Genomic DNA, 114,085 nt, shown 5'->3' on the forward strand with positions numbered 1-114,085 from the left:
CGAAAACCACCCGAACCAAATCAGGCTCAATTCTCACCAGCTCCGTCAGGAAACCCTAGAGCGAGTTCGTCGGCCGCCAGAAGCGCCGCCGCTCTCGTTCGATGAGCGGGTTATAAGCCCACCCACATGAACACGTCAACAGGGCAGAACAAGAAAAATCAAAAAAGTGATAAGTTGTTGAAAATATAGATGTTTCTCAGGAAGACGCTCTCAGAACGTCCCCGAACCGCCCCCGCAAACCCCAAATCACCGCAGAAAATCTTGTCCAGATGGTCAAAACCGGGGTGGGACGCCGATATTGGACGCCGACACACCAATGGCACCCGGTGCATAAGGAGAATGTCGGGGAAAGCCTGACGGTTTCGCTTGACTTCGCACATAAAGAAAAGGGCGCCGGCGGATATCCGCGGCGCCCTCCCCTACCGGCCTTCGGCAAGGCTTCAGCCCTTCAGCTTGGACATGATCTGCTCGAGGAACCCGAGCAGCACGGCCGAAACCACGAAGGCGAGGTGAATGAAGGTCAGCCACATCAATTTGGTGTCGGTATATTGCTGCACATTGAGGAAGACCTGCAGCAGGTGGATCGACGAGATCGCGACGATCGATGAGGCGACCTTGATCTTGAGGCTGCCGGAATCGAGTTTGCCGAGGAAGGAGACATCCGCTTCCGCCTCGTCGAAGCGGCTGACGAAATTCTCGTAGCCGGCGATCATCACCATCAGGATCAGGCTTGCGACGAGCGCCGCGTCGATGAGGCCGAGCATGGCGAGGATCATCTCCGCATCGTCGTAGACGAAGACGTTCATCGCCACCTTGCCGAACTTGTAGAGGAACGACACCGCGTAGACGGCGAGGGCCGCCACGAGGCCGAGATAGAAGACCACCAGGATCCAGCGGCTCGACAGGATGATGCGTTCAACCAGCAGTTCGAGGGATTTCATCAATCAGGCTCCAGGGATTCGGCTAGAGTATGTCAGGTTCAGACTGAACCAGACATACTCTAGTTTCTTTTGTTTTCGTTTGTCTTGTCGGGAAAACCGGTTCCCACTTTTCCCTGACAAACTCTAGTGGAATGGTGTTAACCAATGGCCGGAAGCCTCGCAAGACCTGGCTGCGGACGCAAAAAGGGCGGCGTCCGCAAAACGCCGCCCTTTCAAGGACACTTGGCTCTTATGCCCGGCGGAACAGGCCCGCAATCAAGGACAGGACCAGAAGGGCCAGGAAGACGAAGAACAGAATCTGCGCGATACCGGCGGACGCGCCGGCAATGCCTCCAAAGCCGAGAAGACCGGCAACAAGTGCAATCACGAGAAACACGACAGCATAATAGAGCATTTTCGAACTCCTTCCTTGTATATATCGCTGGAGGAACGGCGGATGCTTGAAAAAGTTCCAGAAAGTCGAGCGAATACAATGGATTTATGACCATGGCCGCAGGCAACAGCGAAGCCGCCGCGGCCTTTCGGCTGCGGCGGCTCGAGCGGTGACCGGCCTGGTCTGCGAACGTGCCAGAATATGGCTGGTTCTTTTGTTTGTCTTTTCGGGAAAACCGCTTCCCACTTTTCCCTGACAAACTCTAGTGACGCTGCGCCCAATCGTCGATCTGCCGCTCCGCCTCCTCCTTGGCGAGGCCGTAGCGCTGCTGGATCTTGCCCGAAAGCTCGACCCGGCGGCCCTTGATCACATCGAGATCGTCATCCGTGAGCTTGCCCCACTGGGCCTGGGCCTTGCCCTTGTACTCGGTCCACTTGCCTTCGATGATATCCCAATTCATATCGCTGTCCTTTCTATTCCCTGGAACGCGTTGGCGTTGACGAAGAGAAAATCGTTCAGCCCTGGAAAAGTTCCCGATTTGCTCAGTGCCCGGTTGTTCAATGCATGACGGGACGAATGTCAGTCCTGGTGTTTTCGGCGACGACGACGCCCTCGGCCGGCGGGCTCACCTGGCGCACGTCGACTTCGAGACCGTCCCGGGTCATGCTCCAGCTGATCTCGACATCTTCTTCGATCCAGGCCGGATCGATCGCCGCGCAGCGCGCGTGCACGATGCGCTTGCTTGTGCCGGCACCGCCGAGTGCCATTGGCAGCGCGCTCTGACATTCTTCCATGGATTCGAACGCCACCTGGGGCGCTTGCAGTTCTTCACAGGCGAGGCTGCCATGGCTGCAGCCGACCAGAAGCATGATTGCGGCTATGTGTTCCATCTCATGTCTCCATCACCCGTCGGGCAACACCCCGTCGCGTTGGACAAGCAACGAAAGGACCGGAAGAAAGTTCCGAAACCCTGCGATGACGGGCCCTTCACATTTTCGGGAACAATTTTCATTGTTGCCCGTTGTCGGCCCATCGCTCGATAGCGAACCGGACGTGAAAGGAAGCGCAGATGCTCAGCACCATACTCCTCGTCGTTTTGATACTGCTTCTGGTCGGCGCCCTGCCGAACTGGGGATACAGCCGCAGCTGGGGTTATGGCCCTTCCGGCGGCCTGGGTCTGATCGTCCTCATTCTTCTCATCCTCGTCCTTATGGGACGTATTTGATCCCGCCAACCACTCCAGGAACCGGAACCATGAAGAAGACTATCATCGCGCTTGCCCTCGTCGCCTCCACCGTGACGCTCACCGCCTGCACCCAGACCGAACGCGGCACCGCGATCGGTGCGGGTACGGGTGCCATTATCGGCGGCGTCGTTACCGGCCGTGCCGGCGGCGCGCTTGCGGGTGCCGCCATCGGTGGCGTGGCGGGTTACCTCGTCTCCCGTTCCGACCGCAACGGCTACTGCATCTACCGCGACCGCTACGGCCGCCGCTACGAAGCACGCTGCCGCTAACCAGGCCGCAGACCGACCGAACGCGAAACGGGCCCTCGGGCCCGTTTCTTGATGTCTTGAACTGGAATAGATGCATGCGTTCAGGGATTGCGCTTGGCCTTCTGTTCGGCCTCGTCGAGTTTTTCCAGAAGGTCGAGAATACGATCCGGCACCGGGTCCGTCTCGATGACGTCGTAGAAGGATTTCAGCTTGCGGCCGATAGGACCATTCGGGTCGAACGCAGCCTTGAGCGGCGCATTGCGACCAACGCGTTTCTTTTCCTTACCGGGCTCGATCATGGTCTTGTTTCCATCGCGTGCTGGCCGCTATCTTCCTTTTGCCCAAGATACCAAATAGCAAGTCGGACTTAGCATGCTACCAATAGGTTTCCGCATAGTGAACTCTAGCGGAAACGGTTCCGATGCGGAACATATTCAGGGAGAACTAAATGTCACTTTCCACCCGTATCGCACCGCATCTCGCCTATCTGAGGCGGTTTTCCCGTGCCGTAACGGGCTCGCAGACGTCCGGCGACGCCTATGTCGCCGCCATGCTCGAAGCGCTCGTCGCCGATATCTCGCTTTATCCGGAAGGTCGCAACGATCGTCTGGCGCTCTATCGGCTCTATTGCTCGCTGTTCGAGAACCTCGACGTGACGCTGCCGGAAAACACCTCGCCCTTCGGCTGGGAACGGCAGGCCGCGGCAAACCTCGCCAACCTGCCGCCGGCCGAACGCAAGGCCTTCCTGCTGATCGCCGTCGAAGGCTTCGACATGGCGGAAGGCGCCGATATTCTCAACCTGTCCGAGGAGCGCTTTGCCGAACTGCTCGACGAGGCTTCGCGTGACATCTCGAGCCAGGTCGCGACCGACATCATGATCATCGAGGACGAGCCGCTGATCGCCATGGACATCGAGGACATGGTGAAGGGCCTCGGCCACAATGTCACGGGCATCGCGCGCACGCATTCCGAGGCGGTCGAGCTCTACAAGCGCACATCGCCGCGCATGGTGCTGGCGGATATCCAGCTTGCCGACGGCTCTTCGGGCATCGACGCGGTCAACGACATCCTGAAGAACAGCACGATCCCGGTGATCTTCATCACCGCCTTCCCGGAACGGCTGCTCACCGGCGAGAAGCCGGAACCGGCCTTCCTCGTCACCAAGCCGTTCAACCCGGATATGGTGAAGGCGCTGATCAGCCAGGCGCTGTTTTTCGACGAACAGGCGCGGCTGGCGAAGTCCGCCTGATCGCGTCTACGCCGACCACAAAAAGGCCCGCTCGCGCGGGCCTTTTTCGTTTCAGCCGTGCGGCGCTGATCAGAGAGCGGCGACGACGATGACTTCGACCAGGTAATCCGGCGTGGCCAGCTTGGATTCGCCGGTGGCGCGGGCGGGCGTGTGGCCCTGCGGCGCCCAGGTGTCCCAGACGGCGTTCATCTTGGAGAAATCGGCCATGTCGGCAAGCCAGACCTGGGCGGAGAGGATGCGGGTCTTGTCCGTGCCGGCGAGCGCCAGCAGGCGGTCGACTTCGGCCAGCGCCTGCCTGGTCTGCTCGGTGACATCGGAACCCGCCTCGCCGACCTGACCGGCCAGGTAGACGGTTCCGTTGTGCACGACGGCCTGGCTCATGCGCGGGCCGGTTTCAAAGCGTTTGATGTCCATGTGTCGTTCCTGTCAGGTCTTGAATATCTCCCGCGAAAGCGGTGTGCCGTCTATACGGGGCCACGCCCGGCGACGCCAGTGGCAGGCCGGCAAATTCCGACGACGGCTAGCGGAGCGCGCTCAAGCCGGTGAACGCATCCGCGACGATCGCCTCGACCGTTGCGTCGATGTCGACGGTGACGACGCCGGGTTCGCCGGACGGATCCTCCAGCGTGGCGAGCTGGCTGTCGAGCAGGCTGACGGGCATGAAATGATCGCGCCGCGCCGCCATGCGGGTCATCAACAGGTCGCGGCTGCCCTTGAGGAAGACGAAGGCGAGCGTGCCGCCGGCGGCCATGCGCAGGCGGTCGCGATAGGTCTTCTTCAGGGCGGAGCAGGAAACCACGACGCTTTTTCCGTCGTTCAAGGTCTCGGCCATGGCGCGGCCGATCGTGTCGAGCCAGGGCCAGCGATCCTCGTCATCGAGCGGAATGCCCCTGGACATCTTTTCGACATTGGCGGCCGGGTGCAGGCTGTCGCCCTCGATGAAGGCGGCGGGAAGCACTGCGGCAAGGCCCTCGGCGACCGAGGTCTTGCCGCAACCGGAAACGCCCATGACGACGATCGCGCGTGTCACGAGCGTTCGTCCTCAGGCCGCGCGCTTGCGGCGTTCGATGCGGGCGCGGATGGCGTCCACGTCGACCCGCGGAGTCGCGGCGAACAGGGTTTTCGTATAGGCGTGCTGCGGGTCCTCGAAGACCTGGTCGCGGCTGCCATATTCCACCGCCTCGCCGAAATACATCACCATCACATCGTCCGCGATGTGGCGCACGACCGAGAGGTCATGGCTGATGAAGACATAGGTCAGTTTGAACTCGTCCTGAAGGTCGGCGAGCAGGTTCAGCACCTGGGCCTGCACCGAGAGGTCGAGGGCCGAGACCGGTTCATCGAGCACCAGCAGGCGCGGGTTGAGCATCAGCGCGCGGGCAATCGCCACGCGCTGGCGCTGGCCGCCGGAGAACATGTGCGGGTAGCGCCCGTAATGTTTCTCCTCCAGGCCCACCTTCTTCAGGATCGCCATGGCACGGTCGCGCCGCTCGGCCGCCGGCACCTTGGTGTTGATGATCAGCGGTTCCGTCAGGATGTCGCCGATCTTCTTGCGCGGATTGAGCGAACCATAGGGGTTCTGGAAGACGATCTGCACCTTGCTGCGCATTTCCGCCGTCAGCGGCTCGCTGGCAATGTCGACCTTGCGGCCATCGATCAGCATTTCGCCCTCGGTGATCGGATCGATCATCGTGACCATGCGGGCAAGCGTGGACTTGCCGCAGCCGCTTTCGCCGACGATGGCGAGCGTCTTGCCCTGCTCCACGTTGAAGCTCACGCCCTTGACGGCGTGAACGGTCTTGGCCGGTTTGAACATACCGCCGGGGATATGGTAGTCGCGCTTCAGGTTGCGCGCTTCGAGAACAGGGGTCATCGCAAGGCTCCCGCAAAAATCTCGGCGTCGGTCAGCTTTTCCGTGATCGTCGGCAGGCGTCCGCCAACCGCGTTTTCCGGAAGCGCGGACAGAAGCGCCTTGGTGTAGACGCTCTTCGGGTTTTCGAAGAGCGACAGCACATCGGCCGACTCGATCTGGCGACCCTTATACTGCACGATGACGCGGTCTGCCGTTTCGGCCACGACGCCCATGTCATGGGTGATGATGATGAGGCCCATGCCGTATTCGGCCTGGAGCTTCATCAGGAGGTCGAGGATCTGCTTCTGGATCGTCACGTCGAGCGCGGTGGTCGGCTCGTCGGCGATCAGGAGCTTCGGATTGCAGGCAAGCGCTGTCGCGATCATCACGCGCTGGCACTGGCCGCCCGACATCTGGTGCGGGAAGTGGCCGAGGCGTTCTTCCGGGTTCGGAATGCCGACCGACTGGAAGAGCTCGATCGCACGGTCGCGGCGGGCCTTGCGGTTCAGATCGGTGTGGACGCGCAGCACCTCCTCGATCTGGAAGCCGACCGTGAAACACGGATTGAGGCTGGCGATCGGCTCTTGAAAGATCATGGCGATGTCCTTGCCGATGATCTTGCGCCGGTCGCTGTCGGACATGGCCTGCATGTCGCGGCCGTTGAAGGTGAGCACGTCGGCGGTCACCTTCGCCGTCCAGGGCAGAAGCCCCATGGCGGCGAGCATGGAGACCGACTTGCCGGAACCCGATTCGCCGACGATGGCGAGCACTTCGCCCTCGTCGACCTTGAGGGAGACCCCGTCCACGGCGCGGAAGGGACCGGAGGCCGTCTGGAATTCGACGGTGAGGTTTTTGACTTCGAGAAGCGGCATCACGACCTCTTCAGCTTGGGATCGAGGGCGTCGCGCAGGCCGTCACCCATCAGGTTGATGGCCAGCACGGTGATGAGGATGGCGAGGCCGGGGAAGGTCACGACCCACCAGGCGCGCTGGATGAATTCGCGCGCTTCGGCAAGCATCGTGCCCCATTCCGGCGTCGGCGGCTGGGCGCCCATGCCGAGGAAGCCGAGTGCGGCCGCATCGAGGATCGCCGCCGAGAAGGCGAGCGTCGCCTGCACGATGAGCGGTGCGAGGCAGTTCGGCAGGATCGTCAGGAACATCAGGCGCAGCGTGCCCGCCCCCGCGACCTGCGAGCCGACGACATAATCCTTGGTCTTTTCCGTCATGACGGCCGCGCGTGTCAGGCGTACAAAATGCGGCTGGTTGACGAGCGAGATGGCGATCATGGCGTTGAGCAGGCCGGGACCCAGAACGGCCACCAGCACGAGGGCGAGCAGCAGCGAGGGGAAGGCCAGGATGATGTCCATGATGCGCATGATGAACGTGTCTACCTTGCCGCGGAAGTAACCCGCGATGAGACCGATCAGCACGCCCGAGACCACCGACAGCGTCACGACGACGAGGCCGATGAAGAGCGAGAAACGCGCACCGTAGATGAGGCGCGAGAGGATGTCGCGGCCGACGGCGTCGGTGCCGAGAATGTGTCCCCACATGCCGCCTTGCTGGAAGACCGGCGGCAGGAGGAGCAGTTCGCGGTTCTGGGCGCTCGGGCTGTGCGGCGCGACGAAGGGCGCGAAGACGGCGACGAACAGGATGACCAGGAAGAACGCCAGCCCGATGACGGCGCCCTTGTTGCGCGAGAAATAGAACCAGAATTCGGAAAGCCCCGACGGCGGCTTGCCGCCCGTCTTGACCTCGGTGGTGGTTTGAAGTGCAGCCATGAGATCGTCTCCTAGTGCCGGATTCGCGGATTGACCCAGCCGTAAAGCAGGTCGACCACGAGGTTGACGATCATGATGACGGCGGCGATCAGCATCAGGCCACCCTGCACCACGGCATAGTCGCGCTTGAAGACGCTGTCGACCATCCACTTGCCGATGCCCGGCCAGGAGAAGATCGTCTCGGTGAGGATGGCGCCCGCCAGAAGCACGCCGACCTGCAGGCCGATCGTGGTGATGACGGGGATCATCGCGTTGCGCAGCGCATGCACGCCGATGACGCGGAACGGCGACAGGCCCTTGGCACGGGCGGTGCGGACATAGTCCTCGCCGAGCACTTCGAGCATGGCCGAACGGGTCTGGCGCGCGATGACGGCGAGCGGGATCGTCGCGAGCACGACGGTCGGCAGGATCAGGTAACTCAACGCCGACTTGAACGCCCCCGCCTGCCCCGAGATCAGGCTGTCGATCAGCATGAAGCCGGTGACCTGCGGGAAGAAGTACATCAGCGAGATGCGTCCCGAGACCGGCGTCCAGCCGAGATAGCCGGAGAAGAAGATGATGAGCAGCAGCCCCCACCAGAAGATCGGCATCGAATAGCCGACGAGGGCGACCCCCATCAGCGACTGGTCGAGCCAGGTCCCCCGTTTCACCGCGGCGAGCACGCCGGCGGGAATGCCGAGCGCGATGGCGACGATGATGGCGCAGAGCGAGAGCTCCAGCGTCGCCGGGAAGAGGTTGACGAAATCGTCGAGAACCGGGCGCTTCGTGACGATGGACGAACCGAAGTCGCCCGTCACGAGACCGCCGAGATAATCGAAATACTGGATGTACATCGGCCGGTCGAGGCCGAGCTGGTGCATGAGCTCGGTATGGCGTTCCGGCGACATGACGCGTTCGCCCGACATCAGCATGACCGGATCGCCCGGCAGAAGTCGAATGAAGGAGAACGCGATCAGCGATACCCCGAGGAACGTGGGTATCAGGACGGCAAGCCGTCCGAGGATAAAGCGAAACATGGGAGCCAATCCCTTCTTTTTTGTGAAAAACCGGCGGCCCGAATGTCTTCGAGCCGCCGGCCAATGCACGCTCTTTGCGGCGTGCCTTTTTCGTAGCCGATCTTACTCGGCGATGTCCACGCCTTCGAAGACGAAGTCACCGAGCGGCGACTGGACGAAGCCCGAGACCTTCTTGCTCATCGGAACGACGGCGAGCGAATGATCGAGCGTGTTCCAGGGCGCTTCGCGCTTGAAGATGACCTGGGCCTCTTCATAGAGCTTCGTGCGCTCTGCGACGTCGGCGGTTTCCTTCGCCTTGGTCATCAGGTCGTCGAACTCCTTGTTGCACCACTGCGCACGGTTGTTGCCGCCGACAGCGTCGCAACCGAGCAGGGTGTCGAGAAAGTTGTCCGGGTCGCCGTTGTCGCCCGTCCAGCCGAGGATGGCCGCGCCGTCGCGGTCCTTGGCAGAGGAGAGCTTCAGGTATTCGGCCCATTCGTAGGAGACGATCTCGACTTCGACGCCGACCTTGGCAAGGTCGGCCTGCATCAGTTCCGCTGCGCGGCGGGCGTTCAGCATGTAGGGACGCGCGACCGGCATGGCCCAGATCTTCATCTTGAGGCCCGAAACGCCGGCGTCTTCGAGCATCTTCTTGGCCGCTTCCGGGTCGAACTTGTCGTCGACGACGGCATCGTTATACGACCACATGGTCGGCGGGATCGGGTTCTTGGCAACGGTTGCCGCGCCCTGGAAGACCGCGTCGACGATAGCCTGGCGGTTGATCGCCATGTTGAGGGCCTTGCGGACCTCGACCTTGTCGAAGGGCGGAACCAGCGTGTTGTAGGCGAGGTAAGCGACGTTGAGGCCGGCCTGCTCGGAGATGTGCAGGTTCGGATCGGCCTTCAGCTCGGCGACGTCAGCGGCGTTCGGATAGGACATCAGGTGGCATTCGCCGGCCTTCAGCTTCTGCGCGCGAACGGCTGCATCGGTGGTGATCGCGAAAACCAGGTCGTCGATCGCCTGCTTGCCGCCCCAGTAATCCGGGTTGGCCTTGTAGCGGATCGCGGCATCCTGCTGGTAGGCGACGAAGGTGAACGGACCGGTGCCGAGCGGCTGCTGGTTCATCAGCTCCATCTTGCCGTCAGCCTGAAGCTTGTCGGCATATTCCTTGGAGACGATCGAGATGAAGGGCATGCCGAGGTTCGCCAGCAACGGCGCTTCGGGGCGCTTCAGCGTGATCTTGACCGTCAGGTCGTCGACCTTCTCGACCTTGTCGAGAACGTCCGGCAGACCCATGCCGGAGAAGTATTCCCAGGAGGCGCCCGGAACATACTTGTTCCACGGATTGTCTTCCTTGTACTGGCGCTCGAAGGAGAAGATCACGTCGTCGGCGTTCAGTTCACGCGTCGGCGTGAAGTATTCGGTCGTCTGGAATTTCACGCCCTTGCGGAGCTTGAAGGTGTATTCCTTGCCGTCTGCCGAAATTTCCCAGCTTTCAGCCAGCGCAGGCTCGAGTTCCGTCGTGCCGCGCTTGAATTCCACCAGCCGGTTATAAACGGTGTGTGCTGCCGCGTCGAAGGTCTGACCGCCCGTGTATAGGCCGGGGTCAAAACCCTCCGGCGAGGCTTCCGAGCAATAGACGAAGGTCTTCGACCAGGCGGCCGTTGCCATCAGTGAGGCAAGCGCCGTCGCTGCGAGAAGAGTAGTCAGCTTTTTCATAGTGAGCTTCCCAGGTTTGCTTTTTTGTTCTCTTGTTACGGGCTCGGGTGCATTTCCTGCCCCGGCCTTGCGGGGATGGAACGACATTTGCCGCAGGATTGCAATAAGTCCGCGAACAAATTTGTCCAAACGGAAAAAAACGCAGAACATTATTCTCCACAGCATTAGAAACGCCTTCAAAAGCGCCTGATCTCGTCTATTTGGGCCCGTCAATCCCTACCTGCCCGGATGGTGGCGGCCAAGCCGGCGTGCCATAGAGGGACGTCGAGGCAATATGGGTTGCCCTCTTACATTTTTTTCCTTTATTTTCAGAGACTTGGCGCGTCATCGGGAAAAAAGTGCCCGCTTCTCGCGAAATTGTCCGGCAAAACCCTTTGCCGCCAGAGATCGCGGCGCTAGATTTGAACGCGTGGATCCCCGGGGGTTGAGACCACGTGCCTGTCTTGAACAAACACTACCGGCGTTACGGCTTCGAAAGCGATCTTGAGAAAGCTCTCAATCGTGTCGATTTCTTTCGCATTTTCCACACGATGGCGCTGCGCTACGGCTTCGAGCATTTCGGCGTTCTCCAGCTTGCCAACGAGCACGAGACCAGCATGCTTTCGAGCCGCCTCGTGCTGCACGACCTGCCGGCCGGCCTTGCCGAAACCTATGACAAGCGCCACCGCATCAACGATTCCGCGATTTTCAAGAGTTTCTACAAGTCGACGATCCCGACCGTGTGGCTTGGCACCGACGCGTCGGAAAACGGCGCTGCCGGCGTCGACTTCCTCGACCAGATCGGCTTCGACATGGCGCTCGCCATCCCCGTGCACTCCATCGCGGGCACGCGCTACGTGGTGCTCTTCCTCGGCGACGGCGAGGATATCGGCCGCACCGAACATCTCGAGATCTGTTACGAGGCGAACTGCGCCTTCGACTATTTCTACCGCCAGGTGCTGGCCAACAAGGCCGGCATGGGCCTGACGCCGCGCGAGACGGAAATCCTGCGCTGGATCTCCTACGGCAAGACGGCGAGCGAGATCGCCCTCATCGTCTCGGTTTCCGAGCATACGGTGAACTCGCACACGGCGACGATCCTCAAGAAGCTGGACGTGGTCAACCGCACGCAGATGGTCGCCAAGGCGATCCGCGAGCAGATCATTCAATAATGCTCATAAAACAGTTGGGCAGCAGCCCCGATAGCAGAGTTAGGGACTTGTTAATGGTCGCGGTCTGGATGAGAGTAACGGCGGTTTTCGAGGCCGGCAGCCTCTGCAACGCAACCGGGTTCAGCTAGCGCCATGACAGCAAAAGTCCATATCCTGCTCGTCGATGACGATCCTGCGGAAAACATCATCCTCAGCGCGCTGATGCGCAAGGTCGCAAGCTATGCGATCACGCTCGATTATGTGGAAACGGTGGAAGGCGCGCTCGATTTCATCCGCTCGTCGGGCGCCACCCTCGACATGATCCTGATGGACAACCGGCTCCAGCCGCAGGCGGATTTTCGCGAGACGGTGCCGGAACTTCGGCGCAACGGCTATATCGGCCCGATCGGCGTCATCTCGTCGTCGATCAACGATGCCTATTTCCAGAAGATCGACGACTACGGCGTCGACTTCCGCATCGACAAGGCGGAACTCGACCCGACCGCCATCGAATTCATCCTGCAGGAATATGTAAAGCGCGGCGTCAGCGCCGGGGAATGAGCCCGACGCTTTTGCTCAGGCCGCCGGCTGCTGGGCGAAGGTCGCCGTTTCCAGGCCGAGAAGCATGCCGATCTGCGGGCGTGCCTTGACGAGATCGTCGATCGTGTACTGCTGGAGCACTTCGAAGAAGGCGTTCAGCGCCTTGCGCAGCGCCGAGTTGAGGCCACAGCTATCGACCAGCGGGCACTCGACCTCACCGGCCTCGAAACATTCGGCCATGGCGAAGGAATCTTCCGTCACCCGCACGACGTCGAACAGCGTGATCTCGCTCGCCGGCTTGGGCAGGCGCACGCCGCCATTGCGGCCGCGCACGGTCTCGATGATGCCGGCCCTCGTCAAAGGCTGGAGGATCTTGAACAGGAACAGTTCCGAGACACCATAGGCCCTGGCGATTTCCGGAATACGGCTGAGCTTTCCACCATTCGCCGCGCAGTACATCAACATGCGCACGGCATAGTTGGTTTGTTTCGTCAAACGCATCGGGAACTCCGAATCCGGGTTTTGTCAGGCATCACATATAGGACAGATCGTCGTTTAGAACAATTCCAAAAAACTGCAATTTCAGAAAACCGGAAAATCACAATCATGTTATGGCAGTGGTGACATGGTTGACTGTGAGGGGCAAGCCGCTAAACACGACTTTAGCAGTTAAGAATAAATGCACTCAGGAGGACATATGCCACTGCTCAAGAACACCCTCGCCGCCCTCACGCTTTCCACCGCCGCCCTGGCGCTTGCGCTGCCCGCGCATGCGGAAGGCGAAGTCAACATTTACTCTTACCGCCAGCCGGATCTGATCAAGCCGCTGCTCGACGCGTTCACCAAGGAAACCGGCATCACCACCAACGTGCTGTTCCTCGACAAGGGCCTTGTCGAGCGCATCCAGGCGGAAGGCGCGAACTCGCCGGCCGACGTCATCTTCACGGTCGATATCGCTCGCCTGACGGAAGCCAAGGATGGCGGCGTGACGCAGCCTGTCGTGAGCGACGTCATCAACAAGGACATCCCGGCACAGTACCGCGATCCGGACGGCAACTGGTTCGGCCTGACCACGCGCTCGCGCGTCGTCTACGCCTCCAAGGACCGCGTCGCGCAGAACGAAATCACCTATGAAGAGCTTGCCGACCCGAAGTGGAAGGGCAAGATCTGCACCCGTGACGGCCAGCACTCCTACAATATCGGCCTGACCGCCTCGATGATCGCCCATCACGGCGAAGCGAAGGCCGAGGAGTGGCTGACGGGCCTGAAGAACAACCTCGCCAAGAAGCCCGACGGCGGTGACCGCGACCAGGCCAAGGCCATCCTTGCCGGCGAATGCGACCTGGCGCTCGGCAATTCCTACTATGTCGGCCTGATGCTGACCAACGAGAAGGAGCCGGAGCAGAAGGACTGGGCCGCCGCCATTAAGGTTCTCTTCCCGAACGCCAACGACCGCGGCAGCCACGTCAACATCTCCGGCATTGCGCTCGCCAAGAACGCCCCGAACAAGGACAATGCGCTGAAGCTGATGGAATTCCTGTCGGCCGGCACCGCGCAGCAGATCTATGCCGAGCAGGTCTACGAATATCCGGTCCTGCCGGGTGCCGAACCCTCCGACGTCGTGAAGTCCTTCGGCACGCTGAAGGCCGACGAACTGCCGCTCATCGACATTGCGGCCAACCGCAAGAAGGCATCCGAGTTGGTCGACAAGATCGGCTATAACGATGGCCCGTCGCAGTAAGCCACGGCTTTAAAGCACTCAAAGGAAACGGCGGCCGATGGCCGCCGTTTTCGTTTATTGCAGGTCCGGGTCCGACTGGCCGGAAATGATCCGGCTATAGTCGATGATGTCCTTCTTGCGCTGCGGCGTGCCCGGATGGGTGGAGAGGATGTTGGTGTCGCCCTTGTCGCCGAGCTTTTCCTCCAGCAGGCCGAAGAAGCGGGCGATCGCCGTCGGGTCGTAGCCGGCCTTGGCCATCAGCTCCACCGACCGCCGGTCGGCCTCGGCTTCCGCGCTGCGCGAATAGGACAGCGCCAGCAGGCCGCCGCCCTGCACAAGCACATCCTCGACGCTGGAGCCGACATCGCCGGCGATCAGCATGATGAGGCCGGTCATGCCGGCGGCGCGATAGAATTGGCGCAGGCTGTGCTCCAGCTCGACATGGCCGATTTCGTGCGCGAGCACGCCGACGATCATCTCCGTATCGCCGGCCGCCAGCTCGACGAGCTGGTCGGTGATGACCAGCGTGCCATCCGGCAGCGCAAAGGCGTTCGGGCCGATCAGGCCGCCGTCGCGGAAATTGAGGTTATAGGCGCCGGCACCGCGCGGCGACTGCGCGGCGATGCGTGCAAAGCCATCGGCGATTTCCTTGCGGCGTGCTTCGGCAAGCTTGGTCGGCGAGAAGGTCGTCTGGTCGAGCGCCTCCAGCGTGCCCTGCGCCATCAGCTGCGGCACGATCGGCGGGGTTGTCAGGATCGCGACCTCGACGAGGGCCGGCACGCCCCAGCGATAGACCGCGCCGCCAAGCAGGAACGCGGCGAGCACGATGATGATCAGGCGGAGCTTGAACTGCTCCAGCCAGTGCACGATGCCGGCACCCCCCTTGCCGCGCGCGGCGAGATAGCGGTCGATGCCGTCATTGTCCCAGGTCTCGAAGACCGAACCGTCCGGGAAGGTCACGCGGCGCGGGATGGCGCCGACGCGGCTGGAAATCTCCACCCAGGAGAGCCCGGCGCCGGCAAGGGGCTTGTCGCCCCCCGCCGGCACGGCGACGATCTCGCCGTCCCGCTCGACGAGGCGGGCCTCGACCGAGCGGCTGGAACCGGCGGGGTGCCAGTCTCCACTGGCGATGGCCCCGCCCGCTATGGCAACATTCTCAGAAGCCAAAATCGAACCCTTCGAAGTCCATGAACTCGGAACCGACGGCCGACCCTTGGGCCTCGATCCGGCTGAACAGCTCGCCGATGTCACCGGTGAAAGTGATGCCGGTGTGCTCCCAGGTATAGCGCGCCATGCGCACCGCCGCCCATGGCCGCATCAGGCCGAAAGTCAGGATGGTGATCAGGACGTTGGAAATGGCGATCCAGGTGTAGCGGGTGCGCGAGACGTCGCTCATCAGCCGATGCTGGCCATCGAAGGTCGTGGCGGAATAGGCGATGTTGCGCACGCCCGCCCGGTAGAACAGGCCGGCAATGCCGAAGGTGGCGAACAGCGTGACATAGGCGATCGCGCCGGCGATGAAGAGCGGGATCTGCTGCTCCGGCGTCAGCGCGCCGGGCGTCTCGATCATCGACAGGATGATCGGCAGGTTGATGAAGGCCAAAAGCGCGATGATGCCGAGGCCGAGCACGACGATGAGCAGCGACAGGAACCAGGACTTGTAGATCGCGCCGAGCTGCGGGTCGGTGTCGAAGGCCTTGCCGCCGTAGCGCAGGTTCGAGCCGACGTAGCGCGAGACCCAGCGGCTGGCGAGCGGCGTGAGGATGCCGATCGTGATGACGGCGAGCAGGCTGCCGAGGATGAAGGCCTTGAAGGCACCGCCGGCGCCGCCGACGAAATCGAAACGCACGTTGCGGTAGCTGGTGACGCGCGCGGAAAAGCGCAGGCCCTTGGCGACGAGCCATGGCAGCGCGATCAGCACGACGAGCGTCGGCAGCAGCACCAGGATCGGCACCAGAGCGGCGACCACGTTGAGCACGACGAAGCCGCCGAGAACGATGAGGCGGCCGATGAGGATCTGTAGGCCCTTGGCATGGTATTCGAAGGACCGGCCAAGCAGCACGGTATTGCCGTAGAAGTATCGATTGCGGCGCACCTTCGCCCAGGCCGAATAAATGCCGAGCGTGATGATCGTCAGCAGCACATTGACGATCCAGATGCCGAAATATTCAGACGCCCTGCCGGTGAACGTAATCCGGTGAAAGCCGCCCGCCTGTGCGGCGGGCTGCGCAGATGCTGCGAATGACATATTGTTTGCCCCTTCCAAATGCATAGAACACGAGGGCTTAACGGGCCGGGCCAGCCGGCTATTCTTCGCAAAGCACAAAAAATCGGCAATGCAAAAAGGGCCCCCGAAACGGGAGCCCTTTCCATTCCATCAGTGCGGAAGGATCACTTCATCGTCGGCATGACGAATTCGGCGCCGTCCTTGATGCCCGACGGCCAGCGGCTGGTGATGGTCTTGGTGCGGGTCCAGAACTTGATCGAGTCCGTGCCGTGCTGGTTGAGATCGCCGAAGGACGAGGACTTCCAGCCGCCGAAGGAATGGTAGGCAAGCGGAACCGGGATCGGAACGTTGACGCCGACCATGCCGATGTTGATGCGGCTGGCGAAGTCGCGGGCCGCATCCCCGTCACGGGTGTAGATCGCGACGCCGTTGCCGTATTCGTGCTTCATCGGCAGGTCGAGGGCTTCCTCGTAGTTCTTGGCGCGGACGACGGAGAGTACCGGGCCGAAGATCTCGGTCTTGTAGATGTCCATGTCCGGCGTGACGTTGTCGAACAGGCAGCCGCCGACGAAATAGCCGTCTTCATAACCCTGGAGCTTGAAGCCGCGGCCGTCGACGACGAGGTTGGCGCCTTCTTCCACGCCCTTGTCGATGAGGCTCAGGATGCGGGCCTGGGCTTCCTTGGTGACGACCGGGCCCATGTCGGCCTTGTCATCGGTATAGGGGCCGATGCGCAGGCTCTCGATCATCGGCGTCAGCTTTTCGATCAGCCGGTTGGCGGTTTCCTCGCCGACGGGGACGGCCACCGAGATCGCCATGCAGCGCTCGCCGGCCGAGCCGTAGCCGGCGCCCATCAGGGCGTTGGCGGCCTGGTCGAGATCGGCGTCGGGCATGATGATCATGTGGTTCTTCGCGCCGCCGAAGCACTGGGCGCGCTTGCCGTTGGCGGCAGCCGTGCCGTAGACGTAACGGGCGATCGGCGTGGAGCCGACGAAGGAGACGGCGGCGATATCCGGATGCGCCAGGATGCCGTCGACCGCACCCTTGTCGCCGTTGACGACGTTGAGAATGCCGGCAGGCAGGCCCGCTTCGATCATCAGTTCGGCAAGGCGGATCGGCAGCGACGGGTCACGCTCGGAGGGCTTCAGGATGAAGGCGTTGCCGCAGGCGATGGCGGGCGCGAACATCCACATCGGGATCATGCCCGGGAAGTTGAACGGCGTAATGCCGGCGCCGATGCCGACCGGCTGGCGGATCGAGTACATGTCGATGTTCGGGCCGGCGCCTTCGGTGAACTCGCTCTTCATGAGATGCGGGATGCCGATGACGAATTCGCAGACTTCGAGGCCGCGGATGACGTCGCCCTTCGAATCCTCGACCGTCTTGCCATGCTCGCGGGAAATCAGAACGGCGAGTTCGTCCATGTTCTGGTTCAGAAGCTCGACGAACTTCATGAAGACACGGGCGCGGCGCTGCGGGTTGGTGGCGGCCCACTTCGGCTGCGCGGAAAGCGCGCTGTCGACTGCGGCCTGAAGGTCGACATCGCTGGCGAGCGCGACCGTCGCCTGGACTTCGCCCGTCGCCGGGTTGAAGACGTTTGCGGTGCGGCCGCTGGTGCCGGCGACCTTTTTGCCGTGGATGAAATGGCCGATCTCGTACATGGGAGCTCCTCCGTTGTTGTGAGAGGATCATCGCACTTCAATTTGCACAACTCAATCACCTCATATAAGGAACCGTTGTGCAAAAATTGAAGTCGGAGGCCGGTATGAACTGGGATGACGCACGCATGTTCCTCGCCGTTGCCCGCACCGGCCAGATCCTCGCCGCCTCCCGCCGCCTCGGCGTCAACCATGCCACGCTGAGCCGAAGGGTCAGTGCGCTGGAGGAAGCGCTGAAGACGCGGCTCCTGATCCGCCGCACCAATGGCTGCGACCTCACGGCGGAAGGCGAGGTCTTCTTGCGCGCGGCCGAACGGATGGAGACGGAGATGCTGGCGGCGCAGGCGAGCATCGGCCGCATCGACACCGCCGTCGCCGGTACCGTGCGCGTCGGCGCGCCGGATGGTTTTGGCGTGTCCTTCCTTGCGCCAAGGCTCGGACGGCTGACGGCGCGGCATCCGGAACTGAAGATCCAGCTTGTGCCGGTGCCCCGCTCCTTCTCGCTGTCGCAGCGCGAGGCGGATATCGCGATCACGCTGGAGCGGCCGGAACAGGGCCGCCTCGTCTCCTCGAAGCTGACGGACTATACGCTCGGGCTCTATGCCTCGCGCGACTACCTTGCGGAACACGGCACGCCGGAGACGGTCGAGGACCTGAAGGCGCATCGGCGGGTCGGCTATGTGGAAGACCTGATCTTCACGGCCTCGCTCAACTTCACCGGCGAGATCATGCGCAGCTGGGATGCGAGCTTCGAGATTTCCAGCGCGACCGGCCAGACGGAAGCCGTGCGCTCCGGCGCCGGCATCGGGATCCTGCACGATTATATCGCCCGGCAATACGGCGAACTCGTCCGCCTGCTGCCCGCCAACGCGATCCGCCGCGCCTACTGGACGACCTGGCACGAAAGCGCACGGGATCTCGTGCGCGTGCGCACCGTGGCGGAATTCGTGCAGGAACTCGTTCGGCAGGAGCACGAGATCTTTCTCTGAAACTTACTCCGCGGGCAGCGGCACCAGCGCGCTTTTCGCCCGCGTGGTCACCGCCGCCTCTTCCACCGGCTTCTCGGCAAGGGCGACCTTCACCTTTTCCTGCGTGGCCTCGCCCGGCAGGGGAACGCGCACGGCATTGCGGATGACGGCCGGCTCCTCCGCCCGCTTCTCCTCCACCACGCGGCGTTTTGGCCTGCGGACCTCGACGTCATCCTCGACGATCGCCACGGGCTCGGCGCGCGTGAGCACGGGCTGGCTGCGGCCGTAACCGCTGCCGCCGGCATAACTCAGCATGTCGAACGTATCGCGCGTCACCGGCTTCAGTCGCAGGCCGGCCATCAGCGACGCGATGCGCTCCTGCGGCATGGTCGGGTGGCAGAAGCGCAGGCGCACCTGCGCGGAGTAATTGCCCGCCCCGATCCGGCCCATCGCCGTTTCGCGCACCGGCGAGACGCGCTTGGCGAATTGCCAGGCGTAGAGGCAGCTTCCGGACTTTCCGAGCGGGCCGGTGGCATAGCCGTAGATGCCGTGCATGTTCTGGCCAGGCGCGGCATCGATCGTCATGGCGACGCCCGGCAACGCCTGCCGCATCTCGGCGAGGATGGCGCGGCGTGTCGGGGCGCGCAGGAAGGTCACGCCTTCGGAGGGCGTGCCGATGCGCACGGTGAGCACGTTTTCGCCGGCGGACGCCGTGGCGTTGGAATAGACGATCGCCTGCTCGAAGAACTGGCCGCGTACCGTCTGGCGCACGCTTTCGATGTGGCCGGAGATCGACGGCAGGTAGGCGGCCGCGAATTCCGGGGCCACTTCGGTCGAGATCGGCGGCGCATCCGGCCGGATGGCGCCCGTTTCGAGGAACGGGTCGTGCACCGCGGTGCAGCCGGTGGCGAGGAACGGAAGTGCGGCAAGAAGCAGCCAGCGCATGAAGAACCTATCGGGTGGGGTAATCGGAGGAGATGGCAAGGCCGCGCGCGGCCGCCGGGTCATAGAGATGCGTGTTCAGCCGGGCGAAGACGGCCTGCGCCTCGGCACGATGGCCGAGATGATAATGCGCCCAGCCGCGCAACTGGCTGAGATCGGCGGGCTCGGCGACGAGGCCGGCGCGCGCATTCAAAGCATCGAGCACGCGCTGGTACTGCTTGTGGTCGAAGGCCGAGCGGGCGCGCTGGAAGTAGATTTCGGCCCGCACCTCGCGGTCCCGCTTTTCCGAAAGCGCATACATGCCGATCATCGCCTCGGCATCGTCCGTCAGGCGGCCGCGCAGCAGGGTGAGCGCCGCGCCATAGGCGGCGTCCGCCTGCGTCCGGCTGTTGCCGAGCGCCGCCTCGAAGGCGTTGCGCGCGTCAGCGAGACGGTTCAGCCCGAGATGGCACCAGCCCTTGATGAGCATGGCATCGGCAGATACCGCGCCCCGCGCTTCCAGCGCAGAAATATCCTCGATGCAGGCGCTGAACCGCTTCGCCTTGAAATGCGCAAGATAGCCGTTGCCGCCGCCCGTGGAGGCGACCGGCATGTCGATGGCAATGCTGCGGCGGCCCTTCGGCGGGGTCGCGACCTTTATCTCCGCCCAGATATCCGGATAGATGTCGCGGTACTCGCCTTCGAGCGCCGCATAGTCCTTCTTTTCGCCGAGCCGCAACAGGCTGAGCGCCAGGCCCTTGACCCGCACCGGCGCGCTTTCCCAATCGATCGATTTTGCGAACCAGGCCCTCGACGCCTCGTACTGGCGGGAATTATAGGCGTACCAGGCGAGGATTTCGGCATGGTCGGCATTCGACGTCGCGAGGATGGCGTTGCTGTAGGCCGTGACGGTCTTCACGTCCGCATCCGGCTGGTCGGGCTTGGAGAAGCGCAGCGACAGCGCGTTCATCAGGAATTCCGGATCGCCCGAAAGGTCCTCCAGATACTGTTCCGCCACCGCATAGGCCTCGTCCTGCTTGTTCTGCGCGGCAAGCGAGAGATAGAGGCCCTTGGCGTCGTTCTCATCGCTATGCTTGACGAGCGCCGCCTTGAACCAGCGCTCGGCGCTCTCCGGCGCCTTCAGCTTCAGATCGTACCAGCCGAGCAGCGCGAGGTCTTCGAGGCGGTCGCCCTTTTCCGCAGCCAGACGCAGCTTGCCGACCTCGCCTTCGCCGATCGGCGTCTGGCGCTTTTCGTCGGCATTGAAATCGGCGATGTCCTTGCGGGTCAGGTCCAGCTCGACAGGCGGCAAGCCTGCCTGGAGCAGCGGCGAGGTCGCAAGCAGGCCCATCGCCTTGCGCACGTCCTCTGCCGAGAAATCGCGCGTCGATTTCTGCAGGGTCGTCAGGAGCTGCTGGTCCGGCAGGCGCTTGTCACCTTCGCGGAAGAGCAGGCCGCGATAGACGTTTGTCAGCGCATCCTTGGCGCCGGTCTCCGCATAGGCATCGAGCAGCATCCAGACGAGATCGACTTCCGTTTCGCTGGACGGGTCGAGCGTCTTGGCGGCTTGAATGACGCCCATCCAATCCTTGCGGGCGGTGGCGGCCATCATGTCGACGCGCTGCTTGCGGCGGGCGAGTTTGCCGGAAAAATCCTCGGTCGGACGCCATTCCGGATTTTCCGACCGGCGGCGGCCGATCTCCGCATCGATGCCGAGGAAATCGTTCTTCTCGTAGAGCGCCCAGAGCGTGCTTTCATCCACCTGCCGGGCGGCCGGCGAATAAACGTCGGCGGGCACGACGAAATCCGGATATTTCAGCCGCAGCCGGTTCGTCTCGGCCTCCAGCCGATCCTCCTGTTTCTGCTCGGCATAATAATAGAGGGCAGCGAGCTCGACCTCGCCGGGGCCGGGCTTCGTTTCGCCGGCCAGCGCCGAGGAGCCGAGCAGCAGGGGGACAAGGAAAAGCGTTCTCATCGGTCGGACCTCACGCCCTTGCGCGGCACCGTAATGCCGAGCCAGACGGCGAAGATGCCGAGGCAGGCGAGTACGAGCAGCACGTAGATCTGGAAATTGTCGGAGAACCAGGCGGCGGCGACGCGGCGCAGGTTGCCGGGGCTGCGGTCCTGGAGATCGGCGATGTAGCGATCGGCCGCCGGCAGGCTGACGAGCGACAGGCTCGCCGTCTCGATCACGGCCGTGCCGCCATCGAGGTCGCGCCAGATGGCGGGCTCGACAAGCCGGTTCACGCCAGCCTCGATATCGCGCGGCGCGCTCGCCTTGATCACCGTCCAGGTGGCGAGCCCATCCGGCGCGCGCATCTGCGAGAGCGTCACCAGCGAACCGGCGCCATGCGGCGCGACGCGCGCGGTGTCGTCGCCCTGGTAGTTCAGCCAGCGGCCGAAATTCTTCGTCGCGGCGGAAAGCCAGAGCTGTGCGCGCGAACCGAAGGACAGGTCGCCCTCGCCGGCCGCCGTCGAATTGTGGAAGGCTTGCAGCAGGTCAGCGGTCTCGTTGCCGGTCGCGGTGTCCGGGACCGACGCGGTGACGACAGGATCCGGCTCCATGAGGGCTGCGACAGAGGCGCCGATATCCGTTTCACTCGGGAAGGATGCCTTGTCGGTGGCGCCGAGTTCGGCGAAATCGTTCTGCGACGAGACGACGAGCACATCGCGGCCGGTGCCTTGCGTGGGCGTGCCGATGGCGATCTTCGCGGTCAGCGGCGCACGAGCCGAAAGGGCCAGGCGCGACAGCAGGGTGAGGCCGGCACCGACCGACTGGCTGTCCGCCCGGTCGATGACGAGATCGAAGGGCTTGCCGCCGCCATAGGGATAGGCCTTGCCGGCGAGTGCGGCGAGATCGGGAAGCCGGCCGACGCGGGCGAGTGCCGGAACCTCGATCGCCGTCGTATCGAGCAGGATGAAACGCGGCTTGCCGTCGTCGCGCTCTTCCGGCCGGCAGGCGGCATCGGCTGCGACCGGCAGTTCGGCGAGCAGTTCGACGCGGTTGACGCCCGGGCGGAAGGCGCGCAACGGCAGTTCGATGCGTTTGCCATCGAACTGTTCGCCCTCGCCGTTGCGGAACGGGTAGCTCTTCACGACCCTGTCGTTGACGCGCACGAGAAGTTGGGCGGTCTGGTCGAGGCCGGGCGAGGTCGCGGCATGCAGGCGCAGGTCGAGCGTCGCATATTCGGCAGCGTAGAAATCCGCCGGCATTTCGACGGCGAAATCGGTGCGCGACAGGCGGCCGGAGAAGACGCGGGTCTCGTAGCCCGCCTCCTTCAGCGTGCGGCGTTCACCGGCATCGACCGCAAGTACGCCCCTGCCCTTCTCGAAGATGCCGGACTTCAGTCCATCGGCAAGTGGCCCCTTCACGGCGGCGAGCACGGCCGCATTGACGTCGTTGAGATTGGCCGCGCGCAGGACGACCGTCGCCCGGTCCGCCGTGGCGCCGGCCTGGACGGAAAGACCGCGGGGGGCGTTTGAAAGACCGAGCTTGGACAGCGTTGCGGCGCCGTCGCGGTCCATCGCCATGACGAGATCGATGCCCGGGCCGGTGCCCGGCTTGTCTGCGACCGACACGCTCACATCGTCCCGGTTCAGGAAGAGGATGAGCGATTGCAGGGCGGGAGCGACCTCGTTCAGCGCCTCGGCGCTCAGGGCGCCGGGAACGACGATCCTAACATCCGTACGATGCGCGGCGTTTCGGCGGACGGCCAGCAGGCTGTCGAAATCGGAAAAGCCCGACAATTGACCAGTGGCAAAACCGCTCGCTGCGGGATCGAGCTTCGTCCAGAGCTCGTAGGTCGCATCGAGCGAGCAATCGACCCGATGGTGCTGCCGGGCGCGCAGACGCACGACATTGCGGCCGGCCTTGAGGAATTCGGCGGCGACGGCGATCTTCTCCGTCAGCGTGCCGTTCGGCGAGGCGATGGCGAAGCCGCCGACATCGCGGCCGTTCACCTCGACATCCATCTTCGCCGTATCGGGCAGCACGGAGACGGCGTTGATATAGGCGAGGTTCAGCGTGCCGCCGGCGGAGACCTGCGGGCCATCGAGCGCGAAGGTGAAGGTCGCGACGTCGTCCTCGCCGACGAGTGCATAGGCATCCGCCGATTGCTCGAAGGGCACGAGGGCCTTATCCGCCGCCGGCTCGGCCTTCTTTGTCTCGACGGGCGCGGGAAGCAGGCCGCCGGACAGCGCAGTGCCTTCGAGCAGCGGCTTGACGCTATCGGCCACCAGCCCCTCCGCCCGGCCGGCACCGGCCGAGGCGACGAGGAGGGAGAGGCCCAGCATTGCGAGAAGAGATGTCTTAGCCATAGGCCTGGGTTCCTGTGAGGACCGGCGGCAGCTCGACGGCGCGGCCGGGGATCTGGGCATTGTTTTCCTTCACCACGATGGGCGCATCGGCGAAGGATTTGACGGCGCTTTCGCGGATGAGGCCGGCGGAATATTGCAGCGCGCGAAGCGTCTCGCGGATGCTCCACAGCGCGAAGCGCGAGGTGCCCCAGAAGAAGCTGCCGCGCACCTGCCGGCGCACGAGCCGTTCCTGAAGAACCGCCTGGTCGGAGAACATCAGCTCGGCGATCGCCAAGAAGGTCTCCGGCGTGCGCTCCTTGTAGGCGAAGCCGTGGATGGCGCCCTCGCCCGCCGCGCGGCTGGAACGGCAGATCACCTCGAAGGCGATGATCTGGCCGGCGCGGCGCAGCTGGATCGTCGCCTCCAGCGGGGTTTCGAGGTCGATCTCCGGCGCCTTGTCGACGAATTCCACCGAGATGCCGCCGGAGGACGCATCCTGGATGATGACATTGTTGAGCTTGCCGTCGATCTTCATCAGCGCGTGGCGCTTGACCGGCAGGCGCTGGTTGCGGCGCAGTTCGCGGCGTTCGGCGACGACGCCGAGTGCCGCACCGGCAAGGCCGAGGTTGATGAGGTTCCAGCCGGCGACGATGGTCAGGAGCTCGGTCGCGACCGGCTCTGTCAGGAAGCGGTAGCCGGAATAGAGCGCGGCGGCCAGGAGCACGAAGAAGATGATGAAATAGGGCCGTGCCAGCGGCGAGAGCATGCTGCGGTCGAGCGTCTGGCCCTTGGCGGTGACGTTGAAGGTGGGTTTGCGCGGATTGCGGATCACGCTGAGGATCGAGCCGAAGAGCAGCACCGACTGGACATATTCATAAAGCTCGGAGACCCAGGGCCAGCGCACCCGGCCGTAGAGATAGCTCTGCATGGCGAAGGAGCCGATGAGATAGGTCACGGCATAGGAGGCGAATTCGAGGATGTTCGCCTGGTAGATTTCCAGCGAGAAGAAGATGTAGAGCAGCGGCGAGAAGACGAAGGCGAGCCGCGACAGCGGGAACAGCCAGAACAGGTTGATACCGGCATAGCAGATGCGCTGGGCGAGCGTCAGGCCCTTGGCGAGGAACGGCCGGTTGAGAATGAGGATCTGCAGCATGCCCTGGCACCAGCGGGCGCGCTGGCCGATGAAGGAGACGAAGGTCTCCGGCTGAAGGCCGGCGATCAGCGGCTTGTCGACATAGATGCTGTGCCAGCCCTTGGAGTGCAGCGCCAGCGCCGTCTCGCAATCCTCGGTGATCGACTGGCCGGAAAACCCATTCACTGAGGCCAGCGCCGAACGCCGCAGTACCGCCGCCGAACCGCAGAAGAACGAAGCGTTCCACTTGTCGAGCCCGCGTTGCAGGATCGAATAGAACATCTCGTTTTCGGACGGCATGCGCGCGAAGGTCTGGAGGTTCTTTTCCAGCGGATCGGGATTGAGGAAGTAGTGCGGCGTCTGGACGAGGAACAGCTTTTTATCTTCGCGGAAGAAACCGATGGTCTCGCGCAGGAACTCGCGCACCGGCGCATGGTCGGCGTCGAAGACGACGACGAGTTCGCCGCTGGAGACCTTGAGGCCCTCGTTGAGGTTGCCGGCCTTGGCGTGGTCGTTCTGCTTGCGGGCGTGGTAATGCACGCCGAGCGAGGCGCAGAGCGCCTTCAGCTGCTCGTGGCGACGGATCGCGGCAATCGCGATGCGCGGGTCCTTGTGATTGCGCTTGGCATCCGTGCCGCCATCGTCCAGCAGGTAGACGTTCAGCTTGTCCTTCGGATAGAGCAGCGATTTTGCCGCGGCGAGCGTGCCGGCGAGCAGTTCGGGCTCTTCGTTATAGGACGGGATGAAGACGTCGACTGTGGGCAGGCTTGCGGCCTCGCCCGGCCCCGGGGTTTTGCGCTTCAGCGGATCGGCCAGCATGAAGAAGCTGACCGCCAGCATGGCGAGGCAATACATCTCGGCCAGATACAGGATCAGGCCGGGGATGAAGTTCAGCGGTTCGTAGATGCTCGGCAGTGTTTCCGTGGTGCGCCAGAACGCGTAGCGCATGGCGAGGATACCGGCACAGGTGAAGGTGACGAGCCGGAGCGTAGTGTTGGCCGGGCGCGTCATCGCCAGGAACATCACGCCGAGCACGGCGAAGGAGAGAATGAGCTGGGCCTGGAGGCTTATCGGCAGCCAGAGAAGGAACAGCCCGACCATGCCAGCGGGAACCGCCAGCCACTTGACGCACGTCATGTGCATTTGAAGAACCCCATTTGCATCGCGGCAGCGCGTCATGCGGACCGGTTCCACACAGGAACAGGTCAGACCCTAGGGTTCAGTGGTCAACGGATTCCTAATACAGTGCCAAATCGGGACTGGCGTCAAAAGCGTGGTAAATGAAGGGTTTACGCCAACCGCGTGATCTGCGAATCGCGTTCGCCTACCGTAGCGAAATCGGATAGCAGCGGGCTCATTGTGGGGTGATCTCGCAATCACACAACTTGACGATTCGGAGCCCTGCGGATGGGAAATCAATCTTCCCCTCTCCCGGTAAGTCCTTGTGACATAGACTTACCGGGAGAGGGGAATGGTACGGTTGAGTGGGGTCGAACCACCGACCTCAGGTGCCACAAACCTAAGGCCTAGCGTTACTGCAAGACTCGAAACAGGATTGACGTCTTGCAATATACCGATAAAATGTTGACATAACTCGATATTTTCCGATAAATATCTTCATTTCAAGACTCCGTCGTCCGCCCTCGACACCGAAGCAAAGACCCCAATTATCGATGGCATATGTTCCAGGCGTGTTCCCGAAAACGAATTGAAGACTCTGATGACCACGATTTCCGACAAAGCCGATCTCCGCCCCGTGCACCTCGCCGACTTCCTCAAGACGGCGCGCCCGGGACACAGAGGCAGCCATTACATCACCGACCTAAAATGCACAGGCCTGTCTCTCCGCCTCAAGAATGAGAAGGTGGCGTTCTTCCTTCGATACAAGGGAATTAACAAAACCCTCGGATGGGCACATGAGGGTGAGGCTTGGTATATTCCGTCGATCAAGGCCGCGCGCGAGCTTGCTGACAAGGTGAAACGTCAGATCGATTTTGGCGGAGACGCCCACGCAGAGGAATTCCTTCGGCAGCACCATCACGCCATCGAAAACAACCTTGGCCTTTCCCATGACGACATCATTCGGGAAATGCGCCCGAAGGCGGGTACGTGGACGTTGCGGCGCTGTATCGAGAAGACGATCGAGGACAAGACGGCGGATACCTCGGCGAAGCCGTGGCGAGACACGACCATCTCCACTTTGAGGTCAACATTTGCGAAACCCGAATTTAAACACCTCCTCGACATGCCTGCCGTCAACCTCAAGCGCGCCGACATCGAAACCATTCGTGACGTCATGTTAAAAAAACATGCGTCGCCCTCACCCGCAGGAAAAGTTGTTTCGAACGTCAGCGCTATTCTCAGCCATTGCCAGTCTGTCCATGGCGGCCAATCCGGGTTGGACCGTATCGAACCATGGTGGAAGCTCCTGACGGTGGGACGCTCGGCAAAACCCCGCACGCGAAATCCCGGATTGGAGGGTTTGGCGAAGACCCTCGTTCTCGCCGATACCTACACAGCCAGACGTCTGCCTGGACGCATGGAGGCCAAGCACGACCACAAGCACGGCATCCGCGACGGCGTGGCGGCCGCCTTCCACTGGGTGTGCCTGACAGCCCAGCGCCAGGGTGCTGCGCTGGCGATCCGAAAGACCGACTATATCCCCGACCCCGAAAACGAAGGCTGGTATCTCGCGGCTTGGGGCGAAGGCATCATGAAAGCCGGCGTGGCCCACGTCCTGCCCATCCCGCCACGACTGGTCCGGCACATGGCGGAAAAGCTAGAACTCGTGAAAAGCACTGAGAGTCAATGGCTGCTGCCCTCGGAACGGGGCGAGGACGACATTCATATCCACCGATCATCGACGCTAGCCGTCGTCCAGCGGCTCGGTGCTCGCGACACCCTGACGAAGAAACGCGCGACGGCAGTCGATCTTCTGGCGGCCAACGCCATCAAATGGTGGACCCCACACGATCTGCGCCGAACCATCACCAAGGTCCTCGATGAGGCCGGCATTCCGGGTGGCGCATCAGTGGTTCTCGCTCATGAAGTGAGACGCACCGACAAGCTAGACGCCGAAACCGACGACTCACGAGAGCAGCGTGTCGCTCGAATCACGAGGCTTGCCTACGGCGGCGCGCAGCACTTGCATTTGAAGCGCAAGGCCATGTCGATATGGACGGACGCCGTGCTTGATAACTATGCCAAGTTCAAATCGGAATGGCAGCCAGTGGAAAAATGACCCTTCAAGCGAGAATCGCCGCTTCGCGTCATTAGCGGACACGCTCATCCCTCCGCCATGTAAGCTGACGATGCAAACGATGGTGCGTGTTGACACATAGAAAATATCCATTATTCTGGATATATGGAAAATATTACCGCAATCACGGCGCTTGGCGCGCTTGCGCAAACTACGCGGCTCGACACCTTCAGGCTACTTGTACGCCATGAACCAGATGGTGTCCCGGCTGGCGAGCTTGCGAGGATGCTTGATATCCCGCAGAACACCATGTCGGCGCACCTCGCGACCTTGGCGCGAGCGGGACTGGTGAAAAGCGAGCGCCGGAGCCGTTCGATAATCTACAGGGCCGATCTGGACGGCCTGCGCGATCTGACCCTCTTTCTCCTCAAGGACTGCTGCGGCGGCTCAGCGGAGTTGTGCGCGCCGCTCATTGCCGAACTGACCCCGTGCTGCGGACCGAAGGCGATATCCTCATGAGTTTCGAGCTTGTTCCTGTTTCCGGAAGCGACACTGACTTCAAGGATACGCTTGTCCGTGCGGGACTACCGACGACAGACCTCGGAGACGACGGCCGCTCCTTCTTCCGCGCCGTGACGTCAAACGGAGACACCATAGGATACTCCGGGTTGGAGGCATGCGGTGGCGACGTCCTCTTGAGGTCGATCGTTGTTCTCGAGAGCTTCCGCGGCAGGGGCTTCGGTCGAGCGCTTGCGGAAGCTACCGTCGAGAAAGCCGGTCTGGATGTCGGCGTCTTCCTTGCGACGACGAGCGCGGCTCCCCTTTTCGAGCGCCTTGGCTTCGCTCTGGTAGACAGGCGCGACGTTCCAGCCGCCGTACTTTCCACCCGCCAGCTGTCGGGCATCTGCCCCGCGTCGGCCACCATCATGAAGCTCAACAGGCCACCGACCTAACAACGGACCACGACCATGACCGACAAGACCTACAACGTGCTCTTCCTGTGCACGGGCAATTCCGCACGTTCAATTCTCGCCGAATCCATCCTCAACAAGGAGGGCGGCGGGCGCTTCACTGCGTACTCCGCGGGCAGCCAACCCAAAGGAGAAGTGAACCCGCACGCGCTTCGAGAGCTTTCTGCCCTTGGCTACGCTTCGACAGGCTTCTCGTCGAAAAGCTGGGATGTCTTCGCCGAGCCGGACGCTCCCCAGATGGACTTCATCTTCACCGTCTGCGACAGCGCTGCGGGCGAAGCATGCCCCGTCTGGATCGGGCATCCGATGACCGCGCACTGGGGCGTCGAAGACCCCGCGGCCCTCGTCGGCACGGATGTCGAAATCCAGCGCGCCTTCGCACAGGCAGCCCGCTTCCTCAAGAATCGTATCACCGCTTTCCTCAGCCTGCCGCTCGAGTCCATCGACCGCATGGCGCTCGAAACCAAGCTCCGCCAGATCGGCTCTATGGAAGGTTCGACGCGACCTGACACGAGGATCGCCTAATGTCCAAGTTCGAACGCTACCTGACAGTCTGGGTCGCCCTTTGCATTCTCGTCGGGATCGCGCTCGGCCACCTGATGCCCGGTGTCTTCCAGACCGTCGGTGCAGCCGAGATCGCCAAGGTCAACATTCCCGTGGCCGTCCTGATCTGGCTGATGGTCATCCCGATGCTGCTCAAGATCGACTTCCGCTCCCTGGCGAAGGTCGGCACCTACTGGCGGGGTATCGGGGTCACGCTTTTCATTAACTGGGCCGTCAAGCCGTTCTCCATGGCACTCCTCGGATGGCTGTTCGTCGGGTGGTTGTTCAGGCCGTACCTGCCTGCAGACCAGATCGATTCCTACATCGCAGGCCTGATCATCCTCGCCGCCGCTCCGTGTACGGCCATGGTCTTCGTTTGGTCGAACCTGACACGTGGCGAGCCGCTCTTCACGCTGTCCCAGGTGGCGCTGAATGACGCCATCATGATCGTTGCCTTCGCTCCCATCGTCGGCCTGCTTCTCGGTCTGTCGGCCATCACGGTGCCATGGGACACGCTCGCGATTTCGGTCGGCCTTTACATTGTCGTCCCCGTCATCATCGCGCAGGTTTTGCGAGGCAGGCTGACGGCCGACGGCACGAGTGCCCGGCTTGACCGGATGCTCGAGGTGCTTTCGCCGATCTCGCTCGTGTCGCTACTGGCGACCCTCGTGCTGCTGTTTGGCTTCCAGGGCGAGCAGATCATCGCGCAGCCGACGATCATCGCCTTGCTCGCCGTCCCTATCCTGATCCAGGTCTACTTCAATTCCGGCCTGGCCTACGTTCTCAACCGTATGTCGGGCGAACGCCACTGCGTGGCCGGACCCTCGGCGCTGATCGGTGCCTCCAATTTCTTCGAACTGGCCGTGGCCGCCGCCATCAGCCTGTTCGGCTTCCAGTCCGGGGCGGCGCTGGCGACGGTCGTCGGCGTCTTGATCGAAGTCCCGGTGATGCTGTCCGTCGTCTGGATCGTGAACCGCTCCAAGGGCTGGTACGAAGCCGCGCCGGCCGTTTCCAGAAACACCGTCTCCGAAAGGACCTGAACATGGACGTCACCATCTACCACAATCCCGCCTGCGGGACTTCGCGCAACACTCTCGATCTCATCCGACATGCGGGGGTCGAGCCGACGGTGATCGAATATCTCAAGACACCGCCGACCCGCGACGAGCTCGTGACGATGATCGCGGACGCGGGCTTCACCGTCAGGCAGGCGATCCGGGAAAAAGGAACGCCCTATGCGGAGCTTGGTCTAGACAACCCCGACCTGACGGATGACCAGTTGCTTGACGCCATGCTGAAGGACCCGATCCTGATCAATCGCCCGTTCGTCATCACGCCGATGGGTACGCGCTTGTCCCGGCCATCCGAGGTCGTGCTCGACATCCTCCCGGCGGACGCGTTCATGGGGCCGTTCATGAAGGAAGACGGCGAGCGTCTTCTCGACGAAGAAGGAAAGCGTATTGTCTGAATCACTGCCCGCCGCATCGATCGAGCATCTTCGAAAGCCCGACCTCGAGGCCTTGCGTCCCCAGTTCTCGACGCACAAGCCGCGCATCCTGATCCTGTACGGCTCCCTTCGGGAGGTGTCGTATAGCAGGCTTCTGGCGCACGAGGCGCGCCGTCTGCTCGAGCATTTCGGATGCGACGTACGCGTCTATGATCCGAAGGGCCTGCCGCTTCCCGACGAAGCGCCCGTCAGCCATCCCAAGGTGCAGGAACTCCGCGAATTGTCCGAGTGGTCGGAGGGCCAGGTCTGGGTCAGCCCAGAGCGCCATGGCGCGATGACGGGCATCATGAAATCCCAGATCGACTGGATTCCGCTGTCGATCGGATCGGTTCGGCCGACACAGGGCAAGACGCTTGCGGTCATGGAGGTGTCAGGCGGCAGTCAGTCCTTCAATGCCGTAAACCAGATGCGCGTCCTCGGGCGCTGGATGCGGATGATCACCATCCCCAACCAGTCTTCCGTCGCCAAGGCGTTTCAGGAGTTCGAAGCCGACGGCCGCATGAAGCCGTCCTCGTACTACGACCGCGTCGTGGACGTCTGCGAGGAACTGGTCAAGTTCACGATCCTAACACGGGACGCATCGCCATACCTGACGGACCGTTACAGCGAGCGGAGAGAAGCTGCGGCCGAACTCGAGAAGCGGGTTTCCCTCAAGTCGATCTGAACGATCATTCGGCCGCGACGGGGTGACGACGTGCCTCGATCGCGACCAGGACGAATGCGCCGATGCCAAGTGTTCCGAGCGCGGCGGTCGCGAAAAGCGAGAAACCGATACCGATCTGATGCATGGCGGCGGCGAATGCGAAAGGCGCTGCCGCGCCGGCCGCAAGCCTCGCCGCCGCCATGCGCCCTGTTATGGCTCCGTAGCCGTCAGACCCGAACAGATAAAGAGGGAGACTGCCTTGCGCGATCGAGTTGATTCCCGAGCCGAGACCGAGGCAGACCGCGAAGGCCACAGCGCCCGGAAACCATTCCCCGGAAAACCCGAGGATGACAACCCCAAGCACCATCAGGACGGCGGAAACGACTGCCAGAGCCGGAGGCGAGAGACTCGTGCCGAAGATCATATTGATCAGGCGGCTCAGGACCTGTGCCGGTCCGAACAGTGACCCGATAACTACCGCCGCGCCGCCAAGCCCGAGAGCACCCAGCATCGGTACCATGTGGGCGAGGATGGACGCCAAGGTGAAGCCGAGAAGGGCGAATGCCGCGAATACGACCAGCATCGCACTTCGACGGCGCTCGACTGGGATCGCCCCCACGACGTGTTGCCGCTCTTTACGAAACCCCTGCGCGTTGGCGATCTTTCCCGCCCGCATGATCCAGAAGTGCAAGGGCATGCATAGCGCCAGATTGAGGACTGCAAAGACCAGATAGATTTCCCGCCACGAGAGATAAGCCGTCAACGCCGCCGAGATCGGCCAGAAGATGCTTGAGGCGAAACCCGCGATCAGCGTGAGATACGTGATGCTCCTCGGTGCGGTCTTGGGGTCGCTCTCGACAAGAGCGGCGAAGGCGGCCTGGTACTGGACCATGCCCGAGGAGACCTCCAGAAGAACAATGGCGAGCGCGAACACGGCGACGGACGGCGACCATGCGCACAGGACGAGCGTGGCGGCCGCGATCGCCGAACCGAATGTCATGACAGCGGCTGCACCTCTCCGATCCAGTTCGCGCCCGATCAGGGGAGCCGTGATTCCACCGACGAACAACGACACGGAGAAGACGGCAAAGACCTGCTCGACACTGATACCGAAGTCGACAGCCATGCTCTCGGCAAGGATGGAGAACGAGTAATAGAGTGTTCCGTAGCCCACAATCTGGGTGATCCCGAGCGCCGCAACGACCCCGGTCTGAATTCTGTTATCGCGCAACGACGTCGGCTCCGCTCGCAGCACCCGGCGCGCAACAGGCTTCCACCGATGTCCTGACTTTCGGATGACCCGCACAGCAGTCCTCCAGGAGAAACGTCACCAGCGCGGCTAGAGCGTCGTAGTTCGCCGTGTAGACTAGCGACCGCGATTCCCGCCGTTGCGCGATCAGGTTCGCGTGGACAAGGTCCTTTAGATGGAAGCTGAGGGCGGAAGCGGATACCCCGAGACGTTGAGCGATTGATCCGGCTGCCAGACCTTCATGCCCAGCGACCACAAGAGACCGGACAATACCGAGACGAGTCTCCTGCGAGAGAGCCGAGAAAGACGACAGGGCTTGACGTTCATCCATATTTCAATATTCCTTGAATGATTGAATTTGGAGATAGCGCAAATGAACGTGATCGACAAGACGGTTTCGGCCGACGCTGACATCACCCTCGCCCATCTTCTCAATAGGATCGCCGAGACACCGGAACTCCCGCTGGTATTCAGTTACGATGGCCGCCAGATCAAGCCGGGTTATCATGTGACGGAAGTGAAGGCAGGACAATTCTCCGCTCTGGACTGTGGTGCCAATCCCGAGGCCTGGTCGGAAATCTTCGTACAGCTATGGGATGTCGAGGAAGGCGAGCGAACGCATATGACTGCGGGAAAGTTTTCGGCGATCGTCCGCAAGGTTTCCGAATACGTTAAACTGGACGCATCAGCAAAGCTGACCTTCGAGGTCAGTGACGGCGTACGCCCGATGCAGCTTTTCTGCGCTGACCAACCCTTCGAAAAGGATGGTATTTTGGCAGTTCACTTGGTTCCAAGGGCCGCTAGCTGTAAGCCACGTGATCGCTGGTTAGCCGACACGTCATCGAAAAGCACGATCTGCTGTGGCCCTTCAGCGGACACGAGCAGCAGTAATCCGTGAGCAACACTTTGTCCGCTTAGGGCCAAAAGAGGACGAGTGATTCCCCAAAGGGGCAGCTTGACGATAGCCTCGCCCGAGCGCCTGCACGACGGCGAGGAAACCAGGTCGCTGCCGAGAGGGGCGTCAGGCCCTTAGGGCCGTACCGCAAATCAATCCGATGGGAATTGCCACCATTGTACAAGTCCGTGAAGGTGTTAGCGCTCCGCCCTTGATCTCTGCACATGATCGCCACAGCATTGTCGATAGGGGCCATAAGGGAAACGGGCACGGGCGGTGAGTGACAATCAGGAAGAATTCGAAGCGCTGCGCAAGGCAGTGTATTTGTTCGTGAACGAGCACGGCAAGAATGCCGAACGCCTGCGCATTTTTTGCGAAGACTTCATGCGGGAATGGCGCGAGAACCGCGGTCGACGCGGAGCGGATGACAGCGGCCTCATCCGAGATATCGTCCGCTGGACGATGAACAGATACAATCGGCCTCGCTACAGGCCGAAACGTAGCCGAGAGCAGCGCGCCGCGGACGTATTGATGGCACCGGGAGCCTTGACGGTGTCGGGAGAAGTCTACGGGCGCGCCTCGATACGTAACGCTGCCCTTCTACAGGGACAGTCCAAAAGTACCGTCGGAAGGCACCTTCTACGACAAGGTATAGCCCCACGCCGTGAGACCAAAATCCGCAAACTCCCGAAGACCGGCCAACAGCTAGTCCGCATCCTTGACGCGACCTTTGCCACCAGCGCAGCTGGCATCCTGGAACTGGATCGGTTGGGAAAGGCCTTGTGGGATAATGGCGAACCAAGACATGTTCCGACGACGACGCAAACCTCACGCAAGAAGAAACTCGCCACGCTGCTGGCCGGGATTTCGAGCGCAGGCGTTGGCTACAGCATTGTCACCATCGGAGACTTCTGCGGCGTCCTCCGGGGACGTCGTTTCCGCTCGTTGCCCGAGGCCAACACGTGGATCGCGGAAGCGCAGCGCGTGGGGCGCTATCCCGACATCAAGCTCCCCGATCCCACCACCGCGCCGGCACAGGAGTATTTCTGGGCCGATCCCGTTGTGGTCGACGTCATGTCCATTATCGACATGGCAGTAACGGGCCACTTCTATCCCGTCGAAAAACTCGGCGCGATCTTCCGTTTCGAACGACTGCTGCTCGACATGACGCCCGTGCTGCCGTGGATCGAACGCGCCCACCATTCCTATGCTGGCGATGACATGGCGGAAAACCTCTCAGCCCTCGCAGACAAGATCACCGATCCCGTCGTTCGAAAGGCGACCAGACGCCTTGCCAAAATCCTGCATGACCTCAAAGGCTTCATGGGGCCGTTCCCGACCTGCTTCGACGCCTTCCAGACCGTCGATATGGTTCTCGGCATCATGGACAAGACCGCTGAGGCCTCGCCCGAGAGCTTTGCGAAACTGGCCTATATCCGGGATTGGTTCACGCAAGCCGACGACGGCTACCTTGATGAGCGGGATCGCCTGTTGCGAGTGCTAGAACTCGAACGCGCGGGAGAATGGCTCGCGCCGGATAGCGAAACGCTGTCGAGCTACTTTCCCGAGGTGGTCGAGGAGGTGATCGTGGGAGACGAAAACGACATTCCGTACTAATTTCAATATCGAAAACAATCAGATAAGCGATATTGTCCCGTTTTCCTTATATAGTAGGGATATATCTCTATAGGTGCCTAGCCCTACCCTCGACGCCGCGGCAACGTTGGTTCCGCCAGCAGGGAAATTGTCGACCACGGCGACGCATCCTGCAATCGCTCATTCGATCAGCCGTTTCAAAGTTCTCGGATGGACCCCGTAGCGGCGGGCGATATCGGTCAGGTTTTCACTGCCCTGCCGCAGGGCAACGACTGCGTCCGCGCATTGCGCTTCCGTGAGAGAGCGGCGGCGGCCGAGGCTCTGGCCCCGCTGCCGTGCCGCCGCCATTCCCGCAATCGTCCGTTCACTGATCATGGAGCGCTCGAACTCGGCCATCGCCGCAATGACGTGAAAGATCATTCGACCTCCTGCCGAGCTGGTGTCTATATTTTCCGTCACCGACCGAAACTCGATCCCGCGTGCCTGTAGTTTGGCAATGACGTCGATCAGATGACGGATAGAGCGGCCGAGACGGTCCAGCCGCCACACCACGAGCGTATCGCCCCTCCTGAGGTTTCGCAGGACGGCGTTGAGCCCACGGCGCTTCTCTACCGCGCCGGAAATTCCATGATCCTTAAAGACCTTCGCGCACCCGGCCGAACGCAGGGCATTCACTTGTAGGTCGAGGTTCTGGTCACAGGTCGAAACCCTCGCGTATCCGATCAGTGCCATCGGTCGAAAGCCTTATGCTGGCCGCGCATGCTGCCGTCACCTTGACAAAAAGGAACCTTTTCGCGGGGAAGGCATATGCAGGGGCGACCCTTGAGATTTCCGATCGTGGCAAGGGTTTCGGCAAGGAACAAACCCGTTGCGGCGGTGATGACAAAAGGGTTCGTTTCTATCCCGTCACGCGGCACTGACCTCCTTCACGCAAATCGCGGCACGGCTTATGGACGCCTGGATCACCGGCACGGAGGAAACCGGCGGCGCGGCCGCCTTACGTGCCCAGGTCTTGCAATACCTTGGCCCCGACATGATGCTGACTGTCACGGACACGTCGGCCGCCGATCCGCTGGACTGGAATTTCTCCTTCGTTCGCGGTTACGCGATGCCGACGGGTTTTGCCGATATACTGGCCTTCGAGGAAGGTAGGCCGTTTCGCGATTTTGCGGACCGGAGGTTCGTGCTCGACACGCTGGTGGCAGGGCGGCAACGCGCAATCCAGCAGGCACGCCCGGAGATCGAGCCTGTCGATGCCCGCCTTCTCCATGCCCGGATCGTCGGAGACCGCATGATACTGCCCGACAGGAACGCGGGCGGGCGCGCCACTTGGTGCGTATCGCTGGCGCGTGTTCGCTGTATTCTACCGATCGCACCGTCAGTGTCTGACCTTGACGCCACGTCGCTCGCGATCCTGCAATTGCTCCGGGAGGGGTTTACAGCAAGCGAGACGGGAGACCGTATCGGCCTCTCCTTCCGCACCGTCGAACACAGGCTCGAAAAACTGAAAACCGCGTTCGGTGCGCGCAGCGTGGCGCATCTCGCCACCCTCTCTGTCACTGCCGCCATGGATCAAAGCTGACCGGCTTTCCGAGCCAATCGGGTAGTTCTACCCTCCGCGCTTGCCGCATCCCTTAATGTCTCGTGAACCATAGTCGTCGGGCGGCGTCAGGTCGCGCAGGCATCATGACGATACCGTTCATTTCAAGAATCGATAAAACGGTATGGTCCGATGACAAGCATTTTGACGAACATCGCCGCGATGTCCGCTCTCCAGACCTTGAGGGGCATCGGCTCTTCCCTCGCCGCTACCAGCCAGCAGGTCAGCTCAGGGCTTCGCGTGAACACCGCGGCCGATAATGCCGCCTATTGGTCGATTTCCACGACGATGCATTCGGAGAAACTGGCGATGTCAGCCGTCACCGACAGCATCGGACTCGCGTCGGGCATCGTGGACACCGCCTATGCGGCGATGGAGAATGTTCACCGCAGTTTTGTCGAGATCAGAAACCTCGCGATCATCGCAAGCGACATGCCGCAGCCGGAATTCAAAAACCTCGTCATCGGCGGCTTCTCGCTCGACGAGGGGTACGCCAAATCCGATGTCGCCAAAATCGAGCAACAGATGCAGCAGTTACAGGACCAGGCACGGGACGCGATGATGTCCGCATCATTCTCGGGCGTGAACCTGCTTTATAACCCCAAGGATCAGCCTGACAGGGCCAGCGAACGAACCTATTCGTTCGTGATCGGATACGGCGAGGCCAGAGTGCAGACGCTGGATGTAAAGGCCATTGATCTGCTTCTTCTGAACGACGACGCAGGCTACCCGATGAGCCATCCGTCGGACCACAACCCCGAGCGCTCGCTGTTCGATCTTTCCGACGTGATCGATACGCCCGGTTCGTTCGTGCCCGCCTCCGCCACCTGGTACAATATCCTGCTGACAAACCCGATGACGGGCGAGCCCGAGGCCTACGACGTCCATCCGTCCTATACGCTGATGCGGCTGGAGAACAACATCGCGCGGAACGGCGGGGATCGAGCTGGGCTGTATTCCAATTTCATCGACTATCTGGATACGAAGCTCCAGAGCCTGACTGACCGAATGGCCTATCTCGGTACCGTTCAAAACTCCCTCGATACGCACGACGAACTGAACAGAAGGCGAATCGAGACGGTGACCAAAGGCATCGGCCGCCTCGTCGATGCTGACATGAACGAAGCATCCACGCGTCTCAAGGCTTTGCAGACCCAACAGCAGTTGGCGGTGCAGGCGCTTCAGATCGCCAATTCCGAGCCGGAAGCGATCCTCCGCCTGTTCAATTGAAGACAGAGCGCGCTGCTCCTATGCGGAATGCCTCGCCGGGGGCAGTCGATCCCGGTACCGCCGAGGGGCGGCGCTCCGCTGCACCTCCTGCGGCTACCCTTGAACCGGTCTCGGCATGCGCGAATTCCCGCGCCATTCCCGGTAGTGGGAAACGCTATGCTTGCCGCTCCGATATGCTCTTCTTCGACCCACGATGCGGTTCCCGCATTGGAATGACCCTCGGGTCATTTTGAAAGCGAACGGTGCTGTATGCGCAAGAATACGGCCCCGTACAGCGCCGATACGCGCTCAAATGGGTCCACTACCCTTAAATCCATTTCCCCACCCTCAGCTCAAAGCCTATCAGCACGCTCGCTCTGTCAACGGCGATGCCGTCCGCCGCGTTGCTTCGGCCCTTCAGGTGACTGCCGCTATGCGTGCCGGTCGGATTGAAGGCATCGGGACGGGGAACATCAAGAGTTCCGCCCTGTGGGCGGGTTCGAAGCCCGGCCTGCGGCCCGCATCGAACAGGGAACAGGCTTTTTCTCAGGACCATTAAAATCCAACTGATCCGGTTAACCTCTCCTCCGGCACGTCACAACCATTCCGCGTTATCTCCTGGGCTCGATTCTCACGGAATGATATAAGTAAAGGCATAGAAATCAGAGGGAAAGGTGCTCCAATGCAGGTCAAAATGACAACTATTCCGGGCCTGACGTTCGCCGTTCAAATCGAGGAGGTTAATCACCGTGACGATTTCGGTGGTCTCATCTGCTACCTTGCCTCGCTCTACAGGATCGACCCGAAAACGTCCGCCCGAAGCCTGTTACGCCGCTCCCGTATCCCTGGAGCCGCCGCTGATATGACGCGCGAATTCCAGTGTGACGGTATCCAGGCATTCCGCCGCCTGGAACGAGCTTGAACGAGGACACCACCATGCTGGCACTCCGTATTCTGATCCTACCGATCGCTATGGCGGCCTTCACGCTGCTGTACATCGTGGCCATCAAGGCACCTCACGCCGTGGAATCCGTTAATCTGGTAATCTGGCTTCTGCTGCCTGGGATGATTGGAATGAAAATTCTGGCGAAGCCCCGGAAATGAAAGGGTTATCTCAAATTTTGAATTTCCTTTAAACCCCATTTGAAATTGGCCGTGACCGAAGACTTCGTGTCTTTGAAGCCCCGCGCCCGACGCTGATGCTCGGAGGAAAGGGACTCTATGGGAAAGACTTCAAGCGCGGTTATCCACAGGGCACCCAAGACCCGAAGTCTTCTATTGGAATCCCATTCTATTTTCGGCCCATTTCCCAAATGGACCCCGAGCTCTCCCCAGGCGGGGCGGGTGGGCATCCCCGTCATCTGGCGCTAGCCTGAGCGGGTCATAACGACAAACCGGGCAGACACAGAGCCTCCCCGAACAGCAATGAAAACTTTAACCGGCATCGCCCCGGAGGGCGGAGCTTTGCCAATCGAAAGGACTCCACATGAATATGATCAAGGTCGAACGCGGCGGCGCATACCCGCTCAGGGTTGGGAATATGGATGGTGCCGCAGCGGACCTCCTGACGAGCGACGGGAACGTCCTGCTGATCGGAATGCCTGGAATTCAGCGATCAGAGGCGCAGGCGATCCGCAAAGGAAAGATCAAGGCCGGCTTCATCAAAGATGGCCCCTTGATCCTCTGGGTATTCGAGTTCCCGGGAAACCTCGTTTTTGATTGCCCGTTTGATGCTCGTCTCATTCCGAGAGATCGCCTTCATCTTCCCGACGCCGTGGATGACAGGCAGCGTCTCTATATCGAAATCCATCTCGTTGACTCGATAACAAACGTCGTCAGGGGGCTGCGCGGCGTGACGCTGCCGCCGAAACTCTCACTGGATTTTCTCGCGGCGGTTCAGGACCAGCTCGCCGATGCCCGCGCGGTAAACCCCACACTCGCCAGATACCACGCAATCGACATTCTTCGCCTGCCGAGACTTGCGGCAGTGCAGGTGTGTGGCATCTGAAACCCCTCATCCAACCTACAGGAGAACTGAAATGACTGTGAAATTCCTCCCTTGGAGACCCGACGCCGACGTCTACGGTGAAGCCGCTGGCGTGGCGTTCGGTAGCCGCTTCCTCGACCTCGTCGTCACGTATTGCGGCGACCAGACGTTCGAATGGGAAGTCGTCGATGCCTGCGATGTCATCGAAGGCGGCATTACCGTGAGCGCTGTCGAGGCCCGCCGCGCAGCCGAGTTCGCCGGCCGGCGCGCCCTCTTTTGCGTCGTGGCGTGATCCTATTCACATCGATCTCATGTGGCGAGATAAATCAAACTAGACAAAAGGATACCCGCAATGGACTTCAACACTTGGAAAGCCCTCGATCCCGTCGAGGACATCGCGCGAAAGCTCGGTTTCGACGTCGGCAGCTGCCAGGGTTGGCAAAACTATGCCGCCCGGTTTCAGGCTGCCAATGACAGGGACGTTGGTCACATGGTCAAAAGGGCCAAGGAACTGGTGGGGGTCCTTTCGACAGGCGAACTTCCCGTTTTGCAGGCGATGCTCCACGCCGCGGATTTCTCCCGGCAGGCCGATGAGATTTCCGAGGAACGGACGTGGCGTCGGCTCGACTATACTCACGGCGACAACGCGACCGCCGTCGCCCTCGCCATCATGCGGCAGTGACGTCATGACCGTAGACGCGACATTGAACCACAAGAAGCGGCAGGCAGCGTATGCTGCGAAGAACAGGCGGAAGGCGAAAGCCCTCCGCCGCCCCGATGCCCGCGCGGTGGCCGACGCCTATATGGCCGCTGTTGAAGATGGCGGCCTTGAGCGCATGATGCGCGTCTATATCGGTAAGCTCGCACCAGACGCCGATGTCGGTGCCCGTAGTCACGACGTGATCGAGATCGTTCGAACCCTTGTGAAGCTTATTCTCTTCGACAAGGGATTCGACAGCGACCAGATAAAGGACAAGTTGGCTTCTATGGCGTCTACGGCTGATTTGAGCGCCACTTGGCAATCGACCGAAGATCGCAGTCAATTTCCTCGATGACGTTCTGGAGATCATCGTCAGGCACTACGAACAAGGATTTGTCGGGCAACACTCCCCTATATCGGGGGAACCGAGTGACGAATGCTCGATAAAGGCACATCTCTGCATACTCAAGCGGCTCCGGACCCCAGCCAATCAGATGCCATGCCTTGACGACGGAGTACGGTTGAAACTCGTGCGTCGCATAGGTCCATCTCTCTGCCGCCATCCTGGCCCGGCTGTGGTTTGTCAGGCGAGAGTAAACGCCCTTCGCTCCGCCTCGAACGCCTCCGACGCCGATACGGACCTTATCACGCTGTCCGTCAAGTCCGGAGCGGACGATATAGATACCGCCAGCCTGTCTATATTCCTTGTCTTTCCATGTGGCTGTGGCCTCGCGAATGGATTCTGGCATAGGTTTCTCCTCGGATTGCGCACCCTAGAAACAATGAAAAATCTAAACGTGAAGTTGATTTTTTGTCATTTGCGACAAGTATCGGAGATTGAGATCGTCATCGAAGAATAAACCTCATGTGCAGGTCGAGCGTCGGTATGCGCTTCCCGTCACGATGCATCTCCACGGTGTAGTTGCCGGGCATCGGAGCGCCGTGAAGTACGCGACCGTATGAAGTCGGCACCTCGCGGATGAACGGCGGCAGACCTACTAGACGTATCCCCTTGAATCCGTGAAGTTTGAGTAGCGCATGATCGCCGTCCTCCGCACGGAAAATGATGTCGTTGGAGTGCGGGCAAAAAACGCCACTCTCTAACGTGGAAAAGCACCGCAACGGCGACGTGTGAAATATCGCCCCCGCCGCCATCACTGGCCCCGAAATAGCCGCCAGCGCTACTGCTGTGATCATGAAGGACCTCATTGGGGGATAAACCTCAGATGGAGATCGAGACCCGGGAAGTATTCTCCGTCTTTGACCAACTTGATTCTGTAAATGGCGTGATTGTTTTCCGATCGCGGGTTGCCCTGCAAAACACTCCCATGCGTGGTCGGAACCTCCCGGATGAACGACGGCAGGTCCATTGCCCGAATGCCGCGCACGCGCTCGCTTACTGGGAATATCCGAACCAACACCTGGTCCCCTTCGGTCTCCCGATAATGAATGTCGAGCGTGCGGGGGCAATGGATATTGCCGCTCCTGAGTTCAATGCAAGGCAACGCAATGCCCTTGCGTAAGATAACATCCGCCGATGCGGTCCCGGGCCAGAGCACAACCAGCGCAGACGCCATGAAGACGAATTTCATTTCGTGTCCCTCCTCGTTCCGCAGGATTAGATCGGCTCAGAGGTCCCAGCCCAAGCGAGAAAATGGTCTGGAAGAGACCACATGAAACCGAAGGCCCGAACCATAGCGTGAAGGAGTATCGGGGGCACGGCGCAGAACACAGTTAACGTCACCACCGACGCCGACAGATGCGTCAGCCCCGCAAGCCCGCAGGCCACTGCCAGACCAAATCCACCCGCCGTCCAGAGTGCCAATTTCATCATTTCTTTTTCCCTCCCGCAGTGAGTGCCCGTATACCAGTCTTGGGCAGATTGCCGCGTCCGGCAAGCGCCAACATCCCGCCGAAAGCCCCCGAAGTCAGGTTCGCCTCACCTCCAGTGCCAGGCTGGCCCGTCCAGGCAAGAACACGATCTGGCAAGTGCCAGATTTGCCCAAAACCTTTCATGCACGCGTGCCAAGTCAGGTACATGTGTACCCCCGTCATGACGAGAATGCCGACGAGGCCGACGACGTGTCCGCCCGTCTGGCCCAAGAACGCGGTAGCGAACAGCCTGTCGAGCGTGCCGAGGGTAACGTCGAAGACAGGATAGGCAGCACAAAGAGCCAGCACCGCCAGAACCGGACGAAGGAAGATATTGACGGTCAGGAGCAGGCCCATACGGACGCTCTCGCCCGCGAAGTCTCCGTTATCGTCGAGTTTCAGCCATTTCATGGCCCAGAGAGGCAGTGCGATCATGGCTTCCATGAGCGCCGCCAGGGTCGCCATGCCTGCCATGAAAACGAATACAAATGGCATCATCGGGATGATGTATGCGCGAAGACTACCGATAACCATCAGCCCGCCCACGACGTATTTCGACCAATCCAGAAGCCAGTCCACCCCCGCCGCGCCGAAGAACCGCGTAACCGCATTGCCCGCCAACGCAGCCGCACCCGCGCCCGCGGCAATCACGGCCCATCCGCCCGCGATCATCGCATGGCCGGAGGATATTAGGCCCGCCATGGCGTTGCCATCCGATCCCGAAGACGTAGCCCATTCGGCCATATCTCTTGCGACACCACCAAGCAGCTTTGTCAGGAAGTCCGCTGTCTCGTCGCCAGCACTGGCGAAATCGTTAGCCGTTAGATTCACCCGTTCGGCCTCACCAGACACCTGGAGCGCCAGTGCGGAAAACGCCCGCTCGATGACTTGCCCGAAATCCCCGTCTGTTCGCGGCAGCGTATCCTCGAGCCGTTCATTCGTCAGGCCGGTCGTCAGCTCGGAGATTTGCGCCAGCGCACGCCAGTACATTCCGGCGGTCAGGAAACCGTCCTGTTTAGCGGCTTCAACGAGCCTGGAGCGCGACGTCATGTCCATTGCTGCCACTTCTGCCTTCGCCGCAGCAACAACGGCATTGTCGAACCTTGCCCCCATGGTACGAATGTCCTGAACCAATGTCGGTGACAGCAGTCCCGTCGAAATCGCATTCTTCATGCCATCAGCCGACGATATGCCCGACGTCTCCGCGGCGAGCTTGGCATACCGCGCTGCCTCAGGACGGAAAGCTGAAATGATTTCCGCAACCGCCGCGCGACGAGCGCTAACTAAATCGGCCCGCCCCTCCGGGGTCGTGAAAGAAAAACGTCCACAAGTGGAACCGTAGCTCCACACCGTCGCCCCGTTCGCGTCGAGGCCAGAGGGAGCGGGAACGGGGGCCGTCCATCCACCCGTGTTCGCACCGGCCTGATTGTATGCCGCTGCACAAATCTCATGACGTAAGATCGCCATAGCAACCGTCGATCCTGTCCCCGAAACCGGGACAATCGGCATCCCGTCCTTCCCTGCGACGACACCGACGAACACGTTCCACGTCGCGTCCGCGACATTGATCCCGCCTCGCGCCACGATATCGCGCAGGATGTAGTGTACGGACGAAAAGCCTGTGTTCGGCAAAGGCACGAGCAAGCCAATGCCTAAAACGATGCGCAGCGGCGACCAGATTTGATGCCATTTGTCACCGAGTACCTTTCCCGTGTAGGCGCTCTGAACGATCCCCGACACGACGCTGTAGGCAAGGCCGAGAGAGGCGAGGAAAGCGAGGACCGACGTAAACACCTGCAGCGTCCGTCCCCATGGCGACGAACCGTCCGGGGGAAGCACGGCCGATACCCACTGCCATGCGATATTCGTTGCGGACGGTTCCGCGAGTATGTCGATCATGGCTTTGCTCCCGGCTGTTTAGGGCCCGCTTTGCCAGGGTCTGTCTCCGGGCCGTCAGGCGTGATGCCGTCTTTGGTGCTCGTGTTTTCAGGCGCGTCACGGAGATCGAGCGCCTTCTCCTCCGCGGGCGTCGGCATAACCGGGACAATCCGAAGAGCCAGACGTGAAGATGGACGCGGCTTGCTGGCCGTCGCCGATCCCGACTTTCCCGCGCTGCCGTTGTCCCCGTCGCCGCCCGTACCCGTCGTCGTGTCGGAAAAGACCGGCCCGGCATCCGGGGCGGGTCCATTCTTCTCAGCCTGCCGATCGAGGATGCGCTGTCCGAGGCCCGCAAGTTCGGGGAGCGTGTGCCAGATCGCCGCCAGCCACGGGCGAGCGCACGGCTGCACGGCGTGGGTACGGAGCGTTTCCGCATGAAACCGGACGCGTTCTTCCAGCGTCCGCCAGGCGGTGGAGGTGTCCGAACCTGCAACGGTTTCGAGATACGCGAGGAGTGCAGGCGACTCCGCCTCAAGGAATGCCTGGCGATGATGCGTGGGGCGGCCACGGACAGCCATGCACCACCGAACCGTTTCCACCGCCGCACCGTGTGCAGGATCGAGGTGCTGCATACCGATATTGCGCAGCGTCCACCGAGTGTTCTTTTCGAAGATTTGGTGGCCCGTCGTCATAGCGTTATCCCCGGTTTCGGTTCCGGCTCGTGGAGTGCCGAGGCGAGCGCGGAGGACAGACGGCGCACTTCAGCCTGGGTCGCGGCAAGACGCTGCGCCTGCTGCCGAAATGCATGACGCTGGTCGGCCGCCTTTCTCTCCATCTCGCGCTGTGAGGATTTCGCCTTCGTGGCGTCGGCCTGCGCCTTCTCGACAGCAGCCTTCGCGGCGGCGAGATCACGGGCGAAGTCACGGCGGATTTCGGAACGGATTCGAGATTCCTGAATGCCGTCGACAACGGCCCGTACCGCGCCTCCGATCCCGGTCAGGCGGTCGGCAGATGTCTTGATCGCCGTGGCTTCCGCCCTCGTCTTTGCAACGTAGGCCTGTCCTTGCCGTTTCACGGCCTCCGCCCGCTCCAGAGCGTTCTTGAGCGCTGATGCCTGGGCTTGTTCCGACTTCCATTCTTCCCGCGTGAGACGGCGACGGGCGGGACCGAGGCGCGTCAGGCCGCAAGGGACAGCAACTGCTTCGTGATACGAGTCTTGCCAGTCCCGCATCGCGGACTTGTACGCCACGTCAGCCCGCTTGTTCAGCGCCTTCCCATCTTCACCATCTCGTCTACCAGCCGCCTTCACTGCTTTCTTGGCGATGACGCCCGGATGATAGACGCCTGCCCGCAATTGGGAATCATGGGTTGGCAGCACATAGGCGTGGATATGCCACTGCTTTTCATCAGTGTGGCGCACCACGGATTTGAGCGCGGGGCCGTATTGATCGCGTAACCACGCCACCGTCCGCCGCTCCCACTCCCTGACCTCCGTCGCCTTCCTCGGATCGGCGCGGACGTCTTCGACGGTGTACGGATGTGACGCCACCACCGTGTGCAGCGTCTTTTGTTTGGAATCGAGTTTTCGGAGCTTACCTCTCGCACCAGGGGTCATTGCCGACGCCGCGGCCGCATCGTGCATCTGCCGGACTTCATCGACGCCGACGCCATAAATCACCGTCGGGGGCTTGGGATCGGCGACGTGGACCGAGGCGATCGGCTTCCTGGACGCCTCATCGAAAATGAAGTCCGTAGAGCGGCCTGCGGCGTCAGGCTTTCGGCTCCAGGACTCGAGGTGGATGAACTGATAGGCCATGATCGTGCCTCACCTGAGCCGAGGCACGATCATGCAGTGAGAGATTTCGCCGTCGCGCTCCATGAGCCCGAAGCGCGGATCGTGGGCCTTTTCCTCCATCGCGGTCAGCCATTCGGCACGGCTTATTCCGCCCGGAATGATGAATGTGAATGGCCGATCGAGGGAGACGCTGCAGACGCCCGCCACGGTATCCAGAAATGCGGCCGTCTGCATTTTCGCCAAAGCCGGAGACGACGCGCTCGCGTGCTCCGTAAAGCCGTAGGACCGCAATTGCGCGAAGAACTGCGTCGGCTCGCGGATGATCGTCAGTGAGGCCAGATCGCCGTCGTCAAGACGGACGAGCGTGAAGTAGGTAGGATTACGCATCGGCGGCCACCTCAAGCTCGTCGAACCAGAGCCTGAAGAGGGCTCGGCATGTACTATCGCCGGCTATCAACGCATCTACATCATTAGGGTCGGCATCCAACATTGCCTCATAGGCATCATGTCGCCGCCCCCGTTCACACTTCATAGCGTCCAGAATGGCCCAGCCCTCTGGGAGTGACGGGTCGGCGGAATCAGTCCGTTGGGCATAAATGAGAGCCTCTTCCAGCGTCTGGATTCGGCGATCGAGGATCAGGTCTTGAATTATCGGTGAGAGCGGCAGGTCAACGGTCCGGGGCATTTAAAGCACTCAGAGGAATGGACCGAGCGTGCCCCCAAATCCCACCGGCGGAAAGCAAAAGAATGACTGTAGTGACCGACTACAGTCATTCGCGGGGCTCATGACATCGGCTCTCCGAGGGTCTAAGAAAGAATGTTAGCGCACCTCATCTTGTAAAAGAAATGCTGCATCAAGACAAAGCCGTAATCACTTCGTCCGCCAATTCGGTAAGTTCCCTTTGCCGACTGAATTTAGTCAAGACATTGGAAATACGTTTACGTATTATCCTCTGCTGCGCTAGAGAAATACTTCCTCCACGCTTCAAGTAATTTAACGTCCCGGAAAACAACGTAAAGTAAGGTTGCACAGCACGCCTAGACCAGTTGTTTTCTTTCTCAATTGCTTTGTCGAGGTGATCAAATGCCTGATCGTAGATTGCTTTGATATCGGTGCCTGGAACAAGGATTTTTGCCATCAGGACTTTACCTAAAGTGCTCAGGCCGAATGGATGGTTTTCGATTGCCACAGCCCGAAGGGCATGACGCTGAGCCTCCTCCAAGGCCGCCAGTCCCTCATCTGACGAAGGCTTTGCGTGAAACCTAGTCAGGTTCATCAACGCCACCTGTTCCCAGTAACGAGAGTTCCAGCGCCACGTCTGTTCGGTGCTCCGATAGAAGCGCTCAGCATTGTCACCAAGAAGCTTAGCGGTGATGTCATCGTAATCGAACAATCTTCCCGCCAATCGAGCTTCCGGAGTTCGTTCTCGTATTGCCTGTCGATTGACGTAAGGCTGGAGTTGTTCGGCCAACGATGTGAAGACACGAAGAAGTCGCTCCCGGTTAAGTGAGGCGCATCTAAGTAAAATCCGCTCCGCGAGAACCGCGTTTTCAGTGACAACGTAGTCTCTGTCGGTAGTTAAATAAGCAATGGGCAAGGGATTCTCGGAGGAAAACTGCCTTTTTATCCCATTTTTTTCGCATGAGTTAAGTAGAACTTCATACAGCAATCCACCCGTAAAGCAAAACTGCGATAGCGATACCGTGATATATCGCTCGAGTTCACCATCTTTCGCGTCACCGATCAGGTCATCGACAATTCGCTCAAGTGGGCGAAAATCGTTCATTATTCTGCAACAAGCAATCGCAATTGGATCGCGACGGATTGAATTTATGAATGAAGTTCTCTTTTCAACAATCTTGTGGCTGCCTATGAAAGCATTCTTAACATAGGTGTCGATAAGCCGCGCAGGCTCTGGATTGACCATCGAAAGGTCATCAATCGTCACAAAAGTGCCATCCCCTAGAACCTGAGTAAGGTAGTTCATACGATAGGCGCGTTCGGCTGAGAGGAACGCAACATCCTGCTTTTTTATGCTTCCCACCATCGCAGCGACGGCTGTCGCATGATCTGCGAGGTTATCGATGACAACAAGAAGCGGACCAGCGATCTCGTCCAATACCTGTGCCGTGGAAGCCGCAATACGGCTCAACGCTGAAGAATACAGCACGCGTACGCCGCGCCCTGCCATTTCGAACGCGAGCCGTCGAAGGATAGTGGTTTTCCCGGTGCCCGCATCATCAGCAATCAGAAGCAAGGGCTCGAGCCCTGCACTTCCACCGATGCGCCGATCGATCCAAGATAGCGCTCTCTGGGAAACCTCGCGCGATATGTCGTAGTTGGCTGCGAGGTCTTGCCACGATGGCGGATGACCATAAAGGAACCGGGAGTGCAATGCTTTCTGTGCGGTAGCGGGGACGAGTTCGAAGTCCGAATGGAACGCCATAGCTACAGATTTCGAAAGCGAATCTGGTAGCAAATTTTGGCTTTCGGTGGGGACTAGGTCTTCTGGTGTCGGAGGGTTAGGTAAAATCTCAGTACAGTAGCTGAAAAAATCCGATGCCCACCCAACGAAGTGTAATAAATTATGTTGCTTGCACAGCGCCTCAGTGATCGCGTCATCTTGTCTTGTAACCAAGATAGACGGCCCTCGATCGTCGCGCGACGTGTCAACGGAACGCTGCGCCAGATAATAGTCAAGATCGACCTCATCAAGTGACGTACCCGCAATAATGATGGGATCGCTTTGGATAAAGTTCGAAAGAACAGTCATCCATGGATTAATTTTAGTTATTTGCTTTACGTATTGATCCCTGGAAAATACGTAACCTTTCTCCGGCCACAAAACAGTCCCATGCAGATGAACGATGAGGAGCTGAGCGAGATTAGAAGCCTCAACATATTCATCGTTATAATGCTTCGTAATGATTACTTGCTTTGGCTTTATCTTGTATTCATTCTGAATTGCATCATCGATATTCCAGGTGAAAATTCTTTTCCAAATAAATTTCCGCAAATTCTTTAATGTATCACCAGGCACACAATCAGAAAATCTTTCCGTAATATGCTTTTCTATCTCCTCAGGGGTCAACAGTGAGAATGCGCGCTGAAGAGTGTTTGAACGGGCAACTTTTTTTAGGTCGCAGAGTTCATTCTTTATTACTTCACCTGATGGAAGCTCGCCACGATGGTTCGTCGAATCCATACTCGATCCCGCTCCTAAGAGCAGATTGTATTGGCCAGACTTTAGCGTGCTCAAGAAGGCATCGACTTGCTCAGGCGTGGCATTTTTGAAGGTCATTGCTCCCCCTGCGTCCCATACATGGGTGAGCCGCGTGCCATCGCCCTCCCCTAGACTTATTCAACCCCTGTGACGAATCACTTAATGGGGACATCTTACAGAGCGTTCGCGCGAGGTGGTAGACTCGCTCAACTTCTAGCATCACCTCAAACACATGCTTTAAGTTAAAGCGAATTGCCCTTAGCCCCATCGCCTCGGAAGACTTAACGCTTAACCTCCTCGGTTGAACTCCTAGCGGCAGAATGCGCATACCCGACCCGAACAAATCGGTGAAACCTGTCAAATACAAGACTTCGCGCTGTGGCAATCGAAACCCCGATTCGATCACTTGCCGAGAACATCAAATGTTCCAGACGTGTTCCAGAAGCGACAAGCATCAGATAAAAATGGAAGAAACTCGCAAGAGAAATCTTCCCCTCTCCCCGTAAGTCCTTGTGACTATTAGACTTATCGGGAGAGGGGAATGGTACGGTTGAGTGGGGTCGAACCACCGACCTCAGGTGCCACAAACCTGCGCTCTAACCAACTGAGCTACAACCGCACAAAGGCGCGTAAACCGCGCTTGGTGCGTCACATACGGGCAGCCGCACCATTTTTCAAGCGTTTTTTGCATGCTTGCACAGACGAAAATGGCCGGGCTCATGCCCGGCCATCTTATCATGCCGTGTAAAACCCTGCCAGATGGGGCTCAGGCGGTCTTGAAGGACTTCATGGCCTTCTCGGCGGCGGACTTGCCGGGAGCCGAGACCTTTTCGGCAACCTTCTTGGAGGTTTCCTGAAGGGTGCGGGCCTGTTCGACGACGACTTCGGCCTGCTTGCGCAGGAACGCGGTCTGCAGTTCGAACAGTTCGGAGACCGACTTCACGCCGAGCAGGGCTTCCATGTGCGAAAGCGAGTTTTCGGCATTGGTGCGCAGCGCTTCGATGGCCTTGAGGCCGAGTTCGACGGAGCCGGCCTGGGCGCTTTCGAGCGTCGCTTCGACGGTCTTGGTCGCGTCTTCGGCGGCTTCCTTCATCTTGGCATAGGCTTCCTTGCTCTGAGCGGCGCCCTTTTCGGCGAACTCGCGGAAGCTTTCAGAGACCTTGCTGGGATCGATGGATGCGATGGAGAATACGTCGTCGGTCTTCTTGGTAGCCATTGTCTGCGCTCCTTGGTTTGGCCCTCTCTTGAGGCACCGTGTTCTTGGATGAGCCGTATATAGGCGAACTTCTTTCGCATTGCAACAAAATTGTGCGGTGCACAATAATTCGAGGCGTCGTTAACCCTTCTGCCGGAAAGCCCGGGCCTTTGCGGGCGAGGCGCTGGACCCTCCGCACATGCACCGCTATTAATAAAGCGTTAATCGAAAGCCGGGGCGCCGGAAGCAGACACAGGCCTGAACATGTCCGCAAAGCAGTATCCCTTTATCGACGTCGCCGTCCACGAACGGGTGCGCCTGCCCTTCGCCCGGGGCGAGGCGGTCGTGCTGTTTTCCAGGGACATGGCGCGCGTGCTCTGGTCGAACGGCCGGGGCGCCGCCCTCTTCGGCCACGACAATATCTACGACTTCCTCGATGCCGGACCGGACCGGGCGGACCTCGCCTTCCGCCAGCTCTCCGCGACCGCCCAGCAGGTTCAGGCGCCGGGTGAGCGCCGCAGCTTCATCATGCGCATCGGCAGCGGGTTTCGCAGCGTGCCGGTGAGTGCCGCGGTCGAAGGCGTCACCATCCGCCCCGGCGATGAGGCGATCCTGTTCAGCGCGCCCGTCGGCACCGGCCGGCAAAGCCCGCAGGACGCGGCCGCCGGCATGCTCACCGGCTTCGACGATCCCGACACGCACATGGCCGTGCTCGACGGCGACGGCACGATCATCGCCGCCTCGGCGGATTTCGAAAGCCTCGCCGTCAGCCCGGAAACCCGGCGCGCGCTGGTGGAGGCCGCCGGGCGCAGCACGGAGCGCCTCGTCAAGCGCCCGATCGCCACCGGCCGCGGCAACCTGCCCGCCGCCATCGGCCGCATCGCCACCGATCCGGCGCTGCACCTGCTCTTCGCCGTCGAAACGATCCTCGGACATCTCGATCCGGATGAGGACGAGGCGGAGCCTGCGGCAGTTGCCGTGGTGGAAACCGAGGCAGAGCCTGACTTAGAGACCCCGTTGGCGGAGGAGCAGCAGGTCCTGGAAGCCGAACCGGTTGAGCCGGTTTCCGAGCCCGAATCGGTTGCCTTTGTCGAGAAGGAACCTGCGGTCGACGACGTCGTCCCGTTGGAAAGCGCCGACGAACCGGTTTCGGACATTGTCGAGCCGATCGCGGAAGAACCGGAAACCACGGCCGAAGACGTCGCTGCGGAAACCTTTGAAGAGGCCGAAGCGGCGCTTGCGGAAGAGCCTGTCTCCGACACCGCCGAAACGCCCGTTGAAAAATCCGGTTTCGTCTTCAACCCGCAGGGACGGCCGATCCGTTTCGTGTGGAAGATCGATGCCGAGGGGCGGTTCAGCGAGATTTCGGAGGAATTCGCCGCCGCCGTCGGGCCACATGCCGCGGCCATTTCCGGCGAGCGCTTCACCGATGTCGCGGCCCGCTTCGATCTCGACGCCGAAGGCAAGATCGGCGACCTGCTGCGCCGCCGCGACACCTGGTCGGGCAAGACGATCCTCTGGCCTGTCGAGGGCACGGCGCTCGTCGTGCCGGTCGATCTCGCCGCACTGCCCACCTATTCGCGCAACCGCGAATTCGACGGTTTCCGCGGCTTCGGCATCGTTCGTATCGGCGATGCCAGCGAAGATCCGCATGCGCGTGGGCTGACGCTCAGCCATAGGGCCGAAGCGGCCGAGGAAGAGCAAACCGTTTTGGTGGAAGAGGTTCTGGCTGAAGAGGCAGGCACCCTGCTCGAGGATGCGGCCGAAGGGCTGACCGAAACGATCGAAATTCCGGATCATGCCTCCGCGCAGGTGACGGACGACGAAGAACCCGTCGAAGCCGACGAAACCGTGGACACCTCCCCGGTTCCGGAAGAGGAAACAACGCCGGTCGTACCGGCCGACGACGAACAGGATGCCTTCCGCGGCGAGCGCCCGGCGTTGCGCCTTGTCGAAAACCCGGCTCGCCGCCAGTCCGACAAGGTGGTGCAGCTTGAAACCCGGCGCAATCGCGGCGGTCTTTTCGATGGTCTCTCGACCGGCGAGCAGGCGGCGTTCCGCGAGATCGCCCGCCAGCTCGGCGAGACCTTTGGCAAGCGCAAGCCGGAGGACCGGCCGGCCGGCGAGAGCGCTTCCGAAACACCGGCCGAGACGATCCGCGAGGCCGAGCCCGAAATTGCGGCCACCGTGCCCGCCACAGGCGAAAACGATGCGGAAATGCCGGGCCTCGAAGTCGGCCCGCATGCCGACGATCTTTTGACCGAGGACAATGCCGAAACGCGCACGGCCATCGCCCCCCCGCGCCGGCAGATGGATTACGGCCTCACCGCCGCCGTCGTCGATGCGCTGCCCGTGGCGTTGCTGGTGCATGTCGGCGACCGGCTGATCCATGCCAATCCGGAATTCTTCCGCCTGACCGGCTATTCCAGCCTCGAAGACCTCGAAGCCTCCGGCGGGCTCGAAATCCTGCTGGGCGGCCCGGACGAGGGCTCCGAGGATGGCGACGGCACGATGGCGCTGCGCCATGCCGACGGCGAGAGCGCCAGCGCCGTGCGCGCCCGCCTCCAGTCGATCCGTTGGGAGGACGGCACCGCGCTGATGCTGGCGCTGACGCCGATCCAGGCCAGCAAGCCGGCCCTTTCGCTGGTCGAAACGGCGCCCGCGCCCATCGAGACCGAGGAGCGGAACGCCGACCAGGCGGCCGCCTCGGCGCTGCGCATCGAGGTCAGCGAGCTGCGCTCCATCCTCGAAACCGCGACCGACGGCGTCGTGGTCGTCGGGCAGGAGGGCGATATCCGCTCGATGAACCGCTCGGCAAGCGCCCTCTTCAACTATGACGAGGACGAGACGCGCGGCCGGCCGTTCGCCATGCTCTTTGCCCATGAAAGCCAGAAAGCGGTGCTCGATTATCTCGCCGGCCTGGCCGGCCATGGGGTCGCGAGCGTGCTCAACGACGGGCGCGAGGTCATCGGCCGCGAGGCCTCCGGCGGCTTCATCCCGCTGTTCATGACGATGGGCCGCCTCTCCTCCTCCTCCGGCTATTGCGCGGTCATCCGCGACATTACCCAGTGGAAGCGCACCGAAGAGGAATTGCGCAACGCCAAGCGCGCGGCCGAGACGGCGAATGCCCACAAGAGCGATTTCCTCGCCCGCGTCAGCCACGAGATCCGCACGCCGCTCAACGCCATCATCGGCTTTTCCGATATGATGGCGACGGAGCGTTTCGGGCCGATCGGTCATCCGCGCTACATCGAATATGCCAACGACATCGGCCGCTCCGGCCGCCATGTGCTCGATATCGTCAACGACCTGCTCGACATTTCCAAGATCGAGGCGGGCGAGATGGAGCTGGAGTTCACGGCCGTCGGCCTAAACGAGACGATCGCGGAGGCCGTGTCGCTGATACAGCCGCAGGCGAACGGCCAGCGCGTTATCATCCGCACCTCGCTTTCGGCCAATGTGCCGCAGATCGTCGCGGATCTGCGCTCGATCAAGCAGATCGCGCTCAATATCCTGTCGAACGCCATCCGCTTCACGCCGGCGGGCGGGCAGATCGTCGTGTCCACTGCCTATGAGCCGAACGGCAGCGTCGTGCTGCGCATCCGCGACACCGGTGTCGGCATGACGCGCAGCGAGCTGGAACAGGCGATGAAGCCCTTCCGGCAGGTGACGACGGGCGCGCGCAAGCGCGGCGACGGCACCGGCCTCGGCCTGCCGCTCACCAAGGCGATGGTCGATGCCAACCGGGCGAACTTTTCGATCAGCTCCACGCCGAACGAGGGCACGCTGGTCGAAGTGAGCTTTCCCTCGCCGCGCGTGTTGGCAGATTGACCCTATTGGGCTAGACCGGGAAAAACGCTTCCCGGCGCCCCTGCCCCGGCAGGGATTGCCGCATCGTCGAGGGAACACCTTGCAGGTCCTGTCTGAAAGCGCGCCGGCGCGCAGCCAGCGCCGCCGATCCGGCGCCGCCCGCCACCCGCTGCTTTCGGTCACCGCCGTGCTGGCGGCCTTCATCGTGCTGATGCCGGCGATCGCCATCGTCGTCATCGCCGCGACGGGCGGCATGGAGAGCTGGCCGCATCTCATCAGCAATGTCATTCCGCGCGCGACGCTGCGCACGTTGATCCTGCTTGCCGGCGTCGGCACCATCAGCGTCGTCGTCGGCGTGGTGACGGCCTGGCTGGTCGCGAGCTGCGAGTTTCCAGGCCGGCGCCTGCTCTCCGGCCTGCTCGTGCTACCGCTCGCCATCCCCGCCTATCTCGGCGCCTATGCCTTTGCGGAATTCTTCTCCTTCACCGGCCCGGTGCAGACGGCCTGGCGTGCGGTCTTCGGCTTCCAGACGAGCCGCGACTACTGGTTTCCGGAGGTGCGCACCACGGGCGGCGCGATGCTGGTGCTCTCCAGCGTGCTCTATCCGTACATCTATCTCTCGGCACGCTCCATGTTCCTGATGCAGGGCCGCGCGGCAGCCGACGTGGCGCGCACGCTTGGCGCCGGTCCCTTGAAGGTTTTCGCGAAAATACAGATCCCGATGGCGCGGCCGGCGATCATGGTGGGGCTGACGCTCGTCGCCATGGAAACGCTGAACGATATCGGCGCGGTGGAATATCTCGGCGTGCAGACGCTGACCTTCTCGATCTTCGACACCTGGCTCAACCGCGGCAGCCTTGCCGGTGCGGCGCAGATCGCCTGCGTCATGCTGGTCTTCGTCGTCTGCCTGATGCTGGTGGAGCGCGCCGCCCGCCGCCGGCAGCGTTTCGCCAGCCAGAAGACCACGGCGGCCGTGCATGATTCGGTGCGCCTCAAGCTTACGGGCTGGAAGAAATGGGCGGCGAGCCTCGCCTGTCTCGCGCCGCCGGTCATCGGCTTTGCCATTCCGGTCTTTGTGCTCGGCGGCTATGCCGCCCGCCGGCTGGAACAGTTCGCCTCGACGCGACTGCTCTCCGCCCTCTGGAACAGCGTGCTCGTCTCGGCAACGACAGCGCTCGTCGCAGTGCTGCTCGCCTTCCTGCTGGCCTATGCCGCGCGCACGACGCGTTCGCGGCTGAACGCGGCCGCCGGGCGTTTCGCCTCTTTCGGCTATGGCGTGCCGGGAACGGTGCTGGCCATGGGCGTGCTGATCCCGCTCGCCAATTTCGACAATGCGGTCGATGCCTTTCTGCGCGCCCAGTTCGGCATCTCCACCGGGCTGCTGCTCTCCGGCACCGGCTTTGCCATCATCTATGCCTGCACGGTGCGTTTTCTCACCATGGCGGAAGGCACGATCGACGCGGGCTTCCACAAGCTCTCGCCGCATCTCGATATGGCGGCGCGCACGCTCGGGCGCACCAGCCGCCAGACGCTGTGGAGCGTGCTTTTGCCGATGATGCGGCCGGCGACGCTGACGGCGGCGCTGCTCGTCTTCATCGAGACCATGAAGGAACTGTCGGCGACGATCATGCTGCGCCCGTTCAACTTCAACACGCTGGCGACGCTGGTCTACGAGGATGCCTCGCGGGCGAAGGTGGAGGACGCCGGGGTGCCGGCCATCATCATCGTCGCGGTCGGCCTCATCCCCGTCTTCCTCGTCTCGCGCTCGCTCGACCGGCACTCGGGGTAGTTTTTACTTCACGCAATTCCGGACGCAAAACCGCTTCACACTTTTGCTGGAATTGCTAAAAAAGAGGGCGGCAAAAGCCGCCCCGGTAGTTTGAATGCTGTCCAACGAAAGCGTGGGTGAACGGCCTCATGCCATCGGGGTCGGGTGTGACCGGAACACCCATCATCGGGCGCGCTCAAGTTGGCACGACATTGCCCCAACGCGGCTTAACAAATCCTTACCTGGCCGGTTCCGGCACAAAGGTTTCGTTCACAACTTCGCGAGTTTGGTTAACGCGGCCGGTTCGAAATCGCGAGCGCCGCTCACCCTTATGACTTCAACGCATCCAACCCCGCAAAGAGCGCCAGCGCCTCGGGATTGGCGAGCGCCTCCTGGTTCCTGACCGGCCTGCCATGCACGACCTCGCGCACGGCGAGTTCGACGATCTTGCCGGATTTCGTGCGCGGGATATCGGCCACCTGGATGATCTTCGCCGGCACGTGGCGCGGCGAGGCGCCGGTGCGGATCTTTGTGCGGATCGTCTTTTCCAGCGCCGCGTCCAGCACCTCGCCGGGCTGGAGGCGCACGAAGAGCACCACGCGCACATCGTCGTCCCAATCCTGACCGATGCACAGCGCTTCGGCGACTTCGTCCAGCTGTTCGACCTGGTTGTAGATCTCCGCCGTGCCGATGCGCACGCCGCCGGGGTTCAGCGTCGCGTCCGAACGGCCATGGATAACGACGCCGCCATGGCGGGTCCATTCGGCGAAGTCGCCGTGGCACCAGATATTGTCGAAACGTTCGAAATAGGCGGCGCGGTATTTTTCGCCCGCCGGGTCGTTCCAGAACATGACCGGCATGGAGGGGAAGGCCCTGGTGCAGACCAGTTCGCCCTTCTCGCCGCGCACCGCATGGCCGTCCTCGTCCCAGACGTCCATGGCAAGGCCGAGGCCCGGGCCCTGGATTTCGCCGCGCCAGACGGGCTTCAGCGGAATGCCCAGCACGAAGCCGGAAACGATATCCGTGCCGCCCGAGATGGAGGAGAGCTGCACGTCCGGCTTGATGCCTTCATAGACGAAGCTGAAGCTTTCCGGCGAGAGCGGCGATCCCGTCGAGGCCAGCACGCGCAGGCTGGAGAGATCATGCGTCGAGAGCGGCGTGAGGCCGCTTTTGCGCAGGGCGTCGATATATTTGGCGGAAGTGCCGAGCACGGCGAAGCGTTCCGCCGCCGCATAGTCGAACAGCACATTGCCATCCGGATGGAAGGGCGAGCCGTCGAACAGACAGAGCGTGGTTCCGAGCGCGAGGCCGGAGACCAGCCAGTTCCACATCATCCAGCCGCAGGTGGTGAAGTAGAACAGCCGTTCACCCTCGACCAACCCGCAATGCAGGTGATGCTCCTTCAGGTGCTGCAACAGCGTGCCGCCGGCCGAATGGACGATGCATTTCGGCACGCCCGTCGTGCCGGAAGAAAACAGGATATAGAGCGGGTGGCGAAAGGGCAGTTGTGCGAAGGTGAGCGGCTTTGCCGCATAGGGCGCCGTCAGCGCCTCCAGCGTGCGGCCATCCGGCAGCGAGGCGGCGAGCGCTTCGGCATCGCCCGCATAGTGCACCACGATTACCGGCACGCCGAGCTTGCCGGTGATGGCCTGCACCTTGGCGGAGACATCCTGGAGCTTGCCGGCATACCAGTAGGCATCGCAGGCGATGAAGAGCTTCGGCTCGATCTGGCCGAAGCGGTCGAAAACACCCTGCTCGCCGAAATCGGGCGAACAGGAAGACCAGATGGCGCCGAGCGAGGCGGCGGCGAGCATGCAGGCAATGGTTTCCGGCATGTTCGGCATCATGGCGGCGACGCGGTCGCCCTCACTGAGGCCCATCGCCGCAAAGGCCTGCTGGAGTTTCGAGACGCGGACGCGCAGCTCGTCCCAGGACCAGCGGTACGCCACCTTGTCCTCGCCGCGAAAGACGATCGCATCCTCCGGACCGGCCTTCTTCAGCAGGTTCTCCGCAAAATTCAACCGGCCTTGCGGGAAGAAGCGGGCCTCCAGCATGCGCTCGCCGTTTTCGAGCGCCGTGTCGCCCTTCTCGCCGATCACGCCGCAATCGTCCCACACCGCGGTCCAGAAGGCCGCCCGGTCTTCCACCGACCAGGCGTGGAGATCGTCATAGGATGTGAAGGTGCGCCCGGCGATGCGGCCGGCCGCTTCCATGAACAGGGCCATCGGGCTTGTCGCCAGGATTTCCGCCGAGGGTTCCCACAGGGGCATTTCCGACATCACGCTGTCCTCCACTCCAGGGCCTTTCTATAACATGTTGCACCGCAGTATAACGCAGCGAATGCCGGTTCGCGCCGTTGCCGAACGCAATTCCGCCATGCCGCCATTTGATTTCTTGGCCCCAAGCGCCTATCCCCGTTCGCTTGAGAGATGTGACCGCTGCCGGCAGAGGACCCGCCCCCGAATGACGCTTTCCCGTTTCATGCAATCGCGGTTTCTGGTGCGGGCATTCCTGGTCGTTCTGGCGCTGTTCGTGGCCGGGCGCGTCGGCTTTCCCTTCCTCATCCAGACCGACACGGTCGGCCGGGAAATCGAAAAGACGCTGGAGGCCTGGACCGGCGCCGATGTCGAGATCGGCCGCGCGGCAGAATTCTCCTTCTGGCCCTATCCGCGCGTGACGCTCGGCAATGTCCGGGTCGTCACGGAAGGCAAGCAGGAACTTGCGCATATCGAGGCCATATCGGCAAGCTTCGACCTGTTCGGCGCGGTGCGCGGCAAGCCGGTGTTCAGCGATTTCGATCTCATGCGCCCGACCATCCGCGTCGGCTGGGACGCCGAGGGCGTGTTCAACTGGCGCCACAGCGGCTGGCTGATCCAGGCGATCGACGCCACCGCGTCCGCCCCGGAGGGCCAGGCGATACCGGAACTTCCGCAGGAGCGCATCGGCACGATCAACGTCGCCGACGGGATCGTCGAAGTCACGCAGGACGACGGGACCACGCCCTACCGCATCTCGGACATAAACGGCAATATCGACTGGCCGGCGCTGCGGCGCCCGCTCGATCTCACGCTCTCCGGCGTCGTCAACGGCGAGATGACGCGCTGGACCTTCGATTGCGACCAGCCGCTGGCGCTGCTGGCCGGGCACAATGCCAACATGCGCACCAACCTTTCCGCCGATCCGACCACGGTGAATTTCGAAGGCGTCGCCAATCTGTCGACCAACGCTTTCGTTGCCGGCAACATGATGCTGTCGACGCCCTCGCTCGGCCACCTGCTCGCCTGGCAGGGCAAGGACATTCCCTCGGTCGGCAATCTCGGCCATGTCAATGTCGAGGCGAAGGTGACGACGGCCGGCTATTCGGCCAAGCTCGAAAACGTCAAGCTGACGCTCGATAATGCGCAGGCGACCGGCGTGCTGGACGTCGACATGCCGCCGGAGGGCGTACCGCAGGTCGGCGGGACGCTTGCCTTCGACCATATCGATCTTCGCGCCTTCCTCTCCGCCTTTTCGCCCGGCGCCGAGCAGAACGCCACGAGCATCGACACGGCCTTCCTGCACCAGTTCGGCATGGACCTCAGGCTTTCGGCCAAGACGGCGGATTTCAAGCCGTTCTCCTTGCAGGAGCTTGCGGCCGGGGTGCGCGTCGAGAATGGCCGCGCCTCCTTCGATGTCGGAGACAGCGGCTTCATGGGCGGGCGCATGACCGGCCGCATCGCGCTCAACGAGCAGGGTTTTCGCGGTGGCGGGCGGCTCCAGATGTCGCTCAGCAATGTCGATATCGGCGCCATCGTCAACACGCTGGCACTGCCCGGGCCGCTGCCTTCGGGGCGCGGTTCGGCCGATTTCGAGCTTTCGACCGACCGGCCGCTCTGGGCGACGACGGCGTCCGACATGTCCGGCCAGTTCCGCCTGAACATGGGCTCGGGCACGCTCACCCATTTCAACCGGCAGGCCTTCGAGGAACGCGCGGCGAAAAACGCCTTCTTCAATTTTTCCGAGGCAGCCGACGGCTCGTTCGATTTCGTGCGGGCCGACGTGTCGGCGAAGCTCGACCGCGGCCTGGCCGAACTGACCAAGGCGGAGATCGAGGGCAACGAGAAGCTTCTGACGCTCTCCGGCATGATCCCCTATCGCAGCGGCAGCGTGGCGCTGGCCGGCGCGCTATCCGACCGCCCGCAGGCGGACGCGTCGGCGATCGTCAATCCGGCGATCAGCTTCTTCGTCGGCGGCTCCTGGCCGGAACCGGTGATCTCGCCGCTTTCGATCCTGACGGGGCAGCAGCCCCGCCAGGAATAGGTTCTTCAGCGGCCGGCGAAGGCCGCCTGCTCGTCGCGCTGGCGCTGCACTTCGCGCCGCTTCGTCAGGATGGACGCGATGACCACGCCGATGGCGACGAAACCGATGAGCAAGGTGCAGGCCGCGTTGATTTCCGGCGTCACGCCGAGGCGCACCTGGCTGTAGATCTTCATCGGCAGCGTCGTCGCACCCGGCCCGGAGGTGAAGCTCGAGATGACGAGGTCGTCAAGCGACAGGGTCAGCGCCAGCATCCAGCCGGACAGCACGGCAGGCAGGATGACCGGCAACGTCACCTCAAGGAAGGTGCGGACCGGTGTTGCCCCGAGATCGAGCGCCGCCTCCTCGATGGAGCGATCGAAGGAGAGCAGTCGCGACTGCACCACGACCGTCACGAAGCACATCGAGAAGGTGATGTGCGCGAGCGTCACGGTGACGAAGCCGCGGTCGAAGCCGATGGCGACGAAGAGCAGCAGCAGCGACAGGCCGGTGATGACTTCCGGCATGACGAGCGGTGCATAGACCATGCCGGAAAACAGCAGCCTTCCGCGGAAGCGCGTGTAGCGCGTCAGCGCCAGCGCCGCCATGGTGCCGAGGATGGTGGCGATCGTCGCCGACAGCAGCGCCACGCGGATCGTCACCCAGGCCGCGTCCATGAGGCCCTGGTTGTTGAAGAGCGCGACGTACCATTTCGTCGAGAACCCGGCCCAGACCGTCACGAGCTTCGACTCGTTGAAGGAGAAGACCACCAGCAGCACGATCGGCAGGTAGAGGAAGGCGAAGCCGAGGACGACGGAGACGATGTTGAAACGGGACCAGTTGCTCATGGTCTACCTCCCCTGCTCTTCGGCCTTGGCCTGCGCATTCTGGAAGAACACGATGGGCACGACCAGGATGAGGAGCAGGATGGTGGCGACGGCGGCGGAGACCGGCCAGTCGCGGTTTGCGTTGAACTCGTTCCACAGGGTCTTGCCGATCATCAGCGTCTGCGACCCGCCGAGGAGATCCGGGATGACGAACTCGCCGACCGCCGGAATGAAGACGAGCATGCAGCCCGCGACCACGCCCGGAAGCGAAAGCGGGAACGTGATCTTCCAGAAGGCGGAAATAGGCGGGCAGCCGAGATCCTTTGCCGCCTCGATCAGTGAATTGTCCATCTTCTCCAGCGCCGAATAGAGCGGCAGGATCATGAAGGGCAGGTAGGAATAGACGATGCCGATATAGATCGCCCAGTTGGTGCCGATGATGATCAGCGGCTGGTCGATGACACCGATACTCAGCAGGAACTGGTTGAGCAGGCCTTCCGGCTTGAGGATGGCGATCCAGGCATAGACGCGGATCAGGAAGCTCGTCCAGAACGGCAGGATGACGAGCATCAGCAGCGTCGGGCGCAAGGTGCGCGGCGCCTGCGCCATGCCGTAGGCGATGGGGTAGCCGATCAGCAGCGTGATGAAGGTCGAGACACCCGCGATCCAGATGCTCGACAGGTAGGCGTTCATATAGAGCGCATCCTCGGTCAGCCAGACATAGTTTGCGAAGCTGAACTGCCCGATCTTTTCGAAGAAGCCGGAAAGGCCGTCCGCAAACGCGAAGACCGGCTCATAGGGCGGCTGGGCGATCGCGGTGGTGGACAGCGAGATGCGGAAGACGATGAGGAAGGGAACGAGGAAGAAGAACAGCAGCCACGCATAGGGAAGAATAATGACAAGGCGGCTGAAGATGGCGGAGCCGAGCTTGTTCATGCGCTCAATCCTTCAAGACGACGCCGGCGGTTTCGCCGAAGGAGACCCAGACCTTCTCGTCATAGGAAATCGGGTCCTCCACCTCGCGCAGCGCGTTCAGCATGGAGGCCTTGACCACCTTGCCGCTGTCGAGCTTGACGTAGAAGACCGTCATGTCGCCGAGATAGCCGATGTCCCAGATCTCGCCCTGCGCCGCGTTGACCGAGGCGTCGGCGGGGGCGGCGCGGGTGACCTTCAGCTTTTCCGGCCGCACCGCGAAGCCCGCGGCACTGCCCGGCACCGGGCCGTTTGCCGTTGCCGTGCGGATGGTGAAACCCTCGCTGACGGCAAGCTCGATCTTGCCGTTGCCGTTGGCGGAAACCTTGCCGTCGAGAATGTTGACGTCACCGATGAAGTCCGCGACGAAGCGCGAATTCGGCGCCTCGTAGATTTCCGCAGGCGTCGCCACCTGGACGACCTTGCCGTGGCTCATCACCGCGATGCGGTCGGCCATGGTCATCGCCTCTTCCTGGTCGTGCGTCACGACGACGAAGGTGAGGCCGAGCTCCTGTTGCAGGTCCATCAGTTCGAACTGGGTTTCCTCGCGCAGCTTCTTGTCGAGCGCGCCCAGCGGCTCATCGAGCAGCAGCACCTTCGGGCGCTTGGCGAGCGAGCGGGCGAGCGCCACGCGCTGGCGCTGGCCGCCGGAAAGCTGGTGCGGCTTGCGCTTGGCGAACTGTTCGAGCTTCACGAGCTTCAGCATCTGCGAGACGCGCTCGGCGATCTCGTTCTTCGGCATGCCGTCCTGGCGCAGCCCGAAGCCGATATTGCTCTCCACCGTCATATGCGGGAACAGCGCGTAGGACTGGAACATCATGTTGACCGGCCGCTTGTAGGGCGGGATGCCGGCAATGTCCTGGCCGTCGAGGATGATTTCGCCGGAGGTCGGCCGCTCGAAGCCCGCCAGCATGCGCAGCAGCGTGGACTTGCCGCAGCCGGACGCGCCGAGCAGCGCGAAGAACTCGCGGTGATAGATGTTCAGGGTGAGATCATCGACGGCGGTGAAATCGCCGAACCTCTTCGTGACATTGCGGAACGTGATGAATGGTTTTGCGTCCGGATCCGTCCATGGCGCGAAGGAGCGACGGATATTGCCGAGAGATTTCATTACCTGTCCCCATCTCTTTTTATTGGCGGTATAAATGAAAATGCCCGGAAGAGACTTCCGGGCAATTCGTGTTGGACCGCCTTATTGGCCGGTCACGATCTTGGTCCACGCCCGTGTGAACAGGCGCTGCGTTTTTGCGTCCAGCGTCGTGTTGGTGAAGAGTTTTGCCAGCGTCGCCTCGTCCGGGTAGATCGTCGTGTCCTTGATGATCTCTTCCGGCATCACGGCCTGCGCCGCCTTGTTGCCGTTGGCATAGTGGATGTAGGTCGATGCCTTGGCGATGACTTCCGGGCGCATGATATAGTCGAGGAAGGCGTGCGCCTCGTCGACATGCGGCGCATCCGCCGGGATCGCCATCTGGTCGAACCACATCTGCGTGCCTTCCTTCGGGATCGTGTAGCCGATCTCGACGCCGTTGCCGGCCTCTTCCGCGCGGTCGCGGCCCTGGAAGATATCGCCCGACCAGCCGACGGCGATGCAGATGTCGCCGTTCGCCAGGCCGTTGATGAATTCGGAGGAGTGGAACTTGCGCACGAAGGGCCGGATCTTCTGGAGCGCTTCCTCGGCCTTGGCAAGATCGGCCGGGTCATGGCTGTCCGGGTTCAGGCCGAGATAGGCAAGCGTCACCGGGATGATGTCGGTCGGGGAATCGAGCAGGTTGATGCCGCAATCCTTGAGCTTTTCGGCGTTTGCCGGGTCGAAGACCGCCGTCCAGCTGTCGATCGTGTCTGTGCCGAGGGCTTCCTTGATCTTGGCCTTGTTGTAGCCGATGCCGATCGTGCCCCACATGTAGTTGATCGAATATTCGTTGCCGGGATCGAACGGCTGCATGCGGGTGGCGACCATGTCCCACATGTTCTTGAGGTTCGGCAACTTCGACTTGTCGAGCTTCTGGTAGACGCCGGCCGAAATCTGGCGTTGCAGGAAGGTGTTGGTCGGCACCACCACGTCGTAGCCCGTGCCGCCGGCAAGCAGCTTCGTCTCCAGGATCTCATTGGAATCATAGACGTCGTAGACGACCTTGATGCCGGTTTCCTTGGTGAAATCGTCGATGATCGATGAGTCGATATAGTCCGACCAGTTATAAACGTTAACGACTTTTTCCTGCGCCAGCGCACCACCTGCACCAAACAGGGCGACCGTGGCAGCCGTCGCTAAAAGAGTACGTCTTATCATTGATTTATCTCCCAGTTTTTTTCCGTGCCTATGCGTAGCTATGAAGAACAGTCACCGATTATGGTTGTTTTTCGAGAGGCGACAAGCTGCATTCTACGCATAGACAGGGCGATTTTTGATATCACATTGCTCTCATTCCTATCATATTTGAAGCCCTATCCGCGGCGGAAATCAAGCGAAAATTCACTGGAAGTCGAAAAGGCTCAATCCCGCAACCATTTCGTCCAGCCCGAGCGGGCGCGTGACGGGTGGTTCGGCGCGCGCCAGGCAGCCCTGCCGCTCGCACAGCCGACAGGCCGTGCCGACCGCAACGACCCCGTCTCGCCGCACCGCTTCGCCGTAAACCGTTTCTTCCGCCTGCGCGGCATCGCAGCCGATGAGCAGCGCCGTGCGGCGCACCCGCTCGGCAAACACGCCCTGCGGCCCCTCCAGCGTGCGTGAAATGGTCAGGAAGGCGGCGCCGTCCGGCATCTCGACGCGGTCGACGAGGATCTGCCCCGGCTGGGAGAAGGCGGAATGTACGCCGAGCTTGGGACAACCGCCGCCGAAGCGCGCCTGCGGAAAGCCTAAAGCGCCGGCGCGGCGGAAGCGGTGGCCGGCATTGTCGATCTCCAGCATGAAGAAGGGCAGGCCCGGCTTGCCCGGCCGTTGCAGCATGGTGAGCCGGTTGGCCGCCTGCTCGTAGGAGACGCCGAAACGCGAGCGCAGGATATCGACATCGTAGCGTGCACGTTGCGCCGTTGCGTGAAAGGCCTCGTAGGGCATCATCAGCGCGTGCGCCGCATAGCGCGCCAGTTCGAAACGGGCGATGCGCTTGGCCTCGGCATTCGAGAAGGCCAGTTGGTCGAGTTCGGCGAAGATTTCGTCTTGAAGCGCCAGCTGCACCGTCTCCATGGCGATCTCGCGCATCTGATCGAAGGGCGACAGGCGCTCCGACAGGAAGAGACGCATGGAGTGCCGGTCGAAGCGGCGGCGGAGGTTCGGCATGGTGTGCACCGGCAGCAGGCGCACGACGACGCCGTGCTCCTTGCGCAGCCACCCTTTCAGCGCCGCCACCAGATCGTCTCCCGGCGCAAGCGCCGCGTGAAACCGCTCCGCCGCTTCGTCGATCGCGCCGAAATAGTTCGGGCGGTTCTCCAGCTTGTCGCGCACCTCGTCCATCGGCAGCAACGCGCCGGAAAGGGTGGTCGCATGGCCTTCGCGGGCGAGCAGGTCGGCGAGGTCGGTGAGGCGGGCGGCCTGTTCGCGATAGGCGCGATAGAGTTTCAGGATGCCGCTCGCGACGTTCGGCGCGGCGTCGGCGATCTCGACCAGTTCATGATCGCCCGGCAGTTCGCCGGCGAGCAGCGGATCGGCGAAGACTTCGCGCAGCTGGCGCGCATTGCCGGTGCTTTCACCCTGAAGCTCGTCGAGGTCCACCTTATAGACGGAGGCGAGCCGCAGCAGGAGCTGCACGGTGAGCGGCCGCTGGTTGCGCTCGATGAGGTTGAGATAGGAAGGCGAGATCGACAGGCCCTCGGCCATGGCGGTCTGGGTGAGGCCCAGCGTGTTGCGGATGCGCCGGACTTTCGGGCCGGCAAAGATCTTGTTCTCCGCCATATGTCACATCCTTTACATCGCTGGCGCGACAAATAAATTTACAAGATTTACTTTTTTACAGACCCGCATTGTCAAAGGCAAGACATCGTTACCCGATTACGCCGCTGATTTTCCGGTTTTCCCTCGCTCTATTGTGCGCTGCGATGTAAATACTGTCACATGAAATCGGGCGACAAAGAGAGCCAAGCCCGATCCCGAGACATCGCATTGGAGGATATTATGACCGATTTTTACAACCTCGTCCCGAGCGCGCCAAAAGGCCGGTTCGACGGCATCGAGCGCCCCTATACGGCCGAGACGGTCGAGCGGCTGCGTGGCTCGGTCCAGATTCGCCATACGCTCGCCGAAAACGGTGCGAACCGTCTCTGGAAGCTCATCCATGAGGAAGATTTCGTCAACGCGCTCGGCGCGCTTTCCGGCAACCAGGCCATGCAGATGGTCCGCGCCGGCCTGAAGGCGATCTACCTTTCCGGCTGGCAGGTCGCCGCAGACGCCAACACGGCCTCCGCCATGTATCCCGACCAGTCGCTCTATCCGGCAAACGCAGCACCGGAGCTTGCCAAGCGCATCAACCGCACGCTCCAGCGCGCCGACCAGATCGAGACCGCCGAAGGCAACGGCCTTTCGGTCGACACCTGGTTCGCCCCGATCGTCGCCGATGCGGAAGCCGGCTTCGGCGGCCCGCTCAACGCCTTCGAGATCATGAAGGCCTTCATCGAGGCAGGCGTTGCCGGCGTCCACTTCGAAGACCAGTTGGCATCGGAAAAGAAGTGCGGCCATCTCGGCGGCAAGGTTCTGATCCCGACCGCAGCCCATATCCGCAACCTCGACGCAGCCCGTCTTGCCGCCGACGTCATGGGCACCTCGACGCTGGTCGTCGCTCGCACGGATGCCGAGGCTGCAAAACTGCTCACTTCCGACATCGACGAGCGCGACCAGCCCTTCGTCGACCGGGACAAGGGCCGCACGGTCGAGGGTTTCTACCAGGTCAAGAACGGCATCGAGCCCTGCATTGCGCGTGCCATCGCCTATGCGCCGCATTGCGACCTGATCTGGATGGAAACCGGCAAGCCGGACCTCGAACAGGCGCGCAAGTTTGCGGAAGCCGTGCACAAGGCGCATCCGGGCAAGCTGCTCGCCTACAATTGCTCGCCGTCGTTCAACTGGAAGAAGAACCTCGACGACGCGACGATCGCCAAGTTCCAGCGCGAGTTGGGCGCGATGGGCTACAAGTTCCAGTTCATCACGCTCGCCGGCTTCCACCAGCTGAACTACGGCATGTTCGAACTGGCCCGTGGCTACAAGGACCGCCAGATGGCGGCCTATTCGGAGCTTCAGGAAGCGGAATTCGCCGCCGAAATCAACGGCTACACCGCGACCAAGCACCAGCGCGAAGTCGGCACCGGCTACTTCGATGCCGTCTCGATGGCCATTACCGGCGGCCAGTCCTCGACGACCGCCATGCATGAATCGACCGAGCACGAGCAGTTCCGCCCGGCCGCCGAATAACCCTGAACGTCAACCTTTCAAAAACCCCGATATAAGAGGAGAAATGCCATGACAGTCCAGACCCGAGTCAAGGAACGTGCGGAAGAACAGGCGTCCGCCATGTCCCCCGACCAGCAGGCCATGATCCGCATGGTCGCCAACGACCTGCACCGCCTCAACCAGTCCGTCATGAAGGCGGTCGAGGCCGGGGTGTCGGTGGAACTCGTCCGCTCCGCCCGCCACCACGGCGGAGAGGGCAACTGGGGCGACCTGCTGATCCCGGTCATCGTGACGCAGGGTCGCGGCTGACAGGCATAACATCCAGTCGAAGCAAGGTCCCCGGTGCTCCCTGCGCCGGGGATTTTTTATGTGCGGCTCGGCCGCTTGCCGGCGAAGAGATCGGCGTGGCTTTTGAGCAGCCGGAACAGCCGCTCGGAGACCGTGCGGATATCGCGCCGGTGGCGGTCCTCGCTGTTGGTGACGACCCATTGGTGGTGTCGCAGCGCGCGGATGTCCTCCCCTGCCCGCTCCAGTGCCGGGTCGAGGTCGCCGACGAAGCAGGGCAGCACCGCCTGCCCGGCCCCGGCGCGCAGGAGATCGAGCAGGGAGCGCGGCCGGCTGACGATGACGGCGATCGCGCCCTCCGCCCGCTCATGCGGCCAGCGCAGATAGGCGGACACCGCATCCTCCTGCGACACCGCCAGCCAGCGGCCGGCAAGCGCCTCCCCGGAATTCTTCCGCCGATAGGCCGCATAGGCCACCTCGCCGGCATGCCGGCTGATCAGGCTCGGCTCCGTCGGCTCGACCGCCCGGATGCCGACATCCACCTCGCGGTGGGTGAGCGTCGCCCGGCGCTCCGAGATGGACAGGTCGAGGCGGAAAGGGTCGCGTTCGGTGCAGATGGCGGAAAAATTCTCGCAGACGAGCCACGTCACCCAGGTGCCGGCCATCAGCCGCACGGTGCTCGTCCCCTGCCCCTGCTGCCGCCAGCTTTCCACGCCGCGGGCGATCGCCTCCATGCCCTGCAACTGCTCGAACAGCGCCTGGCCCTCGCTGGTGAGCCGGTAGCCGGTCTGGCTGCGGGAGAAAAGCGGGCGGCCCATCGCCTCCTCCACTTGCAGCACACGCCGGCCAACCGTCGCGGGGCTGAGACCCGAGACCTGCGATGCGCCGGTGAGCCCGCCCTGCCGGGCGACTTCGAGGAAGATGCGATAGGATTCCCAGGACATGTCTTTCATGGATGAAAAACATAGTGCGATTTCCGCTGTTCGTGAATGCGGATTTGAAGGGTAATTTCCCCTCGTCGAACACGGCGCAGACAGCGCCGCCAACTCCAGTCAAAGCCACGGCGCGCCCCTCCCGGCGCCACGGCCGGCTGTTGCCTTCAAGATGGAGACAGGCATGCAGGATATGTACGGACTCGCAATCCTTTTCGACCTTTCACAGAAGCAGAGGGGCCGCCGCAAACACGAATTCGACCATCTGCGCGAAACCGCGCCGATCCGTGCCGCACTGCTGCGGCTGTGGCGCTGCCTGCGTCCTTTCCGAAACACGAAAGGCCCGGCATGACCGGGCCTTTCCACAACAGATGTGCAATGCGTCTCAGGCGGCGCGCGACGAGCGCATCGCCTGGGTCTCCCGCTCCCTCTCGAAGCGGAACTGGGCGATGAGCGCCATCAGCTCATCGGCCTGCCCGGCAAGGTGGCGGCTGGCGCCCGTCGTCATTTCCACCATGGAGGCGTTCTGCTGGGTCATCTGGTCCATCTGGTTGACGGACCCGTTGACCTCCTGCAACGCGGCCGACTGGTCGCGGCTTGCTGTCGCGATCATCGCGACGTGATCGCTGATGCCGACGATCTGCTGGCTGATGGAGGCAAGCACCGCGCCCGTCTGCTGCACGAGGCGCGAGCCGGTGCTGACCTCCTGCGTCGACTTGTCGATCAGGCCCTTGATTTCCTTGGCCGCATCCGCCGAACGCTGGGCAAGCTCGCGCACCTCCTGCGCCACGACCGCGAAGCCCTTGCCCGCATCACCGGCACGCGCAGCCTCGATGCCGGCGTTGAGGGCCAGCAGGTTGGTCTGGAAGGCGATATCGTCGATCACCTCGATGATCTGCTCGATCTGCCGCGAGGCCTCCTCGATCCGCCCCATCGCCTCGATGGCGCTGGTGACGACCGCGCTGGAATTGTCGGCGCTCGCCTTGGTTTCGGCGACCTTGGTGTTGGCCTCCTGGGCGCGCTCGGCGGATGAGCGCACGGTGACGGTGATCTCGTCGACCGCGGCCGCCGTCTCCTCCAGGGAAGCGGCCTGCGCTTCCGTGCGGCGCGACAGGTCATCGGCGGAATGGCGCATCTGCGTGCCGCTCGACTGGATCGCCTCGGCATTGCTGCGGATGCTGCCCAGCGTATCCTGAAGCCGGGCGAGCGAGCCGTTGAAATCCTGCCGGAGCTGCTCCAGGCGGCCGGAGAACGGCGTGTCGATGGCCTGTGAAAGGTCGCCCCGGGCAAGACGCCCGAGGCCGGCGGCAAGCTCGCTGACGGCAAAATCGATCTGCCGGTCGGTCTCGCGCTTTTCCGCGTCGCTCAGTTCACGCTCCGCCGCCGCCTGTTCGTCCTGGCGCTGCGCGATATCCTCCATCTCGATCTTGCGCTGGGCATTCTCGCGGAACACTTCGAGCGCACGGGCGATCTGGCCGAATTCGTTCGCCTTGTCGCGGCTCGGAATGTCCGTGTCGAGGCGCCCTTCGGCAATGCCCCCGACGGCGCCGATCAGCGCGCGCAGCGGCCGCGTCGCCCGCTTGACGGCGAAATAGGCGAGCGCGCCGAAGACCAGCATGGAAACGACACCGGCAAGGATCGCGCGAACCTGAAGGTCTTGGATTTTCTGAAAGTAGACCTCCATCGGGATACCGATGAAGAGGATGCCGACATTGGCGCCGGCGGCATTCTTGACCGGGAAATAACCGGTCATGAAGTCGCGGCCGAAGAGCTGGGCCGGGCCGAAATAAGGTTCGCCCCGGGCAAGAACCGCCTGTGCCGGATGGTCGGGTGCAAGCTTCGTGCCGACGGCCCGCGTCCCGTCCTCCTTCTTCACATTCGTCGAGATGCGCACGTAATCGGCGCCCTGCTTGGCGAAAACCGTCGCGACGCCCGCAATCGAGTTGGCCGTGCGGTCGACGAGATCGTGGTTGGCAAGCTCCGGCATCGCCTCGCTGTGGATCGCCGCGAGCCCGCCATCCTTCAACGCAACGGAGGCGTCTTCGATCGCCGCGCCATAGAGAACGGCCATGGCGCGCGTGGCATTGCGCGCATCGTTGGCCGCGTCCTCGAGCACATAGCTGCGCAGGTTGTAGTGCATCACGCCGACGATCACCGCGGCGCTCAAAAAGATGAAGGCAAAGGTCATCGCCGCATATTGATAGGCGACGGAAGATCTGAAAATCCTGATCATGTCGGACTCCTTTTGTCCGGAAATGATAAGAATCAAATACATAAGAAAAGCTGAAAATTCGTTGCAACAACCCATAAGAAACAAGGGTTTTCAAGCAAAAAGGCCTGGAAATCCAGGCCTTTTCTTGGTTAACGGCGGTCCTGTCTACGCCGCGCGATGAAGTCCCCGGCCGTCCCGGTCGTCTTCCAGGCGGAACTGCTCGACCAGCATCATCAACGTGTCGGCTTCGCTCGCGAGCTTGCGGCTGGCGGCCGTGGTCAGGTCGACCATCGAGGCGTTCTGCTGGGTCATCTGGTCCATCTGGTTGACGGAGCCGTTGACCTCCTGGAGGGCTGCCGCCTGGTCGCGGCTGGCGGTCGCCATCATGTCCACATGCTGGCTGACGGTGACGATCTGCTGGCTGATCGAGGCCAGCACCGAGCCGGTCTCCTGCACGAGGTGCGATCCGGCGTTGACCTCGCTCGTCGATTTCTCGATGAGGCCCTTGATCTCGCGGGCGGCACTGGCGGACCGCTGGGCGAGTTCGCGGACTTCCTGTGCGACGACGGCAAAGCCCTTGCCGGCGTCGCCGGCGCGGGCAGCCTCGATGCCGGCGTTGAGGGCGAGCAGGTTGGTCTGGAAGGCGATGTCGTCGATCACCTCGATGATCTGCTCGATCTGGCGCGAGGCGCCCTCGATGCGGCCCATCGCAGCGATCGCGTTGCTGACGACGGAGGCGGAGCTGTCGGCACTTCGCTTGGTGGCACCCACGACGAGATTCGCCTCATGCGCACGTTCGGCTGAGGAGCGTACGGTAGACGTGATCTGTTCGACGGCGGCGGCGGTTTCTTCCAGCGACGAGGCCTGCGCTTCGGTTCGCTTGGCAAGCGCATCGCTGGAACTCAGCATGTCCGAACCGCTGCGCTGGATCGACAGCGCGTTGGTGCGGATCTGGCCGAGCGTATCCTGAAGGCGCACGAGCGAGACGTTAAAGTCCTGGCGAAGCTGTTCGAGGCGGCCGGAGAAGGGCGTGTCGATCTGGCGCGACAGGTCGCCCTGTGCGAGGCGGCCGAGGCCGGCGGCAAGCGCGTTGACCGCGAAATCGATCTGCCGGTCGAAGGCCTGCTTTTCGGCGTCGTTGCGGGCGCGTTCTGCCTCCGCGGCCGTGCGCTGCTCCTCGCTTTCCGCCTCGATGCGGATCTTCGACAGTGCGTTCTGCTTGAAGACGCCGAGCGCGCGGGCCATGTCGCCGATCTCGTCGGCGCGGCCCTCGCCGGAAATGCCGGTATCGAGGAAACCATCGGCAAGGCGGCGCATGGCGCCGGTGATCTGGCCGATCGGCCCCTTCAGCGTCAGCACCAGCGCGATGCCGGCAAGCACCGCAATCGCGACACCGGCGACGGTCGCCAGGACCGAGACCTGGTTGGCCTTTTCACGCTCGCTGCCGGCGCTGGTCTTCTGCTCCTCGGCGAACTGACTCAAGAGGTTCCAGATCGTGTCGATGGACTGGCCGGCGGCGTCGAAGTCGGCGGCGCGCTGCGTGCTGATCGTCACGAGCGTCGCGCTGTCCGCATCCATGCGCTCTAGAACCGGCGCCAGCGTTTCATCGACCGTGTCGAAGAAGGCGAGGCCGCTGGCGCTGCCGCGCAGGCCGCTCATATCGCTGCGCAGAAGGGAGAGAGTCCTGAGCAGCTTGGTGCGATTTTCAACCGACGTCTGGCCGAGGAAGCGGGCGGCGACAATTTCGATGTCATAGATCGAATTGACCAGCTTGCGGGTGGCCGAAAGGATGGCTTCGGATTTGATGATCGGCTCGTCGAGCTCGCCGAAGATGCGGGTTGCCTCGCGCATCTTCTCGCCGGCAGCGCCCTGAAGCTGGATGGCGACCTGGCGGAAGCGGTTGATGCGGCGCGCGATTTCCGGAACGGTGACATCCGCCGCCTCGGTCGAGGACAGGAAACCGCCGAGTTCATCGACCGTGTTGCGGATGGTCGTGGAGACGACCTTCTGGCTCTTCGGCAGGATCATCGAGATGGAACGGTCGGTCTTCGAGATGGACGGGTAGCGCTCCTTGACCAGCTTCAGCTTGTCGTCCGGTGTCGCCGCCTTGGTGAAATCGGAGAGGAAATCGGCGAAGAACTTGCCGGCATTCGTCAGGCGGTCGGCTTCGCGCAGCATGCTCTTGGCGGTGTTCTCGTTCTGGCGCACCGTGCGCTGGAGCTTGGTCGCCTCTTCCAGGATCTTCCCCTGCTCGGCAGCGAGATAATTGAGGTTCTTGCCCATCGCCTCATGGAGCTTGGTCTCGCGAACATAGAGCAGCCAGAGCCCTTCCATGCGCGCTTCGATATCCTTGGTCTGCTTCTGGGCATCGAGGAGCTTGGAGGCGTCGACATCCGGCGTCAGGCCATCCATCGTCACCCGCAGAAGCGCCACCTGCGCCTTCAGGCGCTCGTTCACGGCGTCGCGGCTTTCCACGCTGGTGTTCTGCAGGAACCGGTTCATGCCGGCATAGACATCCTTGAAGCCGCTCAGCGACTGGAGGACGCTGTTGGAAATCTCCATCCTGCCTTGCAGGAGGCCCGAGGCATAAAGCCCGGTGAAGCCCACGGCGCAGATGCTGAGCACGAAGGGCAGAATGAAGACCAGAACCTTGGTCTGGATCTTGAAGCGCGCGAGGATCTTATCAATGAACATGGCGGAACATCCGTTGTCGGCGTGCCCACCCCCGCCCTGAATGGGCCTCCCAAGGATTCGGACCGCCGGATTACCGACTTTCATGCGGCCGCAATTGCCGCTGATCCGGGGGAGCATTCATTGCCAGCCGCGTTGCATCCGTCATGGGACGCGGCTTCCGGAACCCTATCCGGAAATCATCGGTTGCAATCTTTAAAATTCCATCACTTTTTAAACCGATTTATGACGGCTCAAAAGGCAGCAATGGCGAGGCCCGCGACGAGAAGGGCGGCAATCGCGCAGTTGATGCCGATCGCGACGAGGCGGCGGCGGCTTTCCTCGGCGGCAGTGATGGCGACGGCGCGGGCGGGGCGGTTTTTTGCAGGCATGCGGCGATACTCCGTTACGAGAGACTACGGGCAACCCGGATGATCCGGCCAGCCGGCCCACATCATGTTGTCTCCACGCGAAGCCGCGCGGAAAACGCCGACATTCCGAGAGCATCCGCCGTGAGGTCTTAAAGGACGGTAAACGCCGCCTGGCAGTGCTCGCGATCAGGCGTCCTGGCCGGCCGCGTGGCCGGAGGCCCAGGCCCATTGGAAATTATAGCCGCCGAGCCAGCCGGTGACATCCACCGCCTCGCCGATGAAATAGAGACCCGGCACCGCCTTCGCCGCCATGCTGCGGGAATCGAGTGCCGCCGTATCGACGCCGCCGAGCGTGACTTCCGCCGTGCGATAACCCTCGGAGCCCGGCGGGCGAAAGCGCCAGTCCTTGAGTTTCCGGACCAGCGCATCGGTGCGCCGCGCCGGCTGTTCGGCGAGCGGCCCATCGATGCCGAGTTCGGTGACGAGGAGTTGCGCGAGCTTCTTCGGCATGTGCTCGGCAAGCACGGTCTGCACCGCCTGCCGACCGTTTTCGCGCCGGGCGGCGGCCAGCACGGCGGCGAAATCGACATCCGGGCGGATGTGGAGCGCGATCTCCTCGCCCTCCCGCCAATAGGACGAGATTTGCAGGATGGCGGGGCCGCTTAAGCCCCGATGGGTGAAGAGAGCGGCTTCGGAAAACTCCGTCTTGCCGTGGCGGGCGATCACGTCGACAGCAACGCCGGGCAGGCCCTCATGGGCGGCAAGCGTCGCCGGGTCCAGCATCAACGGCACGAGGCCGGCGCGGGTTTCCACGAGCGGCAGGCCGAATTGTTCGGCGATGCGGTAGGCAAAACCCGTCGCGCCCATCTTCGGGATCGACTTGCCGCCGGAGGCCATCACCAGCGAAGCGGCCTCGACGGTGCCGTTCTCCGTGACGATGCGAAAGGACGATCCGTCGTGTTCGACGGCGCTGATCGTGGTCGAGAGCCGGAGCTCGGCACCGGCCGCCTTCATCTCGGCGAGCAGCATCGCGATGATGTCCTTTGCCGAGTTGTCGCAGAAGAGCTGGCCGAGCGTCTTCTCGTGCCAGGCGATGCGGTGGCGCTCGACGAGATCGAGGAAATCACGCGGGGTGTAGCGGGCGAGCGCCGACTTGCAGAAATGCGGATTGGCCGAGAGGAAATTCTTCGGGCCGGCATGGATATTGGTGAAGTTGCAGCGCCCGCCGCCGGAGATGCGGATCTTTTCGCCGGGCACGCGGGCATGGTCGAGCACGAGCACGCGACGCCCGCGCTTGCCCGCTTCGATGGCGCACATCAAACCTGCCGCGCCTGCTCCGATGATGACGACGTCCCGCCGCTCTGCCACATATGCGTTCCTTGTTCATCCCTCCTTTCAGCCATCGCTGACGAAAGTCAATCGGTGCGGGAAAAACAGATTTTCTCTGAAAATTCGCCATTTCACCCCCCCGGGGGGAGCTAGTAAAGGGCTAAACACCGGCTATGATGCGCCATCGTCAACAACCCCGGTGTGTCATGCCGTCCAAAAAAAAAGTCGTTATCCCTACCATCGAGAAAGCCGCACGCTCTGATAAAATCCCTCCCGCCATCAGCGTGCCGCGTGGGGTAAAGACTTGGAAGGACGCCGCAGACTGGCTGAGGGCCCGTGGCATCGAGGATATCGAATGCATCACGCCGGACCTCGCAGGCGTGCCGCGCGGCAAGATGATGCCGTCGTCGAAATTCACCTCGAATACGTCGCTGGCGCTGCCGTCGGCGCTCTACCGCCACACGATTTCCGGTGACTATCCGGAAGAGACCGGCAATTTCCGCTACGAGCCGCGCGACAGCGACCTGAAGCTGCTGCCGGATCTTTCCACGCTCTCCGTCGTGCCGTGGGAGAGCGACCCGACCGCGCAGGTCATCTGCGATATCGTCGGCTCGACCGGCGAGAACGTGCCCTATACGCCGCGCAACGTGCTCAAGAACGTCGTGAAGATGTATAGCGATCGCGGCTGGCGGCCGGTCGTCGCGCCCGAAATCGAGTTCTACCTCGTCGCGATGAACGAGGACCCGGACTATCCTCTGCATCCGCCGAAGGGCCGCTCCGGCCGCGCCATTCTCGGCGGCCAGGGCTATTCGATCGCCGGCATCAACGAATTCGACGAACTGATCGACGACATCTACCACTTCTCCGAAAAGCAGGGTCTCGAGATCGATACCCTGATCCACGAGGAAGGTCCGGCACAGCTCGAAATCAACCTGCGCCACGGCGATCCGATCGAGCTTGCCGACCAGGTCTTCCTGTTCAAGCGCACGATCCGCGAGGCGGCGCTGAAACACGGCATCTACGCCACCTTCATGGCCAAGCCCATGCAGGGCCAGGCGGGCTCGGCCATGCATATCCACCAGTCGGTGGTGGAGATAGCGACCGGCAAGAACGTCTTCTCCAATCCCGACGGATCGGCCTCGAAGGAATTCTTCCACTTCATCGGCGGCATGCAGGCCTATGTGCCGAAGACGCTGGTGATGATGGCGCCCTATGTGAATTCCTATCGCCGCCTGACGCCCGAAATGTCGGCGCCGGTGAACAATGCCTGGGGCTACGACAACCGCACGACGGCTTTCCGCATCCCGGTTTCGGATGCTGCAGCGCGGCGCGTCGAGAACCGCCTGCCCGGATCGGATGCCAATCCGTATCTCGCGCTCGCGGCTTCGCTCGGCTGCGGTCTGCTCGGCATCATGAACCAGGTCGAGCCGAGCCCGCCGACGGAAGACACCGCCAATGAAGGGTCGATCGACCTGCCGCGTGGTCTTCTCGAAGCCGTTTCGCTGCTGGAATCCGATCCGGCCCTTGCGGAGGTTCTGAGCGCGGAGTTCATCGGCCTCTATGCCGGCGTGAAGCGCGGCGAGTTCGAGACCTTCATGCAGGTGATCAGCCCCTGGGAACGCGAGTTCCTGCTGCTCAACGTCTGAGCGGCCCCGGCGGTCCGGGCCGCCCGACGAGATCAGATCCTGAGAGCGGCCGGCGCCCCGGCGCGCCGCCGCATCCTCTTGAACATGAGAGTGTGCAATGCCCTGGCAAAGCCCGATTTCCCCCGGCGTCTCCTGGTATGAGGCGAGCGTCGGGAACCGCCCCGAATATGCCCCCCTCGACGGCTCCGTCGAGGCCGATGTCGCCATCGTCGGCGGCGGCTTCACCGGCCTCCAGGGCGCCTACAATCTTGCGAAGAATGGCGTCCGCGTCGTGCTCATCGAGGCGCACCGCTTCGGCGACGGCGCCTCCGGCCGCAATGGCGGCCAGCTCGGCACCGGCCAGCGCACGGACGCGGAGACGCTTGAGGCCGAGATCGGTTTCGAGCGCGCCAAGGCGTTGTTCGACCTTGCCGAGAATGCCAAGCGGCATATCCACGATTTCGCCGCCGGCCAGAACCTCGACATCGACTATGTTCCCGGCCAGCTGAATGTGAGCCACAAGGCAAGCTACGAGAAGGAGTTTCGCGATCACATCGAGATCGCCGCGACCCGTTTCGGCTATCCGCATCTGAGCTACCTCGACCGGGCGCAGACCGAGGAGCGCGTCGGCTCCAGGCGGTTCCTCTTCGGCATGAGCGACACCGGCACCGGGCATATCCACCCGATGAAGCTGCTTGTCGGCATCGCGCGGGCGGCGCAAGCTGCCGGTGCGGGCCTGCATGAAAAGACGCCCGCCCTGAAGATCGAGCGGACGGGCGGCAAGGCGGTCATCACAACGGCCAAGGGCACGATCCGCGCCGACAAGGCGCTGATCGCGTGCAACGCCTATATCGGCAATCTCGAGGCGAAGACGGCCTCGCATGTCATGCCGATCCGCTCCTTCATCGGCGCGACGGTGCCGCTCGACACGTTCCCCTCGATCATTCCGGGCGGCGAGTCGATTGCCGATACGCGCTTCGTGGTGCGCTACTTCCGCAAGACCCGCGACGGCCGCCTGCTTTTTGGCGGGCGCGAGGCCTATACGTCGGACAATCCCGCAGACATGACCCCGCCCATCCGCCGGCAGATCGAAGAGGTCTATCCCGAGCTGAAGGGTATCGGGCTCACTCATGCCTGGGGCGGTTCGGTCGGCATCACCATGCCGCGCAAGCCCTATGTGCGCGAGGTCATGCCCGGCATCACGACGATCGGCGGGTATTCCGGCCATGGCGTCATGCTGTCAAACTACTGTGGCAAGCTCTATGCGGAGGACGTGACCGGCGGCAGCGCGGAACTCGACCAGCTGAAGGCGCTGAAAATCCCGGCCTTCCCCGGCGGTCCACGGTTCCGTTCGCCGCTTCTGTTCCTCGCCATGACGTGGTACGCGCTGCGCGACAAGCTCTGATCGAGTCGGAACCGTCGTTTTTGTTGCGTTGCACTCTGGCGTTTTTAAATCGATTAGATTATAACACCCGGCAACAGAACGAGATCGAGAAATCCGATGAGCAGCCAGATCATTCCCGTTGAGCCCTTCGACTATGTCGTCTTCGGCGGAACCGGCGACCTTGCTGAGCGCAAGCTCCTTCCGGCCCTCTACCACCGGCAGCTCGCCGGCCAGCTCTCCGACCCGACGCGCATCATCGGCGCGTCGCGAACCGCCTATACGCATGCCGAATATCGCAAGTTCGCCGTCGATGCGCTGAAGGAGCACCTGAAGCAGGGCGAATTCGACGAGACGGAGGTGAAGACCTTCTGCGACCGGCTGTTCTACGTCGCCGTCGACGCCAAGTCCGACGACGGCTGGGACAAGCTGAAGGAGCTTCTCGACGAGGGCAAGGATCGCGTGCGCGCTTTTTACCTCGCCGTGGCGCCGGCCATCTTCGGCGACATTTCGGAAAAGATCCGTGACCACAAGCTGATCACCAAGCAGACCCGCATCGTCGTCGAAAAGCCGATCGGCCGTGACCTCGCGTCCGCCAACGAGCTCAACAACACGATCGGCAAGGTTTTCCGCGAAGAGCAGATCTTCCGTATCGACCACTATCTCGGCAAGGAGACGGTGCAGAACCTGATGGCGCTGCGCTTTGCCAACGCGCTTTATGAGCCGCTGTGGAACTCCGCCCATATCGACCACGTGCAGATCACGGTGGCCGAGGCCGTCGGCCTCGAAAGCCGCGCCGGTTACTACGACAAGGCTGGCGCGCTGCGCGACATGGTGCAGAACCATATCCTCCAGCTGCTCTGCCTCGTGGCGATGGAAGTGCCCTCCTCCATGGACGCCGAGGCCGTGCGCGACGAGAAGCTGAAGGTGCTTCGCGCGCTGAAACCGATCGATCAGTACAATGTCGAGCGCCTGACGGTGCGCGGCCAGTACCGCGCCGGTGCCTCCGCCGGCGGGCCGGTCAAGGGCTATCTCGAAGAGCTCGAAGGCGGCGTTTCCAAGACGGAGACCTTCGTCGGCATCAAGGCCGAGATCGGCAACTGGCGCTGGGCGGGCGTGCCCTTCTACATCCGCACCGGCAAGCGGCTTGCCGCGCGCATGTCGGAAATCGTCATCACCTTCAAGCCGATCCCGCATTCGATCTTCGACCCCACGGCGGGCCGCATCGAAGCCAACCAGCTGATCATCCGCCTGCAGCCGGACGAAGGCGTCAAGCAGTCGCTGATGATCAAGGACCCCGGTCCGGGCGGCATGCGGCTGCGCAACGTCTCGCTCGACATGAGCTTCGCCGAAGCCTTCGACGCCCGCAATGCGGATGCTTACGAGCGCCTGCTGCTCGACGTCATCCGCAACAACCAGACGCTCTTCATGCGCCGCGACGAGGTCGAGGCCGCATGGCGCTGGGTGGACCCGATCCTGAAGGCCTGGGAAGCGACCGGCCAGCAGGTACAGGGCTACACGGCCGGCACCTGGGGCCCGAGCCAGGCCATCGCCCTCATCGAGCGCGACGGCCGCACCTGGCATGAATCGTAAGGAAGCCTGATGAGCGCGAATTTGCATGAATTCAAGGATGGCGCCGCCTTGGCGGAAGGGCTTGCGGACCGGGTGGCCGGTGCGCTTGCCGAGGCAGTCAATACCCGGGGCCGCGCCAGCATCGCGGTCTCCGGCGGCTCGACGCCGAAAGCCTTTTTCAAGGCGTTGTCGAGCCGCGACATCGACTGGGCGAAGGTGACGATCACGCTCGTTGACGAACGCTTCGTGCCCGCCGACAACCCGCGCTCGAATCATCTGCTGGTCGCCGACAACCTGCTTCAGGGCAAGGCCGAGGCGGCGCAGTTCCTGCCGCTCTACCGGGACGCCGGCAGTGCGGAAGAGGCGGCAAAGATCGTCACGGCGGATGCCGCGGCACTCGGCCATCCCTTCGACGTCGTCATTCTCGGCATGGGTGCGGACGGCCACACGGCATCGTTCTTCCCCGGCGGCAGCCGCCTAGCCGAGGCGATCTCGCCGGAGACACCGCGCGGCGTGATCACCATGGAGGCTGATGGTGCCGGCGAACCCCGCCTTACCTTCACCTTCGCCAGCCTTCAGGATGCGCGCCTGCTGGTGCTGCATATCGAGGGCCAGGGCAAGAAGGACGTTCTGGCCACCGCCGAAGGTGACGGCCCGGAAACCGACATGCCGATCCGCGCCGTGCTCCGGCGTGCAGCGACCCCGGTCGACATCTACTGGGCGCCTTGAGGCACCCCGCCGGCTAACCCCGGCTTCACCCGGCGCAAGACGCCGATGATTAGCGGATAGCACAGCGTTCCCGCTCGCTTTGCCGCGCAAAATGCAATCGAGAAGTCAGGATAGCTCCCATGTCCGCCGACAAACGCATCGAAGCCATTACCGCCCGCATCGTCGAACGTTCGAAGCCGCATCGCGGTCCCTATCTCGAGCGCGTGCGCGCCGCCGCCGCCCAGGGCGTGCACCGCAGCGTGCTGTCCTGCGGCAACCTCGCACACGGCTTTGCCGTCTGTTCCCCCGCCGAGAAGGACGCGCTCGCCGGCGACCGCGTCCCGAACCTCGGCATCATCACCTCCTACAACGACATGCTCTCGGCCCACCAGCCGTTCGAGACCTATCCGGCACTCATCCGCGAGGCCGCGCGGGAAGCCGGCGGCGTGGCGCAGGTGGCGGGCGGCGTGCCGGCCATGTGCGACGGCGTCACCCAGGGCCAGCCGGGCATGGAACTGTCGCTCTTCTCGCGCGACCTCATCGCCATGTCGGCCGGCATCGGCCTGTCGCACAACATGTTCGATTCGGTCGTCTATCTCGGCGTCTGCGACAAGATCGTGCCGGGCCTGACGATCGCAGCCCTCACATTCGGCCACCTGCCGGCCATCTTCATCCCGGCCGGTCCGATGACCACGGGCCTGCCGAACGACGAGAAGGCCCGCGTGCGCCAGCTCTATGCCGAGGGCAAGGCCGGCCGGGCGGAACTGCTCGAGGCGGAGTCGAAATCCTATCACGGCCCCGGCACCTGTACCTTCTACGGCACCGCCAATTCCAACCAGATGCTGATGGAGATCATGGGCTTCCACATGCCCGGCGCCTCCTTCATCAATCCCGGCACGCCGCTGCGCGACGCGCTGACCAGGGAAGCCACCAAACGCGCGCTTGCCATCACCGCGCAGGGCAACGAGTTCACGCCGGCCGGCGAGATGATCGACGAGCGTTCGATCGTCAACGGCGTCGTCGGCCTGCATGCCACCGGCGGCTCGACGAACCACACGCTGCACCTCCTCGCCATGGCGCGCGCCGCCGGCATCCTGCTCACCTGGAAGGACATTTCCGAGCTGTCCGACACGGTGCCGCTGCTCGCCCGTGTCTATCCGAACGGCCTTTCGGACGTGAACCATTTCCACGCGGCCGGCGGCATGGGCTTCCTGATCCAGGAACTCCTGAAGCACGGCATGCTGCATGACGACGTGCGCACGGTCTTCGGCCAGGGCCTGCAAGCCTATGCGATCGATCCGAAGCTCGGCGAGCGCGGCACGGTGCTGCGCGAACCGGCGCCGAAGATCAGCCACGATCCAAAAATCCTCGCCAATATCGAGACACCGTTCCAGGCGACCGGCGGCCTCAAAATGCTGACCGGCAATATCGGCAGCGCGGTCATCAAGATTTCGGCCGTGAAGCCGGAGCGCCATGTCATCGAGGCGCCGGCGAAGGTGTTCCACGACCAGCAGGAACTCAACGTCGCCTTCAAGGCCGGCGAACTGACCGGCGATTTCATCGCCGTCGTGCGCTTCCAGGGCCCGAAGGCCAACGGCATGCCGGAACTGCACAAGCTGACGACCGTGCTCGGCATCCTCCAGGACCGCGGCCAGCGCGTGGCGTTGCTTACCGACGGCCGCATGTCCGGCGCCTCCGGCAAGGTGCCGGCCGCCATCCACGTGACGCCGGAAGCGGTCGACAACGGCCCGATCGGCCGCATCAAGAGCGGCGACATCATTCGGCTCGATGCCACGCACGGCACGCTCGAGGTTCTGGTGAACGCCGCCGAGTTCGCCGCCCGCCCGCAGGCGACGGCCGATCTCTCCGGCAACGAATTCGGCATGGGCCGCGAGCTTTTTGCGCCCTTCCGCGCCATTGCGGGACCGGCGGACCACGGGGCGAGCGTGTTGTTCGCATAAGATCGGAGGGGCGTTTCGCCCCTCTTTTCACCTCAGCTATAGATATCCAGCGTGCGGCCCTGGTGGTTGCGGTGCGTCGAATAAACGAAGATGCGTTGTAGGTCCTTGTCGGAGAGCATGCGCAGGAAGCGGGCTTCGACGACGTCGTTGGTGTAGACGCGCTGCGTCAGGCAGCCGATCATCGGCAGGCGGGCGCTGACGATATCCAGGTAAAAATTGCGCGGCAGCTGGAACTTCGTCGTCATCGTGATGATGGCGCCGCTCTTCGACAATTTGGTGATCAGGCACCGGCGCGAGACGAGATTGACGAGGCCGCCATTCTCGGTGAACTCGATGCGCGCCTCGTTGCAGGTGTCCTCCATCGGGAAACTCTTTTCCCGATCGTACATGAAGGACTCTTCCTTGCTGAGGTAATTGTTACGCGGTTCGGACCCCCGAATACTCATCTGCCTGCTGCCCCCGGCACTGTCTGCTTTCGCTAAAAGTTAGGGGAGCAACGCTTAACATCGGGTTGAGCGGCAGGGCTAAATCCTGCCGCCCCGCCCGTTTTTAAGACGCGCGATAGCTCTTGCCGGCCGTATCGAAGAGATGCAGCTTCGCCCTGTCGGCCGTGAAGCGGACCCGCTCGCCGCGCTTGACGTCCAGGATGCCGGGAATCTTGGCGATGATCGGCTCGCCCTGCACGAGACCCTCGATGTAAAGCAGCGTCACTTCGCCGAGCGCCTCGACGATCGCCACCGTGCCTTCGAAGAGAAAATCGTCGCCGGTGGAGATCTGGAGGTCTTCCGGCCGCACGCCGAAACTCGCCGTCTTGCCGACTTCGGACGCGGCCGTCGCGATATCGACAGTGGAGGTGCGCCCGCCGGTCAGTTCCAGCGCGGTCGAAGCCCCTGCCGCGGTGATCTTCGCCGGGATGATGTTCATGGCCGGCGAGCCGATGAAACGGGCGACGAAGAGGTTTGCCGGGCGCTCGTAGAGTTCGAGCGGCGGGCCGACCTGCTCGATATGGCCGGCCGACAATACGACGATGCGGTCGGCGAGCGTCATGGCCTCGACCTGGTCGTGCGTCACGTAGATCATCGTCGTGTCGGCCATCTGCTCGGAAAGCTTGGCGATCTCGATGCGGGTGGCGACGCGCAGCGCGGCGTCGAGGTTGGACAGCGGCTCGTCGAACAGGAAGACCTTGGGGTCGCGGCAGATGGCGCGGCCGATGGCGACGCGCTGGCGCTGGCCGCCGGAGAGCGCCTTTGGCAGCCGATCGAGATATTTGGTGAGTTGGAGGATATCGGCGGCCGCGCGCACGCGCCGGTCTATCTCCTCCTTCTTTTCACCGGCAATGCGCATGCCGAAGGCCATGTTGTCGTAGACGGTCATGTGGGGGTAGAGCGCGTAGGACTGGAACACCATGGCGATGCCGCGCTTGGACGGCGGCACGTCGTTGACGCGTTCGCCATCGATCATCATGTCGCCGCCGCTGATTTCCTCGAGGCCCGCGATCATGCGCAGCAATGTCGACTTGCCGCAGCCGGACGGGCCGACGAAGACGATGAACTCGCCCTGCTTGATATCGAGATCGATGCCGTGGATCACGTCCACCGCGCCGTAGGACTTGCGGATATCCTTGAGAACCAGCCCTGTCATGTCTCTACCTCCCCATTTTTAACCGGTCATACGAAGCGGGCGAAAAACCCGCTCCAGGCCGGAAGTTCGATGTTTTCCTCATGCATCATGCTGTCGAAGCCATGGCCTTCCAGCACGTCCAGCGTACCGGGAGGCAGGTCGGTGAGGCGCGCGACCGGGCTCATGTTGAAGGCGCAGAAAACCTTCTCGTTGCCGTGCCTGCGCACGAAGGAGAGGATCGCGCCCTCGGCCGAATGAAACTCGATCTCGCCCTTCACCAATGCCACGTGCTCCTTGCGGAAGGCAAGGAAGCGGCGGTAATGCGCCAGCACCGAGGCCTCGTCGGCGTCCTGCACGTTGACCGCGCGCTCCAGATGGTTTGGCGGAACCGGAAGCCATGGCTTGCCGAGGCTGAAGCCGCCGGATTGCTGGCGGCTGTCCCAGACCATCGGCGTGCGGCAGCCGTCGCGGCCCTTGAAGTCCGGCCAGAACTGGATGCCGTAGGGGTCCTGAAGATCCTCGTAGGCAAGATCGGCTTCCGGCAGCGCAAGCTCCTCGCCCTGGTAGATGCAGACCGAGCCGCGCAGCGACATCAGCAGGCTCGCCAAAAGCTTGGCATGCGCTTCGTGATCGGTGACGGCGCCGCCCCAGCGGCTGATATGGCGCATCACATCATGGTTCGAGAAGGCCCAGCAGACCCAGCCCTCGGGTGCCGCCTTTTCCAGCGCGTGCTGCGTCTCGGCGACGAAGGCCGGCGTCAACGGCTCGGGCGCCAGGAACTCGAAGGCATAGCACATGTGCATCTTGTCGCCGCCGGACGTGTATTCGCCCGCGATTTCGAGTCCGCGCTGGCTGTCGCCCACCTCGCCGACCGCAGCGATGGCCGGAAACTCCTCCATGACGGCGCGAAACCGCTTGAGGAATTCCAGGTTCTCCGGCTGGTTCTTGTCGTAGAGATGTTCCTGGTAGTTGTAGGGGTTCACGGCGGGTGCGGTCTGCGCGTTGCGACGCTCGGGGGCGAGCGACGGGTTGTCGCGCAGTTCCTTGTCGTGGAAGTAGAAGTTGATCGTGTCGAGCCGGAAGCCATCGACGCCACGTTCCAGCCAGAAGCGGGCGACCGAGAGCAGCGCGTCCTGCACTTCCGGGCTGTGCAGGTTGAGGTCCGGCTGCGAAGTCAGGAAATTGTGCATGTAATATTGCAGGCGCGTCGGGTCCCACTGCCAGGCGGAACCGCCGAAAATCGACAGCCAGTTGTTGGGCGGCGTGCCGTCCGGCTTGGAATCCGCCCAGACATACCAGTCCGCCCTGGGGTTGGTGCGCCGGGAGCGGCTTTCGACGAACCAGGGATGCTTGTCGGAGGTGTGCGACAGCACGAGGTCGATCATCACGCGGATGTCCAGGCGATGGGCTTCAGCGATCAGTTCGTCGAAATCGGCAAGTTGCCCGAAGATCGGATCGACATCGAGATAATCCGAGACGTCGTAGCCGAAATCCCGCATCGGCGAGGTGAAGAAGGGCGAGACCCAGATCGCATCTGCCCCAAGCGAGGCGACATGGGCGAGGCGCTCGGTGATGCCCCTGATATCGCCGATCCCGTCACCATTGGTGTCCTGGTAGGAGCGCGGATAGATCTGGTAGATCACCGCGCCACGCCACCAGTCCTTGTCCGGGGTCAGAAGCGTTGAACTCGACGTCGTCATTCTGTTTTCCTGTTTTCGAAAGACGTCAGCCGCCCTTGACCGAGCCCGCCAGCAGGCCGCGCACGAGATAACGCTGCAAGCTGAAGAACACAACGAGGGGGACGATGATGGTGATGAAGGCGGAGGCCGTGAGGATTTCCCAATTGCCGCCGCGCGAGCCGAGCAGGTTCACGAGACGTCCGGTCAGCACCAGTTCCTCATTGCCGGCGCCCAGGAAGACCATGGCGACGAGCAGGTCGTTCCACGTCCACAGGAACTGGAAGATGGCGAAGGAGGCGAGTGCCGGGAAGGACAGCGGCAGGATGATCTTCACGAAGATGTCGAAGTCGGACGCGCCGTCAACGCGGGCGGATTCCAGGATCTCGCGCGGCAGGCCGGCCATGTAGTTGCGCAGCAGGTAGACCGCGAGCGGCAGGCCGAAGCCCATATGGGCGAGCCAGATGCCGACATAGGTTTTTGCCGGCACGCCGAAGAAGGCGCCGACGCCGTTATAGAGCCGCAGCAGCGGGATGAGCGACATCTGGAGCGGCACGACCAGCAGGCCGACGATGACGGCGATCAGGATCGCCCGGCCCGGGAAGGGCATCCAGGCGAGCGCATAGGCGCAGAAGGCGGCGACGAGGATGGGGATGATCGTAGCGGGGATCGCCACCGTCAGCGAGTTGATGAAGGAGGCGCCGATGCCTTCCGCGTTCAACACTTCGCGGTAGTTGTCGAGCGTGAAGCGCGAGGGAACGGCGGCCGTGTAGAAGATGCGCTGGCCGCGCGTGCCTTCCATGCGGGTCGGCGAGACGATCTCGTAGCTGCCGTCCTCCTTGACGGTCAACGTCTGGCCGTCGCCGATATCGGCCGCGGCGCCGGCCTCGAAGGCGGTCGGCTGCAAGGGACGGAAGCCGAAGGCGGAGACCTTCGCGTCGCCGCCTTCCAGCAGGTTGCCGGATATGACGAACTTGCCGTCACGCTCGACCTGCGCCTCCGGTGCCGCAGCACGGCCGGTGAGGTTCTGCGAGGAGGTGGAGAGCGCCGTCCACCAGCCGGAGACCGCGAGCTGGTCCTTGTCGCGCAGCGACGAGATCAGGAGGCCGGCGGTCGGCAGCGTCCAGAGCGCCACGAGCAGCAGGACGGAGAGATGGACGACGAAAATGAGCGGCGAACGGGACGTGGCGATCATCTCAGTGGCCCTCCATTTCCTTGGTGGCGTTGCGGATGTTCCAGATCATGATCGGGATGACGAGGATCATGATGACCACGGCGATGGCCGCGCCGCGCCCGAAATCACCACCGCCGCGGAACATCCAGTCGAACATCAGGTTCGCCAGAACCTGCGTCTGCCATTGCCCGTTGGTCATCGCGAGCACGATGTCGAAGACCTTGAGGACCAGGATGGTGATCGTCGTCCAGACGACCGCGATCGTGCCCCAGATCTGCGGCACCATGATCTTGAAGAAGATCTGGAAACCGTTGGCGCCATCGATGACGGCCGCCTCGATCGTCTCTTCCGGAATGCCGCGCAGGGCCGCCGAGAGGATGACCATGGCGAAACCTGTCTGGATCCAGATCAGGATCACCATGAGGAAGAAATTGTTCCAGAAGGGGATGGTCATCCAGGCTTCCGGCGAGCCGCCCATGGCGACGACGATGGCGTTGAGGATGCCGATCTGTTGGGAGCCTTCGGCGCGGTAGTCGTAGACGAATTTCCAGATGACGGCGGCGCCGACGAAGGAGATCGCCATCGGCATGAAGATCAATGTCTTCGCGATGTTGCCCCACCAGATACGGTCGGTCAGCGCGGCGACGATCAGGCCGAAGAAGGTGGCGAGCGCCGGCACGACGAGCAGCCAGAGGAAGTTGTTGAAGATCGACTGGCGGAACTCGCCGTCGTTGATCATCCAGGCGAAATTGCTGAAGCCGACGAACTGCTGGCCGGTGCGGTCATGGAAGGCGAGCCGGACGGATTCGAAGACGGGATAGACGAGGTAGACCGACAGCGCGAGCAGCGCCGGCGCCATGAACAGCCAGGGCCGGATCGCGTTGGTGATGCGCAGGTTCTTAGAGGCCTGCGCGCCCGTCAGCCCCTTGGAGGGGAAGATCCTGTCGAGCAGGAAGTTCGTTCCGAAGAAATAGACGACGCAGGCGAGAACGCCCCCGACCATCGTGAAGATGGCGAATAACAATTGCTGCATGGCGATCCCTCCCCTGGAAACTTCCCCGCAATGTATTTTTACGGTCACGTCGAGCGCTCACGCGGAGCGCCCGCATGGTCCGGCTGCACTTCGGCATGCTTTGGGAAAACCGACGGGCGGCCGCCCGCCGGTTCACCGGGATATTACTTGATGGCGTCCCAGGCCTTCTGGGCGCCGTCGGCGACATCGGCCGCGGACTTGCCGCCGACGAAGTCGACCATGCCGGTCCAGAACGCGCCCGCGCCGATCTTGCCGGGCATCAGGTCCGAGCCGTCGAAGCGGAAGGTCGTCGAATTGAGCAGGATTTCGCCCTGCTTCTTCATCGGCGCATTGGCATAGGCTTCCTTGTTGGCGCTCTTGTAGGGCGTCAGGAAGCTGGTCTGCGCCATCCAGACCTCGTGGGCGATCGGCGTCTTCAGGAACTCGATGAAGGCGCGGGCGGGCGGCGTGTCCTTGGTGATCATGGCGAGCGTGCCGGCGCCGAGCACGGGATTTCCGAGTTCCGGCTTGCTGGCATAGGGCGGCATGTAGAAGAAGTCCGCATCCTCGCCGACGACCGTGCCTTCCGGGAAGAAGGACGGGATGAACGACGCCTGGTGGTGCAGGTAGCATTTCGGCGGCGAGGCGAAGAGGCCCTTCGGGCTGTCGCGGAAGTCGGTGGAGGCAACCGCCGCCGCACCGCCGTCGACGAACTTGTCGTTCTTGGCAAACCAGCCGAATTCGTCGATCGCGCCGACGACGGCGGCATCGGTGAACGGGATCTGGTTGGTGACCCACTTGTCGTAGGTTTCCGGCGAGGCCGTGCGCAGCATCAGGTCCTCGACCCAGTCGGTCGCCGGCCAGCCGGTAGCGCCGCCGGAACCGAGGCCGATGCACCAGGGCGTACCGCCGTCTGCGACGATCTGCTCGGTCAGCGCCTTCAGGTCTTCCATGGTCTTCGGCACTTCGTAGCCGGCGTCTTCAAAGTTTTCCGGCACGTACCAGACGAGCGACTTCACGTCGATCTTGTAGGGGAAGGCGAAGAGCGCGGCATTGCCGTCCTTGCCCTGGAAGGTCGAAAGATCGACCCAGGACTGGCCGGCGGCGTAGTTGTCGAGCAGCCACTGCCTCGTCTCGTCGCCGAGCGGGCTCAGATAGCCCTTGGAGGCGAGGTCGGCGATCAGGCCCGGCTGCGGCAGGATGGCGACGTCCGGCGGGCTGCCCGCCTGCGTGTCGATGACGATCTGCTGCTCGTAGTTTTCAGAGGAGGAATATTTGATCTCGACGCCCGTCGCCTCGGTGAAATAGGCGTAGACGACCTTGAAGAGCGCCTCGTCCTCACCGCGCCAGGGGCCGAAAATGGTCAGCGTCTGGCCCTTGAGGTCGTGGCCCTTCTTGAAATCCTCGAAACTCTGCCAGTTGAACTTGGAATCTTCGCCGGGCTTGAATTTCAACTCGGCCGCCGCACCGCCCGCCATCAGAAGCGCGAGCGCTGCCGTCATCAGCAATGTTTTTTTCACGAGATTTGCCTCCCATAGCAAACCCGCCCTCTCCCGGGGCAGGCGTCTCCTAAAATACCCCAAAATTCAAAGCGCTTTGGATTTCCTTTCATCCCATTTCCCCCCAAGCTTCGTCAAGTACCCCTCAACAATTTGAACGTGAAATCGCCGTATCTAACGCAGTGCAGCGTAGTTTTGCGGCGCAAAATAGCCAAAACAGCTTTTCCTGTTTGATTTGCTGATGTTAGATGCCAAAACGCTTTGAGATAAATTCAGGGAACGAAAAGTCAAATATTCAAAGCGCTTCGATTATTTCAAGAAAGCTAAGCATGTGAATCTCAAGCAGTTATCGCAATTGCTGGGCCTCTCCCAGACAACCGTGAGCAGAGCGCTGAACGGCTATCCGGAGGTCAATGCCGAGACGCGCCAGCGTGTTCTCGATGCCGTGCGAGAGACGGGGTATCGCCCGAACCGCGCCGCCCAGCGCCTTGCAACCGGTCGCGCGGGCTCGATCGGCCTCGTCATGCCGACGGCCGACGGCATCGAATCCGATGTGCATTTCGGCGAATTCCTCGCCGGGCTCGGCGACGAGGCGGTCAAACACGACTTTCATTTCGTCATCAATCCCAGCCACCCGGACGAAGAGGTCGCGACCTGCCGGCGGCTGGTGGCGAGCGGCAATGTCGATGCGCTGTTCCTTGCCTATATGCGCGAAAAGGATCCGCGCATCGCCATGATGAAGACGCTGAAGATGCCCTTCATCGTGCATGGCCGCTCGATCGGCGTGCCAAACGACTATCCGTTCCTCGACATCGACAATACAGGCGCTTTCTACGACGCCGCGCGCCTGCTCGCGCAGCTCGGCCACCGGCATTTCGCGCTGCTCAACGGGCCGGACTATCTCGCCTATTCGATCCGCCGCAAGAAGGGCATGGTGCGGGCGCTTGCCGAGCACGGCCTGGTGCTGCGCGATGACTGCGTGCTGCATTCGCAGATGACGGACGAACACGGGTTTCGCGCCATGGAGCGTTTTCTCAAGCTCGAAGCGCCGCCGACCGCCGTGCTCTGCTCCAGCACGGTGCTGGCGCTCGGTGCCGTGCGGGCGATCAGCCAGGCGGGGCTGAAGCTCGGTGTCGATATTTCCCTCATCGCCCATGACGACGTGCTGCCGATGCTGAAGCCGGAAAATTTCATGGTGCCGCTGACCACGACCCGCTCGTCGCTGCGCGCCGCCGGCCAGCGCATCGCCCGCCGGCTGATCGCCGGCATCCTCGATCTCGAAACCCTGCCGCAGCAGGAGCTGTGGCGGACGGATCTCATCGTGCGCGCCTCGACGGGACCGGCGCGGGCAGCGCGCTAGCGCTCTACCCTCCCCTTGAGGGGGAGGGTCGGACCGAAGGTCCGGGGTGGGGTGACACCCGCCAACGTCTATACGTGCTGCGAGTCACCCCCACCCGCCGCTTTGCGGCGACCTCCCCCCTCAAAGGGGGAGGTAGTAGTCGCCTCACCGGCGCAACTCCGATTTTAGAATTTCGGCGGCGTCCTGCCGGCCTTGCGGTAGGCGGCGATGACGGTGTTGGACATCAGCATGGCGATGGTCATGGGGCCGACGCCGCCGGGGACCGGGGTGATGGCGCCGGCGACCTTGGCGCATTCCTCGAAAGCGACGTCGCCGACCATGCGCGACTTGCCCTCGCCCTTCTCCGGTGCGGCAATGCGGTTGATGCCGACGTCGATGACAGTGGCGCCCGGCTTCACCCAGTCGGCCTTGACCATTTCCGCACGGCCGACGGCGGCGACCAGGATATCGGCGGTGCGGCAGACGGCGGCGAGGTCCCTGGTGCGCGAATGGGCCGTCGTCACCGTCGCATTGGCGGCGAGCAGCAGGGCCGACATCGGTTTGCCGAAGAGGTTGGAGCGGCCGATCACCACGGCGTTGAGGCCGGACAGATCGTTGCCGTGCGTGCGGCGCACGAAGACCATGGCGCCGGCCGGCGTGCAGGAGACGAGACCGCCATCGAGATCGCCGGTCGCGAGCTTGCCGGCATTGACGACATGCAGGCCGTCGACGTCCTTTTCCGGCCTGATCGACTGGATGATCGGCTCGGAATTCAGGTGCTTGGGCAGCGGCAGCTGCACCAGGATACCGTGAACGCTCTCGTCGGCGTTCAGCGTCTCGACGAGACGGGCGAGTTCCTCTTGCGTCGTCTCCTCCGGCAGCGTGTGCTGAATGGAGGTGAAGCCGCATTCCTTGGCCATGCGGCTCTTGGAGGAGACATAGGCGTGGCTGGCCGGATCGTCGCCGACGATGACGACGGCGAGGCCGGGTTTTACGCCCGCGTCCTTCTCCAGCGCGGCAGTCGCGGACTTCACGGCGTCAATCACGGAAGCGGCAACCTGCTTCCCATCGATAATGGTGGTCACATTTCTCTCCCTGAATGATGTGCCCTACTCTAGTGGGGCGACTGCGCGGCGGGATGGCCTCTTAACGCCCTATGCTGTCCAAAACACATAATTTCAAGCGCGCGTTGCGGGAAACGATCGGTTCGGTGGATTTTCCTGTCAATGATGCGAGAGACGCGCTCGATGCACGACGGGGCGCGCAAGCCAGGCCAAAAGTCCTTTTTTGAGGCAAACGCGAGGATTCTTCCGGTGGAAAGTCGCGACGGCTAGAAAAAATATTATTTAGTATCAGCGGCTTATACCAAAAATCGATGCCATGGTTAGAAAAGCGTGAACGCCACCCATAGGCTTTTCCCGAAAAGCTTAAATGGCCCTTCAGGCGAAGTTGTTAAACCCGGCACAGAACAGAACGCGCATTGCGGGATCGGCCAGGACCGTCCCGGAAGGAAGCTTGTCATGAACCTTATGTCGGGCAATATCGTCGCCTCGCAACGGGATATTCTCGGCCTGCCGGTCTGTGATCTCGGCTGGGCGGAGGCCTTCGCCTTTGCCGAGGAGGTGGCGACCATGCCCTTCGGGCAGAGCGTCATCGCCTTCATCAATGCCGGCAATGCCAACCTGATGATCCGCGACCCGGAATACCGCGCGGTGCTGGAGCGCCAGATCGTGCTGCCGGACGGTCACGGCGTCGACATCGCCTCCATGCTGTTTCATGGCCGCAAGTTTCCGGCAAACCTGACGGGCACGGATTTCGTGCCGGCTTTGCTTACCTATCTCGCCCGGCCGATGCGCGTGGCGATGATCGGCGCGCAACAGGCAACGCTCATGCGGGCGGCAGAGAATTTTCGCCGGCACGCGCCCTGGCACGACTTCCTGCCGATTTCCGACGGTTTCTTCGACCGGGCGGCCTCCGACGCGGTCATGGAGCGGGTGCGCGAGGCGAATGCCGACATCCTGCTCGTCGCCATGGGCAGCCCGGCGCAGGAGAAATGGATCGACCGGCATGTCGGCCCGGGCCATGCCAGGCTGGTGCTCAGCGTCGGCAACCTGTTCGACGTCGTCTCCGGCGCACCGCATTCTGCGCCACAAGGCATCCGCCGGCTGCGGCTCGAATGGCTCTACCGCCTGGTGAAGACGCCGTCGCGCCTCGGCCGCGCCGACCTGTCCTTCCTCTACCATGTTCTGCGCTACAAGTTTTCCGGCACAGGCGAGGCGCATGGCAGGAACGATACGGCAAAAGCCGGCTCGCTCTGAGGCGGCCGGCTCCTATCGATCGATAGAAATGTGTTCAGGCGGTGGGTCTCAATGCCCGCCGCTTTTTTCCGCGGGCTTGCCGGCCGGAACCTCGCCCTTGACGAGCGTCTGGCCCTTCTTCGGCGCCGGGTCCTGCACGGAGGCAGTGGTAATATAGTCGATCTGCTCGACATAAACCTCCGCGATCACCTCCGCACCGAAACGGCGGTTCAGCCCCTCCTTGACGATGCCGCGAAAGGCATCGACGTCGAAGCTGCCGACCGTCGCCACGTCGATCATCTTCTTGCCGACGAGCAGCGTGTAGAGCTCGTCGGTGATCATCTGCGGAAGGGGCACGGTCTGCTTGGCGGCAAGCTCCTTGTTCGCCTTGTAGGCGAGCTTGGTGAGAAGGTAGCCGCTGACACCGCCCTCCCCGATCACCGGCACGGTCGTGACATAACCGCTGACGAACTCCATGGCCGCCTCGCGCTCGGCGGCCGCCGTATCGACCTTGGGGGCCGAGGCCATCTTCAGCGAGAAATAGACCGAAGCGAGCGTGATCGCGAGGATCCAGACGCCGGTGCCGATGAGCTTGATCATGTGCCGTAGCTCACCCGGAACTGTTCCTGCGAATAGGTGCCGTCAGCTTCGAGGTCCTGCACGGCGTTCTTCAGGATGCTGACGACCTCACGCACCGCATCGAGATGGGCGGAGACGCGCTGGGCGTTGGTCGCGAGCTTGTCGCGCACGCGGCCGAGCTGGGTCGAAAACGTCTGCGGCACCTCGTCGGGGCGCACGTCGCGCGTCAGCATGGCCAGCTCGTAGAGGCAGCGGCTCTTGTGGGCGTTCGAGGTCGGCAGATCGAATTCGGGATCGCTGCCGATATTGTCGTTCTCGTTGTCGATGATGGTCTCAAGCCGGCCGAGGACCGTGCGGATCCGGAGTTCGTTGGTCGCCTGTTCCATTTTGTTATGCTCCGCTTATGCTTTTCTTGTCGTGTTCCTTGATGCCCGGCGTCAGGTCGGCAAAGGCCTCCCGCTGCAGGGCCTGAACCATGCCGGATGCGACACGGTCGGTATTCTTGTCTTTGTCCGGGGAGGCAGCGCCGATGCCGCTGCTCTTGGCGAGACTTTCGGCAATGCCGATGCCGCCGCCCTTGGCGATCGCCGTGCCGAGCTGGTCGGCCATCATGCCGCGCCACATCTCGCCGGCCGTGCCCTTGCCGTACATTTCTTCGCTGTCTGCCGGCAGCATGGATTTCACGAAATTCTGCAACACCATCGCTTCGAACTTGCGCAGGTGCTCCGGCACGGACTTGCCGCCGACGGCCGAAACGCCCTGGCTCGACGCATGCGCACCGGCCGAATCCCTGTTGAGGATGCTGCCGACGGTCGCCTGGAAACCGGCACCCGCTTCGGCAAGGCTCGTCGCCTCGAAGGCGGCGCGGTTCGATTTCAGCTTGGCTTGCGCTTCCTGAACCTGGGCCGGGTCGGCAGCGCGCACGACATCGAGCACCAGATCGCTGGGGGGAGAAATTGCCACGTCCTAAAGCCTTTCAGGTGTTTCCTGCGTGCCGGACCCGTCCTCATGGCGGTCCGCCGGCCTCTGACCGTTCAGGACTTCGGGATCGCCCGCGCCGCGCCTGCGACTGCTTCGACAAACCTCGTCATCGTCCTGATGCGACTATCGCTGCTCAACCTTACGGGAGGCTGGTGGCGGATGATGAAGTCGTGACGACACAGATGGCCAAATCCATTCTGGCGCAAGCTTCCATGAGGCGGCGTTAAATCGCCTTTCGTTTCAGAAGCTTGAGAGCGGCGATCTAGTCGTCGCTCTTCTTGTAGGCGATGTGCTGGTCGATGAGGTCGTAGATCGAATTGTCGGCGGCCTCGCGGTCCTCGGCGTTGCGCGCTTCCTTGCGGTGCTCTTCCATGCGGTCGCCCTTGGTGCGCTCGCGCACCACACGCATCTCGTGCATCTGCTGGACGTTGGCCAGCATCTGATCCTGCTGCTGGAGCTTGCTGTACTGGCCGGAATAGTGCCGCGAGAAGCTGCGATGCACCGGGTCCAGCGAATTGATCGCCCCGATGACGGCGTCCATCGTCTCCGCCACTTCTTGCCGCTGCTGCGTGGTGTTGGCGAGGTCGATCTCGGCCATCTTTTCCAGGTGGCGCTGCACGGAGACCAGGCGTTTCAGCTTGTCCGACCGGTTCTGCGCCATCGTCATCGCCCCTGGAAGACTGGCATGAAGCCGGCCGCAAAAATCTCAAGCAGCGAGGAAATGCCGAAATACATCAGCACCAGGCCGCCCAGGATGATGAAGGGCAGCGAGACGAAATAGATCGGGATCTGCGGCGCCAGCTTGTTGACGAGGCCGATGGAGACGTTGAAGACCAGGCCGTAGAGGATGAAGGGGCTCGCGAGCCGCAGCATGATCATGAAGGTCTGGCTCAGCGTATCGGTGAGCGAGATCAGCGCACTCTGCGGATTGAAGCCTTCGCCGAGCGGCATGACATTGTAGGATTCGATCAGCGCCCGCATGACGACATGGTGGAAATCCAGCATGAAAAGCACAAGCAGGCCGGCGAAGGAGAGCAGGTTCGTCAGCTGGTTTTCGGCGGTGTCTTCCAGCACGTCCGGCGTCGGCGGCGCGTTGAAGCCCATCATCATGGTGAGCACCGTGCCGGCAAATTGCAGGCCGAGCACGTAATAGCGGGCGATCAGGCCGATGACGGCGCCGGTCAGCGTTTCGAAGACGATGAGCTTGAGATAGCCGTCGAGCGAACCGGAGGTGCGCGGGTAGATGACGTCCCACATGATCGGCAGCACCGCCATGGAAATCGCCACCGCGAGGAACAGGCGGATCTGCATGGAGAGGCGCGCGGACGAGAAACCCGGCAACAGCATGAAACACCCGCCGACACGGCAGAAGGCGGCGAACAGCGCCAGCACCGTGCCCTGCGGGTCCGTTATCATGAAATGGAGCCGAGAATCTTGATCTCGATGCCCTTGGCGAGCTCGACATGCGAGAGAACCGGCAATGTGGCAAACAGGCGCTCGATGATCATGCGGACATAAGTGCGCGATTCGGGCGACGTGACCAATACGAAAGGCGTGCCGCGGTCCAAAAACTCGCGGATAACCCGGGTTGCCTGCTCGGAAAACTCTTCGAGCTGGCGCGGATCGATGTCGAACTCGACGATTTCGCCCTTGGTGTCGCGCTTCAAGGCCTGGTGGAAGACCATGTCCCACTTGTTGCCGAGGCGCAGCACCGGCAGCACGCCGTTTTCGGCGAGATCGCCGCAGATCTGCTGCGACATGCGGATGCGGACATGCTCGACGATCTGCTCGGTCTTGCGCACATGCGGCGCCAGTTCGGCGACCGCTTCGAGGATCAGGTGCAGGTTGCGGATGGAGACACGCTCGGCGAGCAGCAGCTTCAGCACGGCCTGGAGGCCGGAATAGGACATGTGCGACGAGCAGATCTCGTCGGCAAGCTTGCGGTATTCCGGGTCGAGCCGCTCGATCAGCACCTTCACGTCCTTGTAGGACAGGAGCTGCGGCAGGTTGTTGCGGATGACTTCGGACAGGTGCGTGAGCACCACCGAGACGTTGTCGATCGGGTGGAAGCCCTCGCGGCGCAGATCATCTGCGAAGGTTTCGAGGATCGAGACGGCCGGCATGCCGAAGGCGGGCTCGCGGATGTCATCGCCCGGCACACTCGGCTTGCGCCCGCCGCCGGTGACGACCAGCACTTCACCGACGCGCACGATGTTGGAGGCGATCGTCGTGCCGTGGATGCGGATCTGGTAGGATTTGTCGGGGATCGAAATGTCGTCGGAAACCTTGATTTCCGGGACGACGAAGCCGTATTGCCCGGCGAATTTCTTGCGCATCTTGCCGACCCGGAAGGCCAGTTCCTGGTGCGCGCCGAGAAGGCGCGTAGAGACCTGCTTGCCGAGCAGCAGCTCGATCTCGGCAGTCTTCAGCACCGACTTGACCGAATCCTTCTCCTGGTCGCGGGTCTGCTGGACCTGCTTGGCCTCTTCGTCGCGACGCGCCTGGTTCTCCGCCTCGATGCGGCGCGGGATCATCCACGCTCCGAAGGCCATGAGGCCGCCGAGCATCACGAAGGGGAAGAAGGGCAGGCCCGGAATGATGGCGAGCACCATCATCAGGCCGGACGCGACGAAGAGCGCGCGCGGATAGCCGGAAAGCTGGTTGACGACCGCCTGGTCGGTGGAACCCGCCGTGCCGCCGCGCGACACGATGAGGCCTGCGGCGAGCGAGACGATAAGGGCGGGGATCTGCGAGACGAGACCGTCGCCGACCGAAAGCTTGACGAAGACGTCGGCGGCTTCCGACAGTTCCATGCCGTGGCGGAAATAGCCGATGATGATGCCGCCGAAGACGTTGATGGCGGTGATGAGGAGGCCGGCGATCGCATCGCCGCGCACGAATTTCGACGCACCGTCCATCGAACCGAAGAAGGAGCTTTCCTCCTCCAGCTCGCGGCGGCGCAGCTGCGCCTGCTTCTCATCGATCAGGCCCGCCGAAAGATCGGCGTCGATCGACATCTGCTTGCCGGGAATGGCGTCGAGGGTGAAACGTGCGCCGACTTCGGCGATACGCGTGGCACCCTTGGTGATGACGATGAAGTTCACCACGATAAGGATCATGAAGACGATGAGACCGATGACGAAATCGCCGGACATGACGAGGCTGGCAAAGCCCGCGATCACGCCACCGGCCGCATCGTGGCCCTCGTTGCCATGCGAGAGGATGACGCGGGTCGTGGCGATGTTGAGCGCCAGCCGGATCATCGTCGCGATCAGCAGCACGGTCGGGAAGGACGAGAAGTCGAGCGGGCGCTGGATCCACAGCGCGACCATCAGGATCAGGACCGAGAAGGCGATGGAGAAGGCCAGCCCCATGTCGATCATGAAGACCGGTATCGGCAGGAAGAGGATCGACAGGATCGTCAGGATGCCCACGGCGAAGGCGATATCGCGGCCGTTGGGGCTCACCTTCGGAATGCTGATTGCCGGTACTTGCGCCATCGAAAGAATTCCCGTCTCGTCATGAGAGGCGGCGGCGCGTCACACGCGTCACCCATTTTCACCCCATGACCTACAGGCCGAAGCTTGCGCGAGGATGGCAAAGCGCGCGGCGCGGCTAGAAGCCGCTTTCTATCCGGGAAAAGACGATATTGGTAAAAATGCCGATCTGGGCGCCGATGAAGGGGGCCGAGATGGCGATCGTCACGAAGATGGCGAGGATCTTCGGCACGAAGGTGAGGGTCATTTCCTGCACCTGGGTCAACGCCTGGATGAAGGCGATGGCGACGCCGACGACCATGGCGGCAAGCACGGCCGGCCCGGAGGCCACCACGACCGTCCAGATTGCCGCCTGCGCTATGTCGAGGGCGTCTGCCTCATTCACGTTTCGGGTTCACTTGCCTTGGTTTCGCTGACCTTCACGCCGGGACCGATGACAAGGGTCTTGCCCGAATCAAGCGTCGCGACGATGCCGTCGTTGTATAGCGTGACTTCCTTGACGACGCCAGAAATCTTGCCGTCCTCGCTGGTGACGGTGCGGCCGATGACGGAATTGGCTTCCTGCAGCGAGGTGCGTTGCAGCAGGCTTTCCAGGTTCTTGTTCGTCTTGATGGTCTGCTCGACCTGCGAGAAGGTCGCAAGCTGCGCCATCTGCTGGGTGGCGTCCATCGGCTCGGTCGGATCCTGGTTCTTCATCTGCGCCACGAGCAGCTTCAGGAAGCTTTCGTAGTTGAGGGTAGCCGACTTCTCGTCCGTGCCGGATTCAGCGCCGGTGACGGTCGGTACATAGGGCTTGTCTGCCGCCGAAGCGGCGCCGACGGGGTTTACCATGGTGCGATCTCCCTGCGGATCTGTTCGATGGTGGCCGGCGGGATCTCCTGATTGTTGAGGATGCGATCCTCGATCGGGTAGAGCGCGCGGATGGCTTTCAGCGCCTCGAAGACGCGGTCCTGGGTGACGAGGGCGTCGACGCGCTTGAGCTCGGCGAGCACTTCCTCGTTCTTGAAGCAGGAAAGCAGCATGATGACCGATTTGCGGAACATGGCGATCGACTGTTCGGCCCCTTCCGGATTGATCAGCGCCATCTGGGCGATGAAGTAAAGCTGGCGAAGCGGCGTGGTCGCCTGCTCGGGCTGAAGAACGTGGTTTTCCAGGAGGAAGGTGACATCGTTGAGGAATTCGATGGCAACCTTGCGATCGACCCGCAAAACTGCGCCGTTGACGAAGATGCGCTCACCGGACTTCAGCGATATACGCAGTGTACTTTTCATTTGATGCCATCCTTGATGATGGTGGTGATGTCGATGATGCCCTGGAAATTGCTGGATTCGCGTTTGCGGATCTTTTCGACTTCCTTGAGAATCCAGATGGCGATCGAGATGAGGTTGGCCCGAAGCTCGTCTTCGAGCTGGTTCTCCGGGTTTCCGAGATCCTCGATAAAGCGTATCCAGACGCGGCGGGTGAAGTAGATCGCCTCCACCGCTTGCCTGCCGTAGGTGCCGCCATCGGAGGCCATTGCCGCTGTCAGAAGCGCAATCGACCGTTCGAGGACCTGCCGCTCTCGATCTTTCGAGACGGCAACGCCTTCCTCCATGATCTCGGCGTATGAAAACTGGTACATTCAGACATCCTTCATGTGTGTCCGTACCCTCTGGTTCATCAGAGGTAATTCAGCAGGCTCAGGTTCTGGATCCTCGAGGTCAGCGTGTAAGCAAGCGAAAGCTGCGATTCGAGTGTGGTGACGCGCGTCGCCGCCTCGTAGGTATCGATGCCCTCCATGTCCTTGATGCTGGTGCTCAGGATGGTGATCTGCGCATTGAGCGAGGTATTGGCCTGGGTCACGCGCGCCTCGGAAATGCCGAGCTTCGAGCGCTCGCCGTCGATGCCGGAGATCGCGCGGCCGGTAAAGTCGATCGCCGCGTCGCTGACCGTCTTGCGGGTCTGTTCGGAAATACCGAGCGCCAGCAGCTCCTGACCGAGCACGAGGCCGAGCGCCATGTAGCGCATGCCCTCCACATTGGTGTTCGTCGAGCTCTGCACCGTCTCGGCGGTGCTGATGCGGCTCTGCATGTTCTCGTCGGACGCGTTCGACCAGTCCGTCTCCCAGCCCGGCCCCATGAAACTCGTTTCAAGGCCGTCGATGAAATCCTGCATGTCGGCCGGCGCGATGCCGGCGACGGCGGCTTCGTTGGTCTGGGCGAAGCCGAAATGCGTGAAGAACGCGGTATCGAAAGCGGCTTTCGCGTCGGAAACCGGCGTTTTCCGGGCATAGTCGTTGAGCGGCACCACGTCGGTGTTGATGCCGGCGAAGAGATACTCGCCGCTGAACGAGGTGTTGGCGGCGGCGGTGAAGGTCGACAGCGCGTTGCCGATATTCTCCTTCGCCAGCGCAAGCTGGTCGGCCGACGTGATGCCGGAAAGTGCGATGAACACTTCCAGCGCATCGTTCGCCGCCGTCGACATCTGGCCGAGCGCCTCCTGCGAGGCGGCAAGGCGCTGCGTCGTCAGCGCATTGGTGCTCTTCAGCGATTCCATGCGCTGGAGATCGCGGTGCAGGTTCAGCGTGCGCGCGGTCTTAGCGCCGAGAACGGCGCCGACATCGGCATGACGGCCGGTGACCGTCTCCTCCTGAAGCTGCATCATCTCCTTCTGGGCGCTCGCGACCGTGAGCCGCATCGCGTTCTGAAGGGACATGTTGGAAACGAAGGAAGTCTTCATAACTTAGCCCGCCGCCTGGAGAAGAGCGGTGATCATCTCATCGACCGCCGCCACGAGTTTCGCCGAAGCCTTGTAGGACTGCTCGAGGTCGAGAAGCAGGGCCAGTTCCTCGTCAAGGCTGACGGCCGTGACATTGAGAAGGGCTTCCTGGGTGCGGCCGAGCAGCGCGGTCTTGTCGCCGCCCGCCGTCGTCGCCGCACTGCGGAGCTGTTCCAGCCAACCCACCGAGCCGGTGGCGAAGGTGAGGATCGTGCCGGTCGTGTCGATCGCCGAATCGGGGTCGAAGGTCGTCGTCGTCTCGAAGCCCGACGCGTAGCCGTTCAGCAGTTCCGAGAAGCTGGCATTGTCGTCCAGATTGAAGGTCGCGTTGATGCCGTCGCGCAGCAGCATGGCGTTGCCGCCCTGGGCGGTGATGACGTCCGGATTGACCTTGATGACCGCGCCGAGACCGGGCGAATTGACCGTCGGAATGCCGCTCCAGGTGAAGAGACCGTCGGTCGGCACGAAGGTGCCGGAGCCCGGCGGCGTCTCGACGTTCTCGGAGAACATCGAGATGAGGGCGACGGAGATCTCGTCGAGCTGGTTCTGGAAGGTCGGCGCGACATTGTCGCGGATCTGCAGGAGGGCTGCGATCGAGCCCTGCGCGTTGGTATTGCCACCGGCGCCCGGCTGGATCGGCACGCCGTCCACATAGACCGGAAAGCCGTCCACGGCTGCCGTATAGGTGGTCTGCGGCTCGAAGGTCACCGTGCGCGCCACCGTCTCGAACAGCACCGTGCCGTCGCTCGTATAGAGCGCCAGGTCGTTGTTCGTGCGGTTGACGGCGGTGACGCCGACGATCGCGGAGATTGCGGTGAGCAGCTTGTCGCGCTGGTCGAGCGCGTCGTTGACGTCGGTGCCCGACGCCGTGCCCTGCTTGACCTTGTCGTTCTGGGTCCTGAATTCGCCGAGCAGGCGGTTAAGTTCCTTCACGGCGCCGTCGATGTCCGCATCCGCTTCGGAGCGAAGTTTTTGCAGGGCATGCGAGGTGCCGTTCAGCGAATTGACGACATCGATCGCATCCGACACGACCGTCTCGGCGAGCGAGACTTCGTTCGGCTTGTCGGCGAAGGTCTGGAGATTGTCCCGCAGCTTCGCGAGATAGGTGGAGGGGGCGAGCTCATAGTCCTCGCCGCCCATCATCATCTTGATCTGGGTGAGGCCGGACAGGAGCGTGTCCTGGCCGGCGGACTTGGAGATGCTGAGCAGGTTCTGCTTCAGCAGCGCTTCGTTCTGCGCACGCTGCGTTTCGACCACCGTTGCACCGGACGTCGCGGTGGCGAGGATCGCCGCGCGGCGCGCATAGGCCGGGTTGCTTGCATTGGCAATGTTCTTCGACGCGACGGCCGATTGCAGGCCTACGTTGGAGAAGCTGGACTGAGCAGTCTTCATTGCTGCTGAAAGCGACATCGGATCTACCTAACTCTCGAATGCACGCGCGGCGTCATGCCGCCTTATCGCTTGAGATTGACGAGGACTTCCATCAGTTCGGAACCGGTCTGGAAGACCTTCGAGTTGGCAGTGTAATTGCGCTGCGACTCGATCATGCTGGTCAGTTCTTCGGCGATGTCGACGTTGGAGTCTTCCAGCGCGCCGGAGATGATGGTGCCGTAGCCGCCATTGCCGGCATAGCCCATGACGACCACACCGGAGTCACTGCTCTGGGCGTAGACGTTGCCCGGCAGAGGTTTAAGGTTGTCCGGGCTCTGCACGTTCGCCATGGCGATACGGTATTTCGGAGCGAGGTCGCCGTTCTCGTATTTGAGGTAGACGATGCCGTCGTCGCTGATTTCATACCCGGCAACGCCGCTCGGGCCGATGCCGTCGATGTCGCCCTTCGCCGCGAAGTCGGCTGCGAGCTGCGTGCTGCCGCCGCTGGTGCCGCCAATCGAGATTTCCAGCGGGTTGAGCACGCCGCCGCCGATGGTCGTCGGGCCGGCCAGCGTGATGTCCGTCGGCGAGACGAGCTTGCCGTCCGTGTCGAAGGTCAGGGTCGTCGCTGCAAGAAGCGGCGTGACCGTGCCGGAGACCGGATCGGTATAGCTGACTTCCAGCGACCATTCGTTCGGGGTTCCCGTCGTCGAATATTTGAAGTCGAGCTTGCGGGTATTGCCGAGGCTGTCATAGGCGACCAGCGAGGTGGTCTTGGAGAACGGGTCTTCGGCATTCGACGGCAGGTTGACGTGCAGGTAGCCGCTTTCGGACGCCTTCACGTTCAGCTCGCCGGCGGCAAGGTTGATCTCTTCGAGGCCGGCAAATCCGTTGATGACGATCGTCGGATCTTCGGTCGAGGAATAGGGATAGCCCATCAGCTTGAAGCCGGAGGAGTTCTGCAGCGAACCGTCGCTCATCGGCGTGAAGGCGCCGGCGCGGGTCATGTATTCGACGCCGTCGGAGCCCTGGACGATGAAGAAGCCCTTGCCGTTGATGGCGAGGTCCGTCGGAGACGTCGTGTAGGTGAAGGTGCCCTGCGAGGAGATGGAGTAGCGCACATCCGTGTTGACGCCGCCGGAATTGTAGGCGCCGCCGGTGGTGGGCAGGATAAGGGAGGAGAATTGCGTCGAGGCCTTCTTGTAGCCCGTCGTGTTCGCGTTGGCGATGTTGTCGGCAACCGTGCTCAGGCGGTTCGCCTGTGCGTTCATGCCGGAAACACCCGTTCTCATCGTACCGTAGAGGCTCATGTCATTTCCCCGTTCGTCTCGTCACTGCGACCCTATGAAACGGGCCTTGCGTGAAGCTGGCTGCCAAGGTGGTTTGGCGAGGTCCGCCTTCCCCGCCGGCCACCAATCTTTTTTCAGCCCTGCCAGTCGATGCAGTAGCCAAGGAAGCGCTTGGAATCGATCGGATCGAAACCGAGCTTCTTGCGCAGCTTCTTGCGCAGCTTGCTGATGTGGCTTTCGACGACATTCTCTTCGACGTCCTCGTCGAAGATGCCGTAGATCGCATTGAAGATCTGGGTCTTGGAAAGACGGCGGCCGCGGTTGGCGACCAAATATTCCAGGATGCGGCGCTCGCGGCGCGGCAAGGGGAAGACTTCATCCTGGATTTCCGGGTCGCGACCGTCGGAAAACACGCGGATCGGGCCGATTTCGGTGAAGTTGGTCAGTGCCTTCAGGCGCCGCCGGATGGCCGCCGCACGGGCCAGGATTTCCCGGGGATGCACCGGCTTGCGCACGACGTCGTCGACGCCGCTGTCGAAGAGCGCAAGGGTGTTTTCCAGGGAGGGGGTGTCGCTGACGGCGATCACCGGGGCCTGGGAGCGGTCCCGGATCGCGCGCGGCAGTTCCATGCCGAGCTGGCCCTGGCCAATCAGAAAGGCCTCGACCGCATCGATGTCCGAATCGGCAGCGGTGTTGACCCACTCGCCGAATTCACGGGGATCGAACCCCGTCGAGGGCACGCCCTCGCGTCCAAATAGAGAAGTATAACCATCTTTCACGAGCTCTCGCTCATCAACCACTACGATCATTCGTCCGCCTCCGAATCAGTGTGGTGCCACGTTGAGGCAGTGGTACGAATCGGGCGAATCACCGGCAATTAGAGAAAGTGACTGAGTGGAATTAACAGTTGATTAAGATTTGCGTGCCGATTTGATCTAGATATAGTGGGTCGCCTCGACTTATGCCACAACTATGTAGTGGAAAAGTTAACAAAGGTTAACGGCGCGCCTTGTCATCCCAATTCCGGGCGCATTCCTGCCACATTACGGCACAGGTCGTTCGAAGTGTGAAGTTTCAACTTTTAGTCGAATTATCGGCAGAACTGTTTCGCGTTCACCGTCCAGCTTCCATAGCCCGTCGCGACCAGATTTGCGATCACTCGGCAGACATAACGCTTCTGCGCGGGGTCGTTGTTCGGCCCCGCATGATAGCGCGCGACGGCCATCGTCCAGGTCTCATGCCTGGCGTGGAGCCGCGAAAGAAACGCCGCCGCATATTCGACGTTCTTGCGCGGGTCGAACATTTCCGCCGTCGAGGCGAACTGGTCGCGGTGGAAATGGTGGTTGATCTGCATGCAGCCGAGATCGATCAGCTTCGCGCCGCCGGCGCGCGCCTTCTCGAATGCCTGAAGGGCATCCTGCCGGTCACGGCCGAAGAAGGCCTTGCCCTCGATGTTCATGGCATAGGGCTGCAACGATCCCTTCCGGCCGGTCTCGGTGAGACCGACGGAATAGAGGATGCCGGCCGGTATGTCGTATTTCGCCGCCGCCGCGAGGATTTCGCGCTCGCAGGCGCCGACGGAGGCGTTGGCGTCAGAGATAGACGCCGCCAGTGCGCTGAGGCTGACCGCCAGCGAGGCCAGGAGCGTTTTCCGACGTGTTGCCTTCATGGGACATTCCCTCGCGTGCGAAATTGCGTGCCTGCTGCTCTCCGCCGCCCTGGCGGCCATTGCCGCCTTCCCGCGCCTGCTGGTTGGAGAACTGCTGTTGCTGCTGGTTCTGGCTGTCGCCCTGCTGGGCGCCCCCGCTCTTGTCGGCCGGCGAAAGCTGCACGGTGACCTGGTCGACGGCAAAGCCCTGACCGCGCAGCGCGCGCACGATGGTGTCCTTATCGTCGGTGAGCTGGCGATAAGCCTCGCCCGTCTCCACCTGCAGCGAGACGACGAGTTCTTCCCCGTGCAGGCGCAGCGTGGCGGTGACGAGGCCGAGCTCGATCGGGTGCATCTGGATCTTCAGCGTATTGACGACCTTGCCGGTCGCAGCCGCTTCCGACTGGCTGAGCCCGCCGGTGGCGTTGAGGGAGGCCGCCCATTGCGGATCCTGCGTGATCGCCGAGGTCACGGCCGACGCGTTGCCGGTCTGCGCAAGGCCGATATAGCGGCGTGCATCGACCACGGTCACCGCCTCGCCCTTCGCACCCGTCGGGTTGGCGTCGCGGAAGGTGGCGCGGTCGCCAGCACCGGATACGTTCATGTCGAGGTCGCGCCCCTTGCCGTCGGCACGGATCAGGCGGAAGAGCTTGTCGGTGTCGGATTGCGGCACCTCGCCGCCCTCCGCGCCATCGACCGCCGCCGCATCGGCCTTCACTGCGGCGGCGTCGGTACGTGCATCGGCCTTGGCCTGGCCCTTGCCGCCGGTCTGCGTCCTGACGTCCTGCACGGCGCCGGCAGTACCGGCCTTCGTTGCCGCACCCTGGGTCATGGTATTCGGTGCCGCCAGCATCTCCAGAAGATTGCCGACGTCAGTCTTGGCCGGTGCTGCCTCTGCCGCATCGCCGGCCGGCTCCGTTTCGTCCGTCGCGGGCTCTTCGGTGGTGCGCGCGGCAACCTTGTCGCCATTGCGCCCCTCGCCCTGCGTCCTGCGACTGTGGCGGCCGGCTGTTTCGAGCAGGGCCGCCGCCTTTTCCTCGAAGGGAACCGCGTCCTCTTCAGGCACGCCCGCTCCGGCCTTGCGCAGGGCTTCGTTGAGCGTCGCGCCGTCGCGACGTCCGAGCTTGACGCGGCTCTCGTCGGCCTTTTCGCCTTCGGGCTCGCCGGCAGCGGCCGAGATCGACAGGCGCGCGCCCTTGCGGCCCGTGTCGCCCTCCCGTCCGGAGACGCTCGCAACGGCACTGGCGAAACCGCCCTCTTCCGAAGCGCCGGCGGAAAGGCCGTGAGCTGCCTTGCCCTTGGATGGCGCATGCCCCTGCACGACGCCCAAAACCCCGCTACCGATGGTGCTCAACTGCCTTCTCCTTTCAGGAGCGCGTCGATTTCGTCGAGCTTGGACCGGCCACCCGATACGAATGTATCGAAGGCCGGGTCGATGCCCGCCGTTTCGCCCTGCTCTTTCGTTTCCTCTTTCGGCTCGACGGCCGATGCGACCGGCGTTTCTTCGCCGCCGGCCCGCGGATCCATTGACCGGTCGGCCATTTCCGCTTCGCTCAGCCCCTCATAGGAGGTGTCTTCCGTCTCGGCCGGCACGGTGGCCTTCGCCTCCACCGGAGCCGTCTCCGGTACGCGCAGCACTTCCTCGGCCACCGCGCGGGCCGCCGCCTTCAGGGCGCGGTCCTTGGCCGAAAGCTTGTCGTCGGGAATGGCGATGATCGATTCCATCGCCTGCGCCACGTCGCCTGACGGCACCGAGGCGAGGCCCGAATAGAGATCCGCCAGGACCTTCGGCACGCTTTCGCCATCGCCCGACAGCGCCTGCGCGCGTTCGGCCGCAAGCGAGGCCAGCTTGTTCTTGCCCGAGATCGCGGCAAGCCGCGCCATGCGCAGATAGACCTCACGCTGGCGGGGCACGTCCATGAAGGAGAGGATCTCGAGAATATCGTCTTCCTTGATCGCCTCGAAATGATCGACCGCGAGCTTCACGAAAAGATCGGCGAACTGGCTGGCATAGGGCGAGCGCAGGTAGCGGCGCGCATAGCGGTTGGCATAGGCCATGCTCCTGTCGATCCAGCCCGCTTCGCTCGCGATATAGATCGAGCGGCGCAGGGCCGCCTCCTCGACGATCGTGCCGGGCGCGACGAGGCGTCCCCAGTCGAAATAGGTCAGCGCCAGCGCCGGGTCCTTCCGCATGACGGAATTGGCCGAGACGAGCGCCAGATAGGCGCCGACGCGCGAGCGCTTGTATTCCGGGAAGATTACCGCCAGCGACTTGACGCTCTGCGTGCCGCGGCCGCTGAGATAGCTGCGCAGCGCATCGGTGAGGCGGGAATCGAAATGGCCGCCGACATCCTTGGTGATCAGGAATTCCAGCGTCTCGGGATTGCCGCCGCTCATCGCATAGACGAGGGCCGCATCGACATTGCGCGGGTCATCGAAGATCGACGAATTCGCCGTGCGCAGCCGCTCGTCGATCGTGCTCAGCAGGAAACGCTGCATTTCCATAGCCGAATGGTCGCCAAGCGCCACCGTGTCCTGCACATATTGCAGCGACCGGATCATCTTGTAGGGCGCGAGGTCGTCGAGATTTTCGGCGCGCGCGGAGGCGGCACCGCAAACCGCTGTGCAGAGGACCGTACCCGTCAGGAGGAGGCGCCGCAACAAGCCCATGGCGTCAGGTGCCCTCGGCCTGGATGAGGATTTCGATACGCCGGTTGGCGTCGGCCATCGGGTCGTCCGGCACCTTCAGGCGACGATCGGCAAAGCCGGTCACCTGGCTCACGCGCTTCTCCTCAAGCCCGCCGCGCACCAGCATGTAGTAGGCGCTCTGGGCACGCTCCATGGACAGGCGCCAGTTGTCGTTCTTGCCGCCGGCGAAAGGCCGGGCGTCCGTATGGCCGCGGATGGCGATCGCGCCGGACCGGGCTTCGAGGATCTTGCCGATCTTCTCCATGGCCAGCACCATCTCGCGCTTGGGGAGCGCCGAGCCGATGTTGAACATCGGCGTGTCGAGCTGGTCGGTGAGGCTGACGAGCAGGCCGCCCTCGGCCGGCGTCACGGTCAGGCCTTCGGCCAGTTTGCCGAGCGTGCCGATCTGTTCGGTGATCTGCTTCTTCAACTCGTCGGCGTTCTTTTCCTCGGCGGACTTGGCCTCGTCTTCCTTGGCCTTGGCCTCCTCGGCAATGGCCTTTTCCGCTTCGGCCTTCGCAGCCGCAGCCTTTTCGGCCTCGTCCTTTTCGAGCGCTTCCTTCACCGTGTCGTCGCTGGCCGCTGCCATCTGCTGGGCGGTCTTGCCTTCGCTTCCGGCATCGGTCGCCTGCGAGACCTCGACCTGCTGCGTCCAGAAGTCCGGATCGAACGGGTCGCGATAGGCTTCGCCGCCATTGGCGCCGGTGGCGGGACCGGAGGTCGCAGCACCACCCTCGCCCTTGGCGCTGACATTGGCCTGCTGGCCGACTTCCTGCGCGATCTCGGAGAGCACGGAATAGGGATTCTCGAAGAAGTTGGCCTCGGAATATTGCGATTCCTCGCCGGCCGTCGTCTTCTCGTCCTTGCCGCTTTCGGCACCGTTGCCGCTTGCCTGCTGCTGGCCCTGCTCCTTGGACTTGTCCTGGGTGGCTTCGCCTTCGGCGCTGTTGGCCGGCTTCTTCACCGATTTGTCGGCCGGCTTGTCGTCGGTCAATTTGATCGGGTTGAAATAGGACGCGACCGAGGCCTGCGTCTTCTCGTTTGCGGCATTGACGAGCCACATGACGAGGAAGAACGCCATCATCGCTGTCATGAAGTCGGCATAAGCGATCTTCCAGGCGGCCGAATGGTGGTCGCCCTCATGATCGCCATGGCGTTTGACGATGATGATCTCGTTCTTGCCGTGGTGGTGATTTTCGCCTTCGCTCATGCAAGCACCTTGCGTACGGTATCAGCCCAGGCCGCCATCCGCGTTACGAGGACGGTTTCGCCGAACTCCACCGTCAGATCGACATCCTGCATCTCGACATGCCGGAAGACCGGCGCGGGCTCGTCGAAATGCGATTGCAATTGTTCGAAGAGGTTGAACGGCCCCTTCACGGTGACGGCCATGCCCTCGTCGCCCTTGAGGCCCTCGGCGATCATGCGGGCGAGGTCGGCGACGGCACCCGCCGACAGGATCTCGCTCATGACCGGCGCCAGAACCTCGGCGGCCTGGGCGGCGACGCGATCGGCAACTTCGCCGGTCAGCGTGGAAAACCGCTCGGCCAGCGCCCTGGCATAGTCCAGTTCGTAGCGCATCTTCAGCGCCTCGAGTTCGGCCTCGTGTTCAGCCTTCAAGGCGGCGACGTCCGCCTCGTGTTTTGCGACGAGCTCCGCCTCTGCCTCCGCCCGGCCTTCCGCGAAGGCCTCGGCGCGTTCGGCGACAACATCGACCGGCGGTTCGGCCGGCGGCATCACGAAGGCCGCGGCGGCGGTGCCGTCCCCGGCCTCACCCAAGGACGGCGACGGGAAGGCAGGTGTCCTTGCGCGCGGTGGTGCGCCAAAATCCTTGAGGTAGCGGGCGAGTTGCGCGCTCATGCCGCGCCCTCCCGCCCTGCCGCGTGCCGGACGAACGAAGAAAGGACCCGACGGGAACCCCGTGGGCCGCTTCGACGCTCGCTCTCGAAAACACTGGAACCTGACACCACCGCTGACCTGTCTCCTCGGACAACAAGCACCTTTCGGGTCGCGAAAGGCGCACAATCTTCCTGATCGTGCCATTGAGCCTAGGGGTTCAAACTTGTGCGAGGATGAAGATGAATGGGTGTTGGGCCGCGCCAGGGCAAATAGCGCGACCCAACCGCCCGCCTCGGCCGATGACCAGCGGCCGGGCGGATGTGAAACCCTGCCTGCCCTTACTGACGGAAGAGCTGGAGGATGTTTTCGGCACTCGAATTGGCGATCGACAGCGACTGGATGCCGAGCTGCTGCTGGGTCTGCAGCGCCTTGAGGCGGGTCGATTCCTCGTTCATGTCCGCATCGACGAGACGGCCGATGCCCTTGTCGATCACGTCCGTCAGGGTCGCGACGAAGCTTTCCTGCATGCCAATGCGCTTGGTGATTGCACCGAGCGTCGAGGCAGCGTTCGTCAGGTTTTTGAGAATATAGTCTGTGACGCTGATCATCGCGTCCAGTTCTTCGTACGTCGTGTCATTGTTGATCTGAACGACGCCGACAGCGTCGGGATCGGGATTTTCAATAAGGTCCATGTCGATCAATTTATACGGTCCGATGCCAATCGGCGGATCGTCCATGATGTCATCGATATCGATGTCTTTGGTGAGGTAACCTTCTTCGGGTTGCTCGATATCAATCAGCACCGAGTTCTTCGTGTCGAAGTCGAGCGTCGTGACCTTGACGTTACCGCCGGCGGTGCGCACGAAGGAGGCGACGACGGATTTTACGCCGAGAATGTCGTCACCGGTGTTGTAGAGCCAGTTCTCACCGGAGAAGGAGGCGGACTGGGCAGCGGAAACGAGCTGGTTCTTCAGTTCCAAGATTTCGTCGTTGATCTTTGTCTTGTCTACGCCCGGCTCGCGAGCCGCCACCAGCTTTGCCTTGATCTCGCTCAGCACATCGATCGAACTTTCGAGGGAAGCATAAGCGGTGTCGACCTTGGCGGCGCCGAGGCCGAGTGCGTCGGCGACGGTCGAAAGCGCCCGGTTGTCGGAGCGCATCGTGGTCGCGATCGACCAGTAGGCGGCGTTGTCGGCGGCGGTCTCGACACGCAGGCCGGAGGAAACGCGTGCCTGGGTCGTCTCGAGACCGGTATCGATGGAACGGAGGGTCTGCAGCGCCGCCATGGCGGCGGAGTTGGTCAATATGCTGGTCATTGTGGCATTGCCCTGAGAAAGGATTGTCGGGGACATGCCGGAGTGGGGCGGGGACCGGTAACGACGAAGGGGCTTCATGCATCCGGCGCCGCTGTTTTGCCCTGGGCGCCAGTCCATCGTTCTTAATGAAGAGTTAACGTCCAATGGTTAACAAATGGTTAACGCCGTTAAGACTTCATAAAGGAACATGAAAAAAGCGTAAGCGCGCGAGGGCTAGTTTTTGCCAGACGCGGACGATCTTCAACCAGAAGACGCGGAGTGAGTCGGCCCCGCTCGCTTCACAACGGCACGAATTCGTACCAATCCGGCAAATTCCGCACCGTTTTCGGTCGCTGAACGCTTGCATTGCGAGGAGCTGTTGCAACCCGTTAACGCATTATTAGAACTTCCTGCTTAGAACTTTCCTTAGTTGCGAGAGTTCTACCCAAATCGGTACTTGCAACCACTGGCGTGGGGATCGGAGCCGCTATGAGGCTCCGGAAGCATGATGCCCTTCCGATCGCTGGCTCGTTCGAGTCATGTTCCATGAAAACAAATTATCGTCCGACAGGACACCCGAATTGCGAAGTCAATGGCGGGTCCGCGGACGTCCAACGCTGCAGCAAGCGCAGGACGTGCTGAGCGTGCCTTAAGGGATCGCGCCGATTCCCGGGCCGCTCGCAGGGCAATGACGTTTGTGGACAGCCAACCATCAAGGGCGCGCGTTCATGACTTCAATCGTTACAAATCTTACTGTCAACCAGATCCGGAACCTTTCCTCCGCGGCAATCCAGCTTCTCAACTCCGAAGACGTACAGGCGTTGAACAGCACGCAGATCGCAGCGCTCAGCTCCTCGCAGGTCAACGCATTTTCGAGCGACAGCCTTCTGGCCTTCAATTCGGCCCAGATCGGCGCGATCGCCGTCAGCGCACTCGCCGGCCTCAGCGCATCGCAACTGGCTGCACTCGAATCCGGCCACATCAGCGGCCTCAACTCCAAGCAGATCGGCGCGCTCAGCAGCGCCCAGGTCGACAGCTTCACGACCGACCAGATCGAAGTGCTCTCCAGCGCGCAGATCGCGGCCCTCGGCTATGACGCCTTCACCACCATCAACTCGGACGAGCTGGCAACCTTCACCACCGACGAGATCGCCGCCATCAGCGTCAAGGCTCTCGCGGGTCTCACGACCGATGCGCTGGCCGGCCTCGACACCGACAAGATCACCGCGCTGAACAGCAAGCAGATCGCCGCTCTCAGCAGCGACCAGCTCGCCGCCCTCTCCTCCGATCAGGTTGCAGCACTCACCACCGACCAGGTTGTTGCGCTCACGGCAAAGCAGCTCTCCGGCCTGTCCACCGATACCGTCGCCGCTCTCAGCACCGACCAGGTTGCCGTCCTCGGCAGCAAGCAGATCGTCGCCTTCTCCAGCGCCCAGGTCGAAGCCCTGACGTCCGAACAGATCGAAGCCCTGAACAGCTCGCAGATCGCAGCCCTCGGCTCGGCAGCACTTGCCACGATCAGCTCGGACGAACTGGCAACCTTCACCACCGACGAACTCGCCGCCATCAGCGTCAAGGCTCTGTCGGGTCTCTCCTCCGCCGCTCTCGCCGGCATCACCACCGACAACATCAGCGCCCTGAACAGCAAGCAGATCGCCGCTCTCTCCACGAGCCAGATCTCGGGCCTCTCCTCCGACCAGGTTGCTGCGCTCAGCACCGGTCAGGTTGTTGCGCTCACGGCAAAGCAGCTCTCCGGCCTGTCCACCGACACGGTCGCAGCGCTCGGCACCGACCAGGTCGCCGTCCTCGGCAGCAAGCAGATCGTTGCCTTCTCCAGCGCCCAGATGGCCGCTTTCACCTCGGATCAGGTCCAAGCTCTCACCAGCTCGCAGATCTCGGTTCTCGGCGCGTCGGCACTCTCCACCATCAGCTCGGACGAGCTGGCAACCTTCACCACGGATGAACTGGCCGCCATCAGCGTCAAGGCTCTGTCGGGTCTCTCCTCCGATGCCCTCGCCGGCATCTCGACCGACGACATCACTGCCCTGAACAGCAAGCAGATCGCCGCTCTCTCCACGAGCCAGATCTCGGGCCTCTCGTCCGACCAGGTTGCAGCCCTCTCCACCGACCAGGTTGTCGCCCTGACGGCTAAGCAGCTCTCCGGCCTCTCCACCGACACGGTCGCCGCTCTCAGCACCGACCAGGTCGCCGTTCTGACCAGCAAGCAGATCGTCGCCTTCACCAGCGCCCAGGTCGAAGCCCTGACGTCCGAACAGATCGAAGCCCTGAACAGCGCGCAGATCGCAGCCCTCGGCTCGGCAGCCCTCACCACGATCAGCTCCGACGAACTGGCAACCTTCACCACGGATGAGCTTGCTGCGATCAATGTAAAGG

Annotated in this window: 106 protein-coding genes and 1 tRNA gene (1 of these 107 cut by a window edge); 37 read left to right on the forward strand and 70 right to left on the reverse strand. The window is 62.4% G+C overall.

Going from position 1 to position 114,085, the window contains the following annotated elements; translation table 11 throughout:
• Nucleotides 1-440: 440 nt before the first annotated feature.
• The 4 genes from VGN93_RS02955 to VGN93_RS02970 form a co-directional block, all read right to left on the reverse strand.
• A complete protein-coding gene (locus VGN93_RS02955; protein ID WP_319318641.1) occupies nt 441-941 on the reverse strand; it encodes a TIGR00645 family protein in 501 nt (166 codons plus the stop codon).
• 229 nt (nt 942-1,170) lie between these two features.
• Complete coding sequence (locus VGN93_RS02960) at nt 1,171-1,335, reverse strand: DUF1328 domain-containing protein (RefSeq protein ID WP_023514833.1); 165 nt, start codon at nt 1,333-1,335, stop codon at nt 1,171-1,173.
• Nucleotides 1,336-1,576: 241 nt separating this feature from the next.
• Nucleotides 1,577-1,774 carry a CsbD family protein gene (locus tag VGN93_RS02965; RefSeq protein WP_319318631.1) on the reverse strand — a complete coding sequence of 66 codons (198 nt, stop codon included), beginning with the start codon at nt 1,772-1,774 and terminating at the stop codon, nt 1,577-1,579.
• A 97-nt stretch (nt 1,775-1,871) separates the two neighbouring features.
• Nucleotides 1,872-2,204 (reverse strand): hypothetical protein, encoded by a 333-nt coding sequence (locus VGN93_RS02970; RefSeq protein ID WP_327506287.1) that lies wholly within the window; start codon nt 2,202-2,204, stop codon nt 1,872-1,874.
• Nucleotides 2,205-2,383: 179 nt separating this feature from the next.
• Here VGN93_RS02970 and VGN93_RS02975 point away from each other — a divergent pair, with 179 nt between their 5' ends.
• Both VGN93_RS02975 and VGN93_RS02980 read left to right on the forward strand, forming a co-directional pair.
• Nucleotides 2,384-2,539, forward strand: coding sequence for a DUF3309 family protein (locus tag VGN93_RS02975; RefSeq protein WP_319318626.1), 156 nt, complete (start codon nt 2,384-2,386; stop codon nt 2,537-2,539).
• Nucleotides 2,540-2,568: 29 nt separating this feature from the next.
• Nucleotides 2,569-2,829, forward strand: a complete 261-nt coding sequence (locus tag VGN93_RS02980) for a YMGG-like glycine zipper-containing protein (RefSeq protein ID WP_319318623.1) — start codon at nt 2,569-2,571, stop codon at nt 2,827-2,829.
• 80 nt (nt 2,830-2,909) lie between these two features.
• Here the strand turns inward: VGN93_RS02980 and VGN93_RS02985 are convergent, their stop codons facing one another.
• Entirely contained in the window at nt 2,910-3,107 is a 198-nt protein-coding gene (locus VGN93_RS02985) for a NepR family anti-sigma factor (RefSeq protein ID WP_319318622.1), read from the reverse strand.
• Nucleotides 3,108-3,256: 149 nt separating this feature from the next.
• On the opposite strand from VGN93_RS02985, the gene VGN93_RS02990 reads away from it, so the two are divergent.
• A complete protein-coding gene (locus VGN93_RS02990) occupies nt 3,257-4,057 on the forward strand; it encodes a response regulator (protein ID WP_319318619.1) in 801 nt (266 codons plus the stop codon).
• 69 nt (nt 4,058-4,126) lie between these two features.
• Here the strand turns inward: VGN93_RS02990 and VGN93_RS02995 are convergent, their stop codons facing one another.
• The 7 genes from VGN93_RS02995 to VGN93_RS03025 form a co-directional block, all read right to left on the reverse strand.
• A complete protein-coding gene (locus VGN93_RS02995; RefSeq protein WP_327506288.1) occupies nt 4,127-4,471 on the reverse strand; it encodes a RidA family protein in 345 nt (114 codons plus the stop codon).
• Nucleotides 4,472-4,577: 106 nt separating this feature from the next.
• On the reverse strand, nt 4,578-5,066 hold the full coding sequence (locus VGN93_RS03000) for a gluconokinase (RefSeq protein WP_327506829.1): 489 nt from the start codon (nt 5,064-5,066) through the stop codon (nt 4,578-4,580).
• A 33-nt stretch (nt 5,067-5,099) separates the two neighbouring features.
• Complete coding sequence (locus VGN93_RS03005; RefSeq protein ID WP_327506289.1) at nt 5,100-5,930, reverse strand: dipeptide ABC transporter ATP-binding protein; 831 nt, start codon at nt 5,928-5,930, stop codon at nt 5,100-5,102.
• Nucleotides 5,927-6,781 carry an ABC transporter ATP-binding protein gene (locus VGN93_RS03010; protein ID WP_319318612.1) on the reverse strand — a complete coding sequence of 285 codons (855 nt, stop codon included), beginning with the start codon at nt 6,779-6,781 and terminating at the stop codon, nt 5,927-5,929. The genes VGN93_RS03005 and VGN93_RS03010 overlap by 4 nt, the downstream gene beginning before the upstream one ends.
• Entirely contained in the window at nt 6,781-7,689 is a 909-nt protein-coding gene (locus VGN93_RS03015; RefSeq protein WP_319318609.1) for an ABC transporter permease subunit, read from the reverse strand. Before VGN93_RS03015 ends, VGN93_RS03010 begins: the two co-directional genes overlap by 1 nt.
• Before the next feature lie 11 nt (nt 7,690-7,700).
• The gene (locus tag VGN93_RS03020) at nt 7,701-8,705 is read right to left on the reverse strand and encodes an ABC transporter permease subunit (RefSeq protein ID WP_319318606.1); all 1,005 of its coding nucleotides are present in this window, start codon (nt 8,703-8,705) and stop codon (nt 7,701-7,703) included.
• A 102-nt stretch (nt 8,706-8,807) separates the two neighbouring features.
• Nucleotides 8,808-10,403, reverse strand: coding sequence for an ABC transporter substrate-binding protein (locus VGN93_RS03025; protein ID WP_319318604.1), 1,596 nt, complete (start codon nt 10,401-10,403; stop codon nt 8,808-8,810).
• A 443-nt stretch (nt 10,404-10,846) separates the two neighbouring features.
• Between VGN93_RS03025 and VGN93_RS03030 the strand changes: the two genes are divergently transcribed.
• Nucleotides 10,847-11,554 (forward strand): LuxR C-terminal-related transcriptional regulator, encoded by a 708-nt coding sequence (locus VGN93_RS03030; RefSeq protein ID WP_327506290.1) that lies wholly within the window; start codon nt 10,847-10,849, stop codon nt 11,552-11,554.
• A 132-nt stretch (nt 11,555-11,686) separates the two neighbouring features.
• On the forward strand, nt 11,687-12,094 hold the full coding sequence (locus VGN93_RS03035) for a response regulator (RefSeq protein ID WP_319318598.1): 408 nt from the start codon (nt 11,687-11,689) through the stop codon (nt 12,092-12,094).
• A 15-nt stretch (nt 12,095-12,109) separates the two neighbouring features.
• Here the strand turns inward: VGN93_RS03035 and rirA are convergent, their stop codons facing one another.
• Nucleotides 12,110-12,574 (reverse strand): iron-responsive transcriptional regulator RirA, encoded by a 465-nt coding sequence (gene rirA, locus VGN93_RS03040; RefSeq protein ID WP_319318594.1) that lies wholly within the window; start codon nt 12,572-12,574, stop codon nt 12,110-12,112.
• Nucleotides 12,575-12,770: 196 nt separating this feature from the next.
• Here rirA and VGN93_RS03045 point away from each other — a divergent pair, with 196 nt between their 5' ends.
• Nucleotides 12,771-13,814, forward strand: a complete 1,044-nt coding sequence (locus VGN93_RS03045; protein ID WP_327506291.1) for a Fe(3+) ABC transporter substrate-binding protein — start codon at nt 12,771-12,773, stop codon at nt 13,812-13,814.
• A 54-nt stretch (nt 13,815-13,868) separates the two neighbouring features.
• Here the strand turns inward: VGN93_RS03045 and VGN93_RS03050 are convergent, their stop codons facing one another.
• From VGN93_RS03050 to VGN93_RS03060, 3 genes are all read right to left on the reverse strand, one after another.
• Complete coding sequence (locus VGN93_RS03050; RefSeq protein ID WP_327506292.1) at nt 13,869-14,960, reverse strand: M48 family metallopeptidase; 1,092 nt, start codon at nt 14,958-14,960, stop codon at nt 13,869-13,871.
• Nucleotides 14,950-16,041, reverse strand: coding sequence for a YjgN family protein (locus VGN93_RS03055; protein WP_319318585.1), 1,092 nt, complete (start codon nt 16,039-16,041; stop codon nt 14,950-14,952). Before VGN93_RS03055 ends, VGN93_RS03050 begins: the two co-directional genes overlap by 11 nt.
• A 143-nt stretch (nt 16,042-16,184) precedes the next feature.
• On the reverse strand, nt 16,185-17,681 hold the full coding sequence (locus VGN93_RS03060; RefSeq protein WP_327506293.1) for a CoA-acylating methylmalonate-semialdehyde dehydrogenase: 1,497 nt from the start codon (nt 17,679-17,681) through the stop codon (nt 16,185-16,187).
• Nucleotides 17,682-17,785: 104 nt separating this feature from the next.
• Here VGN93_RS03060 and VGN93_RS03065 point away from each other — a divergent pair, with 104 nt between their 5' ends.
• Nucleotides 17,786-18,667, forward strand: coding sequence for a LysR family transcriptional regulator (locus VGN93_RS03065; protein WP_327506294.1), 882 nt, complete (start codon nt 17,786-17,788; stop codon nt 18,665-18,667).
• Between the two features lie 3 nt (nt 18,668-18,670).
• On the opposite strand, the gene bcsN is transcribed toward VGN93_RS03065, so the two are convergent.
• Genes bcsN through bcsA form a run of 4 tightly spaced genes read right to left on the reverse strand, consistent with a single transcriptional unit; the run spans nt 18,671 to nt 26,138 of the window.
• Nucleotides 18,671-19,591 (reverse strand): cellulose biosynthesis protein BcsN, encoded by a 921-nt coding sequence (bcsN, locus tag VGN93_RS03070; RefSeq protein WP_327506295.1) that lies wholly within the window; start codon nt 19,589-19,591, stop codon nt 18,671-18,673.
• Between the two features lie 7 nt (nt 19,592-19,598).
• Nucleotides 19,599-21,542 carry a bacterial transcriptional activator domain-containing protein gene (locus VGN93_RS03075; RefSeq protein WP_327506296.1) on the reverse strand — a complete coding sequence of 648 codons (1,944 nt, stop codon included), beginning with the start codon at nt 21,540-21,542 and terminating at the stop codon, nt 19,599-19,601.
• On the reverse strand, nt 21,539-23,884 hold the full coding sequence (locus VGN93_RS03080) for a cellulose biosynthesis cyclic di-GMP-binding regulatory protein BcsB (RefSeq protein WP_327506297.1): 2,346 nt from the start codon (nt 23,882-23,884) through the stop codon (nt 21,539-21,541). The genes VGN93_RS03075 and VGN93_RS03080 overlap by 4 nt, the downstream gene beginning before the upstream one ends.
• On the reverse strand, nt 23,877-26,138 hold the full coding sequence (gene bcsA, locus VGN93_RS03085) for a UDP-forming cellulose synthase catalytic subunit (protein WP_327506298.1): 2,262 nt from the start codon (nt 26,136-26,138) through the stop codon (nt 23,877-23,879). The genes VGN93_RS03080 and bcsA overlap by 8 nt, the downstream gene beginning before the upstream one ends.
• Before the next feature lie 577 nt (nt 26,139-26,715).
• On the opposite strand from bcsA, the gene VGN93_RS03090 reads away from it, so the two are divergent.
• The 7 genes from VGN93_RS03090 to arsH all read left to right on the forward strand — a co-directional run bounded on the left by VGN93_RS03090 (nt 26,716) and on the right by arsH (nt 31,879).
• Nucleotides 26,716-28,236: a hypothetical protein gene (locus VGN93_RS03090; RefSeq protein WP_327506299.1), complete on the forward strand. Its 1,521-nt coding sequence runs from the start codon at nt 26,716-26,718 to the stop codon at nt 28,234-28,236.
• A gap of 123 nt (nt 28,237-28,359) precedes the next feature.
• The gene (locus VGN93_RS03095) at nt 28,360-28,713 is read left to right on the forward strand and encodes a metalloregulator ArsR/SmtB family transcription factor (RefSeq protein ID WP_327506300.1); all 354 of its coding nucleotides are present in this window, start codon (nt 28,360-28,362) and stop codon (nt 28,711-28,713) included.
• Nucleotides 28,710-29,147, forward strand: coding sequence for an arsenic resistance N-acetyltransferase ArsN2 (arsN2, locus tag VGN93_RS03100; protein WP_327506301.1), 438 nt, complete (start codon nt 28,710-28,712; stop codon nt 29,145-29,147). The genes VGN93_RS03095 and arsN2 overlap by 4 nt, the downstream gene beginning before the upstream one ends.
• A gap of 15 nt (nt 29,148-29,162) precedes the next feature.
• Complete coding sequence (locus VGN93_RS03105) at nt 29,163-29,690, forward strand: arsenate reductase ArsC (protein WP_327506302.1); 528 nt, start codon at nt 29,163-29,165, stop codon at nt 29,688-29,690.
• On the forward strand, nt 29,690-30,748 hold the full coding sequence (gene arsB, locus VGN93_RS03110) for an ACR3 family arsenite efflux transporter (RefSeq protein WP_327506303.1): 1,059 nt from the start codon (nt 29,690-29,692) through the stop codon (nt 30,746-30,748). Before VGN93_RS03105 ends, arsB begins: the two co-directional genes overlap by 1 nt.
• Nucleotides 30,749-30,750: 2 nt before the next feature.
• Nucleotides 30,751-31,176: an arsenate reductase (glutaredoxin) gene (gene arsC / locus VGN93_RS03115; RefSeq protein WP_327506304.1), complete on the forward strand. Its 426-nt coding sequence runs from the start codon at nt 30,751-30,753 to the stop codon at nt 31,174-31,176.
• Complete coding sequence (arsH, locus tag VGN93_RS03120) at nt 31,169-31,879, forward strand: arsenical resistance protein ArsH (RefSeq protein WP_327506305.1); 711 nt, start codon at nt 31,169-31,171, stop codon at nt 31,877-31,879. The genes arsC and arsH overlap by 8 nt, the downstream gene beginning before the upstream one ends.
• Before the next feature lie 4 nt (nt 31,880-31,883).
• Here arsH and arsK read toward each other — a convergent pair whose 3' ends face one another.
• Together arsK and VGN93_RS03130 are read right to left on the reverse strand one after the other, a co-directional pair.
• On the reverse strand, nt 31,884-33,089 hold the full coding sequence (gene arsK / locus VGN93_RS03125) for an arsenite efflux MFS transporter ArsK (RefSeq protein ID WP_327506306.1): 1,206 nt from the start codon (nt 33,087-33,089) through the stop codon (nt 31,884-31,886).
• Entirely contained in the window at nt 33,079-33,438 is a 360-nt protein-coding gene (locus VGN93_RS03130) for a metalloregulator ArsR/SmtB family transcription factor (protein WP_327506307.1), read from the reverse strand. The genes arsK and VGN93_RS03130 overlap by 11 nt, the downstream gene beginning before the upstream one ends.
• A gap of 42 nt (nt 33,439-33,480) precedes the next feature.
• Between VGN93_RS03130 and VGN93_RS03135 the strand changes: the two genes are divergently transcribed.
• Nucleotides 33,481-34,005: a DUF6428 family protein gene (locus VGN93_RS03135; RefSeq protein WP_327506308.1), complete on the forward strand. Its 525-nt coding sequence runs from the start codon at nt 33,481-33,483 to the stop codon at nt 34,003-34,005.
• Nucleotides 34,006-34,278: 273 nt separating this feature from the next.
• On the forward strand, nt 34,279-35,619 hold the full coding sequence (locus VGN93_RS03140) for a hypothetical protein (RefSeq protein ID WP_327506309.1): 1,341 nt from the start codon (nt 34,279-34,281) through the stop codon (nt 35,617-35,619).
• Nucleotides 35,620-35,778: 159 nt separating this feature from the next.
• Here VGN93_RS03140 and VGN93_RS03145 read toward each other — a convergent pair whose 3' ends face one another.
• Complete coding sequence (locus tag VGN93_RS03145; protein ID WP_327506310.1) at nt 35,779-36,330, reverse strand: recombinase family protein; 552 nt, start codon at nt 36,328-36,330, stop codon at nt 35,779-35,781.
• A gap of 217 nt (nt 36,331-36,547) precedes the next feature.
• Between VGN93_RS03145 and VGN93_RS03150 the strand changes: the two genes are divergently transcribed.
• From VGN93_RS03150 to VGN93_RS03185, 8 genes are all read left to right on the forward strand, one after another.
• Complete coding sequence (locus VGN93_RS03150; RefSeq protein ID WP_327506311.1) at nt 36,548-37,180, forward strand: hypothetical protein; 633 nt, start codon at nt 36,548-36,550, stop codon at nt 37,178-37,180.
• Nucleotides 37,181-37,342: 162 nt separating this feature from the next.
• Complete coding sequence (locus tag VGN93_RS03155) at nt 37,343-38,428, forward strand: flagellin (protein WP_327506312.1); 1,086 nt, start codon at nt 37,343-37,345, stop codon at nt 38,426-38,428.
• Between the two features lie 661 nt (nt 38,429-39,089).
• Nucleotides 39,090-39,329: a hypothetical protein gene (locus tag VGN93_RS03160; RefSeq protein WP_327506313.1), complete on the forward strand. Its 240-nt coding sequence runs from the start codon at nt 39,090-39,092 to the stop codon at nt 39,327-39,329.
• Nucleotides 39,326-39,511 (forward strand): hypothetical protein, encoded by a 186-nt coding sequence (locus VGN93_RS03165; RefSeq protein ID WP_327506314.1) that lies wholly within the window; start codon nt 39,326-39,328, stop codon nt 39,509-39,511. The genes VGN93_RS03160 and VGN93_RS03165 overlap by 4 nt, the downstream gene beginning before the upstream one ends.
• A gap of 382 nt (nt 39,512-39,893) precedes the next feature.
• Nucleotides 39,894-40,415, forward strand: a complete 522-nt coding sequence (locus VGN93_RS03170; protein WP_327506315.1) for a hypothetical protein — start codon at nt 39,894-39,896, stop codon at nt 40,413-40,415.
• Between the two features lie 31 nt (nt 40,416-40,446).
• Nucleotides 40,447-40,686 carry a hypothetical protein gene (locus VGN93_RS03175; RefSeq protein ID WP_327506316.1) on the forward strand — a complete coding sequence of 80 codons (240 nt, stop codon included), beginning with the start codon at nt 40,447-40,449 and terminating at the stop codon, nt 40,684-40,686.
• A 60-nt stretch (nt 40,687-40,746) separates the two neighbouring features.
• Nucleotides 40,747-41,076, forward strand: coding sequence for a hypothetical protein (locus tag VGN93_RS03180; protein ID WP_327506317.1), 330 nt, complete (start codon nt 40,747-40,749; stop codon nt 41,074-41,076).
• 4 nt (nt 41,077-41,080) lie between these two features.
• A complete protein-coding gene (locus VGN93_RS03185) occupies nt 41,081-41,449 on the forward strand; it encodes a hypothetical protein (protein ID WP_327506318.1) in 369 nt (122 codons plus the stop codon).
• 491 nt (nt 41,450-41,940) lie between these two features.
• Here the strand turns inward: VGN93_RS03185 and VGN93_RS03190 are convergent, their stop codons facing one another.
• From VGN93_RS03190 to VGN93_RS03230, 9 genes are all read right to left on the reverse strand, one after another.
• On the reverse strand, nt 41,941-42,291 hold the full coding sequence (locus tag VGN93_RS03190; RefSeq protein ID WP_327506319.1) for a hypothetical protein: 351 nt from the start codon (nt 42,289-42,291) through the stop codon (nt 41,941-41,943).
• A gap of 8 nt (nt 42,292-42,299) precedes the next feature.
• Complete coding sequence (locus tag VGN93_RS03195) at nt 42,300-42,686, reverse strand: hypothetical protein (RefSeq protein ID WP_327506320.1); 387 nt, start codon at nt 42,684-42,686, stop codon at nt 42,300-42,302.
• A 238-nt stretch (nt 42,687-42,924) separates the two neighbouring features.
• Nucleotides 42,925-44,865, reverse strand: a complete 1,941-nt coding sequence (locus tag VGN93_RS03200; protein WP_327506321.1) for a DotA/TraY family protein — start codon at nt 44,863-44,865, stop codon at nt 42,925-42,927.
• Complete coding sequence (locus tag VGN93_RS03205; protein ID WP_327506322.1) at nt 44,862-45,536, reverse strand: hypothetical protein; 675 nt, start codon at nt 45,534-45,536, stop codon at nt 44,862-44,864. The genes VGN93_RS03200 and VGN93_RS03205 overlap by 4 nt, the downstream gene beginning before the upstream one ends.
• The gene (locus VGN93_RS03210) at nt 45,533-46,660 is read right to left on the reverse strand and encodes a hypothetical protein (protein ID WP_327506323.1); all 1,128 of its coding nucleotides are present in this window, start codon (nt 46,658-46,660) and stop codon (nt 45,533-45,535) included. Before VGN93_RS03210 ends, VGN93_RS03205 begins: the two co-directional genes overlap by 4 nt.
• A 9-nt stretch (nt 46,661-46,669) precedes the next feature.
• A complete protein-coding gene (locus VGN93_RS03215) occupies nt 46,670-47,026 on the reverse strand; it encodes a hypothetical protein (RefSeq protein WP_327506324.1) in 357 nt (118 codons plus the stop codon).
• A 467-nt stretch (nt 47,027-47,493) separates the two neighbouring features.
• Nucleotides 47,494-49,941, reverse strand: coding sequence for an SIR2 family protein (locus VGN93_RS03220; protein WP_327506325.1), 2,448 nt, complete (start codon nt 49,939-49,941; stop codon nt 47,494-47,496).
• A gap of 464 nt (nt 49,942-50,405) precedes the next feature.
• Nucleotides 50,406-50,482: transfer RNA gene (locus VGN93_RS03225), tRNA-His, on the reverse strand.
• A gap of 147 nt (nt 50,483-50,629) precedes the next feature.
• Nucleotides 50,630-51,079 (reverse strand): phasin, encoded by a 450-nt coding sequence (locus tag VGN93_RS03230; protein ID WP_256120680.1) that lies wholly within the window; start codon nt 51,077-51,079, stop codon nt 50,630-50,632.
• A gap of 243 nt (nt 51,080-51,322) precedes the next feature.
• Here VGN93_RS03230 and VGN93_RS03235 point away from each other — a divergent pair, with 243 nt between their 5' ends.
• Both VGN93_RS03235 and VGN93_RS03240 read left to right on the forward strand, forming a co-directional pair.
• The gene (locus VGN93_RS03235; protein WP_327506326.1) at nt 51,323-54,889 is read left to right on the forward strand and encodes an ATP-binding protein; all 3,567 of its coding nucleotides are present in this window, start codon (nt 51,323-51,325) and stop codon (nt 54,887-54,889) included.
• A 190-nt stretch (nt 54,890-55,079) separates the two neighbouring features.
• Entirely contained in the window at nt 55,080-56,657 is a 1,578-nt protein-coding gene (locus tag VGN93_RS03240; RefSeq protein ID WP_327506830.1) for an iron ABC transporter permease, read from the forward strand.
• 308 nt (nt 56,658-56,965) lie between these two features.
• Here the strand turns inward: VGN93_RS03240 and VGN93_RS03245 are convergent, their stop codons facing one another.
• Nucleotides 56,966-58,915: an acetoacetate--CoA ligase gene (locus VGN93_RS03245; RefSeq protein WP_327506327.1), complete on the reverse strand. Its 1,950-nt coding sequence runs from the start codon at nt 58,913-58,915 to the stop codon at nt 56,966-56,968.
• 184 nt (nt 58,916-59,099) lie between these two features.
• Here VGN93_RS03245 and VGN93_RS03250 point away from each other — a divergent pair, with 184 nt between their 5' ends.
• The gene (locus VGN93_RS03250) at nt 59,100-60,935 is read left to right on the forward strand and encodes an AsmA family protein (RefSeq protein ID WP_327506328.1); all 1,836 of its coding nucleotides are present in this window, start codon (nt 59,100-59,102) and stop codon (nt 60,933-60,935) included.
• 5 nt (nt 60,936-60,940) lie between these two features.
• Here VGN93_RS03250 and VGN93_RS03255 read toward each other — a convergent pair whose 3' ends face one another.
• From VGN93_RS03255 to VGN93_RS03275, 5 genes are all read right to left on the reverse strand, one after another.
• Entirely contained in the window at nt 60,941-61,759 is an 819-nt protein-coding gene (locus VGN93_RS03255; RefSeq protein ID WP_319318550.1) for an ABC transporter permease, read from the reverse strand.
• 3 nt (nt 61,760-61,762) lie between these two features.
• The gene (locus VGN93_RS03260; protein ID WP_327506329.1) at nt 61,763-62,674 is read right to left on the reverse strand and encodes an ABC transporter permease subunit; all 912 of its coding nucleotides are present in this window, start codon (nt 62,672-62,674) and stop codon (nt 61,763-61,765) included.
• 4 nt (nt 62,675-62,678) lie between these two features.
• On the reverse strand, nt 62,679-63,821 hold the full coding sequence (locus VGN93_RS03265; RefSeq protein ID WP_319318545.1) for an ABC transporter ATP-binding protein: 1,143 nt from the start codon (nt 63,819-63,821) through the stop codon (nt 62,679-62,681).
• A gap of 81 nt (nt 63,822-63,902) precedes the next feature.
• Nucleotides 63,903-65,012 carry a polyamine ABC transporter substrate-binding protein gene (locus VGN93_RS03270; RefSeq protein WP_319318672.1) on the reverse strand — a complete coding sequence of 370 codons (1,110 nt, stop codon included), beginning with the start codon at nt 65,010-65,012 and terminating at the stop codon, nt 63,903-63,905.
• A gap of 168 nt (nt 65,013-65,180) precedes the next feature.
• On the reverse strand, nt 65,181-66,596 hold the full coding sequence (locus VGN93_RS03275) for a helix-turn-helix domain-containing protein (RefSeq protein ID WP_327506330.1): 1,416 nt from the start codon (nt 66,594-66,596) through the stop codon (nt 65,181-65,183).
• A gap of 219 nt (nt 66,597-66,815) precedes the next feature.
• On the opposite strand from VGN93_RS03275, the gene aceA reads away from it, so the two are divergent.
• Both aceA and VGN93_RS03285 read left to right on the forward strand, forming a co-directional pair.
• Nucleotides 66,816-68,105, forward strand: a complete 1,290-nt coding sequence (gene aceA, locus VGN93_RS03280) for an isocitrate lyase (RefSeq protein WP_327506331.1) — start codon at nt 66,816-66,818, stop codon at nt 68,103-68,105.
• A gap of 48 nt (nt 68,106-68,153) precedes the next feature.
• Nucleotides 68,154-68,393 (forward strand): hypothetical protein, encoded by a 240-nt coding sequence (locus VGN93_RS03285; protein ID WP_319318536.1) that lies wholly within the window; start codon nt 68,154-68,156, stop codon nt 68,391-68,393.
• 56 nt (nt 68,394-68,449) lie between these two features.
• Here VGN93_RS03285 and VGN93_RS03290 read toward each other — a convergent pair whose 3' ends face one another.
• The 5 genes from VGN93_RS03290 to VGN93_RS03310 all read right to left on the reverse strand — a co-directional run bounded on the left by VGN93_RS03290 (nt 68,450) and on the right by VGN93_RS03310 (nt 75,922).
• Nucleotides 68,450-69,322: a LysR family transcriptional regulator gene (locus VGN93_RS03290; RefSeq protein ID WP_327506332.1), complete on the reverse strand. Its 873-nt coding sequence runs from the start codon at nt 69,320-69,322 to the stop codon at nt 68,450-68,452.
• A 364-nt stretch (nt 69,323-69,686) separates the two neighbouring features.
• Nucleotides 69,687-71,534 (reverse strand): methyl-accepting chemotaxis protein, encoded by a 1,848-nt coding sequence (locus tag VGN93_RS03295; RefSeq protein WP_327506333.1) that lies wholly within the window; start codon nt 71,532-71,534, stop codon nt 69,687-69,689.
• 144 nt (nt 71,535-71,678) lie between these two features.
• Nucleotides 71,679-74,207, reverse strand: a complete 2,529-nt coding sequence (locus VGN93_RS03300) for a HAMP domain-containing methyl-accepting chemotaxis protein (RefSeq protein WP_327506334.1) — start codon at nt 74,205-74,207, stop codon at nt 71,679-71,681.
• 230 nt (nt 74,208-74,437) lie between these two features.
• On the reverse strand, nt 74,438-74,575 hold the full coding sequence (locus VGN93_RS03305) for a hypothetical protein (RefSeq protein ID WP_327506335.1): 138 nt from the start codon (nt 74,573-74,575) through the stop codon (nt 74,438-74,440).
• A gap of 165 nt (nt 74,576-74,740) precedes the next feature.
• Entirely contained in the window at nt 74,741-75,922 is a 1,182-nt protein-coding gene (locus VGN93_RS03310; protein ID WP_327506336.1) for an NAD(P)/FAD-dependent oxidoreductase, read from the reverse strand.
• Between the two features lie 167 nt (nt 75,923-76,089).
• Between VGN93_RS03310 and VGN93_RS03315 the strand changes: the two genes are divergently transcribed.
• The 5 genes from VGN93_RS03315 (at nt 76,090) to edd (ending at nt 83,130) form a co-directional block, all read left to right on the forward strand.
• Nucleotides 76,090-77,529, forward strand: coding sequence for a glutamine synthetase family protein (locus VGN93_RS03315; protein WP_327506337.1), 1,440 nt, complete (start codon nt 76,090-76,092; stop codon nt 77,527-77,529).
• Between the two features lie 97 nt (nt 77,530-77,626).
• Nucleotides 77,627-78,913, forward strand: a complete 1,287-nt coding sequence (locus tag VGN93_RS03320) for an FAD-binding oxidoreductase (RefSeq protein WP_327506338.1) — start codon at nt 77,627-77,629, stop codon at nt 78,911-78,913.
• Between the two features lie 96 nt (nt 78,914-79,009).
• Nucleotides 79,010-80,482, forward strand: a complete 1,473-nt coding sequence (zwf, locus tag VGN93_RS03325) for a glucose-6-phosphate dehydrogenase (RefSeq protein ID WP_327506339.1) — start codon at nt 79,010-79,012, stop codon at nt 80,480-80,482.
• Nucleotides 80,483-80,491: 9 nt separating this feature from the next.
• Complete coding sequence (gene pgl / locus VGN93_RS03330; RefSeq protein WP_327506340.1) at nt 80,492-81,190, forward strand: 6-phosphogluconolactonase; 699 nt, start codon at nt 80,492-80,494, stop codon at nt 81,188-81,190.
• Nucleotides 81,191-81,309: 119 nt separating this feature from the next.
• Entirely contained in the window at nt 81,310-83,130 is a 1,821-nt protein-coding gene (gene edd, locus VGN93_RS03335) for a phosphogluconate dehydratase (RefSeq protein WP_327506341.1), read from the forward strand.
• Between the two features lie 32 nt (nt 83,131-83,162).
• On the opposite strand, the gene VGN93_RS03340 is transcribed toward edd, so the two are convergent.
• From VGN93_RS03340 to VGN93_RS03365, 6 genes are all read right to left on the reverse strand, one after another.
• Entirely contained in the window at nt 83,163-83,576 is a 414-nt protein-coding gene (locus VGN93_RS03340) for a hypothetical protein (protein ID WP_319318500.1), read from the reverse strand.
• A 103-nt stretch (nt 83,577-83,679) separates the two neighbouring features.
• Nucleotides 83,680-84,771, reverse strand: coding sequence for a sn-glycerol-3-phosphate ABC transporter ATP-binding protein UgpC (locus tag VGN93_RS03345; protein ID WP_319318498.1), 1,092 nt, complete (start codon nt 84,769-84,771; stop codon nt 83,680-83,682).
• 26 nt (nt 84,772-84,797) lie between these two features.
• Nucleotides 84,798-86,450 carry an alpha-glucosidase gene (locus tag VGN93_RS03350; RefSeq protein ID WP_319318495.1) on the reverse strand — a complete coding sequence of 551 codons (1,653 nt, stop codon included), beginning with the start codon at nt 86,448-86,450 and terminating at the stop codon, nt 84,798-84,800.
• A 25-nt stretch (nt 86,451-86,475) separates the two neighbouring features.
• Complete coding sequence (locus VGN93_RS03355) at nt 86,476-87,621, reverse strand: carbohydrate ABC transporter permease (protein WP_327506342.1); 1,146 nt, start codon at nt 87,619-87,621, stop codon at nt 86,476-86,478.
• Between the two features lies 1 nt (nt 87,622).
• The gene (locus VGN93_RS03360; protein WP_327506343.1) at nt 87,623-88,633 is read right to left on the reverse strand and encodes a sugar ABC transporter permease; all 1,011 of its coding nucleotides are present in this window, start codon (nt 88,631-88,633) and stop codon (nt 87,623-87,625) included.
• Nucleotides 88,634-88,776: 143 nt separating this feature from the next.
• Nucleotides 88,777-90,114, reverse strand: a complete 1,338-nt coding sequence (locus VGN93_RS03365) for an ABC transporter substrate-binding protein (protein ID WP_414714042.1) — start codon at nt 90,112-90,114, stop codon at nt 88,777-88,779.
• Nucleotides 90,115-90,442: 328 nt separating this feature from the next.
• Between VGN93_RS03365 and VGN93_RS03370 the strand changes: the two genes are divergently transcribed.
• Entirely contained in the window at nt 90,443-91,471 is a 1,029-nt protein-coding gene (locus tag VGN93_RS03370; protein WP_319318482.1) for a substrate-binding domain-containing protein, read from the forward strand.
• A 164-nt stretch (nt 91,472-91,635) separates the two neighbouring features.
• Here the strand turns inward: VGN93_RS03370 and folD are convergent, their stop codons facing one another.
• Nucleotides 91,636-92,535 carry a bifunctional methylenetetrahydrofolate dehydrogenase/methenyltetrahydrofolate cyclohydrolase FolD gene (folD, locus tag VGN93_RS03375; protein ID WP_319318480.1) on the reverse strand — a complete coding sequence of 300 codons (900 nt, stop codon included), beginning with the start codon at nt 92,533-92,535 and terminating at the stop codon, nt 91,636-91,638.
• Between the two features lie 435 nt (nt 92,536-92,970).
• Between folD and VGN93_RS03380 the strand changes: the two genes are divergently transcribed.
• The gene (locus VGN93_RS03380) at nt 92,971-93,768 is read left to right on the forward strand and encodes a WecB/TagA/CpsF family glycosyltransferase (protein WP_327506345.1); all 798 of its coding nucleotides are present in this window, start codon (nt 92,971-92,973) and stop codon (nt 93,766-93,768) included.
• Nucleotides 93,769-93,816: 48 nt separating this feature from the next.
• Here the strand turns inward: VGN93_RS03380 and VGN93_RS03385 are convergent, their stop codons facing one another.
• The 20 genes from VGN93_RS03385 to VGN93_RS03480 all read right to left on the reverse strand — a co-directional run bounded on the left by VGN93_RS03385 (nt 93,817) and on the right by VGN93_RS03480 (nt 111,712).
• A complete protein-coding gene (locus tag VGN93_RS03385; protein WP_319318474.1) occupies nt 93,817-94,347 on the reverse strand; it encodes a hypothetical protein in 531 nt (176 codons plus the stop codon).
• Nucleotides 94,344-94,712, reverse strand: a complete 369-nt coding sequence (locus VGN93_RS03390) for a hypothetical protein (RefSeq protein WP_319318472.1) — start codon at nt 94,710-94,712, stop codon at nt 94,344-94,346. The genes VGN93_RS03385 and VGN93_RS03390 overlap by 4 nt, the downstream gene beginning before the upstream one ends.
• Nucleotides 94,713-94,716: 4 nt before the next feature.
• A complete protein-coding gene (locus VGN93_RS03395; protein WP_319318469.1) occupies nt 94,717-95,289 on the reverse strand; it encodes a rod-binding protein in 573 nt (190 codons plus the stop codon).
• Nucleotides 95,290-95,569: 280 nt separating this feature from the next.
• On the reverse strand, nt 95,570-95,968 hold the full coding sequence (locus VGN93_RS03400) for a hypothetical protein (RefSeq protein WP_319318466.1): 399 nt from the start codon (nt 95,966-95,968) through the stop codon (nt 95,570-95,572).
• 2 nt (nt 95,969-95,970) lie between these two features.
• The gene (gene fliR, locus VGN93_RS03405; protein WP_327506346.1) at nt 95,971-96,723 is read right to left on the reverse strand and encodes a flagellar biosynthetic protein FliR; all 753 of its coding nucleotides are present in this window, start codon (nt 96,721-96,723) and stop codon (nt 95,971-95,973) included.
• On the reverse strand, nt 96,720-98,807 hold the full coding sequence (flhA, locus tag VGN93_RS03410; protein ID WP_327506347.1) for a flagellar biosynthesis protein FlhA: 2,088 nt from the start codon (nt 98,805-98,807) through the stop codon (nt 96,720-96,722). The genes fliR and flhA overlap by 4 nt, the downstream gene beginning before the upstream one ends.
• A 115-nt stretch (nt 98,808-98,922) precedes the next feature.
• The gene (fliQ, locus tag VGN93_RS03415) at nt 98,923-99,189 is read right to left on the reverse strand and encodes a flagellar biosynthesis protein FliQ (RefSeq protein ID WP_319318460.1); all 267 of its coding nucleotides are present in this window, start codon (nt 99,187-99,189) and stop codon (nt 98,923-98,925) included.
• Entirely contained in the window at nt 99,186-99,635 is a 450-nt protein-coding gene (gene flgD, locus VGN93_RS03420; protein WP_319318457.1) for a flagellar hook assembly protein FlgD, read from the reverse strand. The genes fliQ and flgD overlap by 4 nt, the downstream gene beginning before the upstream one ends.
• Complete coding sequence (flbT, locus tag VGN93_RS03425) at nt 99,629-100,075, reverse strand: flagellar biosynthesis repressor FlbT (protein WP_256120719.1); 447 nt, start codon at nt 100,073-100,075, stop codon at nt 99,629-99,631. Before flbT ends, flgD begins: the two co-directional genes overlap by 7 nt.
• Nucleotides 100,072-100,425 (reverse strand): flagellar biosynthesis regulator FlaF, encoded by a 354-nt coding sequence (flaF, locus tag VGN93_RS03430; protein WP_319318453.1) that lies wholly within the window; start codon nt 100,423-100,425, stop codon nt 100,072-100,074. Before flaF ends, flbT begins: the two co-directional genes overlap by 4 nt.
• A gap of 38 nt (nt 100,426-100,463) precedes the next feature.
• A complete protein-coding gene (locus VGN93_RS03435; protein ID WP_319318450.1) occupies nt 100,464-101,522 on the reverse strand; it encodes a flagellar hook-associated family protein in 1,059 nt (352 codons plus the stop codon).
• 3 nt (nt 101,523-101,525) lie between these two features.
• Nucleotides 101,526-102,971, reverse strand: coding sequence for a flagellar hook-associated protein FlgK (gene flgK, locus VGN93_RS03440; protein WP_327506348.1), 1,446 nt, complete (start codon nt 102,969-102,971; stop codon nt 101,526-101,528).
• Between the two features lie 44 nt (nt 102,972-103,015).
• Nucleotides 103,016-104,242, reverse strand: coding sequence for a flagellar hook protein FlgE (locus VGN93_RS03445; RefSeq protein WP_319318444.1), 1,227 nt, complete (start codon nt 104,240-104,242; stop codon nt 103,016-103,018).
• 113 nt (nt 104,243-104,355) lie between these two features.
• Nucleotides 104,356-105,030, reverse strand: a complete 675-nt coding sequence (gene rem, locus VGN93_RS03450; RefSeq protein ID WP_319318441.1) for a transcriptional activator Rem — start codon at nt 105,028-105,030, stop codon at nt 104,356-104,358.
• 281 nt (nt 105,031-105,311) lie between these two features.
• Nucleotides 105,312-105,890: a transglycosylase SLT domain-containing protein gene (locus VGN93_RS03455; protein WP_319318438.1), complete on the reverse strand. Its 579-nt coding sequence runs from the start codon at nt 105,888-105,890 to the stop codon at nt 105,312-105,314.
• A complete protein-coding gene (locus VGN93_RS03460; protein WP_327506349.1) occupies nt 105,814-107,223 on the reverse strand; it encodes a flagellar hook-length control protein FliK in 1,410 nt (469 codons plus the stop codon). The genes VGN93_RS03455 and VGN93_RS03460 overlap by 77 nt, the downstream gene beginning before the upstream one ends.
• Complete coding sequence (gene motC, locus VGN93_RS03465) at nt 107,220-108,533, reverse strand: chemotaxis protein MotC (protein WP_414714043.1); 1,314 nt, start codon at nt 108,531-108,533, stop codon at nt 107,220-107,222. The genes VGN93_RS03460 and motC overlap by 4 nt, the downstream gene beginning before the upstream one ends.
• Nucleotides 108,534-108,543: 10 nt before the next feature.
• Nucleotides 108,544-109,767, reverse strand: a complete 1,224-nt coding sequence (locus VGN93_RS03470) for a MotB family protein (protein WP_327506351.1) — start codon at nt 109,765-109,767, stop codon at nt 108,544-108,546.
• Entirely contained in the window at nt 109,764-110,417 is a 654-nt protein-coding gene (locus VGN93_RS03475) for a hypothetical protein (protein WP_327506352.1), read from the reverse strand. The genes VGN93_RS03470 and VGN93_RS03475 overlap by 4 nt, the downstream gene beginning before the upstream one ends.
• 317 nt (nt 110,418-110,734) lie before the next feature.
• Nucleotides 110,735-111,712, reverse strand: coding sequence for a flagellin (locus VGN93_RS03480; RefSeq protein ID WP_319318423.1), 978 nt, complete (start codon nt 111,710-111,712; stop codon nt 110,735-110,737).
• A gap of 707 nt (nt 111,713-112,419) precedes the next feature.
• On the opposite strand from VGN93_RS03480, the gene VGN93_RS03485 reads away from it, so the two are divergent.
• Nucleotides 112,420-114,085, forward strand: partial view of an ice nucleation-like protein gene (locus tag VGN93_RS03485; RefSeq protein ID WP_327506353.1) — the 5' portion only. The gene runs 1,358 nt beyond the window's last position; only the first 1,666 of its 3,024 coding nucleotides appear in the window; its start codon is at nt 112,420-112,422; its stop codon lies off the right edge, out of view.

It is taken from the genome of Shinella sp., from assembly GCF_035998705.1.
In the GTDB taxonomy this organism is placed as follows: Bacteria; Pseudomonadota; Alphaproteobacteria; order Rhizobiales; family Rhizobiaceae; genus Shinella.

What these genes read in the sequence shown, in the direction of transcription:
- VGN93_RS03170 (WP_327506315.1), top strand. Translation starts at nt 39,894, where the DNA reads ATGAATATGATCAAGGTCGAACGCGGCGGCGCATACCCGCTCAGGGTT.
- fliR (WP_327506346.1), bottom strand. Translation starts at nt 96,723, where the DNA reads ATGATAACGGACCCGCAGGGCACGGTGCTGGCGCTGTTCGCCGCCTTC.
- VGN93_RS03000 (WP_327506829.1), bottom strand. Translation starts at nt 5,066, where the DNA reads ATGGGCGTTTCCGGTTGCGGCAAGACCTCGGTCGCCGAGGGCCTTGCC.
- VGN93_RS03015 (WP_319318609.1), bottom strand. Translation starts at nt 7,689, where the DNA reads ATGGCTGCACTTCAAACCACCACCGAGGTCAAGACGGGCGGCAAGCCG.
- bcsN (WP_327506295.1), bottom strand. Translation starts at nt 19,591, where the DNA reads ATGCGCTGGCTGCTTCTTGCCGCACTTCCGTTCCTCGCCACCGGCTGC.
- VGN93_RS03350 (WP_319318495.1), bottom strand. Translation starts at nt 86,450, where the DNA reads ATGACGACGTCGAGTTCAACGCTTCTGACCCCGGACAAGGACTGGTGG.
- arsB (WP_327506303.1), top strand. Translation starts at nt 29,690, where the DNA reads ATGTCCAAGTTCGAACGCTACCTGACAGTCTGGGTCGCCCTTTGCATT.
- VGN93_RS03150 (WP_327506311.1), top strand. Translation starts at nt 36,548, where the DNA reads ATGGACGCCTGGATCACCGGCACGGAGGAAACCGGCGGCGCGGCCGCC.
- VGN93_RS03445 (WP_319318444.1), bottom strand. Translation starts at nt 104,242, where the DNA reads ATGAGCCTCTACGGTACGATGAGAACGGGTGTTTCCGGCATGAACGCA.
- VGN93_RS03175 (WP_327506316.1), top strand. Translation starts at nt 40,447, where the DNA reads ATGACTGTGAAATTCCTCCCTTGGAGACCCGACGCCGACGTCTACGGT.
- VGN93_RS02980 (WP_319318623.1), top strand. Translation starts at nt 2,569, where the DNA reads ATGAAGAAGACTATCATCGCGCTTGCCCTCGTCGCCTCCACCGTGACG.
- VGN93_RS02995 (WP_327506288.1), bottom strand. Translation starts at nt 4,471, where the DNA reads ATGGACATCAAACGCTTTGAAACCGGCCCGCGCATGAGCCAGGCCGTC.
- VGN93_RS03275 (WP_327506330.1), bottom strand. Translation starts at nt 66,596, where the DNA reads ATGGCGGAGAACAAGATCTTTGCCGGCCCGAAAGTCCGGCGCATCCGC.
- VGN93_RS03250 (WP_327506328.1), top strand. Translation starts at nt 59,100, where the DNA reads ATGACGCTTTCCCGTTTCATGCAATCGCGGTTTCTGGTGCGGGCATTC.
- flaF (WP_319318453.1), bottom strand. Translation starts at nt 100,425, where the DNA reads ATGTACCAGTTTTCATACGCCGAGATCATGGAGGAAGGCGTTGCCGTC.
- VGN93_RS03385 (WP_319318474.1), bottom strand. Translation starts at nt 94,347, where the DNA reads ATGATCAAGCTCATCGGCACCGGCGTCTGGATCCTCGCGATCACGCTC.
- VGN93_RS03010 (WP_319318612.1), bottom strand. Translation starts at nt 6,781, where the DNA reads ATGCCGCTTCTCGAAGTCAAAAACCTCACCGTCGAATTCCAGACGGCC.
- VGN93_RS02970 (WP_327506287.1), bottom strand. Translation starts at nt 2,204, where the DNA reads ATGGAACACATAGCCGCAATCATGCTTCTGGTCGGCTGCAGCCATGGC.
- VGN93_RS03290 (WP_327506332.1), bottom strand. Translation starts at nt 69,322, where the DNA reads ATGAAAGACATGTCCTGGGAATCCTATCGCATCTTCCTCGAAGTCGCC.
- VGN93_RS03435 (WP_319318450.1), bottom strand. Translation starts at nt 101,522, where the DNA reads ATGAAGACTTCCTTCGTTTCCAACATGTCCCTTCAGAACGCGATGCGG.
- VGN93_RS03260 (WP_327506329.1), bottom strand. Translation starts at nt 62,674, where the DNA reads ATGAACAAGCTCGGCTCCGCCATCTTCAGCCGCCTTGTCATTATTCTT.
- VGN93_RS02960 (WP_023514833.1), bottom strand. Translation starts at nt 1,335, where the DNA reads ATGCTCTATTATGCTGTCGTGTTTCTCGTGATTGCACTTGTTGCCGGT.
- VGN93_RS03470 (WP_327506351.1), bottom strand. Translation starts at nt 109,767, where the DNA reads ATGAGCGAAGGCGAAAATCACCACCACGGCAAGAACGAGATCATCATC.
- VGN93_RS03185 (WP_327506318.1), top strand. Translation starts at nt 41,081, where the DNA reads ATGACCGTAGACGCGACATTGAACCACAAGAAGCGGCAGGCAGCGTAT.
- VGN93_RS03210 (WP_327506323.1), bottom strand. Translation starts at nt 46,660, where the DNA reads ATGGCCTATCAGTTCATCCACCTCGAGTCCTGGAGCCGAAAGCCTGAC.
- VGN93_RS03060 (WP_327506293.1), bottom strand. Translation starts at nt 17,681, where the DNA reads ATGTACGAGATCGGCCATTTCATCCACGGCAAAAAGGTCGCCGGCACC.
- VGN93_RS03205 (WP_327506322.1), bottom strand. Translation starts at nt 45,536, where the DNA reads ATGACGACGGGCCACCAAATCTTCGAAAAGAACACTCGGTGGACGCTG.
- VGN93_RS03355 (WP_327506342.1), bottom strand. Translation starts at nt 87,621, where the DNA reads ATGATCGCCACGTCCCGTTCGCCGCTCATTTTCGTCGTCCATCTCTCC.
- VGN93_RS03105 (WP_327506302.1), top strand. Translation starts at nt 29,163, where the DNA reads ATGACCGACAAGACCTACAACGTGCTCTTCCTGTGCACGGGCAATTCC.
- VGN93_RS03220 (WP_327506325.1), bottom strand. Translation starts at nt 49,941, where the DNA reads ATGACCTTCAAAAATGCCACGCCTGAGCAAGTCGATGCCTTCTTGAGC.
- VGN93_RS02955 (WP_319318641.1), bottom strand. Translation starts at nt 941, where the DNA reads ATGAAATCCCTCGAACTGCTGGTTGAACGCATCATCCTGTCGAGCCGC.
- VGN93_RS03180 (WP_327506317.1), top strand. Translation starts at nt 40,747, where the DNA reads ATGGACTTCAACACTTGGAAAGCCCTCGATCCCGTCGAGGACATCGCG.
- VGN93_RS03455 (WP_319318438.1), bottom strand. Translation starts at nt 105,890, where the DNA reads ATGAAGGCAACACGTCGGAAAACGCTCCTGGCCTCGCTGGCGGTCAGC.
- bcsA (WP_327506298.1), bottom strand. Translation starts at nt 26,138, where the DNA reads ATGCACATGACGTGCGTCAAGTGGCTGGCGGTTCCCGCTGGCATGGTC.
- VGN93_RS03380 (WP_327506345.1), top strand. Translation starts at nt 92,971, where the DNA reads ATGAACCTTATGTCGGGCAATATCGTCGCCTCGCAACGGGATATTCTC.
- arsC (WP_327506304.1), top strand. Translation starts at nt 30,751, where the DNA reads ATGGACGTCACCATCTACCACAATCCCGCCTGCGGGACTTCGCGCAAC.
- VGN93_RS03020 (WP_319318606.1), bottom strand. Translation starts at nt 8,705, where the DNA reads ATGTTTCGCTTTATCCTCGGACGGCTTGCCGTCCTGATACCCACGTTC.
- VGN93_RS03240 (WP_327506830.1), top strand. Translation starts at nt 55,080, where the DNA reads ATGCCGGCGATCGCCATCGTCGTCATCGCCGCGACGGGCGGCATGGAG.
- VGN93_RS03345 (WP_319318498.1), bottom strand. Translation starts at nt 84,771, where the DNA reads ATGACAGGGCTGGTTCTCAAGGATATCCGCAAGTCCTACGGCGCGGTG.
- VGN93_RS03160 (WP_327506313.1), top strand. Translation starts at nt 39,090, where the DNA reads ATGCAGGTCAAAATGACAACTATTCCGGGCCTGACGTTCGCCGTTCAA.
- pgl (WP_327506340.1), top strand. Translation starts at nt 80,492, where the DNA reads ATGAGCGCGAATTTGCATGAATTCAAGGATGGCGCCGCCTTGGCGGAA.
- VGN93_RS03045 (WP_327506291.1), top strand. Translation starts at nt 12,771, where the DNA reads ATGCCACTGCTCAAGAACACCCTCGCCGCCCTCACGCTTTCCACCGCC.
- VGN93_RS03095 (WP_327506300.1), top strand. Translation starts at nt 28,360, where the DNA reads ATGGAAAATATTACCGCAATCACGGCGCTTGGCGCGCTTGCGCAAACT.
- VGN93_RS03055 (WP_319318585.1), bottom strand. Translation starts at nt 16,041, where the DNA reads ATGTCATTCGCAGCATCTGCGCAGCCCGCCGCACAGGCGGGCGGCTTT.
- VGN93_RS03245 (WP_327506327.1), bottom strand. Translation starts at nt 58,915, where the DNA reads ATGTCGGAAATGCCCCTGTGGGAACCCTCGGCGGAAATCCTGGCGACA.
- VGN93_RS03230 (WP_256120680.1), bottom strand. Translation starts at nt 51,079, where the DNA reads ATGGCTACCAAGAAGACCGACGACGTATTCTCCATCGCATCCATCGAT.
- VGN93_RS03295 (WP_327506333.1), bottom strand. Translation starts at nt 71,534, where the DNA reads ATGATCAGGATTTTCAGATCTTCCGTCGCCTATCAATATGCGGCGATG.
- flbT (WP_256120719.1), bottom strand. Translation starts at nt 100,075, where the DNA reads ATGAAAAGTACACTGCGTATATCGCTGAAGTCCGGTGAGCGCATCTTC.
- VGN93_RS03130 (WP_327506307.1), bottom strand. Translation starts at nt 33,438, where the DNA reads ATGGATGAACGTCAAGCCCTGTCGTCTTTCTCGGCTCTCTCGCAGGAG.
- rirA (WP_319318594.1), bottom strand. Translation starts at nt 12,574, where the DNA reads ATGCGTTTGACGAAACAAACCAACTATGCCGTGCGCATGTTGATGTAC.
- VGN93_RS03215 (WP_327506324.1), bottom strand. Translation starts at nt 47,026, where the DNA reads ATGCGTAATCCTACCTACTTCACGCTCGTCCGTCTTGACGACGGCGAT.
- edd (WP_327506341.1), top strand. Translation starts at nt 81,310, where the DNA reads ATGTCCGCCGACAAACGCATCGAAGCCATTACCGCCCGCATCGTCGAA.
- zwf (WP_327506339.1), top strand. Translation starts at nt 79,010, where the DNA reads ATGAGCAGCCAGATCATTCCCGTTGAGCCCTTCGACTATGTCGTCTTC.
- VGN93_RS03400 (WP_319318466.1), bottom strand. Translation starts at nt 95,968, where the DNA reads ATGGCGCAGAACCGGTCGGACAAGCTGAAACGCCTGGTCTCCGTGCAG.
- VGN93_RS03145 (WP_327506310.1), bottom strand. Translation starts at nt 36,330, where the DNA reads ATGGCACTGATCGGATACGCGAGGGTTTCGACCTGTGACCAGAACCTC.
- VGN93_RS03035 (WP_319318598.1), top strand. Translation starts at nt 11,687, where the DNA reads ATGACAGCAAAAGTCCATATCCTGCTCGTCGATGACGATCCTGCGGAA.
- VGN93_RS03320 (WP_327506338.1), top strand. Translation starts at nt 77,627, where the DNA reads ATGCCCTGGCAAAGCCCGATTTCCCCCGGCGTCTCCTGGTATGAGGCG.
- VGN93_RS03315 (WP_327506337.1), top strand. Translation starts at nt 76,090, where the DNA reads ATGCCGTCCAAAAAAAAAGTCGTTATCCCTACCATCGAGAAAGCCGCA.
- VGN93_RS03480 (WP_319318423.1), bottom strand. Translation starts at nt 111,712, where the DNA reads ATGACCAGCATATTGACCAACTCCGCCGCCATGGCGGCGCTGCAGACC.
- VGN93_RS03080 (WP_327506297.1), bottom strand. Translation starts at nt 23,884, where the DNA reads ATGGCTAAGACATCTCTTCTCGCAATGCTGGGCCTCTCCCTCCTCGTC.
- VGN93_RS03025 (WP_319318604.1), bottom strand. Translation starts at nt 10,403, where the DNA reads ATGAAAAAGCTGACTACTCTTCTCGCAGCGACGGCGCTTGCCTCACTG.
- flgK (WP_327506348.1), bottom strand. Translation starts at nt 102,971, where the DNA reads ATGTCGCTTTCAGCAGCAATGAAGACTGCTCAGTCCAGCTTCTCCAAC.
- VGN93_RS02990 (WP_319318619.1), top strand. Translation starts at nt 3,257, where the DNA reads ATGTCACTTTCCACCCGTATCGCACCGCATCTCGCCTATCTGAGGCGG.
- VGN93_RS03475 (WP_327506352.1), bottom strand. Translation starts at nt 110,417, where the DNA reads ATGAGCGCGCAACTCGCCCGCTACCTCAAGGATTTTGGCGCACCACCG.
- VGN93_RS03075 (WP_327506296.1), bottom strand. Translation starts at nt 21,542, where the DNA reads ATGAGAACGCTTTTCCTTGTCCCCCTGCTGCTCGGCTCCTCGGCGCTG.
- VGN93_RS03235 (WP_327506326.1), top strand. Translation starts at nt 51,323, where the DNA reads ATGTCCGCAAAGCAGTATCCCTTTATCGACGTCGCCGTCCACGAACGG.
- VGN93_RS03065 (WP_327506294.1), top strand. Translation starts at nt 17,786, where the DNA reads ATGAACTGGGATGACGCACGCATGTTCCTCGCCGTTGCCCGCACCGGC.
- VGN93_RS03005 (WP_327506289.1), bottom strand. Translation starts at nt 5,930, where the DNA reads ATGACCCCTGTTCTCGAAGCGCGCAACCTGAAGCGCGACTACCATATC.
- VGN93_RS03365 (WP_414714042.1), bottom strand. Translation starts at nt 90,114, where the DNA reads ATGACGGCAGCGCTCGCGCTTCTGATGGCGGGCGGTGCGGCGGCCGAG.
- VGN93_RS03135 (WP_327506308.1), top strand. Translation starts at nt 33,481, where the DNA reads ATGAACGTGATCGACAAGACGGTTTCGGCCGACGCTGACATCACCCTC.
- flhA (WP_327506347.1), bottom strand. Translation starts at nt 98,807, where the DNA reads ATGGCGCAAGTACCGGCAATCAGCATTCCGAAGGTGAGCCCCAACGGC.
- VGN93_RS02975 (WP_319318626.1), top strand. Translation starts at nt 2,384, where the DNA reads ATGCTCAGCACCATACTCCTCGTCGTTTTGATACTGCTTCTGGTCGGC.
- VGN93_RS03360 (WP_327506343.1), bottom strand. Translation starts at nt 88,633, where the DNA reads ATGCAGCAATTGTTATTCGCCATCTTCACGATGGTCGGGGGCGTTCTC.
- VGN93_RS03090 (WP_327506299.1), top strand. Translation starts at nt 26,716, where the DNA reads ATGACCACGATTTCCGACAAAGCCGATCTCCGCCCCGTGCACCTCGCC.
- arsN2 (WP_327506301.1), top strand. Translation starts at nt 28,710, where the DNA reads ATGAGTTTCGAGCTTGTTCCTGTTTCCGGAAGCGACACTGACTTCAAG.
- VGN93_RS03285 (WP_319318536.1), top strand. Translation starts at nt 68,154, where the DNA reads ATGACAGTCCAGACCCGAGTCAAGGAACGTGCGGAAGAACAGGCGTCC.
- flgD (WP_319318457.1), bottom strand. Translation starts at nt 99,635, where the DNA reads ATGGTAAACCCCGTCGGCGCCGCTTCGGCGGCAGACAAGCCCTATGTA.
- VGN93_RS02985 (WP_319318622.1), bottom strand. Translation starts at nt 3,107, where the DNA reads ATGATCGAGCCCGGTAAGGAAAAGAAACGCGTTGGTCGCAATGCGCCG.
- VGN93_RS03200 (WP_327506321.1), bottom strand. Translation starts at nt 44,865, where the DNA reads ATGATCGACATACTCGCGGAACCGTCCGCAACGAATATCGCATGGCAG.
- VGN93_RS03265 (WP_319318545.1), bottom strand. Translation starts at nt 63,821, where the DNA reads ATGAAATCTCTCGGCAATATCCGTCGCTCCTTCGCGCCATGGACGGAT.
- VGN93_RS03195 (WP_327506320.1), bottom strand. Translation starts at nt 42,686, where the DNA reads ATGAAATTCGTCTTCATGGCGTCTGCGCTGGTTGTGCTCTGGCCCGGG.
- VGN93_RS03300 (WP_327506334.1), bottom strand. Translation starts at nt 74,207, where the DNA reads ATGTTCATTGATAAGATCCTCGCGCGCTTCAAGATCCAGACCAAGGTT.
- VGN93_RS02965 (WP_319318631.1), bottom strand. Translation starts at nt 1,774, where the DNA reads ATGAATTGGGATATCATCGAAGGCAAGTGGACCGAGTACAAGGGCAAG.
- VGN93_RS03255 (WP_319318550.1), bottom strand. Translation starts at nt 61,759, where the DNA reads ATGAGCAACTGGTCCCGTTTCAACATCGTCTCCGTCGTCCTCGGCTTC.
- VGN93_RS03190 (WP_327506319.1), bottom strand. Translation starts at nt 42,291, where the DNA reads ATGATCACAGCAGTAGCGCTGGCGGCTATTTCGGGGCCAGTGATGGCG.
- VGN93_RS03340 (WP_319318500.1), bottom strand. Translation starts at nt 83,576, where the DNA reads ATGAGTATTCGGGGGTCCGAACCGCGTAACAATTACCTCAGCAAGGAA.
- aceA (WP_327506331.1), top strand. Translation starts at nt 66,816, where the DNA reads ATGACCGATTTTTACAACCTCGTCCCGAGCGCGCCAAAAGGCCGGTTC.
- VGN93_RS03305 (WP_327506335.1), bottom strand. Translation starts at nt 74,575, where the DNA reads ATGCCTGCAAAAAACCGCCCCGCCCGCGCCGTCGCCATCACTGCCGCC.
- VGN93_RS03390 (WP_319318472.1), bottom strand. Translation starts at nt 94,712, where the DNA reads ATGGAACAGGCGACCAACGAACTCCGGATCCGCACGGTCCTCGGCCGG.
- rem (WP_319318441.1), bottom strand. Translation starts at nt 105,030, where the DNA reads ATGATCGTAGTGGTTGATGAGCGAGAGCTCGTGAAAGATGGTTATACT.